Source organism: Streptomyces sp. NBC_01264 (assembly GCF_026340675.1).
GTDB lineage: Bacteria > Actinomycetota > Actinomycetes > Streptomycetales > Streptomycetaceae > Streptomyces.
Genome location: NZ_JAPEOX010000007.1, coordinates 1 through 102,342, shown reverse-complemented (window position 1 = coordinate 102,342; position 102,342 = coordinate 1). Strand labels below are relative to the sequence as shown.

General features: G+C 67.6%; 98 protein-coding genes and 19 pseudogenes. 39 read left to right on the top strand and 78 right to left on the bottom strand.

Translation table 11 applies throughout. The features are described from left to right. Positions 1-184 precede the first annotated feature (184 nt). Positions 185-898, top strand: a complete 714-nt coding sequence (locus tag OG435_RS49175) for an IS6 family transposase (RefSeq protein ID WP_266887886.1) — start codon at positions 185-187, stop codon at positions 896-898. A 74-nt stretch (positions 899-972) separates the two neighbouring features. Here the strand turns inward: OG435_RS49175 and OG435_RS49170 are convergent. Further along, positions 973-1,545, bottom strand: a pseudogene (locus tag OG435_RS49170) (IS6 family transposase); the annotation flags it as partial. Positions 1,546-1,613: 68 nt separating this feature from the next. On the opposite strand from OG435_RS49170, the pseudogene OG435_RS49165 reads away from it, so the two are divergent. Further along, positions 1,614-1,841 (top strand): annotated as a pseudogene (locus tag OG435_RS49165) (IS6 family transposase); the annotation flags it as partial. 302 nt (positions 1,842-2,143) lie between these two features. Here the strand turns inward: OG435_RS49165 and OG435_RS49160 are convergent. Then, a complete protein-coding gene (locus OG435_RS49160; RefSeq protein WP_266888373.1) occupies positions 2,144-3,946 on the bottom strand; it encodes an RNA-guided endonuclease TnpB family protein in 1,803 nt (600 codons plus the stop codon). Positions 3,947-4,110: 164 nt separating this feature from the next. Then, positions 4,111-4,515, bottom strand: coding sequence for a rodlin (locus tag OG435_RS49155; RefSeq protein ID WP_266888371.1), 405 nt, complete (start codon positions 4,513-4,515; stop codon positions 4,111-4,113). A 694-nt stretch (positions 4,516-5,209) separates the two neighbouring features. Between OG435_RS49155 and OG435_RS49150 the strand changes: the two genes are divergently transcribed. Continuing rightward, the gene (locus OG435_RS49150) at positions 5,210-5,515 is read left to right on the top strand and encodes a transposase (RefSeq protein ID WP_266888369.1); all 306 of its coding nucleotides are present in this window, start codon (positions 5,210-5,212) and stop codon (positions 5,513-5,515) included. 250 nt (positions 5,516-5,765) lie between these two features. Here the strand turns inward: OG435_RS49150 and OG435_RS49145 are convergent, their stop codons facing one another. The 6 genes and pseudogenes from OG435_RS49145 to OG435_RS50540 all read right to left on the bottom strand — a co-directional run. Then, positions 5,766-5,987 carry an IS3 family transposase gene (locus OG435_RS49145; protein WP_266888367.1) on the bottom strand — a complete coding sequence of 74 codons (222 nt, stop codon included), beginning with the start codon at positions 5,985-5,987 and terminating at the stop codon, positions 5,766-5,768. A gap of 489 nt (positions 5,988-6,476) precedes the next feature. Beyond that, positions 6,477-6,701, bottom strand: a complete 225-nt coding sequence (locus tag OG435_RS49140) for a hypothetical protein (protein WP_266888364.1) — start codon at positions 6,699-6,701, stop codon at positions 6,477-6,479. A 508-nt stretch (positions 6,702-7,209) separates the two neighbouring features. Beyond that, positions 7,210-7,905, bottom strand: a complete 696-nt coding sequence (locus OG435_RS49135; protein ID WP_266888361.1) for a hypothetical protein — start codon at positions 7,903-7,905, stop codon at positions 7,210-7,212. Between the two features lie 104 nt (positions 7,906-8,009). Then, entirely contained in the window at positions 8,010-8,264 is a 255-nt protein-coding gene (locus OG435_RS49130; RefSeq protein ID WP_266888359.1) for an IS3 family transposase, read from the bottom strand. Between the two features lie 24 nt (positions 8,265-8,288). Continuing rightward, positions 8,289-9,545, bottom strand: coding sequence for an IS256 family transposase (locus OG435_RS49125; RefSeq protein ID WP_266874713.1), 1,257 nt, complete (start codon positions 9,543-9,545; stop codon positions 8,289-8,291). A gap of 145 nt (positions 9,546-9,690) precedes the next feature. Next, positions 9,691-10,203, bottom strand: a pseudogene (locus OG435_RS50540) (IS3 family transposase); the annotation flags it as partial. Here OG435_RS50540 and OG435_RS49120 point away from each other — a divergent pair. Genes OG435_RS49120 through OG435_RS49110 form a run of 3 tightly spaced genes read left to right on the top strand, consistent with a single transcriptional unit; the run spans position 10,111 to position 11,365 of the window. Next, complete coding sequence (locus OG435_RS49120) at positions 10,111-10,341, top strand: hypothetical protein (RefSeq protein ID WP_266888357.1); 231 nt, start codon at positions 10,111-10,113, stop codon at positions 10,339-10,341. The pseudogene OG435_RS50540 and the gene OG435_RS49120 sit on opposite strands and share 93 nt — an antisense overlap. Next, the gene (locus tag OG435_RS49115) at positions 10,314-10,850 is read left to right on the top strand and encodes a winged helix-turn-helix domain-containing protein (RefSeq protein ID WP_266888355.1); all 537 of its coding nucleotides are present in this window, start codon (positions 10,314-10,316) and stop codon (positions 10,848-10,850) included. The genes OG435_RS49120 and OG435_RS49115 overlap by 28 nt, the downstream gene beginning before the upstream one ends. Next, positions 10,754-11,365, top strand: coding sequence for an IS630 family transposase (locus OG435_RS49110; protein ID WP_266887891.1), 612 nt, complete (start codon positions 10,754-10,756; stop codon positions 11,363-11,365). Before OG435_RS49115 ends, OG435_RS49110 begins: the two co-directional genes overlap by 97 nt. A 90-nt stretch (positions 11,366-11,455) precedes the next feature. Here the strand turns inward: OG435_RS49110 and OG435_RS49105 are convergent, their stop codons facing one another. The 16 genes and pseudogenes from OG435_RS49105 to OG435_RS49030 all read right to left on the bottom strand — a co-directional run bounded on the left by OG435_RS49105 (position 11,456) and on the right by OG435_RS49030 (position 28,166). Next, complete coding sequence (locus OG435_RS49105) at positions 11,456-11,764, bottom strand: transposase (RefSeq protein WP_430625883.1); 309 nt, start codon at positions 11,762-11,764, stop codon at positions 11,456-11,458. Positions 11,765-11,849: 85 nt separating this feature from the next. Further along, positions 11,850-12,146, bottom strand: a complete 297-nt coding sequence (locus tag OG435_RS49100; RefSeq protein ID WP_266888336.1) for a hypothetical protein — start codon at positions 12,144-12,146, stop codon at positions 11,850-11,852. Positions 12,147-13,066: 920 nt separating this feature from the next. Then, a pseudogene (locus OG435_RS49095) lies at positions 13,067-13,735 on the bottom strand (transposase); the annotation flags it as partial. A gap of 43 nt (positions 13,736-13,778) precedes the next feature. Beyond that, positions 13,779-14,974, bottom strand: a protein-coding gene (locus OG435_RS49090) for an IS3 family transposase (RefSeq protein WP_266874684.1) whose coding sequence is annotated in 2 segments (ribosomal slippage) — positions 13,779-14,695 and positions 14,695-14,974 — 1,197 coding nt in all. Because the reading frame shifts where the segments join, the coding sequence is not laid out codon by codon here. Positions 14,975-15,026: 52 nt separating this feature from the next. Further along, positions 15,027-16,505 (bottom strand): GGDEF domain-containing protein, encoded by a 1,479-nt coding sequence (locus tag OG435_RS49085; RefSeq protein ID WP_266888383.1) that lies wholly within the window; start codon positions 16,503-16,505, stop codon positions 15,027-15,029. 96 nt (positions 16,506-16,601) lie between these two features. Next, a pseudogene (locus OG435_RS49080) lies at positions 16,602-17,189 on the bottom strand (caspase, EACC1-associated type); the annotation flags it as partial. A 38-nt stretch (positions 17,190-17,227) separates the two neighbouring features. Next, positions 17,228-17,596 carry an effector-associated constant component EACC1 gene (locus OG435_RS49075; protein ID WP_266888332.1) on the bottom strand — a complete coding sequence of 123 codons (369 nt, stop codon included), beginning with the start codon at positions 17,594-17,596 and terminating at the stop codon, positions 17,228-17,230. Between the two features lie 438 nt (positions 17,597-18,034). Further along, complete coding sequence (locus tag OG435_RS49070) at positions 18,035-18,754, bottom strand: IS6 family transposase (protein ID WP_266888330.1); 720 nt, start codon at positions 18,752-18,754, stop codon at positions 18,035-18,037. A gap of 247 nt (positions 18,755-19,001) precedes the next feature. Next, positions 19,002-19,553: a hypothetical protein gene (locus OG435_RS49065; protein WP_266888328.1), complete on the bottom strand. Its 552-nt coding sequence runs from the start codon at positions 19,551-19,553 to the stop codon at positions 19,002-19,004. An 884-nt stretch (positions 19,554-20,437) separates the two neighbouring features. Continuing rightward, complete coding sequence (locus OG435_RS49060; RefSeq protein ID WP_266888326.1) at positions 20,438-21,223, bottom strand: hypothetical protein; 786 nt, start codon at positions 21,221-21,223, stop codon at positions 20,438-20,440. 1,018 nt (positions 21,224-22,241) lie between these two features. After that, positions 22,242-23,855, bottom strand: coding sequence for a DUF2637 domain-containing protein (locus tag OG435_RS49055; protein ID WP_266888324.1), 1,614 nt, complete (start codon positions 23,853-23,855; stop codon positions 22,242-22,244). A 151-nt stretch (positions 23,856-24,006) separates the two neighbouring features. Further along, positions 24,007-24,363 carry a hypothetical protein gene (locus tag OG435_RS49050; RefSeq protein WP_266888322.1) on the bottom strand — a complete coding sequence of 119 codons (357 nt, stop codon included), beginning with the start codon at positions 24,361-24,363 and terminating at the stop codon, positions 24,007-24,009. Between the two features lie 11 nt (positions 24,364-24,374). After that, entirely contained in the window at positions 24,375-25,058 is a 684-nt protein-coding gene (locus tag OG435_RS49045) for an isochorismatase family cysteine hydrolase (RefSeq protein ID WP_266888320.1), read from the bottom strand. A gap of 14 nt (positions 25,059-25,072) precedes the next feature. After that, on the bottom strand, positions 25,073-25,657 hold the full coding sequence (locus tag OG435_RS49040) for a restriction endonuclease (protein ID WP_266888319.1): 585 nt from the start codon (positions 25,655-25,657) through the stop codon (positions 25,073-25,075). 143 nt (positions 25,658-25,800) lie between these two features. Continuing rightward, on the bottom strand, positions 25,801-26,964 hold the full coding sequence (locus tag OG435_RS49035) for a ParB/RepB/Spo0J family partition protein (protein WP_266888317.1): 1,164 nt from the start codon (positions 26,962-26,964) through the stop codon (positions 25,801-25,803). Continuing rightward, on the bottom strand, positions 26,961-28,166 hold the full coding sequence (locus OG435_RS49030) for a ParA family protein (protein ID WP_266888315.1): 1,206 nt from the start codon (positions 28,164-28,166) through the stop codon (positions 26,961-26,963). Before OG435_RS49030 ends, OG435_RS49035 begins: the two co-directional genes overlap by 4 nt. A 289-nt stretch (positions 28,167-28,455) precedes the next feature. On the opposite strand from OG435_RS49030, the gene OG435_RS49025 reads away from it, so the two are divergent. Continuing rightward, a protein-coding gene (locus OG435_RS49025; RefSeq protein WP_266882441.1) for an IS3 family transposase occupies positions 28,456-29,666 on the top strand; the annotation gives its coding sequence in 2 pieces (ribosomal slippage) (positions 28,456-28,747 and positions 28,747-29,666; 1,212 coding nt in all). 658 nt (positions 29,667-30,324) lie between these two features. Here the strand turns inward: OG435_RS49025 and OG435_RS49020 are convergent. The 15 genes from OG435_RS49020 to OG435_RS48950 all read right to left on the bottom strand — a co-directional run bounded on the left by OG435_RS49020 (position 30,325) and on the right by OG435_RS48950 (position 38,487). After that, positions 30,325-30,618 carry a hypothetical protein gene (locus OG435_RS49020; RefSeq protein WP_266888313.1) on the bottom strand — a complete coding sequence of 98 codons (294 nt, stop codon included), beginning with the start codon at positions 30,616-30,618 and terminating at the stop codon, positions 30,325-30,327. Further along, on the bottom strand, positions 30,615-31,211 hold the full coding sequence (locus OG435_RS49015) for a hypothetical protein (RefSeq protein ID WP_266888311.1): 597 nt from the start codon (positions 31,209-31,211) through the stop codon (positions 30,615-30,617). Before OG435_RS49015 ends, OG435_RS49020 begins: the two co-directional genes overlap by 4 nt. A gap of 63 nt (positions 31,212-31,274) precedes the next feature. Then, positions 31,275-31,991 carry a hypothetical protein gene (locus OG435_RS49010; protein WP_266888309.1) on the bottom strand — a complete coding sequence of 239 codons (717 nt, stop codon included), beginning with the start codon at positions 31,989-31,991 and terminating at the stop codon, positions 31,275-31,277. 3 nt (positions 31,992-31,994) lie between these two features. Continuing rightward, positions 31,995-32,483 carry a hypothetical protein gene (locus OG435_RS49005; RefSeq protein ID WP_266888307.1) on the bottom strand — a complete coding sequence of 163 codons (489 nt, stop codon included), beginning with the start codon at positions 32,481-32,483 and terminating at the stop codon, positions 31,995-31,997. Between the two features lie 3 nt (positions 32,484-32,486). Beyond that, a complete protein-coding gene (locus tag OG435_RS49000; protein WP_266888306.1) occupies positions 32,487-33,326 on the bottom strand; it encodes an Lsr2 family DNA-binding protein in 840 nt (279 codons plus the stop codon). Positions 33,327-33,328: 2 nt separating this feature from the next. After that, on the bottom strand, positions 33,329-33,889 hold the full coding sequence (locus tag OG435_RS48995; protein WP_266888305.1) for a WhiB family transcriptional regulator: 561 nt from the start codon (positions 33,887-33,889) through the stop codon (positions 33,329-33,331). Continuing rightward, positions 33,886-34,347, bottom strand: coding sequence for a hypothetical protein (locus OG435_RS48990; protein ID WP_266888303.1), 462 nt, complete (start codon positions 34,345-34,347; stop codon positions 33,886-33,888). The genes OG435_RS48995 and OG435_RS48990 overlap by 4 nt, the downstream gene beginning before the upstream one ends. Continuing rightward, positions 34,344-35,024, bottom strand: coding sequence for a GGDEF domain-containing protein (locus OG435_RS48985; RefSeq protein ID WP_266888301.1), 681 nt, complete (start codon positions 35,022-35,024; stop codon positions 34,344-34,346). The genes OG435_RS48990 and OG435_RS48985 overlap by 4 nt, the downstream gene beginning before the upstream one ends. Before the next feature lie 90 nt (positions 35,025-35,114). After that, on the bottom strand, positions 35,115-35,417 hold the full coding sequence (locus OG435_RS48980; protein WP_266888299.1) for a hypothetical protein: 303 nt from the start codon (positions 35,415-35,417) through the stop codon (positions 35,115-35,117). A 101-nt stretch (positions 35,418-35,518) separates the two neighbouring features. After that, positions 35,519-35,935, bottom strand: a complete 417-nt coding sequence (locus OG435_RS48975) for an NUDIX hydrolase (RefSeq protein WP_266888297.1) — start codon at positions 35,933-35,935, stop codon at positions 35,519-35,521. Positions 35,936-36,130: 195 nt separating this feature from the next. Further along, positions 36,131-36,340, bottom strand: a complete 210-nt coding sequence (locus OG435_RS48970) for a hypothetical protein (protein ID WP_266888295.1) — start codon at positions 36,338-36,340, stop codon at positions 36,131-36,133. Beyond that, entirely contained in the window at positions 36,337-36,723 is a 387-nt protein-coding gene (locus OG435_RS48965) for a hypothetical protein (protein WP_266888293.1), read from the bottom strand. The genes OG435_RS48970 and OG435_RS48965 overlap by 4 nt, the downstream gene beginning before the upstream one ends. Continuing rightward, positions 36,720-37,676 (bottom strand): ATP-binding protein, encoded by a 957-nt coding sequence (locus OG435_RS48960; protein WP_266888291.1) that lies wholly within the window; start codon positions 37,674-37,676, stop codon positions 36,720-36,722. The genes OG435_RS48965 and OG435_RS48960 overlap by 4 nt, the downstream gene beginning before the upstream one ends. Next, the gene (locus tag OG435_RS48955; RefSeq protein ID WP_266888289.1) at positions 37,673-38,023 is read right to left on the bottom strand and encodes a hypothetical protein; all 351 of its coding nucleotides are present in this window, start codon (positions 38,021-38,023) and stop codon (positions 37,673-37,675) included. The genes OG435_RS48960 and OG435_RS48955 overlap by 4 nt, the downstream gene beginning before the upstream one ends. Continuing rightward, positions 38,020-38,487 (bottom strand): hypothetical protein, encoded by a 468-nt coding sequence (locus tag OG435_RS48950; protein ID WP_266888287.1) that lies wholly within the window; start codon positions 38,485-38,487, stop codon positions 38,020-38,022. The genes OG435_RS48955 and OG435_RS48950 overlap by 4 nt, the downstream gene beginning before the upstream one ends. A gap of 461 nt (positions 38,488-38,948) precedes the next feature. On the opposite strand from OG435_RS48950, the gene OG435_RS48945 reads away from it, so the two are divergent. Beyond that, positions 38,949-40,241 (top strand): ClC family H(+)/Cl(-) exchange transporter, encoded by a 1,293-nt coding sequence (locus tag OG435_RS48945; protein WP_266888285.1) that lies wholly within the window; start codon positions 38,949-38,951, stop codon positions 40,239-40,241. 489 nt (positions 40,242-40,730) lie between these two features. On the opposite strand, the gene OG435_RS48940 is transcribed toward OG435_RS48945, so the two are convergent. The 13 genes from OG435_RS48940 to OG435_RS48880 form a co-directional block, all read right to left on the bottom strand. After that, positions 40,731-41,156 (bottom strand): ferrous iron transport protein A, encoded by a 426-nt coding sequence (locus OG435_RS48940; RefSeq protein ID WP_266888283.1) that lies wholly within the window; start codon positions 41,154-41,156, stop codon positions 40,731-40,733. Positions 41,157-41,444: 288 nt separating this feature from the next. Further along, positions 41,445-41,780 (bottom strand): hypothetical protein, encoded by a 336-nt coding sequence (locus OG435_RS48935; RefSeq protein ID WP_266888281.1) that lies wholly within the window; start codon positions 41,778-41,780, stop codon positions 41,445-41,447. Positions 41,781-41,884: 104 nt separating this feature from the next. After that, positions 41,885-42,358, bottom strand: a complete 474-nt coding sequence (locus tag OG435_RS48930; protein WP_266888280.1) for a hypothetical protein — start codon at positions 42,356-42,358, stop codon at positions 41,885-41,887. Positions 42,359-42,412: 54 nt separating this feature from the next. Next, positions 42,413-42,820 carry a DUF6197 family protein gene (locus tag OG435_RS48925; protein WP_266888279.1) on the bottom strand — a complete coding sequence of 136 codons (408 nt, stop codon included), beginning with the start codon at positions 42,818-42,820 and terminating at the stop codon, positions 42,413-42,415. A 16-nt stretch (positions 42,821-42,836) separates the two neighbouring features. Next, positions 42,837-45,044 carry a hypothetical protein gene (locus tag OG435_RS48920; RefSeq protein WP_266888277.1) on the bottom strand — a complete coding sequence of 736 codons (2,208 nt, stop codon included), beginning with the start codon at positions 45,042-45,044 and terminating at the stop codon, positions 42,837-42,839. Positions 45,045-45,051: 7 nt separating this feature from the next. Then, positions 45,052-45,423: a hypothetical protein gene (locus OG435_RS48915; protein WP_266888275.1), complete on the bottom strand. Its 372-nt coding sequence runs from the start codon at positions 45,421-45,423 to the stop codon at positions 45,052-45,054. Between the two features lie 12 nt (positions 45,424-45,435). Further along, positions 45,436-47,190: a hypothetical protein gene (locus OG435_RS48910; protein WP_266888273.1), complete on the bottom strand. Its 1,755-nt coding sequence runs from the start codon at positions 47,188-47,190 to the stop codon at positions 45,436-45,438. 135 nt (positions 47,191-47,325) lie between these two features. Further along, the gene (locus OG435_RS48905) at positions 47,326-47,883 is read right to left on the bottom strand and encodes a hypothetical protein (RefSeq protein ID WP_266888271.1); all 558 of its coding nucleotides are present in this window, start codon (positions 47,881-47,883) and stop codon (positions 47,326-47,328) included. 284 nt (positions 47,884-48,167) lie between these two features. Then, entirely contained in the window at positions 48,168-49,895 is a 1,728-nt protein-coding gene (locus OG435_RS48900; RefSeq protein ID WP_266888269.1) for a DUF2637 domain-containing protein, read from the bottom strand. 254 nt (positions 49,896-50,149) lie between these two features. Then, a complete protein-coding gene (locus OG435_RS48895) occupies positions 50,150-50,434 on the bottom strand; it encodes a WhiB family transcriptional regulator (protein ID WP_266888267.1) in 285 nt (94 codons plus the stop codon). Positions 50,435-50,601: 167 nt separating this feature from the next. Next, the gene (locus OG435_RS48890; protein ID WP_266888266.1) at positions 50,602-50,793 is read right to left on the bottom strand and encodes a hypothetical protein; all 192 of its coding nucleotides are present in this window, start codon (positions 50,791-50,793) and stop codon (positions 50,602-50,604) included. Continuing rightward, positions 50,790-51,002: a hypothetical protein gene (locus OG435_RS48885; protein ID WP_266888265.1), complete on the bottom strand. Its 213-nt coding sequence runs from the start codon at positions 51,000-51,002 to the stop codon at positions 50,790-50,792. Before OG435_RS48885 ends, OG435_RS48890 begins: the two co-directional genes overlap by 4 nt. A 163-nt stretch (positions 51,003-51,165) precedes the next feature. Continuing rightward, the gene (locus tag OG435_RS48880; RefSeq protein WP_266888264.1) at positions 51,166-51,735 is read right to left on the bottom strand and encodes a hypothetical protein; all 570 of its coding nucleotides are present in this window, start codon (positions 51,733-51,735) and stop codon (positions 51,166-51,168) included. Positions 51,736-52,064: 329 nt separating this feature from the next. On the opposite strand from OG435_RS48880, the gene OG435_RS48875 reads away from it, so the two are divergent. From OG435_RS48875 to OG435_RS48840, 8 genes and pseudogenes are all read left to right on the top strand, one after another. After that, the gene (locus tag OG435_RS48875; protein WP_266888262.1) at positions 52,065-52,502 is read left to right on the top strand and encodes a winged helix-turn-helix domain-containing protein; all 438 of its coding nucleotides are present in this window, start codon (positions 52,065-52,067) and stop codon (positions 52,500-52,502) included. A 599-nt stretch (positions 52,503-53,101) separates the two neighbouring features. Further along, complete coding sequence (locus OG435_RS48870; RefSeq protein WP_266888261.1) at positions 53,102-54,082, top strand: DNA-binding protein; 981 nt, start codon at positions 53,102-53,104, stop codon at positions 54,080-54,082. Between the two features lie 29 nt (positions 54,083-54,111). Then, positions 54,112-55,316, top strand: a pseudogene (locus OG435_RS48865) (dihydrofolate reductase family protein). Positions 55,317-55,398: 82 nt separating this feature from the next. Then, complete coding sequence (locus tag OG435_RS48860) at positions 55,399-55,950, top strand: GIY-YIG nuclease family protein (RefSeq protein WP_266888260.1); 552 nt, start codon at positions 55,399-55,401, stop codon at positions 55,948-55,950. Between the two features lie 125 nt (positions 55,951-56,075). After that, the gene (locus OG435_RS48855) at positions 56,076-56,381 is read left to right on the top strand and encodes a helix-turn-helix domain-containing protein (protein WP_266888259.1); all 306 of its coding nucleotides are present in this window, start codon (positions 56,076-56,078) and stop codon (positions 56,379-56,381) included. A gap of 932 nt (positions 56,382-57,313) precedes the next feature. Beyond that, positions 57,314-58,783, top strand: a complete 1,470-nt coding sequence (locus tag OG435_RS48850; RefSeq protein WP_266888258.1) for a helix-turn-helix domain-containing protein — start codon at positions 57,314-57,316, stop codon at positions 58,781-58,783. Between the two features lie 10 nt (positions 58,784-58,793). Beyond that, on the top strand, positions 58,794-59,663 hold the full coding sequence (locus tag OG435_RS48845) for a DUF721 domain-containing protein (protein ID WP_266888257.1): 870 nt from the start codon (positions 58,794-58,796) through the stop codon (positions 59,661-59,663). A gap of 19 nt (positions 59,664-59,682) precedes the next feature. Continuing rightward, complete coding sequence (locus OG435_RS48840; RefSeq protein ID WP_266888256.1) at positions 59,683-60,015, top strand: hypothetical protein; 333 nt, start codon at positions 59,683-59,685, stop codon at positions 60,013-60,015. 37 nt (positions 60,016-60,052) lie between these two features. Here the strand turns inward: OG435_RS48840 and OG435_RS48835 are convergent, their stop codons facing one another. Continuing rightward, positions 60,053-60,661, bottom strand: coding sequence for a hypothetical protein (locus OG435_RS48835; RefSeq protein WP_266888255.1), 609 nt, complete (start codon positions 60,659-60,661; stop codon positions 60,053-60,055). Between the two features lie 35 nt (positions 60,662-60,696). On the opposite strand from OG435_RS48835, the gene OG435_RS48830 reads away from it, so the two are divergent. The 3 genes from OG435_RS48830 (at position 60,697) to OG435_RS48820 (ending at position 63,078) form a co-directional block, all read left to right on the top strand. Next, positions 60,697-61,113, top strand: coding sequence for a hypothetical protein (locus tag OG435_RS48830; protein WP_266888254.1), 417 nt, complete (start codon positions 60,697-60,699; stop codon positions 61,111-61,113). An 11-nt stretch (positions 61,114-61,124) separates the two neighbouring features. After that, positions 61,125-61,973, top strand: a complete 849-nt coding sequence (locus OG435_RS48825) for a DciA family protein (protein WP_266888253.1) — start codon at positions 61,125-61,127, stop codon at positions 61,971-61,973. A 91-nt stretch (positions 61,974-62,064) separates the two neighbouring features. After that, the gene (locus OG435_RS48820; RefSeq protein ID WP_266888252.1) at positions 62,065-63,078 is read left to right on the top strand and encodes a hypothetical protein; all 1,014 of its coding nucleotides are present in this window, start codon (positions 62,065-62,067) and stop codon (positions 63,076-63,078) included. On the opposite strand, the gene OG435_RS48815 is transcribed toward OG435_RS48820, so the two are convergent. Next, positions 63,027-64,237 (bottom strand): IS3 family transposase gene (locus OG435_RS48815; RefSeq protein ID WP_266882441.1). Its coding sequence is split into 2 segments (ribosomal slippage): positions 63,027-63,946 and positions 63,946-64,237, totalling 1,212 coding nucleotides; the frame shifts between segments, so codons are not numbered across the junction. The two genes, OG435_RS48820 and OG435_RS48815, sit on opposite strands and share 52 nt — an antisense overlap. A gap of 343 nt (positions 64,238-64,580) precedes the next feature. Continuing rightward, positions 64,581-64,979, bottom strand: coding sequence for an STAS domain-containing protein (locus OG435_RS48810; RefSeq protein ID WP_266888251.1), 399 nt, complete (start codon positions 64,977-64,979; stop codon positions 64,581-64,583). Positions 64,980-65,579: 600 nt separating this feature from the next. On the opposite strand from OG435_RS48810, the gene OG435_RS48805 reads away from it, so the two are divergent. Further along, positions 65,580-65,735, top strand: a complete 156-nt coding sequence (locus OG435_RS48805) for a hypothetical protein (RefSeq protein ID WP_266888250.1) — start codon at positions 65,580-65,582, stop codon at positions 65,733-65,735. Between the two features lie 472 nt (positions 65,736-66,207). Here OG435_RS48805 and OG435_RS48800 read toward each other — a convergent pair whose 3' ends face one another. After that, a complete protein-coding gene (locus OG435_RS48800) occupies positions 66,208-67,080 on the bottom strand; it encodes a DUF4394 domain-containing protein (protein ID WP_266888249.1) in 873 nt (290 codons plus the stop codon). Between the two features lie 520 nt (positions 67,081-67,600). Between OG435_RS48800 and OG435_RS48795 the strand changes: the two genes are divergently transcribed. From OG435_RS48795 to OG435_RS48785, 3 genes are all read left to right on the top strand, one after another. Beyond that, entirely contained in the window at positions 67,601-68,146 is a 546-nt protein-coding gene (locus tag OG435_RS48795) for a hypothetical protein (RefSeq protein WP_266888248.1), read from the top strand. A 390-nt stretch (positions 68,147-68,536) separates the two neighbouring features. Next, positions 68,537-69,529 (top strand): recombinase family protein, encoded by a 993-nt coding sequence (locus OG435_RS48790; protein ID WP_266888247.1) that lies wholly within the window; start codon positions 68,537-68,539, stop codon positions 69,527-69,529. 274 nt (positions 69,530-69,803) lie between these two features. Next, positions 69,804-70,007, top strand: coding sequence for a hypothetical protein (locus tag OG435_RS48785; protein WP_266888246.1), 204 nt, complete (start codon positions 69,804-69,806; stop codon positions 70,005-70,007). A gap of 233 nt (positions 70,008-70,240) precedes the next feature. Here OG435_RS48785 and OG435_RS48780 read toward each other — a convergent pair. From OG435_RS48780 to OG435_RS48745, 8 genes and pseudogenes are all read right to left on the bottom strand, one after another. Next, positions 70,241-70,492 (bottom strand): annotated as a pseudogene (locus tag OG435_RS48780) (DDE-type integrase/transposase/recombinase); the annotation flags it as partial. Between the two features lie 22 nt (positions 70,493-70,514). Continuing rightward, on the bottom strand, positions 70,515-72,155 hold the full coding sequence (locus tag OG435_RS48775; protein ID WP_266888004.1) for an IS1182 family transposase: 1,641 nt from the start codon (positions 72,153-72,155) through the stop codon (positions 70,515-70,517). 186 nt (positions 72,156-72,341) lie between these two features. Continuing rightward, positions 72,342-72,836: pseudogene (locus tag OG435_RS48770) on the bottom strand (IS6 family transposase); the annotation flags it as partial. Between the two features lie 363 nt (positions 72,837-73,199). Then, complete coding sequence (locus OG435_RS48765; RefSeq protein WP_266888245.1) at positions 73,200-74,072, bottom strand: hypothetical protein; 873 nt, start codon at positions 74,070-74,072, stop codon at positions 73,200-73,202. 411 nt (positions 74,073-74,483) lie between these two features. After that, entirely contained in the window at positions 74,484-75,362 is an 879-nt protein-coding gene (locus OG435_RS48760; RefSeq protein WP_266888244.1) for a hypothetical protein, read from the bottom strand. A 306-nt stretch (positions 75,363-75,668) separates the two neighbouring features. Next, a complete protein-coding gene (locus OG435_RS48755; protein ID WP_266888243.1) occupies positions 75,669-76,607 on the bottom strand; it encodes an IS3 family transposase in 939 nt (312 codons plus the stop codon). Beyond that, positions 76,595-76,894, bottom strand: coding sequence for a transposase (locus OG435_RS48750; protein ID WP_266888242.1), 300 nt, complete (start codon positions 76,892-76,894; stop codon positions 76,595-76,597). The genes OG435_RS48755 and OG435_RS48750 overlap by 13 nt, the downstream gene beginning before the upstream one ends. Positions 76,895-77,335: 441 nt before the next feature. Further along, positions 77,336-80,425, bottom strand: a complete 3,090-nt coding sequence (locus OG435_RS48745; protein ID WP_266888240.1) for a CARDB domain-containing protein — start codon at positions 80,423-80,425, stop codon at positions 77,336-77,338. A gap of 382 nt (positions 80,426-80,807) precedes the next feature. On the opposite strand from OG435_RS48745, the pseudogene OG435_RS48740 reads away from it, so the two are divergent. From OG435_RS48740 to OG435_RS48730, 3 genes and pseudogenes are all read left to right on the top strand, one after another. Continuing rightward, a pseudogene (locus OG435_RS48740) lies at positions 80,808-81,317 on the top strand (IS6 family transposase); the annotation flags it as partial. A gap of 59 nt (positions 81,318-81,376) precedes the next feature. Continuing rightward, a pseudogene (locus OG435_RS48735) lies at positions 81,377-81,871 on the top strand (IS6 family transposase); the annotation flags it as partial. 93 nt (positions 81,872-81,964) lie between these two features. Beyond that, a complete protein-coding gene (locus OG435_RS48730) occupies positions 81,965-82,426 on the top strand; it encodes a transposase (RefSeq protein WP_323188069.1) in 462 nt (153 codons plus the stop codon). 6 nt (positions 82,427-82,432) lie between these two features. Here OG435_RS48730 and OG435_RS48725 read toward each other — a convergent pair. Next, positions 82,433-83,643 (bottom strand): IS3 family transposase gene (locus tag OG435_RS48725; protein WP_266882441.1). Its coding sequence is split into 2 segments (ribosomal slippage): positions 82,433-83,352 and positions 83,352-83,643, totalling 1,212 coding nucleotides; the frame shifts between segments, so codons are not numbered across the junction. A 93-nt stretch (positions 83,644-83,736) separates the two neighbouring features. Further along, positions 83,737-83,874 (bottom strand): annotated as a pseudogene (locus OG435_RS48720) (transposase); the annotation flags it as partial. Between the two features lie 102 nt (positions 83,875-83,976). Between OG435_RS48720 and OG435_RS48715 the strand changes: the two are divergent. Then, positions 83,977-84,426: a hypothetical protein gene (locus OG435_RS48715; RefSeq protein WP_266888239.1), complete on the top strand. Its 450-nt coding sequence runs from the start codon at positions 83,977-83,979 to the stop codon at positions 84,424-84,426. Between the two features lie 69 nt (positions 84,427-84,495). On the opposite strand, the gene OG435_RS50920 is transcribed toward OG435_RS48715, so the two are convergent. Continuing rightward, positions 84,496-84,801 carry a transposase family protein gene (locus OG435_RS50920; protein ID WP_430625884.1) on the bottom strand — a complete coding sequence of 102 codons (306 nt, stop codon included), beginning with the start codon at positions 84,799-84,801 and terminating at the stop codon, positions 84,496-84,498. Between the two features lie 236 nt (positions 84,802-85,037). Here OG435_RS50920 and OG435_RS48705 point away from each other — a divergent pair, with 236 nt between their 5' ends. The 4 genes and pseudogenes from OG435_RS48705 to OG435_RS48695 all read left to right on the top strand — a co-directional run bounded on the left by OG435_RS48705 (position 85,038) and on the right by OG435_RS48695 (position 88,471). Then, positions 85,038-85,337, top strand: a complete 300-nt coding sequence (locus OG435_RS48705) for a hypothetical protein (protein WP_266888237.1) — start codon at positions 85,038-85,040, stop codon at positions 85,335-85,337. A gap of 332 nt (positions 85,338-85,669) precedes the next feature. Beyond that, the gene (locus OG435_RS48700) at positions 85,670-86,530 is read left to right on the top strand and encodes a DUF4394 domain-containing protein (protein WP_266888235.1); all 861 of its coding nucleotides are present in this window, start codon (positions 85,670-85,672) and stop codon (positions 86,528-86,530) included. 381 nt (positions 86,531-86,911) lie between these two features. Then, a pseudogene (locus OG435_RS50915) lies at positions 86,912-87,045 on the top strand (IS6 family transposase); the annotation flags it as partial. A gap of 193 nt (positions 87,046-87,238) precedes the next feature. Further along, the gene (locus tag OG435_RS48695) at positions 87,239-88,471 is read left to right on the top strand and encodes a YncE family protein (RefSeq protein WP_323188068.1); all 1,233 of its coding nucleotides are present in this window, start codon (positions 87,239-87,241) and stop codon (positions 88,469-88,471) included. 80 nt (positions 88,472-88,551) lie between these two features. Here the strand turns inward: OG435_RS48695 and OG435_RS48690 are convergent. Together OG435_RS48690 and OG435_RS48685 are read right to left on the bottom strand one after the other, a co-directional pair. Next, positions 88,552-89,133 (bottom strand): annotated as a pseudogene (locus tag OG435_RS48690) (IS6 family transposase); the annotation flags it as partial. Between the two features lie 77 nt (positions 89,134-89,210). Beyond that, positions 89,211-89,918, bottom strand: a complete 708-nt coding sequence (locus OG435_RS48685; RefSeq protein ID WP_266888379.1) for an IS6 family transposase — start codon at positions 89,916-89,918, stop codon at positions 89,211-89,213. Between the two features lie 82 nt (positions 89,919-90,000). On the opposite strand from OG435_RS48685, the pseudogene OG435_RS48680 reads away from it, so the two are divergent. Continuing rightward, positions 90,001-90,135: pseudogene (locus OG435_RS48680) on the top strand (integrase core domain-containing protein); the annotation flags it as partial. 251 nt (positions 90,136-90,386) lie between these two features. Here OG435_RS48680 and OG435_RS50530 read toward each other — a convergent pair. Together OG435_RS50530 and OG435_RS48675 are read right to left on the bottom strand one after the other, a co-directional pair. Beyond that, entirely contained in the window at positions 90,387-91,406 is a 1,020-nt protein-coding gene (locus OG435_RS50530; RefSeq protein ID WP_353962816.1) for a glycine-rich protein, read from the bottom strand. Between the two features lie 247 nt (positions 91,407-91,653). After that, positions 91,654-92,097 (bottom strand): annotated as a pseudogene (locus tag OG435_RS48675) (IS6 family transposase); the annotation flags it as partial. 81 nt (positions 92,098-92,178) lie between these two features. Here OG435_RS48675 and OG435_RS48670 point away from each other — a divergent pair. Both OG435_RS48670 and OG435_RS48665 read left to right on the top strand, forming a co-directional pair. Next, positions 92,179-92,886, top strand: a complete 708-nt coding sequence (locus OG435_RS48670) for an IS6 family transposase (protein ID WP_266888379.1) — start codon at positions 92,179-92,181, stop codon at positions 92,884-92,886. A 116-nt stretch (positions 92,887-93,002) separates the two neighbouring features. After that, a pseudogene (locus OG435_RS48665) lies at positions 93,003-93,323 on the top strand (DDE-type integrase/transposase/recombinase); the annotation flags it as partial. 214 nt (positions 93,324-93,537) lie between these two features. On the opposite strand, the pseudogene OG435_RS48660 reads toward OG435_RS48665, so the two are convergent. Together OG435_RS48660 and OG435_RS48655 are read right to left on the bottom strand one after the other, a co-directional pair. Next, positions 93,538-93,714, bottom strand: a pseudogene (locus OG435_RS48660) (IS6 family transposase); the annotation flags it as partial. Positions 93,715-93,922: 208 nt separating this feature from the next. Beyond that, a complete protein-coding gene (locus OG435_RS48655) occupies positions 93,923-94,477 on the bottom strand; it encodes a hypothetical protein (RefSeq protein WP_266888231.1) in 555 nt (184 codons plus the stop codon). Positions 94,478-94,780: 303 nt separating this feature from the next. Here OG435_RS48655 and OG435_RS48650 point away from each other — a divergent pair. Next, positions 94,781-95,541, top strand: a pseudogene (locus OG435_RS48650) (transposase family protein). Between the two features lie 81 nt (positions 95,542-95,622). Here OG435_RS48650 and OG435_RS48645 read toward each other — a convergent pair. From OG435_RS48645 to OG435_RS48635, 3 genes and pseudogenes are all read right to left on the bottom strand, one after another. Beyond that, positions 95,623-95,970: a hypothetical protein gene (locus OG435_RS48645; RefSeq protein WP_266888229.1), complete on the bottom strand. Its 348-nt coding sequence runs from the start codon at positions 95,968-95,970 to the stop codon at positions 95,623-95,625. 443 nt (positions 95,971-96,413) lie between these two features. Further along, the gene (locus tag OG435_RS48640) at positions 96,414-96,692 is read right to left on the bottom strand and encodes a hypothetical protein (RefSeq protein ID WP_266888227.1); all 279 of its coding nucleotides are present in this window, start codon (positions 96,690-96,692) and stop codon (positions 96,414-96,416) included. A gap of 602 nt (positions 96,693-97,294) precedes the next feature. Continuing rightward, positions 97,295-98,297, bottom strand: a pseudogene (locus OG435_RS48635) (IS5 family transposase). Positions 98,298-98,769: 472 nt separating this feature from the next. On the opposite strand from OG435_RS48635, the gene OG435_RS48630 reads away from it, so the two are divergent. From OG435_RS48630 to OG435_RS48620, 3 genes are all read left to right on the top strand, one after another. Beyond that, positions 98,770-98,955: a hypothetical protein gene (locus OG435_RS48630; protein WP_266888225.1), complete on the top strand. Its 186-nt coding sequence runs from the start codon at positions 98,770-98,772 to the stop codon at positions 98,953-98,955. Positions 98,956-99,046: 91 nt separating this feature from the next. Further along, entirely contained in the window at positions 99,047-100,507 is a 1,461-nt protein-coding gene (locus OG435_RS48625) for an IS1380 family transposase (RefSeq protein ID WP_266874726.1), read from the top strand. A 164-nt stretch (positions 100,508-100,671) separates the two neighbouring features. Next, on the top strand, positions 100,672-100,989 hold the full coding sequence (locus OG435_RS48620) for a lamin tail domain-containing protein (RefSeq protein ID WP_323188067.1): 318 nt from the start codon (positions 100,672-100,674) through the stop codon (positions 100,987-100,989). Here OG435_RS48620 and OG435_RS48615 read toward each other — a convergent pair. Then, positions 100,986-101,324: a hypothetical protein gene (locus tag OG435_RS48615; protein WP_266888375.1), complete on the bottom strand. Its 339-nt coding sequence runs from the start codon at positions 101,322-101,324 to the stop codon at positions 100,986-100,988. The two genes, OG435_RS48620 and OG435_RS48615, sit on opposite strands and share 4 nt — an antisense overlap. Positions 101,325-101,529: 205 nt before the next feature. On the opposite strand from OG435_RS48615, the gene OG435_RS48610 reads away from it, so the two are divergent. Then, on the top strand, positions 101,530-102,249 hold the full coding sequence (locus tag OG435_RS48610) for an IS6 family transposase (RefSeq protein WP_266888223.1): 720 nt from the start codon (positions 101,530-101,532) through the stop codon (positions 102,247-102,249). Positions 102,250-102,342: the final 93 nt, after the last annotated feature.

Below are 102,342 nucleotides of genomic sequence, written 5' to 3'. Positions count from 1 at the left end.
TGCCGGTGGGGCCGGAAGTGGGGTGAGATCCGGGTGAGATGCCGCTGAACGCGGCCAGGAACCGTTGGGCTGCGCCGACGGAACGGAACCCCTTCATCGCGCGTTCCGGCGTTGTCAGGTTGAGTGGGGGTGTCGCTCGGTGGGATGATCATCTGTCTGGTCGGGGTTGCTGGAGGGGCTGCTCGTGGAGACGGTGTCGTACCGGGGTTTCCGCTTCCCGCCGGAGATCATCAGCCACTGCGTGTGGCTGTACCACCGCTTCGGTCTGAGTCTGCGTGAGGTCGAGGAGCTGATGCTCGAGCGGGGCGTCGAGGTGTCTTACGAGACGGTCCACCAGTGGACCCGCCGGTTCGGCCCCGCCTACGCCGGCGCGCTGCGCCGGCGCCGCCCGCAGCCGGGCGACAAATGGCACCTGGACGAGGTCTTCGTCAAGATCAACAAGGTGCAGAAGTACTTGTGGCGTGCCGTCGACCAGGACGGGAACGTCCTCGACATCCTGCTGCAGAACCGCCGCGACGAGGCCGCGGCCAGGCGTTTCCTCCGGAAACTGATGAAGAAGACCCGCTCGGTGCCCAGAGTGATCATCACCGACAAGCTCCGCTCCTACGGAGCCGCCCACCGCATGGTGATGCCCTCGGTGGACCACCGCTCCCACAAGGGACTCAACAACCGGGCCGAGAACTCACATCAGCCGACGAGGCAGCGGGAACGCGCGATGAAGGGGTTCCGTTCCGTCGGCGCAGCCCAACGGTTCCTGGCCGCGTTCAGCGGCATCTCACCCCACTTCAGACCCCGACGCCACCTCCTCACCGCCACCGGCTACCGCACCGAAATGATCACCCGCTTCGCCATCTGGGACCAGATCACCGCCACCGCAGGCCTGCCCGCGGCCACCTGAAACAGACACCACTACCACGGCCAGACACGTCCCGAACCAGAAGATGCCCCCGAGAATCACTCAACCTGACAACGCCGTTGCGCCCCACCCGGGCTGCGGAACCCTTTCATCGCGCGTTCCCGCTGCCTCGTTGGCTGGTGGGAGTTCTCGGCCCGGTTGTTCAAGCCCTTGTGGGCACGGTGCTCCACGGAGGGCATCACTTCCCGGTGCGCTGCCCCGTACGACCTCAGCTTGTCGGTCACGACCACCCGGGGTACCTGCCCGGTGGAGGTGAGGAGCCGACGGAAGAAACGCCTGGCCGCAGCCTTGTCACGCCGGCTCTGGACCAGGATGTCCAGGACGTTTCCGTCGGCATCGACGGCCCGCCACAAGTACTTCTGCTTCCCGCCGATCTTGATGAACACCTCGTCGAGATGCCACTTGTCGCCGGGCTGCGGGCGCCTGCGGCGCAGCGCGTTGGCGTAGGCCTGGCCGAACTTCAGACACCACCGGCGGATGCTCTCGTACGAGACGATCACGCCCCGCTCGAGCATCATCTCCTCCACCTCACGGAAGCTGAGGGGGAAGCGGAAGTACAGCCACACACAGTGCGAAATGATCTCCACCGGGTAACGGTGATTCGCATACGACGGCGTGCTGGACGACACGAACCCCACCCCTCACCGGACGGACAACCCGAAGATCATCTCACCCTGCCCCGACAACGTGACAAGGCCGGGCAGAGAACTCCCACCAGCCCACCAGGCAACAGGAACGCGCGATGAAAGGGTTCCGCAGCCCGGGCGGAGCGCAGCGGTTCCTGTCCGCGTTCACCGGGATCTCACCCCACTTCCGGCCCCACCGCCACCTAATGAGTGCCGGCCCGTACCGCTTCGAGATGACCGTCCGCTTCACCATCTGGAACCACATCACCGGCGTCGCCGGCCTGCCCGCCACGGCCTGAACCACAACCCCGCCCCGGCCCCACCACACCCTGACCCACCATCAAACGATCAGGCCGCCGACAACGTGACAAGGCCGCCCGGACCGATGCCATCGCGGGGCAACTTGATCTGCAACCGCAGCTTCGCCCCGTAGAAAATCCTCGGACCCTCCGCCACACGGAACCGGGTGCCGTCTCGCCGCACTTCGGCGTAGGCGTAGACCGTGGGGACGACGTGGCCCTGCCGCACTCACCCGCCAGCTGTCACATCGCCCGACAGCGATCTCGATCACGACCCTCTGAATACCTACCATTTTCGTCATCTACAGTGCTGGATTCACGGCGCACTGCTGTGGTTGCCCTGCAGGCCTTGGAAGAAGCACCGGCTGGCGCGTCTCTTGGCCAATGGGTACCCGGTGATCACTCGCCGGGGGTGGCACTCTCGTGTCTTCTCGCTTCATCGCCGTGAGCCTCGATTCCCGTGGGATTCGAGGACTTACCAAAGCTCTGCGAGCGTTTTCCGTCTCCCCGCTACCCGAGGCGACGATGGAGATTTTACGCCGAGCGGCCAGGAAAATGCAAGCCGCTGCGTTCTCATGGCGACACGTGGTGTAACTGCAGGCCGAGCAGGTGAACCTTTCCCGGAACGGCTTGGCATTCAGGTTCCGTTCACCACAGCGGGAGCATGTGGTGGCTACCGGTTCACCGCGGTCGAGCGTGATCAGCTGGGACCCATACTGCGCACATTTATAGGCGAGTTGACGACGAAACTCTCCGAGGGACGCATCCAAGAGGCGGCGGTTGAAATAGGATTTCACCTTCACTTTGACGCCAGGTCGGGAGCGGCTTCCCTTTACCGAGGACACAAGGCTCACCAGATCGAAATCTTCGATGGCGATACAGGAGTACGACTGGGCGAGCGTCTTGGTGATTCCGTGAAGTGTTCCGGCTCGCCGCAGGGCCACCAAGTGCTGCTCTGTGGCCAGCTGGGCAGACAGCAGCCTGGCTCGCCGAGAACCTGACTGTGTGCGGTTCAGACGTCGGTTGATGCGGTTGATGCGCGGAAGGCTTCGCGTAAGGTGCTCGGGATGGGGGATGAAATTGCCCACATCGCTCCTCCTCACGGGGCCATGGGAGAGAACAGCCAAATATCGCGAGCCGAGATCCACGCCCACTGTGCCCCCGACGCGCTGGCGGACGGTCTGCTTCGCAGAAGACGGCTGGATGATCCTGCAGGAGACACTGGCATACCAACGGTGAGCACGCCTAGTAATAGTGACTGACTGGACGCGCGCCTCCCCGCCAGCGATGAGACGGGCAAGGCGTCTGGAAGAGCCATGGATACGGACCCGGCCGCTCGTGGGGATGATCAGGTGCCTGTACCCGTCGAGTCTGATCCTGGGCTTCTGTACATCGTGGTAGAGAGTGAAGCTGTCTAGACAGCGGCCCTTCTTCTTGTAGCGGGGATAGCCTACCCTGCGCCCGCCGCGCTGGCCTCTGGCCGAATTCATCCAGTTGTTCCAGGCCGCCTGAGCACGGTCAAAACCGGATGTGAAGGAGAAAACGTTGACCTCATTCCACCACGGGGTACCCCCCTCCTCCTTGGGAAGGTCCCGCTCGGTACGCCATATGGCTGCCATGTCGTGCTGATTGGGAATCTGGTCCCCCCGCACAAAGAGCTCCGCCTTAAGACGCGCCACCATCCGACGTGCCCTGGACAAGGCGCGGGCGTACTCTTCTCCTGAACCTCCCGGCCGGGCTTCCTCACGTTCACGTGCTAGTTGCGCCACAAGTTCATTCGGCTCCTGCGGCAAAGGCGACACTTTCGGTCCGGCTGCTCGCGCCATGCTGATGAGAGCCCTGCGGTGGTGATCCCAGGCAGCACATGAGGCCTTCAGGTCTGCGGCCTCATCGCGCATCTGAGCCTTCCACTGTTCTTTGGTCAGGCCATTAGCCAGCAGCGCGTCACGCCGGGAGACCCAAGCTTGATGAGATCGTGTTTTCTTCTCGAGAGCGTAGTTGTAGGCCCAACGGCATGCGCCGGCGGACTTCAGGAAACCCTCCCGCTGCAACTCTGTGGGGGCCAGGGCGAACTGGAAACTGCGCGTTACCTCAAGGGCAGGCATGAAACAGGTCTCCTTCAAAGCCGCAGGGGTGACGGCAAAGGGTTGGGTTTACCCAGCCGACAAGGAGGCCGAAACCCATGTTGAAGGGGGGCTTGCGTGTTTTACGCAAGCCCCCCCCGACGGCACCGACTCAATTCGCCGGGCCATGGTTACGCATGGAACGACTAGTTGGCTGCTCCGTTGGCGGACAGGATCGGGATCTCATCCAGGATGTGCGAGAGCGGCTCGTCACCCTTGTTCTGGCTGGAGTTCTCCACACACGTCTGGGTCTGGGGGGCCGACAGAATCGGGATGTCCTGGACCGCAATCGGGACAAGACCGACGAGGGAGCCGAGGTTGGCCTTGGCAGGCAGCGCGAGACAGGGCTTGTTCAGGGACCCTTGAATGAGACCGATCTGAGGGCTCATGTCACCATGGGTCGCCATGTTGCCGTAGGTCTGGGACGCCCCGTTGCCGTTCACCGCACCCGTGGAGTCATTGTTGAGAGCCATGGCCTGCGGAGCCATGGCCGCGCCCATTCCCAGGGCTGAAACGGCCACTGCGGACGACGCAAGGATCTTCTTGAACATACCTGTCCTTAACTTTGTTGGCATCCGCGCCGGTGCGGACTGCACTGTTAACTACCTGACCGAGCCGAAGTTACGTGCTGTCACCCCAACAGCAGGGCGGTTGCTCTCTTGGGGGCATTGTCACGTTGCCGGCGGCATGATCGTTTGATGGTGCGTCAGGGTGTGCCTGGGTCTGGACGAGGCTGGTTCAGGCCGCGGCGGGCAGGCTCGTGTTGCCGGTGATCTGGTTCCAGGCGGTGAAGCGGACGTTCATCTCGAAGCGGTACCGTGTCAATCCCATGGAAACGTAGAGTCCTCTTCTATGCGGCTTCGGCCCTCTGGTGGGCTTGGCAGGGCACTGTCACGTTGTCGGCGGCGTGATCGTTTGATTGCGCGTCAGGGTGTGCCAGGGCCTGGTAGAGGGCGTAATTCAGGCCGCGGCAAGCAGGCTCGTGTTGCCGGTGATCTGGTTCCAGACGGTGAAGCGGATCATCATCTCGAAGCGGTGGCCGCCGGCGGTCATCAGGTGCCGGTGGGGCTGTGCTTCCCCTCGTAGCGTGGAGTCGTGACCCGATAAGGAGTTGAGGGTGGGGAAGCGACGTAGCTATGACGCGGAGTTCCGTGACGGAGCTGTGCGGATGGACCTTGACCCCAGGTTTTGGACACCGGAGACACTTGGATCTTGATGGTCCAGGAGAACGGAGTCCCTGTGGGGATGAAGCACTATCCCGCCGAGTTCAAGGCGGACGCGGTCGCGTTGTACCGGTCGAGGCCGGGAGCGACGATCAAGTCGGTCGCCGCTGATCTCGGGGTGAACACCGAGACGCTGAGGAACTGGATCCGGGCCGCCGACGGCCGCCGACCTGGCGCCCACTCCGCACCGCCGGCCGCCTCGCAGGCCGTCGGCGACGCCGTTCAGGCGGAGCTGGCCGCCGCCCGCAAGAGGATCCGCGAGCTCGAGGAAGAACGGGACATTCTCCGCAAGGCGGCCCGGTATTTCGCGACGGAGACGCGCTGGTGAACCGCTACCAGTTCGTTGACGATCACCAGCGCCGTCACGGCGTGAAGCGGCTCTGCGGGCGTTGTCAGGTTGAGTGATTCTCGGGGGCATCTTCTGGTTCGGGACGTGTCTGGCCGTGGTAGTGGTGTCTGTTTCAGGTGGCCGCGGGCAGGCCTGCGGTGGCGGTGATCTGGTCCCAGATGGCGAAGCGGATGATCATTTCGGTGCGGTAGCCGGTGGTGAGGTTCCCCCGTTGTTCGGGAGTTGCTGATTAGCTGGTCAGGAGGGGTTGACGGGTGTTCAGGTTCGCTGGTTCGGCCGTCGCCTGGTTGGCGTAGTGCTTCTCTTCGTACTCGATCGGGCTGAGGAAGCCGAGCCGTTCCTGGATGCGACGGGAGTTGTAGAAGCCATCGATGTACTCGAAGAGCGCGAGGTTCGCCTCAGCCCGGGTGGTGAAGGTCCGGCCACGGAGGCCCTCGGTTTTGATGAGCATCCAGAGGCTTCCTCGACTTTCGCTGATCTCGTGGGGCTGGTGTGATCAGGCTGTGTGTTGGAGGCCTGCTTGGGCCCAGGCTTGGTGGACGGCCTGGATTTCGGAGCCTGTTGGCTGGCCTGGGGTGATGGGGAGAAAACGGGCGGCGATGATCACTCGGCGGAGCTTGGCGAGCATGTCGGCGAAGGACGGGTTGGTCTTGGTGGTGTACCAGGGGGCCCGTGCCCGGTGGTCGGCGACGTCGCTGGGATGATGGCCGTGCAACGCGTACCAGACGACGGTGATCGAGTAGCAGTACAGGCCGAACGGGACGGTGCGGCGGACCGCGTTCTGTGTGCGGTTGCGGGCCTGTCCGACGCCGAGCAGGGTGCGGGCCTCGGCGAAGGTGGTCTCGATGGACCACCGCCAGGCGTATCGGGTGACCAGCGCCGCGGCCGGGGTGGCGAGGTCGGTGGTGACCAGGGCCAGGTTGTAGCCGGTGGTGGTGTCCTAGTCGCGGATCAGGATGATACGGACGGTCTGGGTGTGGAGGGAGCCGTACCAAAGGCAGCGGACGTCGGCGATGTGGACATGGTCGGTGCGGCCGTACCGGGCGACGGGCGTGGTGGTGAAGGTGGCGGTCTCCGCGAGTTCGGCGGGTGTGCCGAGCCTGGCGCCCTTGAGGCGGGGGCGGCCGCGCTTCCCGGTCGGCGGTGGTGCGAGGTCGAACAGCACGGCGCTGGCTGGCAGCCGGGTGGTGAGGGTGATCGCCTCGGGCAGGTGGCGCAGGGCCCTGCCGTGTCGACCGCGACCGTGATCGCCGCGCCGCCGTCACCGTGCGGCAGTAGCGTTCTGACGATCAGGTGGGCCAGCACGATCCCCAGGATGTCGACGTTCCAGCGGGTCCGGGAGAAGAAGGCATGGGCCCGGTCGTGCGGCCATGCCCGGGCCAGGCCCGCCCCGGTCAGCATCCCGGTCACCGTGCCAACCCCGGTCTGCGCGACCAGGCCCGTCACCATCGCGGTGAACGTCGTGAACCCCGGCGCAGTGAACACGCGCAGCTTCCCCAGCACCGCCAGTAGCGACGCGGGCACCACCGGACTCGCGGGCATCGGCTTCCCCTCCCCGGGCGTGGTCGCCACAAGCCGATGCTGCCGATGCCCCAGCTCGCCGTGGGCGCGAACAGCCGACCCGTCACCCGCCTGGGTGGAGCGCGCATTGTTCGGCTCCAGCGCGCCGATCGCTACCGGCGCGGCCCGAACAGGCGACGTCGCCCTGAAGGCTGCTCGGGGAAGGCGATCTCGAAGTGGAAACCGTCGTCGCCGACCGTGCGCCGTAGCGTCCGCACAACCGCCTCGGGATCGTCGTAGGGGCCGTTGACGAAGAAGGGCTTGCCGTCCCTGCCGAAGCCGATCGGGCTGGGGTCCACAGGCTCGCCGAGCAGCACGGCAGCATCCTTGAACTCCTCGGCGAGCTCCCCCTCGGGTTCGAACCCGAGGTCGCCCGCGTAGGCGGAGGCCCCGAACACCAGAGCGCGGGCGAGGTCGGCCGGAATCTGCACATGCCCCTCGAAGGCACTGAAGTACAGCCCCCGGTGCCCGGCCAGGCGACTCTCACTCATCGGCTCCGGAGCATGCACGTTCTTCACCCCCAGACACCACACGTCCAGCAGGAACCCCGCTACCTGCGCTTTCGTAGAGCGCGCGCTGTCCGCGGCGACGAGTACCGCGACCAGGCCGCGTACCTCCTCCGCGTCGGCAGCCCCAGGATCAAGGCCCGCCCACCGCGGCGCACCCCCAAGATCCACACTGCGGCTCCAGCCGGCGTTCACCCAGCAACGAGGCTCACCCCGACCCGGCCCCAAGACCGCCGCCGCGTCATTCAGCACCCCGACAACATCTCCGGCACTCATCCCCACAGCCCTGGCGATCGTCTTCACCGACCGACCCTGCTGATCAAGCAATCGCACCCGCGCAACAAGCGAATCATCCACAGCCGCAGCCTACGGCCAACACCAACCACCCAGGAGCCGAACCTCGGCAGTCACACTCGCCAGGCGGCCCTGCGAAAACTACGAAAGTCGAGAGGCTTCTCTTCGTACTCGATCGGGCTGAGGAAGCCGAGCCGTTCCTGGATGCGACGGGAGTTGTAGAAGCCATCGATGTACTCGAAGAGCGCGAGGTTCGCCTCAGCCCGGGTGGTGAAGGTCCGGCCACGGAGGCCCTCGGTTTTGATGAGCATCCAGAGGTTCTCCGCGAGAGCGTTATCGTATGAGTCGCCGATCGGAGCAATAGTCAAGAGTTGTGGATCAGCTGAGGTGGTTCATGCCGCGAGGGTCTCGTCCTGATCGACGAGGTGACCGTTCTCGAAGCGGTTGCCGGCTCGGACGAGGGCGACGAGGTGGGGTGCGGTGACCGCGCGCCAGCGGGCCTGGGCGGATTCCACGAGCTTGAAGACCATGGCGAGGGCGGCGGTGGGGCTGCCGGCGCCGCGGGTGACCTTGGTCCGGAGCTTGACTGTGGAGAACGTTGATTCGATGGGGTTCGTGGTCCGCAGGTGGATCCAGTGCTCGGCGGGGAAGTCGTAGAACGCCAGCAGCTCGTCGACCTCGCCGGTGATCTTCTTCACCGCCTTCGGCCACTTCGCCCCGTACGTCTTCTCGAACGCGGTGACCGCCTTCTGGGCGTGGGTGCGGTCCTCGGCGTTGTAGATTTCCTGGAGGGCTTTCCTCGCGCCGGGCTGCGCGGATTTCGGCAGCGCGTTCATGACATTGCGGGTTTTGTGAACCCAGCACCTCTGATGGCGGGCGGCGGGGAACACCTCCGCCAGGGCCCGCCACAGCCCCATTGCCCCGTCGCCGGTGACCAGGACCGGGTCGCGCATGCCGCGCCGGCGGCAGTCCCGCAGCAGATCCGCCCAGGACTCGGTGGACTCCCTCAGCCCCTCGGCGATCGCGATCAGCTCCTTGGTGCCGTCGACGCGGACGCCCATCAAGACCAGCAGGCACGAATGGGTCTGGGACAGACGGATCTTGGGGTGGATGCCGTCGGCCCACACATAGACGTAATCGGTTTCCGCCAGGTCACGGCGCTGGAAGACGGCATGATCTGCTGTCCACTGCTTCGTCAGCCGGGTCACCGTCGCCGGTGACAGGCCGGCCGTGCCGCCGAGGAACTGCTCGAGTGCGGGCACGAAGTCACCCGAGGACAGGCCGTGGAGGTAGAGCAGGGGCAGGACCTCGCTGACCTTCGGGGACTTCCGGCACCACGGCGCGAGGATCTTCGAGGAGAACCGTTCCCGCTCGCCGGTCCCAGCGTCGACTCGTTTGTCGTTCACACGCGGCGCGGCCACCTCGACCGGTCCCGCGGCCGTGGTCACCGACCGGGGCCGGTGACGGCCGTTGCGGACCACCAGCCTCCGGCCCCGCTCGTCGTGCTGGCCAGCGAGCTCGGCTATGTACTGCTCGACCTCGGCCTCCAGGGCTGCCGCGAGCATCCGCCGGGCGCCCTCCCGGACGATCTCGTCGATCAGAGAGATACCAGACTCGGTGGTGCCGTCTTCGTTGACTACGCTGAGCACGGGCGTGCCTTCCCGACCCGCGCTCGAACGCGGGCCCATTCGGTGACCATGAGTCGATCACCCGGGAAGGTACGCCCTCCGCATCCCACGAGGCACCCCGCCCCAGGCCGATCCACAGGTTCCGAGCATTGCTCCGCCGATTCGAGCCCATGGACGCTTCAACTCCAGCTCTCATTAGCCGGGTTGTGAGCTTGATAGACGTGTATTGACAGCCGTGGTCCGCGTGATGAATCAGCTGGCCGGGCTCGACCTCGCGGGACGCGAGGGCGTACTCCAGGGTGGTCAGCACCAGGTCGGCGTCCGCGCGGGCGGAAGTCTCCCAGGCGACCACCCGGCGGGAGAAGGCGTCGCGGATCGCCGAGAGCCACAGAGGCCCCTCACCGGTGGAGATCATGGTGAGGTCGGTGACCCACAACCGGTTCGGAGCCGGTGCGGTGAAGTCCCTGTTGACCAGGTCCGGGGCCAGGGTGGCCTTCGGGTCCCGGCGCGTGAAGCCCTTGCGCCGTGGGCTGACCCCCGCGATGTCGGCCTCGCGCATCAGGCGCTCGACCCGCTTGCGGCCCACGTGGACACCCTCACGCTTGAGGACGGCGTGTACCCGCGGCGAGCCGTAGTTGCCGCCGGAATCCGCGTGGATCTCTTTGATCCGCTCGGTCAGCTCGACGTCACGGCGCCTTCGCTCGCACGGCTCGGCCTCTGCACGGCGCCAGCGGTACTGATCTTTGATGCCGTGTTTGATGATCTGGGCAGGTTCGGTATGCCGGGTGTATGGGGACTCGAACTCGTGCGTCGTTGAGCCCAGTTGATTTGGAGCGGCGACGTTTGCAGGCGGCTGATTTATTCGAACAGGGGATGCGGCAGAGCAAGGTCGCCCAGATGCTCGGGGTGACGCCGCAGGCGGTCAGCCTGTGGCGGCTGGCCTGGGCTGAGGGCGGCCGTCGGGCCCTGCTGTCCAGGGGGCCGGGCGGCAGTTCGTATCTGAGCGCGGAGCAGGAGCGGGAGCTGGAGGGTCTTCTGCGGGCGGGGCCGACGGCGTACGGCTGGGAGGATCAGCGGTGGACCCTGGCCCGGGTCGGGGTCCTGATCGAGGAGCGGTTCAAGGTCCGCTACGAGGTCTCCGGGGTGTGGCGGCTGTTGGACCGTCTGGGCTGGTCGTGGCAGGTGCCGAAGGTGCGGGCCGTGGAGCGTAGCGAGGAGGCGATTGCCGCATGGCGCACGGAGACGTGGCCGGCGGCCTCCCATCCGCGCAGGTCACAGCCACAGGCGGGTGGGTCTGCTTCGAGGACGAGGCCGGAGCCTGGCTGAACGGGCCCATCCGCCGCACCTGGGGCAAGGCCGGGCAGACCCCGGTGCTACGGCTGTCCGGGAAACGCAACGACAAGATCAGCATGGTCGCGTGGATCTGCTTCAAGGAGGGCACGGAGCCCCGGATGATCTATGCGGTCAAGCCGTCGGGCGGCTACACGAAGAAGGACTTCCCACGCTTCCTCGCCCTGCTCCACCGCCGGCTGGACGGCCCGGTCACCCTCGTCTGGGACAACTACTCCAGCCACATCAGCAAACACGTGAAACAGTACGCACAGCGACAGGACTGGCTCACGATCATCCAGATGCCCTCCTACGCACCCGAGCTGAACCCCGTCGAACTCCTCTGGGCGCACGCCAAGGAGAAGATCGCGAACCGGGCCTTCCGTTCGATTAGCGAACTCCACCGAGCCGTGAAGAGGGCCCTGCGCTACATCCAGCGCCACCCCGAACTCCTCATCGGATTCCTGGCCGGGACCGGCCTCGAACTCACCCCACCCGCATCAAGCCCGTAGTCAAAGATCAGTAGTAGGTGGAGGAGGGGATGTGCAGTTCCCGAAGTACGCACTCGACTCCCAGGCACGGGTGCTCGTCAACGAGCGCCGTCACCTGGGCCGGGTCGGGTCGAGTTGCGCCGCGAAAAACGCCGAGGCCGTCCGCAGTACGTCGTTGGCCCGCTTGAGCTGGACATTCTCCTTGCGCAGGGCCGCGAGCTCGGCGCGTTCGTCGGTGGTGAGCCGGTCATCGCGTTCGCCGGCATCCGCCTCCGCCTGGCGGATCCACCCGCGCAGGGCCTCGGGATGCACGCCGAAGTCGACAGCCAGCTTCTTGATCTGGGGCTTCGGCTCCGCGGTGCGATACATCCGTACCGCACGCTCACGCAACTCGAGCGAGTATATCCGGGGTGCAGCCATGGCCACTGGTCCTCTCATGAGTCCCATCTGACCCGATGTCAACACTCTCCGCATCCCGGGGGAACCTCAAGACCCCCGGTAGAGGTTAGGGAATCGCGCAGATCACACGCGCCTGGATCGATCGTGCCACGGTGAGCGGTACCGACGGATAGTTTCCGCTCACCCGATATTCGCGGAGCGCGGGGATGGGATGGTCGGGGTTGGCGTTTTCAGAGTAGTCGTTGGGCAACCCGCCTGCGAAGTTGTTCATTCCGCTGACGATGGTCTCTCCGGGAAGGCACTGGGCGTTTGCGAAGTAGAAACCTCCCGAAGGGTCGATATTCTTCACCTCTCCATCGACGACATGCGTGCGGACGGGTCCGGCGGGCCCGGTGCTGCCCATGGGTCCGGTCGCTCCCGTGGCACCCGTCGCTCCGGTCTCGCCTGCTGGGCCCTGGGCTCCGGCCGGGCCTGGGGCCCCGGTTGCTCCTGCCACTCCGGCGGGGCCGGTGGCTCCGGTAGCGCCTGACTCTCCATTTGCCCCTGGCGGTCCCACGGGACCGACCGCGCCTGCGGGACCGGCTGCCCCTGCCGGACCTGCGGGACCGGCTGCCCCTGCCGGACCTGCGGGACCGGCTGCCCCTGCAGGGCCTGCAGGGCCTGCAGGGCCTGATTGTCCGTTGTGGTGCTCATGGTGGTGAGAGGGTTTCGGTGTTTCTGGGCCGTGGGGGGGGCCGTCTTGACATTCGTCGTTGTTAGCCGCGGCGAGGTAGCGGGTGTGGTCGCAGGGGTTCGGCGGGTGTCCGGCGATTGCGCGTGGCGCCCCCGTCTCCGGACGCGACGGGGCTGCTACTGCGGGCGTGAGGGTCCCTAGTGCCAGGGTTCCGAGTGTTCCGGTGAGGAGGCATGTGCCCAGCCAACGGGCTCGGATCAGTCGAGACGCACGCATGAAATCACTCCCAGGACACGTGATACAGCACGGGGCAAGCAATGCGTGTATTGACGGATATATGAGGGATGGAACCGGGAGTGTGCCGTTTCACCCGCCTGCTGCTGAGGAATAGTCAGACCGGGCCAGTAGGCGGGCCTTCCTGAAGGCACTGTCACCTTGTTCGGCGGTCTGGGATGATCTTCGGGTTGTGGGTGTCCGGGTGGGGTGGGGGTTCGTGTCGTCTGGGGTTCCGTCGTACGCGAATCACCGCTACCCGGCCGAGGGGCGCTGTCACGTTGTCGGTGGTGTGATTGTTTGATGGCGCGTCAGGGTGTGCCGAGGTCTTCCGTGGCCCGCTGCTCAGAGCCTGGTGATCAAGGGCTAGTGCCGTATCAGGCAACGTTTGCCCTGTCGACGACGGCGCGTAGACGTCGGTCGTCGGCGTGGCGGTTTCGCCAGATGATGTAGCGGCGGATCATGCTGCCCTGTTCTTTGTGGTCGGCGTGGTCGGTGCCGTCGAGGGTGAAGTAGCGCAGGGCGGTGAACTGGGCTTCGATGCGGTTGAGCCAGGAGGAGTTGGTCGGGGTGTAGGCGATCTCAACGTTGTTCGCCGCGGCCCAGGTGCCGACGCGCTGACACCTTTTGGTGGTCAGGTGTGGTGAGAAGTTGTCGCAGACGATCGCTATCCGGACGTGGGCCGGGTAGAGGGTGCGGAGGTAGCGGCAGAACTCCAGAAACTGGGTGCGTCGCTTGACGGGTTTGATGTGGCCGTAGAGCTTGTCTTTGGTCAGGTCGAGGGCTGCGAACAGGTGTCGTACTCCGCCGTAGCGGTTGTAGGTCGCCCGCCGTCTGCGGCGTGGTTCGCGGTCGGGGTCCTTGTGCTTGCCGCCGCGCTCGGCCCACTGGCGGCCGGGGTGGGGCATCAGGTTGAGTGGGCCGAACTCGTCCATGCAGAAGACGACTTCGGGCTCGCCGTCCTCGGGTATGACCTCGCCGTCGGCGATCGCGTAGAGGTGCTCGACTCGGGCCTTCTTGGCCGCGTAGTCCGGATCGCGGGAGGTTGAGGGGCCTCGCGTTTTTCGGACAGGGATCTGACCGTTCATTTCACGCGGCTATTCGCAACCTTGCATACTCGGCGTGGACTTCCTGCGGAGGCCGGTAACCGACAGCCGAGTGAAGGCGTTTGCGATTGTACCAGAATTCGATGTAGCGAGTGATGTCCTGCCGGGCGGCCTCGAGGGTCAGGTAAGTCACACGTGAGACACGCTCGTTCTTCAGAGTTCCGAAGAACGATTCGGCCATCGCGTTGTCGAAACAGATCCCGGTGCGCCCAGACGATCTGCGGAGGCCGAGCCGGTTCAGCGCCTTCCCGAACTCGGCTGACATATAGTTACTTCCGCGATCGGAGTGAAAAATTGCCCCCTTGGTGAGCTTCCTGTTGCGGGCTGCGTTGCGTATGGCCCGGGATATCAAAGGCGTCTGGTAGTGGTCGTCCATCGCATACCCGATGACTTCCTTCGTGCAGCAGTCGATGACCGTCGCGAGATAAAGCCAGCCCTCGCCAGTCGGAATGTAGGTTATGTCTCCGACGAGCTTTTCACCCGGGGTGTCGGCGGTGAAGTTCCGGCCGACGAGGTCGGGCACTGCGCCCGCCGCAGCCTGGGTCAGGCTGAACCGCTTCGGGCGGGGCTGGCAGGGCATCAGGCCCAGTTCACGCATGAGCTGGCGCACGAGCTCCAGGCCGGCGGCGTGCCCCCAGCGCGCCAGCTGGGCGCGGATGCGCCGGTATCCGTACGTACTGTCGGACACCTCGAAGGCTTTCTTGACGAGCAGTTTCAATTCCTCGCGCCGCTGAGCCGTCGCAGAATCAGGACGGCGTCGCCAGTCGTAGTAGCCGGACTTGGACACGTCGAGCCGCTCACACATGAACTCGACAGAAAATACGTACTCCGCGGTGTCGAGTCGCATCGTTTCGATGAACTCGTACTTGCGTGCTACCGGGGATCCTTCGCGAAGTACGCCGCGCATTTTTTCAGGAAGGCGTTCTCCATCTCGACTTCGCGAATGCGGCGTTCGAGTTCCTTCAACCGGGCGCGTTCACTCACCGTCAGCTCAGCGTCAGCGGCCGGCTCACGCCGTTTCTGGAACTTTTTCACCCAGCCCCGGAGTGTCTCCGGGTTCAATTCAAGCTCTCGGGCTGTCTCCGAGACGGTCTTGCTGGAGCGGAGCGCGATCTGGACTGCTTCCTCGCGGAACTCCGGGGTGTACTTGCTGGGCGGTGCCACTTCGTGCTTCCTCATTCCCTTGACAGGACAACCCTATTGGGCCCCTGTCCGAGAACTTCGGGGCACCTCACCAGTACACGACGCTGGTCATAGTGGACTTCCAACGCCCACCGGAACGCTCATGGACAAGCGACTGTCGGCAGGTCTTGTGAAGGCGGGCAGTGAGGGCTTGTGCCTGCTTCTTGTCCAGGTCCGCGGCAAGCACAACAAACTCGTCCCCGCGTACGCGGCCGACGGCATGTTCGCGGCCCCAATCGGCCAGCGCGCCTCGAAACCGGGCCGCGATCTCGCGGAGCGCGGCGTCTCCAGCGGCCCGCCCATGGGTCGTGTTGTATGCCTTGAAATCGTCAAGTCCGAAGCGCAAAACCGCGAGCGTGGGCTGTCCTTCCGTCGGAGGCACTCTGTGCCGGTGTACTGCGACCGGGTCGGGACTGGGACCGCCGGTGGAGCTCACCAGGGCGGCAGAGCGCTCGCGTTCCAGGGTCCCGTCGGCGCACAGCTGCTGGTTGAGTCGGGAACGCAGTTCCGACTCCACGAGAAGTCCGGTGAGGTCGTCCATGCTTGCCCGCCAAAGTAGTGCAAGCTCGTGTTGCTTTCGCACCTCTATGTCCTCGACATGGGTGAGAAGAAAGCGAGGGCCATCAGAACTCTCTGCGACGACCGAGTTGCGCATCGATACCCAGACGTACGTTCCGTCGCGACGCCCCAGACGCAACTCGGCGCGCCCACCCTCTGCGGAAACACCGAGAAGGGTAGGTATGTCCTCCGGGTGGACGAGGTCGGAGAAGGCATAGCGACGGAGCGTGGAGGCAGGGCGGCCGAGCAGTTGGCATAGGAAGTCGTTGGTTCGCAGGAAGCGCCCGTGCTGATCGCCTCCCATCTCGGAGATGGCCATGCCCGACGGCGCGTACTCGAAGGCTCCCCGGAAGGACTCCTCACTGGCACGGAGCGCCTGCTGCTCACGCTCCAGCTTGACGAGAGCCCGTTGCATGTTGGCGCGCAGCCTTGCCTGAGTTATGGCGAGTGCAGAATGGTAAGCGTATTTTCGCACGTCGCTCATGCTGTCGGCATCGGGTGCGCCGCCATTCTGTGGCCTATCCAGCGAGATAACCCCGATCAGTTCTGGGCCAACGCCTGAGGCGTACATCGGAGCGTAGACGCGGTCGTCGGGGTGCCAGGTGCCTTCGTAGTCAGCTACCGTCTGATCCTGGCGCCACTCGGGAATGCCATCGTCGGCCAGCGACCCTGCGGAATGCGGTACGTAGCATACTCCATCCCAATCCGCGCCCAGGGAGAGTCGGCTTTCCCAGGCAGCGCGGGGCCCGACGCGGCCGGCGATTCGGCTTTCAATATCAGGGTCACCGGAGAAGGCTGCAACGACAAGGTCACCGTCGGGACGCACAATATTCACTGCAGCCAGACCGAAGCCGAGGCCAGCCAGAGCACCGTCCCCGACGGCCTGAAGGGTGTCCGCAAGACTGCGCGCGACAGACAGTTCCGCGATCACTCGATCGACGTGATCTGCGCGGCCCGACGCCTTGGGCATCGAACGTGGTATGTAGGCGGCGTTACGGATGAATGGCGCCTGCCCCAGCTGGTTGCGGCACAGCCGATGCGGTTCAGGGCGATTGCTCGTAACAAGCCGGGTGCGCAGGCGGGTAAAAATGGTATCCAGGTCTAGAAACTCGCCTTCTCCGGGGACGCCCTGCTCCATCAGAGTGAGCCATTCTCCCGTGAAGGCCGTTAGCGGTTCACCCGGCGGCGACAGAGCAACTGCCGTCTCGGCTGCTGCGGCCAGAAGGTAGGTACCGTCGACTTCCAATGCCGCCGCGGCGGACTGCACACCGAAAGCTCGGGCGCTATAGCAGCAGTCGAGTACAACAATCCGACGCAGGGCACGGCACTCCTCTACGGACCAGCGGATCCAGTCGTAGGGGGTCGCCGTATCGTGCACGGATGCTGGGTCAGTGGACTCAACGGCAAGATGCAGCTTCCCCGTCCGCGGCTCAATCAGGCCGTGGCCGGCGTAGTAGACGAGCAGGGTGTCAGTCGCCGCCTCGCCCGCTTCTTGGACCGCCCGGGAGACATCACGTGGCAGGGGCGGGTCTCCCACCACCGTGCAATGTGCAGCAGGGAGGTTCCACACCTGAGTGAAGTGTTCGCGCAAAAGGGTGAGATTGGCGTCCACGGCTGGCAGGTCGTCCAAGGAGGTGAACGAGCTGGCGCCCACGAGAAGGACCCGGGTTCCCTTCGGATCGGGCAACCTCGTCAAGAGGAAGGTTCCGTCTGCTCGTCCTCCAGGAGCCGGCGCACGACGGCCTCCGTCTCGCTTGTGATCACTCCGCGGATCTCGACCCGTGCACCATTGGCGCGCTGCACTGTGATGGTGGGCGCCTGCGCTCTGGTTGCGCGCCAGGAGGCGATGGAAGCGGAGAGCGCTGCTGTGCTGAAACCGCTGCTGAGGACGATGGAAAGAATGTCGATGCCATCGCCCTGTTGCCCGGGCACTCGTGGCAGACCGCTGGTGAGCTCAGTCCGTACGTGGCGACGCACGGAGCGATCGGCCTCCAACCAGGCGGCGAGGGAGCGGAGCTCAACCTCAGCTATGGACCCCGGGGAATGTACGGTGATCAACATGCTGGAAGCATAGGGTGCGTCGCCTACAGCGCGGACTCTGATCGGATAATCCACCGAGTGCCGGAGCGTGGCCACCGTGAGAGATGAGCCCCTCCCCCGAACCTGACCGGCCACCGCGCACCTACGACTGCGCTGCACGTGGCCCTAGGCACCTTCACGTTCCTGCTCCTGACGGCCGTCATCGGCGCCGGGCTCTTGTACGTAACCGTCAGACACCCATCGCTTGCTGGACCGCTCTAGGTAGCGACGGGTGGCGTCGCCTTGGTATTCACGATCGCCGGCGTACTCGTCGCCGCCATGACCAACTCCAGGAGGTGAGCCCACGTGCCCCACGGCCATCCCACCGCGATGACCCTCCGGAGGGCCTTGTCACGTTGTCGGCTGCATGATCGTTTGATGGTGTGTCAGGGTGTGGTGGGGCCGGGGCGGGGCTGTGGTTCAGGCCGTGGCGGGCATGCCGGCGGCTCCGGTGATGTGGTTCCAGATCGTGAAGCGGATGCTCATTTCGAAGCGGTGGCGGCCGGCGGTCATGAGGTGGCGGTGGGGTCTGAAGTGGGGTGAGATCCCGGTGAACGCGGACAGGAACCGCTGCGCGGATCCTGGGCTGCGGAACCCCTTCATCGCCCGTTCCCGCTGCCTCGTAGGCTGGTGCGAGTTCTCCGCCCGGTTGTTCAACCCCTTGTGCGCACGGTGCTCCACCGACGGCATCACCTCCCGGTGCGCAACCCCGTACGACTTCAGCTTGTCCGTGACGACCACCCTCGGCACTCGCCTGGTCGTGGTGAGGAGCAGGCGGAAGAAACGCCTGGCCGCAGCCTTGTCACGGCGATTCTGGACCAGGATGTCCAGGACGTTCCCGTCCTGGTCGACGGCCCGCCACAAGTACTTCGACGCCCCGTTGATCTTGACGAAGACCTCGTCGAGATGCCATTTATCGCCGGGCTGCGGGCGCCGTCGGCGCAGCGCGTTCGCGTAGGCCTGGCCGAACTTCAGACACCACCGGCGGATGGTCTCGTAGGAGACGATCACGCCCCGCTCGAGCATCATCTCCTCGACCTCGCGGAAGGAGAGCGGGAAGCGGAAGTACAGCCACACACAGTGCGAAATGATCTCCACCGGGTACCGGTGATTCTTGTACGACGGCACCGCAGACGACACGAACCCCACCCCACCCGGACACCCACAACCCCAAGATCATCCCAGACCGCCGAACAAGGTGACAGTGCCCGCAGGGGTATTCTGCGCGCGCAGCGCGCGACCCCTGCGTTTTGCGCCTGCCACCCCAGCCCGCGGCCCGCCGGCGGCGGACCCGCCAGGCCCGCCCCACGCGGGGCTGAAATGCCTTGAGGGGGCCAACAGCCGGACGGCTGCGGCCCCCTCAAGGGAAATTTCGGCAGGCCTGGCGCTACGGGGCCTCAACGAGCTCTTGAGCGGCCTTCACGGCCCCCCTCCGGACTGCTGCCGGATAGCCCAGCCGCTGCGCCGCCGCCTCGGCGGCGAGGTCCGGCTCCGTACGCATCAACGCAACGATGCGCGCGGCACGTTCCTGCACCAGGTGACGCTGCGCCGTAGGTACTGAGATGCCGAGGACCTCCACCAGGCGGGCCGTCGTCACCGCGGGCTCGGCGTCGAGGAGTTCGGCGATACGGCTGGGGAGCAGGTCACGGGGAACCATGTCGCCCGAACCCTTCGGCCGGCCACTAGGGGAGCTCATGACACCGCGGCCGGCCGAGTAGGCGAGCAGGACGGCTCGCGGCCAGTGCTCGGCGCCGCCGACGACCACAACGTGCTCGGCGAGGCCGGCATCGGTCTTGTAGCTGTCCACGCTCCGCGGTTTCACCCCGAGGAGTGCTGCCGCTTCGCGCCGGTCGAGCAGGTCCTGCTCATGGTCGCCCGTCGTGATGGACGGCTGCGGGCGCCCGTCCCGGTAGGCCTCCACCTGCTCCAGGTCCCACAAAAGGATCCGAGCTCCCTCGGAGCTTACGGGCGAGGGAAACCCGCCCTCGGCGTATGGTTTGGCCCGGCGGAACGCAGCCCACTTCATCCCCAGCACACCGGCGAGCTCCTCCCGCCCCACAGCCGTACGTCCAGCGCGGATCACGAACCCAACCTCCTGATGAAAAGCGCGCGCCGGCGAGCTCCGGCACCAGATTGAAAAATGTACCGCACTTCGAGCCCACCCGGGGTGTCCCCGGACCCGCGGGAGGCTATGCTCGGTCCCGAGACGCATGTGGGTTCTCCCGCGGTGTGTTCTTCGGTCGGCCGGCGCCCTTGCCACCCGCTCACGCGGAAGTGGGCGCCGGCCACATGCATATCAACGTGCCGACGCGATGGCCTTCCGCAGCAGGGCCCGGCTACCGCCGGATCTCAACTACCGCCCGAAACATGCCGGCTCCCGCCCCGAAGCCCAACTGGGCGATCCGCAGGACCACACAGGGCCCCGCATCTCGCAGCGCAAATCCCCAGCGGTCCCGCCCAACAAATCCCGATCCGCACCTCGGTCAAAAGGACCGCTTCCCCACCAGCGAAGCCGTGGCCCCGCCCATGAGCCCGCCCGCGGCAGCAGCCCCGACTACCCCGACGAATGACCCCCCACGCGCCGAGAGCCACGTACAGCCAGGTCGCCGCCCAGGCCTGCGCCCCCGCAGACCCAGCCACCCGCGCCCGAACCAACCCCCTACACCCACACAAGAAAGTCCGCGCACTCACCAGCCGGAAAACGGCCCCTCAGCAGGCAAAATACAAACCCGTCGCCTGTGCACCTTCCCCCCATACCTCCCCGGATACTTCCCCCCATCCCTCCCCCGATACTTCCCCCCATCCTTCCCCCCATGTTTCCGGTCAAAGGACGGTGCCGTGCAAGGCGCGGCGATCTCCGGTGAGGGCGTAGCGGCGGGTGGCGAGGCCCGTGTCGAGGTCCTCGCCGATCGCGGCGCACAGCGGCCCCAGGACGTCGGCGGCGGCGCCGTCCGAGAGGTAGGCCGGGGCGACTTCGAGGAACAGCTCGCCCATCGTGAGTGCGCTGGCCGCCAGGTCGTCGACAACCCGGCGCAACTCGGCGACTCCGGTGTCCGCCGGCGGTGCATCCGGCGGTTCGGGTGGAGTGGCGCGCACGTCGCGGACGGCCTGGTGGACCACGGCGCGCACCGTGGCCGCGTCGAGGTCCTGGGCGCCGTCGCGGGTGAGCGCGGCGAGGCGGCCCGTGATCAGTTCCGTGATGTCGCCGCTGCGGGCGGCGACGGCGATAAGGGCCCGCTGGGAGAGCCCGTAGTCCAGCGCGGCTTCAGCGACCGGGGTGCTGTCTCGCGTGCGGGACACCAGGGTGCCGGCGGCGACCCCGGCCTGAATGGCCCCCAGGCCGCGGGCGACATCGAGGAGCCGGTAGGCCTGCGCGCGGCTGATCCCGAACTCACCCACGCAGTACGCCTCCCACGAAGGGTGCGAGAGCGCGAGCCAGACGCGGGCGGCGTGCGCGTCGCGGACCCGGACCGCGAGCACCGCGACCGTACGCCGGACGTCGTCCATCGCCTCCCGCAGCCCCGCCGTCACCGCGCGGGCCCGCGCGCCGGTCAGCGGTGGCCGCTCCAGTTCGGCGACGTCGTCCTCGGCTTGGTCTTGCTCGCCCATGCCCACCATCGTCCCCGCGCCGGCGGTGCCCGACCAGGGCGTACGGAAGCACTGACCGACGGCCCGGTGGCCCCCGCGTCCAGGGCGGCGAACAAGCGGCCGGCGGACCACCTGGGGGCTCGGCAGGAACCGCTGCTCCGGAGCGCCGGGTGCGGCGGGAGAATGTGCGGATGAGTGAGCAGCGCCGCCCCTTGGGCTCCGGACCCCGCTTGGCCCCCGCCCTAGACGGGCCACCACGTCGCGGCCGTCTGGCGGCCGAACTCGCCGCCCCCGACCCGGTGGTACCCCCCGACGGGGAACGGGCGCCCGCGGCTGTCCTGCGGCCCCCGAGGCGGGCGCTCGGCGCGGGCGGCGCGCCCCGCGCCTAAGGAGGGCTGGGACGGTTCCTCTCATCTACCGCGTCCGGCGGCCGAAGCGGCCCGGTCCTGCCAGGTCCCAGCCGCCGGCACGTCAGCCCACCCCAAGCCCATCACGCCCGGCCGTACCCCGGCAGCGAACCTCACCAGAAACCTCCCCACCGCAGGTCACGAGCCCGCACTGGTCCTGACGACCGCCTCGGGCTCCTCTGGGTACACTCGGGGCCCGGAACCTCCCCAAGAACCTCCCCAGCGCAGGTCGGGGCAGTCCCAGCTTCCAGGTCACCGGATCATGTGCGCCTCGACCAACGGTGCTCCCCTCACCATGAACGCGCGGAGGCATCCGCGGCGTCGTCGGCCAGGGCCGGTCGTCGCGTGCCGGACGTCTGGGTCCGCGCACAGCACGGCCCAGTCGGCATCCAGGCGGCCGAAGGAGGCGCAACCGTGGTCGGTGTGCAGGCGGCGGACCGGTGACCGGTGGCCCGTAGTTCGGTCATGACCGGTGACCGATGGGGACCGGATCGGTCACCGGCCACCGGTTCCCGGCACCGGCCACGGCCGGTCACGGGATCGGTCAGGGGATCGGTCACGGCCTGGGGGCTGCTCGAGGTGCCCGACTCCGTGACCGATGACCGGTCACGGCGACCGGTCGGGGCGCTCGGTCATCCGCGCCCGACGGACCGAAGGTGCGCTCGGCCCTGCTGCTTGCGCTGCTCCTCCAGGTGCCGCTGCGCGTCGAGCACGCGGCGCTGACCGGTCTTGGGCGAGACCCCCAGACGCCGGGCAACCTCAGCACCTGACAACCGCTCCCCAGCCTCCTCGGCCTCGGCCAACCAGGAGGCCACCTGCTCGATCGCGCTCTGAATCGGGTCGGTCTCGGCCGGCTCGTCGTCGGTCTGCTGCCGGGGCACGCGCGCGGTCGCTTCGCCGGACGCGGTCACGTCGGCGACCCAGGCCTGATCCGCGCTTGTCGGCATTGTCCGGTGACCGGGCTGGTCGACGGGACCGCCCTCAGGGCTGCCCAGGCCCGCATCGGCTACGGAAGCCGTCGGCGCGGGAATCGCTCCGGCGAGGAGCGGCGCAGTCTCGACCGGCTGCTCCGACAGGCTGCGGAGGTTGAGCTGCTCCCCGAAGAAGGGGTGCGGCTCCCCCATACCGTTCGGCTCCTCGTCGCCGGGAGTCGAAGTGGCCGGCGCCTCGGGCACGGGTGCTTCGGCCATCGGCAGGGCAGCCGTCTTCTCAGCCGCTTTGAGTTCGGCCGCCTGGAGTTCGGCGAGCACCGGCTCGAGGAGAACGTCGGGCACCAGGCCGCCGGTGTACTGGTCGGTCAGGCCGTAGTCCCGCGCGAGGAACGCCGCGAACTTCTTCTCCGCGGACGGGACCGTGCCGTGCTGCGCCACGAAGTCCCGGCCGGCCTGGGCCAGGTCGACGAACGCGGGCTCGGACGTCTCCACTTCCGGCTCCGGTGCGTCCTCGGCGACGGGCCGAGCGGCCGTCGGCAGTTCGGGCACCTGGTCCGCGGCCACGAGCTTCGGCTGGGGCTCGGGCGCCGGAGTGGGCTTGGGCCCGGGACGGGAGAGCAGGTCCGGGCTCAGGCCTGCTGCGGCCAGCCCCGCGGAAGCGGTGTGCCCGAGCGGCACTCCGATCCGTGCCAGGCGCAGCGGCATTAGGGCCTCCACCGGGGCCTTGCGCCGCCATGCACGGCCGTACCGGGCCTGGAGCCGGGCCTGGTAGACCAGCCGGTCCTGCTCCATGCCGACCGCCTGCTCGTAGGACCGCAGCTCCCACAGCTTCATCCGGCGCCACAACTTGAAGGTCGGCACCGGCGAGAGCAGCCAGCGCATGATGCGGACGCCCTCCATGTGCCGGTCCGCGGTGATGTCCGCGATCCGGCCCACCGCGTGCCGGGCCGCCTCCACCGTCACCACGAACAGGATCGGGATCACCGCGTGCATCCCGACACCCAGCGGGTCCGGCCAGGCCGCAGCCCCGTTGAACGCGATCGTCGCGATCGTCAGCAGCCACGCCGTCTGGCGCAGCAGCGGGAAGGGAATCCGGATCCAGGTCAGCAAGAGATCGAGGGCCAAGAGCACGCAGATGCCTGCGTCGATGCCGATCGGGAAGACGAGCGAGAAGCTACCGAAACCCTTCTGCAGGGCGAGGGCACGCACGGCGGCGTACGAACCGGCGAACCCGATCCCCGCGATGACGACGGCTCCGGCGACCACCACACCGATCAAAATCCGGTGCGTACGAGTCAATTGCATCGCGGCCACGAGTTCCTGTCCCGTCCTCTGTCCTGTCCCGATAGTCAGCCTGTCACCAGGGCCGCGCTGGTGACAGCCCTCTTTCAGGCTTTCACCATCAGGTCCCCTCCGCCGCGAACAGCTACCAGCGCTTCCCGGTTTCCTCGACCAACCTCAGTGCCTACTCACTCCACACCTGGCCGAAGCGGTATGCGTCGGCCTGCTGGTGCGCGGTGACGTCGTACGTGGACCGGGCGTTGCCCAGTTGGGCGGTGAGCATGCTGGAGGCTATGACCGCGCGGTCGTAGCGCAGCGGGACGCGTGGGATGTCCCGCTCCCCCTCCTCCAGCGGCAGCCGGGGTGCGTCGGGGTCGCCGGGGCCGGCCCGGGGCTGCTGGTCCGGGTCGGGGTGCGGCCGTGCGCTGGCACAGGACGGACGCGCCACGTGGTCGTTCGGCCTGGAACTGCGCTGCGGGGTCCGGCACATCGTGTAGCTCTGTAGCGGCGGCCACACCATCCTCACCAGACCCTGACTCACGGGCACGCCTGTCAGGCAGTCACGGATTCATCGATCAGGCCGAGGACTTCCGAGGTGGCCCGTACGTCGCCGAAGGACCGGTAGACCGTGTGCAGGGTGGCGTTGTGGTCCTTGTCGCGGCCGGTGGAGTTGGCGTCAGCGATCATGATGACCCGGTAGCCGAGTATCCAGGCGTCGCGGGCTGAGGACTCGCAGCACACATTCGTGACGGTGCCGGTGATCAGAACGGTGTCGATTCCGCGTTCTTGGAGTAGTTCGGGTAGCGGGCAGCGGCCGGGGAAGAAGGCGCTGGGTGCCGACTTCTCCACCAGGAGGTCGTCCGCGCCGACGGTGAGCTCGTGCCAGAGCCGGTCTTGCAGGGGGCCGGTGCCGCCGGCGTTGCGGAACATCTCGGCGGCTTCGGGTCCGTGGAATTCGTCGCCGACCGAGGTGCGGTCTACCCGGGCAGGCAAGACCCAGACGACCGTTCCTCCGGCGGACCGGAGGCAGTGGGCGAGGTGCTGGATATTCGGGACGATGCCGCGGGTGTAGGGGGTGGCGTTGACGAAGAACGGCACCATGTCGATGACCACCAGAGCAGTACGGACGGGATCGATGTTCGTGTACGCGTACCGGCGGCCCCGTCGTTCCTCCTGGCGCCGGTACTCCCGCTCATCGATGTGCCAGGCGTGGAGGATTGGCTTGGTGTCGGGCATGGCAGCTGCTCCTGTCAGTCGTGGTCGGGGTGGAGTTTGCGGTTAGTGCCGGAGCGTCCGATGTCCAGGCCGAGGAGCACCGTCAGAGGCGTACCGCTGTTCCAGAAGCCCAGAAGGTCCACGTCGAGGAGCACCAAGCTGTGGCGGGCGGCGAAGGCGCGGGCCTGCTTGGTGAACTTGCAGGAGGCGACGAAGAGCGGGACGTCCGCTCCGTGCTCGTCGCGGACGGTGCCGTTGAACTTCTGGAGGTCCGGGCTACCGACCGTGCGGTGCTTCGCGTACCGCTTGCACTGCACCACGATCTTGCGGCCGTCCGGGAGCCAGCCGATCACGTCGGCGCCCAGATCGTTCGCACCGCCTACCCGGCGGACCTCGGTGCAGCCGTCCCGCCGGCATAAGTCGGCGACGTACTCTTCGAACTCGCGGTCCCCCATGCCCCAGACCGGCTCCATCGAGCGCAGGGCCTGGACCCGTGCCTGTGCCGCAAGGCGGACCTTCTCGGCCTCGGCTTCACGGCGCCCGGCTCGCAGCAGCGTCCCTGTCACACCCCCTGCGGCCAGGACGGCTAAGACCATCAACAGCACCATTCCCGTTCCCATGCTCTGTCCCCTCCCCTTGCCCAGCTGTCCGTGCGCTCTACAACTCCCCCACGGTGCAAGGATCCATCCGGACGGAGAGAGGCCGGACTCTCCACGGAGTCCGGCCTCTTCGAAGGTGCTGCTCAAGCACACCTGTGTGTCGATCAGATGGTGCGAAGGTCGGCTGCCACCGCAGCGAGAATCGAGGCGAGTTGGAGGCGTCCCTCCTTGGGGAGGCTACGCGCGAGGTCAGCGACCAGCGCTTCCTTGCTCCCGCTGCGCTCGACATAGCGATGCAGGAATCGAGTTCGCTGCTCTTCGTCCAGAGTCGCGATGACGAGGTCCATGACGGCGTTGCCGTCGTGCCAGGGCATAGGGGGAAGCGTTCGAACGTCCGCCAGGCGGGCAGTCGGGTCTTCCTCGCTGATAACGGCGTTATCAGTCGACGGGGACGCAGCGCTCGGGTCCTCGGCCTTGGAGGTGATAACGGCGTTATCAGTCGGCTCCGGATTCGGGGGCAGCTCGACTGTGTCTGCGGCTGACGGCGTGCTGATAACGGCGTTATCAGTGGCAGGGGCTGACTGCTGAGTCGGTACCGAGGTCCGGCGCCGCAATTGTGGGGCGCGGGCGCGTTCGTCGGCTGTCGTCCGCTGTTCTTCTGGCGTGAGTTTGGCCAGGCCGCGCACGTGCTCGACCTTGCGTCGGCCGGCTTCGAGGTCTGCCTGGAGGTCGGGGGCGAGCGCCAGGAGCGAGAGGCGCTGGGAGATGTATGGCTGTGTCACTCCCAACCGCTTGGCCGCCTTGTGCTGCGACCCGTAGAGCTTCACGAGCTGGCTGAGGGCATTGGCCTCCTCCAGGTCGGTCAGGTTCTCCCGCTGGGCGTTGGCGACGAAGGCGGCTTCGAGCAGCTTCTCATCGGTGGCCGCCAGGGCGTCGTTGACGGTGATCCGGATGGACTCGATGCCTGCTTCGTGGGCGGCTGCGAGGCGTCGGTGACCGTCGATGACGACGTATTGGGCTCCGTCTGCGAGTTCGTCTTCGCGTCCGGGTCGCTCGTTCAGGTATGCCTCGACGGTGGCGACCGTAATTGCTTGGACGAGTCCGATCTCGGCGAGGCTGGAGGCCAGTCCCTCGATGTCCCCCAGGGTGTCACGGGGGTTGTCGGGATTCGGGCTGATCCGGTCGAGGCTGAGCTCGGTGACGTTCTCTTCTTGGGCTTCACCTGTCGCGGCCGCGATGAGCTGGCCGCGGGTGCTGCGAGCGAGGGCCGCCCTGCCGAAGGAGCTGGAGCTTCCCACGCGGTCTGCGGCGGACTGACGGGTGTTCACGTGATCTCCCGGACGATCTTGCGCATGGTCATGGCCTGCTCACACTCCGGCGAGTAGGAGAGGAGAGGCGTCTTGTTTCTGACTGCCTCGCGCTGTTCCTTGAGGCGGGCCACCTTGGCGAGGACCCGGGGGTCACCGAGAGACTCCCACTCCCTGAGGGACGACGTGACGACGTAGCCGTCGCGCGCGTCGTACATGTTGACGACGAGGCCGAGGTACTCGACGTCGATCCGCCAGTCGGCCTTGCCGGATTCGATCTGCTCTATCAGGAGCTCGTAGGCATCGGCCGAGGAGTCCTCAGCCTGCACGATGATCATCACGCCGGACTGTTGCTTGGCTTCGCCTTCGCGGCGCCGCCCGTAGTAGATCGCGGCGTCCATGCCCACGCCGAGGCTGGGAGGGGAGTCGACGACGATGACGTCGTAGTCCTTCTCCAGGGGCTCGAGTGCACGCTCCAGCGTTGCCTGCCGGTTCCGGTCCATCGCGATCATGATGTCGAGGAGGAAGGCGTCCGGGCAGGAAGGCAGGACGTGGAGCCGGCCTCCGTATCGTTCGTCTTCGACGACGACTACGAGATCCCTGATCGAGGCGTCCTTGATCTGGCCGGCCATGAACTTGGCCAGGCTGGGACCCTTGGCGGGAAGGCTCTGCAGGCCGAGCTGTTTGGTGAGGTGACCCTGCGGGTCGTAATCGACGAGCAGGACCCGTAGGCCCAGGCCTCGGAACTCCTCCAGGAGCGCCTCGGTGTTCTTGGAAACGGTTACGTAGGTCTCGCCCTCGGCCAGGGCCTCGCCGACGCCGGCGGAGACGGCGGTCTTGCCCACACCGCCCTTCTGGTTGCACACCACGATGCGGCGGGGGATCCCTGTGACAGGCCGGTACTTGGGGGAGGGATGCGTCGCGAGCCACAGGGCGACCGACTGCGCGAGCCCTTGGACGAAGGGGATGCCGCGCTCGCCGCAGGTCTCCTTCAGATCCTCCCACTGGCCTGGGAAAAGCCAGGTCGAGAACGTCACGGACCCTGCTGTATCGATGACTTCGTGCACCACGGAGGAGCTGCGCCAGGCGTCGATGCCTTCGGTGACGGCGTCCTGGATGTCCACTCCGAGTTCGGCTGCTCGTACCTTCAGGTCCTGGCGCAGCTCGGCTGGCAACTTGGAGACAACTTTCTCTCTGTCTCCGGAGGGGCTTTGGATGACCATGGAGGCACCTTACTAACTCCCAGGGTGCGTTGGGGCCGCCGACTCGCACAATCAGCGCCTAGTTGTTCACTGTTTACCCAAAATGATCACACCTTGGGTCGATGGTCACAGCCTCCCTGATGCGGCACGCCCCACGTGTTCGTGCCGGGCCTTCCTGCAGCAGTCGTTAGGGAGACACCGTCGCAGCCTGCGGTCCGGTGGCTGGCACGGCGAGACACTCGGACCTTGACCCCAGGTTTTGGACACCGGAGACACTTGGATCTTGATGGTCCAGGAGAACGGAGTCCCTGTGGGGATGAAGCACTATCCCGCCGAGTTCAAGGCGGACGCGGTCGCGTTGTACCGGTCGAGGCCGGGAGCGACGATCAAGTCGGTCGCCGCTGATCTCGGGGTGAACACCGAGACGCTGAGGAACTGGATCCGGGCCGCCGACGGCCGCCGACCTGGCGCCCACTCCGCACCGCCGGCCGCCTCGCAGGCCGTCGGCGACGCCGTTCAGGCGGAGCTGGCCGCCGCCCGCAAGAGGATCCGCGAGCTCGAGGAAGAACGGGACATTCTCCGCAAGGCGGCCCGGTATTTCGCGACGGAGACGCGCTGGTGAACCGCTACCAGTTCGTTGACGATCACCAGCGCCGTCACGGCGTGAAGCGGCTCTGCGACATCCTCGGCCTGGCCCGGTCGAGCTTTTACTACTGGCGTCGCACCGCGGCCGCGAGAGCGGCCAGGCAGAGCGTCGAGGCCGGGCTCGCGGCCCGGATACGCAAGATCCACCAGGACTCCGACGGCACCTACGGAGCCCCCAGAATCACCGCGGAACTCCGCGACGAGGAGGGTCCGGTGGTCAACCACAAGCGGGTCGCCAGGATCATGCGGACCATCGGGCTCGAGGGAGTCCGGTTGCGCCGCCGGCACCGCACCACCGTCGCGGACCAAGCCGCGTCGAAGGCACCGGACCTGATCGGACGCGACTTCACCGCAGCCGACGTCAACAGAAAATACGTCGGCGACATCACATACCTGCCGGTCAGCGGCGCGAAGCCGCTCTACCTCGCGACCGTCATCGACTTGTGCTCGCGCCGGCTGGCCGGGTGGGCGATCGCCGATCACATGCGAACCGAACTCGTCATCGACGCCCTGGCGGCAGCCGAGCGGACCCGTGGAAACCTGGCCGGAGCGATCATGCACACGGACCACGGATCCCAATATTCGAGCAGGGCCTTCGCTGAAATCTGCAGGTCAGCCGGGGTCCGGCAGAGCATGGGCGCGATCGGATCCAGCGCCGACAACGCAGCCGCAGAAAGCTTCAACGCCGCCTTCAAGAGGGAGACACTCAAAGGCCGCAAAGCCTGGTCGAGCGAGCGCGAGGCCAGGCTGGACGCGTTCCGCTGGCTGACCCGATACAACACCCGCCGCCGACACTCCCGCCTCGGCCACCGGTCCCCGATCGCCTACGAGAACGACCTCCAGCCAGCTGCAACTACCCTGACCCAAGCCGCATAGACGTGTTCAAAATCCGGGGTCAAGGCCCCTCCAAGAATCGCCGAAGCCAACCAGCAGCAAGTGCGGTTCAGGCAGCCCTGATGCCAGCCAGACCGATGCCTCCACTGATAACGGCGTTATCAGTGGAGGCATCGGGCCTCACCCTCCCCGAGTGCGCCGTCGACGGACAGCGGTAAAAGGCGCCGTTATCGATGGCTCCGCTGCCAAGCAGGAAGCCGGGACGATTTTGAGCATGGGATCCAGAGGGTCCGTGGCATGACGGTCGCGGCGATGCCGACCCCATCATGGCGAAGATGGACGCAAACCAACGGGAGATCTTGTTCCTGCGGTCTTAGGAAGCGCTGGCCGGAATCCCTGGGGGACTCCGAGGATGGCGGAAACTGATAACGCCGTTATCAGTCCGAGCGCCCTTGCGAGGCCTGTTCGACCTCCGCTCGCGCCGTACTCCCGCCCGCGTCAGCCGGCCCGCCGACGTTGCAGCATCGACTGGGTGACCGGTGGATTTGAGTCGCGAGGCCAGAAACACAAAACGGCCCCCTCCGTCCGGAGCAATGTCCGGGCGGAGGGGGCCGCTGCGTGTGGGCTCAGGTGCTCAGGTTGATGCCCGATGGAAGATCGCGTCCGGCGAGGGCCTGGGTGAGAAGTTGGTAGGGCTCGGTCAGGCACCGTGGATTCGTGTCCGAGCGCAGTGGAGCGTGCTGGTTAGCGTTGTCTCGGTGTCGGGGTGGATGAGGACGAGGGCGACCGGGTCGGCGTCGGGTTGTTGCTCGGGGAGAGGTCGTCCGCGTTCCAGGCCGCGCTCGCTGATCCGTACGGCGACGTCGCCGCGGCCGGTCCAGGGGGCTGGCCTCTGCCGCGCTGTGAGCATGGCGGTGAACTCCGCGGCGGCCTTCTGGTCGCCCGGGTGCATCGGGCCGCTGCCGTGTCCGCATCTGCGGAAGCGGGCCGTCATGTGCGCGCCGTCGGGCGGCGCAGCAGCGTCCGGATCCGGTAGCGGAGGGAGGCGCGCTCTTCGTTCTCCTCGATGGCGTCGGCGAGCAGTTCCTCAAGTTCGGTCATGTGCTCTTCGGCGACCCATTGGGGCTGGTGGTCGTCGCCGTGGCAGACCGGGCACAGGTGCTCGTGGCCGTCGAACTCGTGCCACGGCGCGCAGCCGACGTCCTGGCAGTCCGGTCGGGTGGGGTCCTCGCCGATGCCGGAGCAATACGGGCAGCGGGTGAAGCGGTAGTCGATGGGGGCGCCGTGGTGGAGGTCGGAGTGGAGCTGGGCGAGGCCGCGGACTCCGAGCTCGCGCAGCAGCGCGTCGGCCGCGAGGACCTGGCGGTCGATGCCGGTGTGGTGGTGGTCAGTGAGCATCTGGACGGCGGTGCACCAGGCGAGGGTGGAGCGGTCGACCGGGACGGCGTAGCTGCCGGCCCACGGGTCGGTGGGGTCGGCGTCGGCGGGCGGCGGGCCCGGCGCGGTGAGCGGGATGCCGAGGGTGGTGAGCTGGGCGGTGACATCGGCGGTGCGGTGGGTGAACTGGTCGAAGACGGTGGTGGGCATCGGCCCTCACATTCGACGGGGACGCCGGGACCGTGGTGGTCCCGGCGGCCGGAGCGGGTGGGGTCAGTGGGAGGCCGGGGTGAGCGCGGCCCTGTGGTGGTCGCGGTGCGCGCTCTGCGCCGGCTCGGCGAGGACCCGCAGGGTGCGCGGATCGCCGACCGGGCCGCAGTCGCTGCACACCACGGAGTAGCTGCGGCGGCCGGTGCAGCCGGAGGCTGCGTCGCGGGGCTTGCCGGTGGAGGTGACGGCGTGGGTGCACTCGGTTCCGTCCGGGTGGAGCGCGGCGATCTTGACGGTGATGCGGGCCATGGGCTTGGGCTCCTGTTCGGGGTCGGGGAAGGGCATCTGGTGGAGCGCTGCCGTGCGGGCGCGGCCCCGGGTGGGGCGCGGTGGGGTGGGCGGCTCGGTGCGGGTGAGCGTGGTCTCGGGGAGGAGTCCGAGCTGTCCGGCGGCGGCCGCGCGGGCGGCGAGGGTGCGGGAGCGGGTAACCCGGTGGTGGCCGTGGTCTATCCGTAGATGGCAGAGCTGGCAGGCGGCGAGGAGATTCATCTCGCTTACGTCTTCGGGGGTGTGGTTGAGGTGGGCGGTGGTGAGGCCGACCACGGAGCCGGTGTCCGGGTGGATCTGCTCGTGGACGGCCGGGCAGCGGCCGTCGGGGTGCGTGAGGCCGCAGTGGCCGGTGCACTCGCAGCGGCCGCCGGCCCGCTCGAACCGGATCCGTGCGCTGATCTGGGGCCAGTCGCGCGGGTAGCGGTGCAGGTTCTCGGGTCGGATGGGCACGGGTCATTCCCTGCCGGGGGCTTGGCCGCGCTCGAAGGCGTCGAGGATGGCGGTCAGTTCGCCGGGGGTGTCCGCCCAGCCGACCCAGGCGCCGGCCTCGTTCCACACTTCCAGGCCGCCGCTGTCGCCGTCGATGTAGTGCAGGTAGGGGCCGCACCGCTCGATCACCGAGGCGAAGAGGGCGGCTGTGGCGGTGAGCTGGGGGGCGGGCTGGAGGATTTCGAGCGTTTCGACGATCAGGAGGAGAGGCTCGTCCGGGGTGCGGGGAGCCCGGAGGTATCCGGTGGCACGCAGTTTGTCTCCGGGGATGAGCTCGTGGAGCGTGGTGTGGGCGAGCTGCGGGTCGGCGACGCTGCACGGCAGGGTCATCTCGTCGATGCGCTCGTCGGTCGGGGAGACGGTGAGGCGGAACCGGGCCGTCGTACTGTCCGGGTCACCGGGCACGGGGGCATCGTCCAGGAACCCGTCCAGGGCTATCGCTTCGTCGGTCATGGGTCAGCCGGCCTTGCGGACCGGCGTCTGGTGGGCGGCGTCGTACGCCTCCAGCAGCGCCTTGCGGACCAGGCCCGCGTCAGCGACCGTGTGGCCGTTCTGCCGCGCCCAGGACCGGATGGCGGCGAGCTCCTCCTTGCTGCGACCGCTGCCCAGGCCCTTGCGGATCGGGGTGGGCGCGGCGGTGGCCGCTGTGGCCGTGCGGGTGCTGGCCTTCACGGTGCGGAGCTCCTCCTGTGCCCTCTCCAGTTCGGCCTTGGCCCTGCTGACCTTCTCTTCGGCCTCGCGCTGCGCCGCCTCGCTCTCGCGGCGCTCGGACAGCTCGCTCAGGTCGGCGGTGATGCGGGCGGCGCGGCTGCGGACCCCGGCGGCCGGGTGCGTGGCTGCCCAGGTGAGCAGCTTCTGGACCTCGTTGGAGACGGCGCGCGGGATGACCGGGACGTCGATGGCTGGCGAGGGGTTGGCGGTGCGGGGCAGTCCAAGTACCTGGTCGGCGATGAGGTCGGTGAGCTCGGTCTCGCTCAGGCCGGTGGCCTCGAGGATGGTCTGCTCGCTGTCGCCGTGGTTGTGCATTGAGATCGCCATGGCCTCGTGCGCGGAGAGGGCCGGGGCGGCGGGGATGGTCGGCATGGTGGCGTCTCCGGTTTCCGGGAGGAGGGGGAGCAGGGCGGTGAGGGTGTCGGTGTCGGTGGGGAGTCCGAGGGCGTCCAGGAGCAGCGCCATGTCGTCCTTGTCGCGGGAGCTGCGGGCGGTGACCCGGGCCGCGGCGGCGAGCTGCTGGGCCGGGCTCGGGCTCAGGAGGAGGGATTCGGCTTCGAGGGCTTCGGTCCAGTCGGTGAACACGGCTACGCCGCCCTCCTGTCGATGGCCAGCTCCAGCACGCGCCGGTTAGCCTCGGCTTGCTGGGGAGTGATCGGCTCTGTCCAGCGGTTGTACGGTGCGGGCCGGGTGGGGATGCCCTCCAGCTCCAGGCGGGCGAGGGCCAGTTCGCGGGCGGTCGGCGGCACAACGCGCGCCGCGCGTGCCCGCTCCCTGCGGAGCCGGTCCTGTTCGGCCACCACTCCGACCCAGTCCTCACCGAGCCGCGCCACGAGCTCCTTGCGCAGCTGCGTGCGGTCGCGGGCGGTGGTCGCCGCCCATACCCCGGCCTTCGTCAGGTCGGGGTTGGCCAGCGCCCACTTCAGGCAGTCCTTGACGATCGGGCAGCCGGAGCAGGCGTGCTTGACCTTGGCGAGCGCCTTCTCCCGGGCGCGGGGGTCTTCGTCGGTGTTGCGGATCTCCTCGATCGAGAACAGGGCCGGGCTCGTACGGCAGCGCAGGACCTGGTCGGTCTCGGGGAAGGGGATGCGGTCGTCGGCCGCGATGAACGTCGGCGGCTGCGGGACGCCGGTGCGGGTTCCGCTCATGAGGTGCCCTCCGGAGCGAGGTGGGGGAGCTGGAGGAGGACCCGGTCCACGAGGTCCTGGGTGGGGCGCCACGGCCCGAGCTGGCCGTGCAGCCACGGGATGGGGAGGGCGAGCTCCTGGACGTCGGCGAGGACCAAGTGGTGAACGTCGGGCTGCGCCCAGCGCGAGCACGGGGCGGTGCCGGCGGCGTCCTGGTGGCAGTCGGTGAGGCGGGCGACGCCGATGACGGCCCGGGTGTGCAGGGCGCGGCCGCGGATCGCGGTGGCGACCAGCGGGTCGCGCATCGGGGCCCGCTCGGTAGCCGCTCCGGCGTGCAGGAGCACCAGGCCGCGCCAGGACCAGGCGGCCGGGCGGTTCTCCACGTCCTTCCCGGCGAGGATGCAGGTCGTCCAGGGCTGGCGGATCGTGATGCCCCGGATCCAGGCGCCCGAGTCGGTGGTGGTGGTGGTCGCGCTCATGCCGCCTGCCTCAGGGAGTTGGTGCCCGGCCGTCCGGCGCGGCGGCCGTTGATGGAGGGCACCGTGGCGTGCTGCGGTCCGGCGAGGACCGCGCGGCCGGTGTGCTTGCCCGCGTACATCGCGGCGTCGGCGGCCCGCTGAAGCGCGCTCAGGTCCGTCGTGCCAAGGACGTCGGGGGAAGCCGCGCCGACCGACGCGGCGACATCGACCAGGACGCCGTCCTCGACCTCCACCGGCTGCGCGAGCAGCTGCGTGAGCTGGGCGAGACGGAGCTCGCGGCGGGCGGGCCCGATCCGGACCGCGACCGCGAACTCGTCGCCCCCGAGCCGGCCGACCGCGCCGCGGCTGCCCGCCCACGCGGTGAGCCGGGTCGCGGTGGCGGCCAGGACGCGGTCGCCGACGGCGTGCCCGCCAGGCCCGTCGTTGATCTGCTTGAAGTGGTCCAGGTCCACCAGGACGACCAGGGCGCTGTCGCCGTACCGGTCGGTGAGTTGCCGGGCCTTGACCGTGTAGCCGTCACGCCCGAGCAGCCCGGTGAGCGGGTCGCGGCGGGCGGCGGCGAGCTTGCGGTGCAGGCTGACCGCGTGCACGGTCCAGCCGGTCAGCGGCACGGCGAGCGTGGTGATGAGCAGGGCACGTTGCCCGATGGGGGCCTGTACGCGCACGGTGGAGGCCATACTGGTGGCTCCCTCTCTCGTCATGTACGGGATGGGTGGCCCGGGGCAGGCGACGGTTTCGACGCCTAGCGCGCCTGCTCCGGGGCGTAGCTACAGCACGTAGGGCTTCTTGCGGGTCCAGTTGTCCGGGTTGGACCAGCGGCCGGCCTTCGCCGCCGCCCAGTCCAGCTCCCAACCGTCGCGAACCCCGCGCGCTCCCCAGCCGCCGTCCTGCTGCCCGGGGACCTCGAGCCCGGCCTGCCGCGCGGCGAACGCCGCGTCGTACACCTGGTGGGCGCGAGTCAGGGCCTCGTCGGCCGAGGACGCCTTGCCGGTGAAGACGTGCACACCGTGCAGAGCCCGGCTGGTGTCGTGTATCGGGACGTCAACCTCGTAGAACTCCAGGTGCGGCATGACGCCTTCTCCTTCCTGTCGCTGGTCGTGGCGGAACACCGCGACCGCACCGGCCGGTGGGGCCGGGGCGGCACGGAGGAACGCCGCTCGCGCGGGAGGGATCAGCGGTTCGTGGCGGCTGCCACGATTTCGGCGTGGTCGAACGCGAGGTCGGGGAGCGCCTCCAGGGGCCACCAGCGGGCGGCGGTGGCGTCGTCCCCGGCCGTCGGCTCGACCGGCGAGGGCAGGGTGGCGGTGTAGGCGACGCTGACGTACCGGCCGCGCGGGTCACGGCCGGGGGTGTCGAAGGCGCCCAACTGCCGGAGGTCGTCGGCCTGGACGGTAATGCTGGTCTCCTCCTCCAGCTCGCGCACGGAGGCGGCCAGGCTGGTCTCCCCCGTGTCCATGTGGCCCCCGGGCAAGGCCCACCGGCTCTTGAACGGGTCCCAGCCCCGCTCGATCAGCAGGACGTGCCCGGCAGCGAACAGGACCACGTCGGCGGTGTAGCGGATCGTCTCGTCGGTGGTGTCGGTGGTCACCAGATGTCTCCTGGTCTCGAAGAGGATGAAGGAGGCCGCCCCGGCCGGTGCCGGGGCGGCGAAGAAGAACAATGGCGGGACGTCAGGCCGGGACGGAGACCAGAGTGTCGAGCCCGGCCCCGAGCAGGAGGCCGCGGATCGACTGCTCGTACTCGCCGGTGCGGATCAGACGGCCACGAGAGCGGGCCGCCTCGGTCAGAACTGGACGTCAACGGTGATCGGGGTGCGGTGGTCGCCGTAGTCACGGCGGGGGGCGTGGACGGTGCGGCGGTGCGCGGCAAGGCCGGCTGCCCCGCCCTGTACCGGCAGCTGGCATTCGTCGCAGCCGTACAGCCACCTGTCGCCGTCGGGCAGTTCGGCCGGGGTGAGCGGGTGCGGGTGCGGGCCGTCGGCGGCGTGGCTCACGGCCGGGACCCGCGGATGTTGTCGATGGCGCTGGCGACGTGGGTGTTGGCCATGAGGCTGCCGCCGGTGTCGATCCGGTCCCGCAGCGTGTCGAGCCGCGCCCATGCCGTCGTGAGCTGCTGCGCGAGCCATGCCTCATCGCCGGTGGCGGCCGTGCCGAGCCGGGCTTCGATCGTGGTGAGGCGGTCGGTGTCCTGGCTGCCCGCTTCCAGGAAGGTGTCGGCCCGGCGGAGCTCGTCGGCCGTGAACGCCTCCTGCAGGCGCCGGGCTTCGTCGGCCGGCGGGTCGTCGTCGTACCCGGCGTAGCCGCGCAGGTGAACCGCGAGGCGGGCCAGCTCCCAGTCGCTCCGGCCCGGCTCCCTGCTGTCCTGAAGGAAGGTCATCGCGTGCTCCCGACGCTCTCGCGGAGCACTTCATCGGCGTGCTCGCCGAGCTCTTGGTCCGCGCCGTCGAAGCCGCCGTGAACGGAGCAGACGATGTCCTCGCTGTCGTCCAGGTCGCCGTTGAGTGCGCGGGCGAGGCAGGTGACGCTGTACGCGGGCGCCCAGGCCCGGCCGGTGCATTCGTCGTCGTGGGGGCAGGGGAGCGCGACGTCGAAGCCGTAGTCGCCTTCGCCGTCGACGTTCTTCCGGAGGGCGAGGGTGAGGTACTGCTGGCCGAGGCGGATCTCCGCGACACGGTCACCGTCGGCGGCCGTTGAGCCGGGCTTCCACCGCCACAGCGGGAGGATCTCCTCGCCGAACACCCGGCGGACGAGCAGCATCTCGCCCAGGCCGTCGCCGCCGTCGAGTCGGAGGTAGGCGTTCCGGGCATCGCCCAGGCGCTGAAGGAACGGGAGCAGCTGGCAGAGGCTGTCGGAGAAGACGACCTCGTTGAAGCCCTCGGCCAGCAGCTTCGGGTGGGAGCGGACCATGGCCGTGTGCTGCGCGCGGACCGTGTCGTCGGGCACGGTGCGGTTGGCCGGCCGCGGGCCCTGCCGCTCCACACACACGGAGACCGGGGAGGAGACCATGACCGCGACGGCGGGCATGTTGTGGCGCTTGGCGGCGGCGACCAGCGGAGCCCTGGTCGCGGAGGTGACGCTCGTGGCGTCGATGACGGTGAACAGGCCCCGGCGCATCCGGGCCTCCAGGAGCAAGTGCAGGGCGGCGACGGCGTCGCCGGTCGAGTCCTGATCGCCCGCGTCGTCGCTGACGACCTCGCGCAGGGAATCCAGGGACAGCACCTGGGAGGCGGGCCAGGTGCCCGCGAGCGTGGACTTCCCGGCGCCGGAGGGGCCGATGAGGACGACCAGGCTGTGCTCGGGCATCTCCGGGTAGAACGTCGGCTTGCTCATGCGGGATCTCCTTGCGGGTCGAGGTTGCGGGCGGCCCAGAGCAGGCGCGCACCGGCGTTGTCGGTGAGCAGGGCGGCGGAGTCGTGCAGGTAGTGGGAGGCGTCGCCGCAGCGGTCGGGCTGGACGTGCTCGGCACGGCGTGCGGCAACGGTGACCAGCTGCGCGAGGGCCGGGATGAGGCCGCCGGGCGGGTCGGTGTCCTCGATGAGCTCGCGCAGGATCGCGGCGAGCTCCTCCTGGTCGACGCCGTCGGCGGCGACGTCGTCCTGGATCTGCTGGAGGGCCAGGCAGGCGATACCGACCGAGGCGCGCACGCGCTCCAGGCGGGTGCGGGAACGGGCGGTCACCGGCTGGTCGCCTTGGCGGTGGCGAGCAGCGCAGCGGCCGTCTCCCACCCGTGGTGCCACGCGGAGTCCAGCGCGTACGCGCCGTTGAGGCCGTGATCGGCCAGGCGGAAGAAGTTGCCCTTGCCGGTCGTCGTCGCGAGCCGCTCAAGGACGCCGCCCGGGACGCGGCGGTCGGCGATGTAGTGGGTGATGCCCGACAGGGCGAGCGCAGCCGCGGCAGCGCCCGGGTGCAGCCGGATGCCCAGGACCCGGGTGCCGGCCCCGACCACAAGAGCCTGCGTGGCGGTATAGGTCAGGCAGTGCCAGGCGCACGCCTTGATCCCATCGCGGGTGCCGTACGCGACGGGCTCGGCGTCCGGGTCGGCGGCGGGCATCAGGACCGGCTTGGCGTCGGTGGCTGCCTTGACCCGGGCGCAGTGGTCGTTCTGGACCCAGTTTGTCGCTGCTTTGTTGGCGTGTTTCACATTCCTCAACTCCCGTTGTAATGGTGTGGGGTTAGCAGTTGATGAGGGTCGTGTGGCGGGCCTACCGTCCGGTCGCGTGTTGGTGCGTTTCTTCTCCAGTGAGGGCTGGCAGGCGTGGGGGCTCGATGGCGAGCCGTTGATCCCAGAGCGGATGCCGGTGCTGTTCGATGACGACTTCCTGTTCGAGGACGAGGGCGGTCAGAGAGTGACGCGGGCGGTGAACGCCTGCTGTGCTGGAGCCGAAGCAGCGCGCCGCTCCAGCACGGCCGCAGGTAGCGCACCGCCCACCGGAACACATGCGAACACATGCCTGACAAACCGAGCCGCTGCCCCGAACGGGCGAATCCGGGAGCCTGCCGACCAGGGTGGGCAGCGCTGCGGACGCAGCGCAGTAGCGTCTGCTTTCATGCTCGGCGGCCCCCCGTCAGGGGCGGATCTGTGGGGTTCGATGGAGGTGGTACATGCCCGGTGGCCGGACAGGAGCCGAGGAGTCGGGGCACGCGTTCGCGGTCGCCGCGCTGGCGGGGTGCCTGGTGGGGCTGGTGGGCGGTGGGTTCCGGTGGTGCCTGGAACACGCGGACCGGTTGCGGGGCTCCCTCCTGGACGTCTCCACCGTTCTGGGACCCGCCGCGTGGCTGCTCCCAGTCCTGCTGACGGCGGTCGGCGCGACCGTGGCGTGCTGGATCGGACTGCGGGTTCCCCACTCCGCCGGCAGCGGCATCCCTCACGTGCAGACCGTGTGGCGCAAGGAAACTGAGCCGCACGTGAGATGGCTGGTGACCGCGAAGTTCACCGGTGGGCTCATCGCCATCGGGTCCGGCCTCGTCCTGGGACGGGAAGGCCCGATCGTGCACATGGGTGCCACGATCGGCTCGTGGGCTGGGCGCTGGAGCCGCGTGTGCGGCGAGGACGCCCGCCTCCTGCACGCCGCGCTCGGCGGCGCGGGGCTGGCGGCGGCGTTCTCCGCCCCGCTGGGCGGCCTGGTGTTCATCTGCGAGGAAGTGACGCACTCTGTGCGGCCCCGGATGGTGCTGCTCACCCTCGTCTCCACGGTTACGGCCGTGGTATGCGCGCAGGCCATCGTGGGTGACGAGCCCGTATTCGGCGTCCCTCCGCTGTCCGCACCACCGCTGTGGAGCCTGCCGGTATTCCTGGTCTTCGGCGTGACGGCGGGTGTCCTCGGCGCTGGCTACGGCGCCCTGGTCGTCGGGACCTTCCGGGTGTGCAACGAACGGCTCGGCCGGGTACCGGTACTGGCCCGGGCGGCCGGGATCGGGGCGGTAGTGGGCGGCCTCATGGCCTTCGAGCCGCTCCTGGCGGGTGGCGGCGATCCGCTGAGCGAGTGGCTGTCGGAGGGGCGGAGCATCACGGTGGCCGGGTTGGTGGTGTTCCTCGCCGTCCGCTTCGCCGCGGGTCCGCTGAGCTACGCCGCCGCGACCCCTGGCGGCCTCTTCGCCCCACTGCTCGCACTCGGCGCCCTGTGGGGCGCCCTGGTCCACGAGCTCCTCTCCCCACTCCTGTCCGACGGTTCGATGGGCCCGTCCGTGTTCGCTGTAGTGGGAATGGCTGCCCTGTTCACCGGAGTCGTACGGGCGCCGCTGACCGGCATCGTGCTGCTCGTGGAGATGACGGGCTCCGCTACCTTGCTGATCCCGCTGATGACCGCCTGCTTCGCCGCTTCCCTGACCGCGGACCGGCTGGGCAGCGAGCCCGTCTACGAAAGCCTGCGCCGCCGCATGGGCGAGCGCTTGTAGGAGCGTGCCGAAGCTTTGCCCCTTCCACGACTCAGCTATCGACTCTCCGCCTGAACGAATTGCGCAGCAGAGTCCCCACGTGCCGGTCAGACCAGCACAGCCCACCGAATCGAGCATCGCCAGGGCGGCGCTCTGACCGATTGAGGTCAATCAACGGGCACCCACAAAAGCGATTCATGAGCCAGATGAAGACAACGCAGGACCGAGACACGAGCACCTTAAAACGCCAAATCGCCTACGCCGCCCGCGAGCCGCAGGACCTAGACACTCGTCATGGTGGACACGACCTATGCCGTGCTAGCCCAGTGGTCACCGATGTTGGCGGCGGCGCGGCCCAGGCCGAGGACAGCTGCGAAGAGCGCAGGGCGATGCGTCATGCTGGGGTTCTCCTGTATCTCGAGAGGGTGAGGGAGCAGGGCGCCGGCCTCTTGCCGATGCTGCGGCGCCCGTGATCTCGCCCCGGCCGGTTTCGGCCGGGGCGAGATGCGTTCACGCGGCCAGCCGGTGCGCGGCCGCCGGGGGAGCGATGTAGCTGGCGGGATCGGCCGGGGTGCCGTCGTGGCACTCCAGGCAGCTCGCCAGGGACGTCGGAAGCACGAAGAAGTACCTGCGGCGGCAGGTACCACAGGTCTGCCGAGCAGCCATCGCCTTGTCGAGCGCGAACTCCTTGGCGAGGGTCATCGGCCGCACCGGCCTCGCCTTCGCGATCTCGTACAGCAGGCCGTTCTTCGGGCCGCGGGTCTCGACCTCGGCAACCGGCTCCTGGCCGCCCGGCCGCAATCCCATCGCCCTGAGCTGCCGTTTGGTCGCGTACCCCGACGGCGCGCACAGGCGCTTGAACACCGGGATCGTCGTCTCGGGTTCGGCGGGGGCGTAGGGGTCGATGTCGACCAGGTCCTCGTCCTGGCCGGCCATCACCGGGTCCAGGTACCGGGGAGGCGGTGCTGGGGGAGCGGGTAGCGGGGGCCGGGGGTGGTGGGGCGCGGGCGGCCGATCCTGCGGCGCGGCCGGGGGGTGATCACGATGAACCCTCCAAGTCGGGACAGTGGCTGGCACGTGCGGGGGCGCCCGCCGGCCCCGGAGTCGGGGTGGCGGGCGCGGGGTTGGGCTGCGGCCGGTCGGCCTGCCCGGGTCACCGGAGCCGGCCGCCCCAGGTGGCGGGGCGGCGGTGCCGGTGGCCAGGCGGGGCGGTCGGAGCTGGGGTCAGAGGGCTGCGGAGAGGACGCCGAGGACGAGGGCGGCCGCGCTGCCGAGGGCGAGGGTGGCTGCGGCGGAGGCCCAGAAGGGGTGGCCCGTTCCCTTGGGGTCGCGGAGGTCGCTGAGCCCGTCAGCGATGCGCGCGTGGAGCGCGATCAGCGGGCCGAGGGAGGCGTACCAGCGACCAAGGCGGTCGACCTGGCCAGCGACTTCGGCGTCGGGTATGTGCCCGCCGTGGATGGCGAGGCGGTGGTCCTCGCCCTGGGCGGCCAGGTCATCGAGCTGATGGACGACGGGGCTGGTGGTGCGGCAGACGGTGCAGCGGTAGCGGTAGCGGCGCACGGGCGGTGTCTCCTGGTGGCTGGGGTTTTGGGCAGGACAGTGCGACGCCCCGCCGGGAACGTTCTCCGGGCGGGGCGCTGGGGCTGATCTAGGGGAGCTGGCGGCTACGCGTTCTTGCGGTAGACGCCGTACGTGACGTGTTCGATCGCGCCGGTGTTGACCAGGTCGGTCAGAACGCCGGCCAGGGTTTCCTCGCTGAGGCCGGTGAGGACACGGATCTCTTCCTCCCCGATCTCCAGGCCCACCGGGTTGTTGAGGCAGGCCAGCACGGCGACCTGCGGGGTGGGCGGCACCGGCGCGGTGAACACCGGGGGAGGAGCGAGGGGGCGCCAGTAGTTCCTGGCGGCGCCGATTTTGAAGACCCACTGCTCGGTATCCGGGTCCTGCCACTCGTGCTCGGGAAACACGTGGTAGCTGGCGCGGAGTACTCCAAGGGCTTCCAGGCAGGCTGAGCGAGGACCCGTCACCTCGATCTGGACCTGTGAGGTATGGGCGCAGTTCGGGTTGCGCGGGTGGTCGCCGAGGGCGCCGCAGTTGCACGGCGCCTGGAAGTCGGTGGTGCCCTCGGTCGAGTCCATGCCTCATGAAAGCGCAGTTGGGCCTCCTGCGCCCAGAGGTTCCGGGGCCCGACTTCAGCGTGCGGCGCGGAGCAGGAGGTCGAGCACCGGGCCGGCCCAAGTCTGGGCGTTGTTGAAGCGGGGAAGGTCGTGGGCATCGAGGGTGCCCAGGGTGGTCATGAGCTGCACCTCGGCGGCCCGTACCTCCCGCGCCCAGACGGCCGGGTCGTAGGCGAGGGCTGCGGCCTGGACCGATCCGAGGAGGCACAGGCCGTGTCGGTCGCAGAGGGTGCCGCGGGTCCAGCCGTAGCGGATGATCAGCTCCCGCGCGGTGCGCAGCGTGTGGCGGACGCTGGGCTCCGGGTAGCCGGACGGGCCCGTGGCGTACGCCTCTTCGACCTGCCCGATCAGGGCCTGCACGGCTCGGGGGTCCGGGCGGGCAAGCTCCGCACGGTGCGCGGGACGGACAAGGTTGTCGATCATGTCTGCTGACTCCCTTCTACGGGTTCTTGCGGTAGACGCCGGGCTTGACGCGTTCGATCTCGCCGTTCTTGACCAGGGCGGTCAGGACGTTGGACAGGGTCTTCTCGTTGATGCCGGTGAGGGTGCGGATGTCTTCCTTGGTGATCTCCAGGCCCGTGTCGTCGAAGCAGTCCAGGACGGCGGCGTCGGCGCTGGGCTCGGCCGCCGGTTTGGTGAATCCGCCGGCGAGCGAAGGCGCGAACCCGCTGTCGCCCCAGCCCGGACCGTTGCTGGGGACGTAGCCCGCCTCCCCGATGACGGGCACTTCGGCTACGTCATGCCGGTCGTCCCATCCGGACCAGTCCGCCGGCCAGGCGATGTGGTCGTGGCGAATGTAGGGGGCCGCGGATTCCAGGATCCAGCTGCGCATCATCTGGACCGGCTCGCCGGGCGATCCGACGTAGCCGAGGCCGTACGTGCGGGCCGGGTCGTTGAGCGGGATGTCGTCCGACCACACCAGGGGCTCGTCATCAGCGGACCAGGCGGCGGGGATCGCGCCGGGGTCGATGCCCTCGAAGCCGTCCACGGTGACGAGGTTCGACTGGGCGGAGTCCGTGCGCAGCATGACCATCGCGCCGCCCTGGATCACGTTGGTGCGCAGTGCGGTGGAGCCGCCAAGTTTGTCGGCGTTGACGGCCTGGTTGACGATCAGCAGCGTCATGCCGAGGTTCCGGCCGAGTGCTGCGATCTTGTCCAGGATGAAGACGGCTTCCTTGCCGTCATCGGTGGCGGAGTCGGTGATCATGTGGGTCTCGTCCACGATCACCATGACCCACGGGCAGTTGGGGGTCGCCTTGAAGTTCTTGCGGCCGAGCCTGGCCGACTCCGCGACTCGGTGCTGCAGCAGGGCGTAGGCCAGGCGCAGCGACTTGATCGCGTCGGTGCCGGTCGCCGCGTACGCGGCCATCGCCTCGACGTCGGGGTTGGAGCTGCCCTTGGGATCGGCGTAGATGATCGCCGTGCCCGCCAAGTGTGCGGCGAGCGCAATGATCTGGACGACGCCGCCCTTGCCGGAGCCTGTGACACCGGCAATGAAAATGTGCTGGGCGCCGAGCACGGGGTCGAACATCTGCAGACGGGCGACGCGGCCGGAGACGCCACGGCCGATGGCGATGTATCCGCCCTTGGACGGCTCCAACGCCTGCGGGCCTGGGAAGGGAACCCCGTCCTCAAGGGGGTTCTTGTCCATGAGCCGGATCTTGCCCCGGCGCGGGTCGGACGGGTGGGGCTGGTAGTCGACCAGGGTCATGGAGGAGCGCAGGGCGCCGACGAGGAGCTTGCGGTCGGGGACGGGGACGGCGGGGACGTCGTCGTCGGCGACGACCCACGCGACCCAGCCGCCGGTGGCGGGGTCGACCTGGGCATCCTTGAGGTGGGTGCCCGGCATGACCTTCGGCCGGACCAGGCGGGCCCACATCCCCTCCATCGTGTTCGGATCCAGCTCCGCCGGCGCCGTCCGGCGCACCGTCACGTACTGCTCGCCGGGGTGGTGGCCGGCAGCGAAGGTGACACAGGCAGCGGGGACCCGGTAGGCGGAGCCGACCGCTTCCGCGGACACGTTCACGACCTTGCCTTGGGGGGCCTCGATGATGCCCTCCCACAGCTCGCCGCGGTCGGTGACGCCGACGAGGTGCTGGCCGGGATGCGCGCCGCCCTCGCCGGAGATGTGCTCGGCCCAGATCTTGTAGAGGCCGCCGGGCCCCGGCGTGCCGGGCGGGCCGGCTACCGGGGTGGGGGAGGAGATGCGGACCCTGCGGGCGGCGAGGGCCGGGCGGAGCCTGATGGTGAGGCCCGCCCACATCGTCCACCAAGCGGCGGAGACGAGCCCGGACAAGCTGGCCGGGTCGAGGAACCCGGCCAGCAGACCGTCGGCATACGCGGGGCCGAGGAACACCCCCGGGGCGACGGCCATGGAGGTGAGGAGGCTGGAGCCCAGCAGGGTGGAGCGCTGGGCGGTCAGGACGTCCCCGATCCCCGTGGCCTCCAGGACGCTGGCGGGGATGCGGCCCACGTAGTGCGTGGCGAACGCCGCGCTCCCGCACACCGTGGCGGCCGCGGTGAGGGCGGCGAGGCCGGGCTCCAGGAGCGGGGTGAGGGCACCGAGGGCGGGCGGGGCGATCACCGAGACGAGCGCGGGGACCTGGTCGGCGATGTGCGGGCGGCGGGTCACGGTGATCTCGGACATGGGCGGGTTACTCCTGTTCGTAGAAGGCGGCTCGGGCCATGGGGACGCCCATGGCGTTGACCTGCTCGTCGATGCCCTCGTGGGTCTTGCGGGCCTGGGCGTCGGCGGCGCGGGCGGCGCCGGCCACGTTGTCGGCGGCGGACGCGGCGGCGATGGACGCCTGGGACAGACCGCGCATGATCTGCGACGTGTCCTTGGCTTCGCCGGTCGTATGGGTGTCGACTTCGAGGTTCGCGAGGCCGTCGGCGACACGGGCCACGGCCTGGGCGTTCTGGTCGGCGCGCTGGCCGATCTGCCGGATCGTCTCGCCGTCCTTGGCAACCAGGCCGGCCAGCTTCTGCACCTCGGCGCGCAGCTGGCGGTAGGTGGTGTCTGCCATGCGGGGCTTCTCCTATCGGACGTAGAAGGGGCGTTCGGCGGGACTGGTCTCGTCGGAGTCGGCCACGGCCTTGTAGACGCCGCCGTGGCGCACCTCCGCGTTCTTGTTGAGGGTCCGCAGCGCCTCGATGCCGCGTACGGCGTTGCCGTGCATCTTCTCGGCCTCCTTCGCCTGGGCCTCGGTCGCTTCGTGGAGCTTCTGGAGGGAGGCGACCAGGTTCTTGCCGCCCTTGATCTTCGGGTCCTTGCACTGGTCGATCAGGTTCTGGATCTCCTTGACGCGGCCTGCGGAGACCTCCTTGGCCTGCTTGCACTGGTCGGTGATCTGGTGGGTGTCGGCTTCCCGGCCGTCCAGGAACTGGGTGAGGCGGCGCAGGGTCCGGACCTCGCCGACGGTCATCACGTTGCCGTTGGAGAGGTGAACGGCCCCCCCAAGCTTGGACATCTGAGCCCCCAGGGGCACCGCCCCCATAGCCGGCGCGGGCGCGGAGGCGGGCTTGGCGGGCGTGGGCGGGGCAGCGGGCTTGGCGGGCACGGGCGGAACTCCTCGGGTGCGGTTTCGGGCGGCATCCATCTGCGCCTTGTCGCGGGCGGCCTTGTCGCGGATGGCCTGCTGTCCGTCCGCGTAGCCGTCGCGCCAGGCCGCCATGTCCGCTTCGGCGGTGGCCTCCTGCGCCCCGGCGTTGAAGCCTGCCTCGCGGGCGGGCTGCGCGGTGTACGGACCTTTCCTCGGCTTGGCCTTGTCCTGCTTGCCCGTCGCGACGGGCCCGGCCGGAGCCGGACCAGTCGGGGCTGACGGTCCAGGCGCAGGCGGAGATCCCGGCTTCGTGGTGGCCGGGTCCGGCTTCACCACCGTCGGCTTGTCCCCAACCTTGGCCGGGACAGGCGCCGTGGCCGAACCGGGGGCGGGGACCTTCGGCGGCGGAGTCGTGGCGGCCGGCTTGTTCTCCCGCGGCTGCCGTCCGGGGGTGTTGTCCGTCTTACGGCTGCTCTTGTCGTCACGGGCCGTACGGTCCTGCGTGTCCGTGGACGTCTTGCCCGCCTGCTGGCGGGTGTTGTGGTCCTTGCGGTCCGACGCCGTCTTCGCATCCCGGCTGCTTTTGTCCGCCGAGCTCCGCGTATCCGCCGTCTTCGCGTCCCGAGTGTTGCTGTTCTTATCGGCCGAGCTGCGGGTGTCCGCGGTCTTGGCGTCCCGGCTGTTCTTGTCCGCCGAGCTGCGGGTGTCGGCCGTCTTGGCGTCCCGGCTGTTCTTGTCCGCCTTCGTGTTGGCCGCCGAGGTCTTGGCGTCGCGGGTGTCGGCGGTCTTGGCGGACTTGTCGCTCTTGCTGGCGTGGGCGGTGGTGGCCGTCCGGTTCGACTTGGTGTCGGAGGTGGCGCCCTTCTTCTCCGTGATCCCGTGGTTGATCTTGCGGTCGGTGGACGATCCGCGGATCTCGCTGATCGTGTGCTGGACCTTGATCTGCTGCTGCGGACGGTTCGCGATGTAGGCCGCGATGCCCTTCCACATGCCGGGGCTCGACGTGTTCTTTTCGGCCTTGCCGGGCTTGCCGTCCGAGCCGCTGCTCTCTCCTTGCGAGGCGTAGGCGGCGGATCCTCCGGAGGTGTCCCGGGTGGGGCGCGCGAGCTCAACCGGAGCGAGGATCCCGCCCCCGGTGGAGGGTGCCGGAGCCGGGGCGGGGGGCGCCGCCGGGGGCGGGGCCTGCTCGGTGGCCGGGGCTGCGACCGTGGGCGGCTCGGGGGGCATCGGGGGCGGGGTGGGCGGGGTCATCACTGCGGAAACCTCACTTTCTGTGACTTCCTTCCTTCCTTCCTTCCTTCCTTCCTTCCTTCCTGAGGAAAAGGCCCGTTCACAGCCTCTAGGAGGTCGGGAACGGGCCTTCTGCCCGGGAAGGAAGGAAGGAACTTACGTGGCGTTAGCGCCCTTGTTGGCCTTGCGGACCATGTATCCGACCCCTCCAATCGCGACCCCGGCGACGATGAGCCCGCCGGTGACGCCGAACCCTCCCCCCTGGCCGGTACCGGAAGCGGAAGATGCGTTGACCGCTCCCCTGGAGCCGCCGAGGTCCACTCCGCCGGGGGCCGGGAACGCCTCGGCGCAGACGTCCTTGTTGTAGCCGGCCTTCTCGATGCACTTCTGGAATCCGGCCATGCGACGCTCTTCCGCTTTCGCGTCCGGCGCGTTCAGCTTGGCCTTCTCCACCTCGAGCTGCTGGGCCTGGAGCGCGAGCTCCTGGGCCCGCACCTCGGCCTGCCCGGAGGACGCGCTGAAGGCGGAGATGCCGACCGCACTGGCCCCGACGATGACCAGTCCGGCCATCGCGATCAGGGCCTTGGCCTGCCCGGTCATCGGGGCCTTGACGGGCGGGCCGTAGGGGGTGGGAGCGGGCTGCTCCCACCCCGCGCCCGTGGTCAGGTGGGTGAATTTCTGGTCGATGTAGTCGCGTTCACGGTCGTGGGTCACGCTGGGTTCCTCCTTGGAAGGGCGGGTGCGTTGTTGTCATTTGCGCGTCTCGGCGAGAGCGCGACAGCTTCGTCGGGACCGGCCGAGACCGGCCTCGCCGTAGCCGAAGACAGAGGAGGTCCCAGTACGGGAGACCGGCCTGCTGAAGGCGGTAAATCTGGTGTACTGGGCGGGCTGTGGCTGCTTCCGGCAGTTGCAGCGAGGTCCAGCCCGATTCACGCGGGCTGGACCTCACTGGTGGTGCCGGACACCGTTGCTGACCAGGTCAGCGGGAGATCTGCGGATCAGGCGGCCGGGGTGTAGCCGCCAGCCAGCAGTTCGGCGGCTTCCTGGCGGTATTCGGAGGCGGTGCCGGGGGAGGCGACGGCCAGCTCGTGCTGGATGTCGGCGAGCGGAAGCTGGTCGACGCCGCCGGCGGCGAGGATCATCCGGGCGACCCTGCGGACCGCGCGCTCGCGCGGCTTGAGCTTCGCGATGTCCTCGGCTTCGACCGCGCGCCGCTCGATTTCGGCGGTGACCCGCCGCGTTTCGGCAGCGGCCCGATCGGCTTCGGCAGCCTCCTTCTTGGAGCGCGCGATCTGCGCGAGAGCCTCCTCTTCGCGGCCCTTCTCCTCCGCCTTCTTGCGGTTGGCTTCGGCAGTGGCGCGCGCCGCTTCGGCAGCGGCCCGCTCGATTTCGGTGGCGACCCGGTGCGTTTCGGCAGTGGCCCGCCGGTTCTCGGCGATGGTCCGGGTCTCGATCGCCCGCGCCTCGGCCGCGGCCACCTTGTCGGCCTCCGCCGCTTCCTTCCGCTTCTCCGCCGCCTGGAGCTCAAGCGCCGCCGTACGGAGGTCCGCTTCGGCCTCCGCCTGCCGCTCCTCGGCCGCCTTGCGGCCGGCCTCGGCCTCACGTGCGGCGGCCTCGGCGACGACCGCGTTGTCCAGGGCCTGCTTCTCCATCGCGGCCGCCCGCTCGGCGGCGCTGACCTGGGCGCGGGCATGCGCTCGGGCCTGCCCGGTCTGACCGTCGACCTCGGCGCGCACCGTCTCGACCTTGCCCTTGGCCCGCAGCCGGGCTGCCTCGGCCTCGGCGTCGGCGATCTCGCTGCGGGTCTCGGCGTCCCTGCGTCGGCGCTCGGCGTCCTCGGCCCGCTTCTGCGCTGCCCGTTCCTGCTCGTCGGGCATGGCCAGGGCCTGGGCGACGGTGTAGCCGTAGGGCGCCATCCGCATCGGCAGCAGCTCGTCCTCGGTCGCCTCGGTGAGGTCGCCGTCGTACTTGCGCTTGAGCCACTGCTCGTAGGCGATGAGCTCCTGGTCGCGGCGGGTCATCTCCGGGTACGAGTTGACCCCCCACAGCCGCATCCGGCGGAAGATCCTGGCCGTCGCCCCCGGGGCGAGCGTCCAGCGGATCCACGGAATCGAGTCCCGCTCGGCACGGTCCGGCCGCACCATGCGGTCGATGGCGTCCCGACCGAGCTCCACCACCGCGATGAACAGGACCGGGACCAGGCCGTGCGCGCCAGCCGCGACGTAGTCCAGCAGCTCCCATCCCCGGCCCTTGGGGGCGCCGGAGGCGGCGTTGAGGACGACGGTGGCCGCGGTGAGCAGCCATACGGGGTAGCGGATCCAGCTGATGGGGCGCTTGAGCCAGGCCATCAGGAGGTCGACCGCGATCATGATCATGATGCCGACGTCGACGCCGATGGCGAAGAGCTGGCCCTTGCCCAGCGAGCCGAAGCGGAGCCTCTCGAACGCGAAGACCGCGACGTGCTCGAAGCTGAGGTAGAGGCCGATGCCGGCGAGGACGAGCGCGGCAATCACGATCGCTCCGGTCGCCCACTTCTGGCTGCTGGTCAACTTCATCCCGGAGGGCTTGCCTTCGGTTCCGCTTTCCGTGTCGGAGGGGGGCTCCGGCGTATCCGAAACGGTGCCGGTCGTCCGCGAAACCGGCTGGGGTGCGCCCGAAACGGCGGCCGGTCCGGCCGGGTCGAGGTTGGAGTCGGCCGCGGTGCGCGGCCAGTCGGTGAGCGTCATGGGGGCCTCCAGGAGGGATCGTTCAGGGTGCGCGCGAAACGGCGGGGGCTGGCCGCGAAACAGGCTGGGCCGGTCTCGAAACGGCGGTCGGTGCGGATCATCGTCGGGACATCGGACACCGGCTCTACCCGACCCAGACACACGAAAAGGCCGGCGGCCCGGAGGACGGGAAGCCGGGCGCGCGAAGTGCCGTGGCGCGGGCGCGAAGCTGGGGACGGCTCCCGCGTGCCGGGCGCGAAGTCAGTTCGAAGCGGTCAGGCGGCGCTGGCGATCTGGCCGCGGACCGCGCGGCGCTTGAGGGAGCGGCGCTCGTCCTCGGTGAGGCCGCCCCACACGCCGTACTCCTCGCCGCGCTCCAGGGCGCCCTCGAGGCAGGACGCGATCAGCGGGCAGGTGGCGCAGAGCGCCTTGGCCCGCGCGATCTGCAGGGTCGAGAGGGCGTGCGCGAAGAACTGCGCGGGGTCGGCGCCGGCGCAGGCAGGACGGGGCTTCGGCGCAGCGACGGGCGTGCTGGACGAGGTGCGTACGATGGTGCGCATGAGGGCCTCCAGAGGGTCCGTGCGTACGAGACAGCCCCGGGGATGCCGCCCCGGGGCCGTTCTGTTTCTGCGGCCGGACGGCCTGAGCGAGAAGAAGGAGCGTGAGCTCCCGGCGCTCTCCGCCGGCCCCGCCCGAGTAGGCGCGGGGACGACGGGCAATGCCGGGTTCAGCTACGGCGCTTCGCGGACTGCCGGGCCTGGTAGGCGTCCTGAGCCTTCGCGAAGACCGAGTGGATCGGTGCTCCAGCCGCGCAGTGCTGGCCGTTCTGGCAGGCCGGGCAGTCGCGGGTGTGCAGGGTGGAGGCGCTGAACGTTTCCATGTAGCGGATGTAGACCGGGTCGGTCTTCGGCGCGGTCATCGGCCGCTTCCTTCGGACGAGCGCCGGTTGATCTCGGCGAGCTTCCGGCTCAGCTCCTCCTGGTCGTCGGCCATCAGGAGGCGGACCAGCTGAAAGAAGCTGTCGGTCTCGTCTCGCTCCGGGCCGATCTCGTTGTCCTTGTCCTCCATGTCGCTGTACACGCTGTTCGCCGGGGTGGCGGGGAGAGGGCGTGCGATCATGTCGAGCATCAGGTCCTCCACGGGGTCCTGGACAGTCCAAGGGCCGTAATCCCAAGGGCTGTCGCGATCACTCCCTTGCCGGGGAGTTGACTGCTGTACGAGCAGCCACGGCCCCAGCCGCCCCTCTGTTGAAGCGGGGTGGCCGGGGCCGTGGTCGTTCGTCCGGGGCGGATCAGCGCGCGGGGCGCTGGGGGTGGAGCGTGTCCTGCGGGACCTCGGGACCATCCATCGGGGCGTCACCGGCGGGCACCACCCGGCGCTTCTTGTCGGCGGCGGCCACGCGGGGCAGTACCGCGTTCCAGTCGGACACGCGCCCGGTCGCCGTGCGCTCGGCACGAGCTCGCAGGGTCCGGTCGGTCTGCGGGCTGAAAGCCTTGGGCAGCACCGTGGTGGCGGTCCGGCTGGCGGTCTCGGCGCCACCGTCCTCAAGCCGTTCCTGCCACTTCTTGACCGTCACGTCGACGGTGACCAGGCGGTTGCTGCCCAGGTGGCAACGGACGGCCGCGTCCTTGCCCGCACGGCCGGTGTCGTGCGGCACGACCTTGGGCTGTTTGGTCGGGAGGCCGGTGATCGGCACCCAGGTCCTGCAGTCGGGGCAGATCAGCGACGCGCAGGTCGGCCGCAGGTCGAACTGGTGAGGCTTGAGGGTGGAGATGACGAGCGCCGGGCGGGCGTTGACCGTGCGGGAGCGGGTCCGGCTCCGGCGGGTGCGGGCGGTGCGCTCAAGGGTGGAAGCAGACATCTGAACTCCTTAAGGACGGAGTGACGGGGAGCGCGTCGCGATGCTCTCTCTGCCCTCCAGGCCGCACGGCACAAGGCCGGCGCCCGTAGGACAGACAGCGCACAGCGCTGCGACGTGCACACAGTGGTCGCGGCCGTCAGGCTCCGGAGGAGTTCGATGGTGCTCTCGACCCCGGCCGCCCCGAGGGGCGGACAACTACTGCGGTGGTGCAGTCGGCATGCGCCATTGGCCATGCCGCGTGTCTTGCTCAGGTCGACGGCTGAAGTTCGCCGCGACCTCTTACACACAAGGTGCACTATGTATATAAGGTTGTCAAGGAGGTGTTACCGATGACGTTCTCGACCCTGCACCCGCCCCTCCGCACCGGCGTGTGCTGCACTATGAGCAGGCCAGACAGACCGTCACGCGAGGGAGAAGCAGTGGGTGAGCCGTCCGGTCAGCCGGAGTATCAGAGGGTTATGGAGGATCTCCGGCGCCAGATCGCTGAAGGTGACCTAGAGGTCGGTGCCCCCATCCCCTCCACAGCCAGACTCGGTTCGCAGTACGGCGTGTCCAGCACGGTGGTTCGGCGAGCCGTGACGGAGCTGACGGCTGAGGGACTGCTGTACGGCAAGGCCGGCAAGGGTGTCTACGTCCAAGCTCAGCCCGACCTCCTCGAGAAGCTGCCAACATCGGCGGAGCTCACAGCCACCGTCAGGAACCTTGAGGCCAAGCTTGAAGCCATGGCAGCACGCCTGGAGGCCCTCGAACGTGGTCGTGAGGACTGACCGTGCACCGCAGCCCAAGAAGAGGTGCGTTGGCCGAGCTGAACTCCCACTGCTCTCTCCGCATGTGCCTCACCCCTTGGTTGCTCTCGGTTTCGCTACGAGATTTGTAGAGCCGACCAGGGATGGCGTTCTAGATCTGACATGTGTCCTACGGTCGGACACAGCGATCGGAGACATGAAGGGGGAGCAGCGTGGGGCAGAAACCGAACGAATTAACTCCGGAGGCATCGCCCCTGGACCGCTTCGGGTACCACGTGCGAGATCTGCGAGAGCGCAACAACCACACCCTGCGTAGCCTGGCCGAGGCGACGTTCTTCTCCTACTCCAAACTCTGGAAATGGGAAAACGCCCTACGGGCCCCGAAACACCGCTCCGAGGTCGTCCATCTCGACAGGGTGCTCCGCGGCCAAGGGCTACTGGTTGACCTCTGGGAACGTATCGGCGCGGAGCCTCCCCAGGGCCATGTGTCCATTCCGGGACCTCATGTGTCCGAATCATCGTCCGGCCTGGTCGCACCTCCCTCTGAGCAGGCAGGCTCGAACACTGACGACACAGACACAGTCGTCGTTCCCTGCCGCGTTCACGGAAGGATCTTGTTCGTGCCCGTGCCCCGCCGCGTTGTCCTCGCGTCCGGCCTCGCCGGCCTCGCCGCAGCCGCGCTCCCGGCTTCGACGGCAACAGCAACCGCCGCCGCCATGACTTCTCCCGTTGAGCATTTCGCACAGCTCCGCCGCGTGATGATCCAGACCGACAACCTGATCGGCCCTCGGCATGTCCTGCCCTCGCTCCAGCATCAGCTAGCCCAACTCGCCTTCCGCCGCCGGGCCTCCCGCGGCGCCGATGCCGCCGACCTCCTCGCCCTCGAGACCCGCTACGAGGAACTGGCTGGCTGGCTGGCTCAGGACATCGGCGATGAGCGCACCGCCCATGGACACACTGCAAAGGCTCTCGACGCTTCGCACATCACGGGCGACAGCAACCTCACCGCGTACATCCTCGGTCGCAAGGCCCAGCTCGCCGTCGACACCGGTCACGCCGCGGATTCTCTGGGCCTCGCGGCGGCTGCCCGACGTACTGCCCAGCCCGGCAGCCGCCTCGAGGTCATCGCAGTTATGCACCAAGCCCACGCACACGCCGTCCTCGGCGAGGGTGCAGAGTCCTTGACCGCGTACGACACTGCGGTCACGCTCCTGGGGCGCGCGGACAGCGACGGAGTTTGGGGCTCCTGGCTCGACGAGGCGTACATCAGTACCGCTCGCGCTCGCTCTCTCGCCGCTCTCGGAGACTACGAGAACGCCGCGGCCGGCTTCGACAGCGCCATCGCTGCCCTCCCACCCACATACCGGCGTGACCGTGGCGTCTACCTCGCGCGTGCGGCCCGCGCCCACGCCGGCACAGGCAACATCGCACTCGCGACGCAGATCGGCCTACAAGCCGTCGGAATCGCCGCTGAGACGGGCTCGGCACGCATCGTGGGCCAGCTCGACCGGCTCGAGCGCACGCTCGCAGCAGCCAGCGGCAAAGAGGGTGTCGCCGAATTCCGTGCCGCGCTTGACGAGATCGTTCTGCACCCCTCCTGACCCAGCCTCACTCAAATTCTGGAGTTTCCTTGCCTCGCCCGTACGTCCTCCTGTCCGCTGCCGTCTCCCTCGACGGGTACCTCGACACCAGGCCGGGTGAGGACCGGCTCCTACTCTCCAACGCCGCCGACTTCGACCGCGTCGACGCCGTACGCGCCTCGGCCGACGCGATCCTCGTCGGCGCCGGCACACTCCGAGCTGATAACCCGCGCCTCCTCGTCAACTCACCCGAGCGGAGGACGGCCCGGGTGGCCGCCGGCCTGCCGGAATACCCGCTGAAAGTCACCATCACCAGCACCGGCGACCTCGACCCCGATTGGAAGTTTTGGCACCACGGTGGCGAGAAGCTCGTCCTCGCCGTTGGCAACGACGCCGCCAAGAAGGCACACGCCAACCTCGGTGACCTTGCCGCTATCCAGGGCATTCCCGCCGAGGCAACCTGGCCGACCGCACTGGATGTCCTCGGCGATGTGTACGGCGTCCAGCGGCTCATGGTCGAGGGCGGCGGCACGATTCACACTCAGCTCCTCGAGGAGGCGCTCGCCGACGAGCTCCAGCTCGTCGTCGCCCCGCTCTTGGTCGGCCAGTCCGACGCCGTACGGATGCTCGGTCCCGCCAACTACCTCGGCGGCCCCTCCGCCCGTCTCCGACTTCTGGAGACCCAGCAGATCGGCGACGTGGTACTTCTGCGGTACGCCCCGAAGGACGTCTCCATGGAGCCCCGATGAGCACCACTCCGAGCCCGGCCAGCATGAACGCCCCGGGCACCGGCAGCTCCCCAAACGCTGCGGACCGGCACTGGCTCGCCCTCGCTTGCGACCTCGCCACTCTCTGCCCACCGTCGACAACCGCGTTCTCCGTCGGTGCGGTCATCGTCGCCTCCGACGGAACCGAGCTCGCCCGCGGCCACTCGCGAGAGAGTGACCCGCTGGACCATGCCGAAGAAGCTGCGCTCGCCAAACTCTCCGTCAGAGATCCCCGGCTAGCCACCGCGACGATCTACAGCTCCCTCGAACCCTGCGCGAAGCGGGCCTCCCGAGATCGCCCCTGCGCCCAGCTCATCCGCGACGCCCGGGTCCCTCGTGTTGTCACCGCCTGGCGTGAGCCCGACACGTTCGTCCCAGGCGCTGACGGTACAGAACTCCTTGAACACGCCGGCGTCACCGTCGTCGAACTCCCTGAGTACGCGGACGCCGCCCAAAAGCCCAACGCACACCTGGTCGGTGGGAGGTGAAACCATCTCTCCAACCCCGAACTCCGATGGTTTTCGAGGGCACCACTTCTACGAGCTGGGCGTTCTCCCCTCAAGGGGCAGGATGGCGCAGAGGGCGAACGTGACGGGGCAGGTGTACGTGATTGGGCCGCCCGGCGGCCAGACCGTGAAGATCGGTGTGACGATCGATCTGGTTCGTCGGCTTCGAGAGATCCAGAACATGTCGCCTGTGGAACTCAAGGTCCTGTGGAGCACCCCGGGGGGCCTCGCACTCGAGCAGGCGCTGCATGTTCACTTCGCTGAAATCCGCTCGCACGGCGAGTGGTTCACATTCACGTCAAATCCGGTGTATGCGGTGAAGACTGCCGTAGAGGGCAGCCCGGTTGTGGCGCAGCAGCTCCCTGCGCCTTCGAAGAGGGCTCCTTACAAGCAACCGCCCCCTCTTGCACTGAATCAGAGAGTCCAACAGCTGGCCTGGGCCGCTTTCGCAGATTCTCGGTTCACCGCCGCTGACGCCGCCGACCGCCTCGGATTCACGCTCCCCACGATGCTTGTGCACCTGGATGAGTTGGTCTCCAAGAGCCGTGCCCGCCAACGGCCGCCAGTCCGAAATGACCGATCCCGTCAGATCTTCACGGTTCGGCGGCCAGCGTGACGGGCTATCAGAGGAGTGCCGAACTGCGCCCGCATGGTGGGCTGGTGACACTGCCGTCGAGACAACCCTTCCAGAGGCCCAATGGTGTATCTTTCAGGGATCGATTGATCATGAGAGGCTGCGCCATGCCCGACCCGGACCGCTTGAAGCAGGTCGACGCCCTGCTGGACGGCCTGGACGACGTCCTGCCACCGCCGCGCGTGCGCGCACAGTTGCGTCTCGCGGCCGGCCTCACGCAGAGGGAAATCGCGGAGGCTGTGGGCGTGAAGCGCGTAGCTGTGGCCCGTTGGGAGCTGGGAGAGTCCCACCCGCGGCGCCCTCACCGAGCCGTCTATGGCCACCTGCTCAAGCGGCTCGCGGAGCGTTTCCCCGAGGCCGCTGAGCTGAATGAGGGCATGCCGACGCCGACCTCCGAAGGGGGATCGGGATGACCTAGAGGCCATCGACCGCGCGCCAGAGGCGGATTAACCACCCGCTGGCCGTCGCGCGGTCCGTCTGCCGACCGGATTAACCACCCGCGTCGGCCGCTCAGGTCCCAGTTAGCGCTGGTCCTGAGCTGCGGCTCACCGAGCCGCTCGTTTCTCTCGGCCCCTAACCAGGGCCACAAACACACCAGGCCACTAACCACGGCCACCACAGCTGTAGCTAGCAGTTGCTTCACCCGCGGGCCCCCACCACAGGGGCTTCGCAGTTCGGCAGATCCAAGAGGGAGGAGAAATCTCCCCCCGCCCGATCGGTGTCTGCCCCGCTTCTCACGAAGGGGGGCTCACCCGTCACATCCGCACAGATGGAGGTCGGTCCAGCCCCGAGGGGCTCGGTCGGTCCAGCTATATGGAAGGTGGGTCGTTCTCATAGTGCACGAGAGTGGTGTCCCTTGTCAGCTTGGCCTTGTCCGTTTCACACCGGTTCAGGCCCGGCGGACGTCCCGCTTGTCCGGATCGCGAGGCGGTTCATGCGCTTTTGTGGAGTTCATCCCGGAAATTAGATCTCCTGCACGGGGCTCCAGGGTCCGCGCTTTCGGGGTGGGCTCGGTGCGCGCGGTCGCGATGCCGGCCGCCCCGGTCATGCACCCGCTTGCGGAGGTCATCGACAAGTCCGTCGACGGCGGTGTCCGCGAGGGCGGCGTCCCGTGTGGCGGGATGGGTTCCAAGATTGTTGCCCGCCGTGCGGGAGCGCCGAGGGGTACCGGGGCTGAGCGGCCTCTGTCCACAGGCTGCCCGGTGCAGGGTCGGCAGATGGATCACGAATCAGCTCCAGACGGAGGTGTCCGCTTTGGCGCGTACACCTGCCGGATGGCTACTCAGACGGCGTTCGGCAGTTCGGCTTCTTCGGCGTTCACCGCTCCGGTCGGGGCGGTGGGCTGGTGAGCGGTGTGGCGGCGACGGCCGCCGTGCTGCTGCCTGCTCCTCGTGCGTCGGTCGACGATGTCGCGGTCACGGTGTTGCCTGGGCTGTTCGTGCCGGAGGCGTCGCAGTGGCTGTGGGCGACGTCGGGCCGGGTCGCGCTGGAGGGCTACAGCTGGATGCAGGCGGTCCACTGGGTCGCCGGGTCCGGCCTGTATGAGCCGCGCCGCTACCGGTCACACGGCCCTCGCTCGTTCGGTGTGACGACGGTGCGTGTCGCCCAGGAGCTCGCGCAGCTGTCGCCGTGCCGTCCGGGCATCAAGTACCTAATGCGCCGGGTCGGCCTGTCGGAGCGGGCGGTGCAGGACCACCTGCGCATGCTGCGGGAGACCGGTCTGCTCGCGTACGTGGTCAAGGGCACCCGGGTCGCAGAGGAGGGTGGCCAGGCGTCGGAGTTCGCGCTGATGGTCCCGCCTGCGTTCGATGTCGCGCTGGGGATCCGTACGGTGCTGCGGGACGAGGCCGCGCCCGCGTACACCCGTGCGATGACCGGGATCGCGGACGCCGGCCGGGGGCTGATGGCGAAGCTGGCGCGCAAGGCGTCCAGGAAGGTCCGCAAGCCCCGGAAAGCAGCTCCTGGGACTCCGAAGCCTGCCCGGGCGAGGGCTGCCGGGGCGTCTGAGACGGCTGTTTCCGGTGAGGCCCGTTGCACCCCAATGCAGGTGGGTAGTTCTAGTTCTTCTTCTGCGGCTACTACCTCGCTTCCCTCTGAGCCGACAGGCATCGCCAGCGGGAAGAGCGAGTTGTCCATCAGGAAGGTGTCCGGCGACAAGGCCCGTCGTGGGGTCAACACGGTGGGACGCCGCTACCAGCTGGCCTCTGAGCTGATCCGGGAGATCCCCTGGCTCGGCAGGGCATCCACGCCGAGGATCGCCTGGGTGGTCCGGCACGTCGCTGATGCTGGCTGGAGCGCTGCTGAGGTCCAGGGATGGCTGCACGCCCGCGGCGAGGTCGACACCGTCCACCGCGCCTCCGGCCTCCTGGCCACCCTGCTTACCGGCGCCCACGAGATCGTCTCCACCCCCCAGGCCCGGGCCGGGCTGGTCTCCGACTGGCGCGACTCCCGTATCGCGGCCGCCCGCCGCCACCAAGAGCTCGAGGCCGTACCCCAGGGGCCGCGCAGCCAGGCCGCGAAGGCCGAGTGGCTGCGCTACGACACCGTCCGCCAGGCGCTGCCCGCCGACTACGACAAGAACTCCGGGACCGTTGCCGACCGGCACACCGGCCACGCGATGAGCGCCCAGGAGGTCGAGCAGATGCGGGCCCTGGCCAAGGAGGAGTACAGCAACGGCAAGAACGACCTGGTCCGCGTCATCATCACCAGCTCCGGCCGGGGCGCAGCCGAGGTCATCTTCGGCGCCGAGCTCGTTCACCGCGCCCTGAACATCCCCCGCCCCACCCGCCCCATGGCCACTGCGAACCGCTGGTAAGGAGCCCTCGATGACCGACACGATCAACACCGCGCAGGCCCCGGCAGGATCCGGTATCGACCTTGCCCGCCAGGCCCTCGCCGTCGCCCGCGCCGCAGCCCAGCAGCGCGGCGACTGCCCCAGCGGCTCCCGCAAGGCCCACCGCAGCCGCGCCTCCCGCCAGCCCGACGGCCGCGAGCCCATCGGCTTCGCCGCTCTTCTGGCCAACCTCGTCACCGACCGGGCCTGGGAACTCCCCTCCGCCGGTGCCTCCCTGGTCGACGAGTGGCCGGCCGTGGTCACCGACCTCACCGGCCACGTCGCACTCGCGGGCTACGACCCCGACACCGGCGAACTCGCCGTACGCCCCGCTTCCTCCCCCTACGCCACCGCCGTCCGGCTGCGCACCCGCCAGCTCATCGACGCCGCCAACCAGGTCATGGGCAACGCCACCGCCGTCCGCACCATCCGCATCCTGCCGCCCGGAACCGCGCCCGCCTCCGCCCCACCACGGACCGTGGACTCCGCGGGCACCCCTCCGCCGCCCGCCCCGGACAGCACCCGGGAGCACTACCAGGCGCCCGCCGGCTACCGCGACGCCATCGCCGCGCACCGCAAGGCCAAGACCTCGAGGCCGGTAGACCCTGTGCACCAGGCCGCCGTCGAGGACCAGATCCGCAACGCCTGGCGGGAGCCCGAGCACCTCTTCGCGGAGGGGCAGGCCGAGCTTGCCGCCTCCGGGAGCGGGCCGACCGCGAGGGTGAGAGGCGTTCATCGCACACGCTCGCGGTCGCCCGGGCCCGGGCCGAGAAGGCCGGGATCACCCACCTCCCGCGCCAGGCCGCGGCGACCGTGCCGGAGATCTTGGACCAGACCGGATGACCTGCCAGCAGTGCCGTAGCCGGAGTAGCGTCAATGGCATGTCGGATGAGGCGAGCATCAACGTCAGCGCGGCCACCCATGATCGGCTGGCGGTGCTGGCGGCCGCGCGGGGAACCACGATCCAGCAGCTCGTCGAAGACCTTGCGAAGCAGGCCGGCGCCCCGCTCGCCTCCGTCCGGGACACCGTGCCCGGTGGGCCGGCCGAGCTCCTCGGTGAACGTCCCGGGACCCGTCTCACCGCGGCCGAGCGGGAGCAGCACGTCCTCCAGGCGGCCGCGGAGCTCGGGCTGGAGTACACGGTCCAGGTCCAGCACGCCGGACAGGCCGTGTGGGACAAGATCCGTGCCCATCAGGACGGATCAGCAGGCTGAACCGCAGGGTTCATCCGACCGGCTGCGCGGCACGTGATCAGTCGGCGGTGCGTTGGGCGAGGCTGATTCCGCGGGTAGCGGCGGCGGGTCCCGGCCGTAGCGTCCACGGCACGGGGGCGGTCTCGGTGAGCCAGCCGTCCGTCAGGAGCCGGCCCACGACGAGGGTGCGCAGGGTGCGGAACATTCCCCAGCGCAGACCGGCACACAGCTGACCGTACGACGGGCCGTGACCATGCTCGGCGCGGAACGCGACGGTGAACTGCGCAGCCCGAACACCATGATCGGGATGCTTGGCCTTCCACGCGTTGCAGGGGCCGAGCAAGTGGCGTGCCGAGGGGACGGCCACCGCGCCGGCCATGAACGCCGAAGCCACATCAGCAGGAGGTAGTGCGCAGAGGGCGCAGCGTTCGACGGCTTCGGCGTGCTGTCGCAGAGCCGGGCTCGCTCCGTCCTTCCACCGCGCCCAGTCGTCCGCGCTGAACTGTGGGGGCACCCAGCGGGGCTGCCTCGGCAGGGTAGGCACGATTTCGCTGGTGTCGGTGGGGTCGGTGAGCCGTCCGGCGACGTGCCGTACCGCAGCGGCAAGGCGGTACTGGTCACCGACCAGTTCGGCGAGGAAGCCTGTCATCATCAGGTCGGCCAGCACGGCGCGGCAGGCTGCTGGCCGGCGCCGAGCAGATCGTGTCTACCCCCGAAGCCCGCGCCGGGATGGTCTCCGACTGGCGGGACTCGACGACCGCGGCTGCACGCCGCCACCAGGAGCTCGAAGCCGTGCCGCAGGGGCCCCGCAGCCAGTCCGCGAAGGCCGAGTGGATGCCCTACCTCTCCCTGGCCCGCCCGGTCGTGCCGGCCGACTACGACAAGACCGTCGGCACCGTCGTCGACCAGCACGTCGACCTGGGGCTCAGTGCCCAGGAAGTCGCGGATATACGCGCGGCGGGCCGGGAGGAGTACAGCCACGGCCAGAGCGCCATGGTCCGCACCACCATCACCACCTTCGGCCGGCCCGCTGCGGAGTACATCCTCGGCGCCGAGCTCGTCCACCGCGCCCTGAACATCCCCCACCCCACCCGCCCAATGACCTTCGCCCGCCGGTAAGGAGAACGCTGATGGCCCACTCCACCAACCACTCCCAGGCCCCGGCATCCGGTGTCGACCTCGCCCGCCAGGCCCTCGCCGCCGCCCGAGCCGCCGCCCAGCAGCGCGGTGACCGCCCCTCCGGATCCCGGAAGGCGCAGCGCAGCCGGCCCGCGCGGCAGCAGGACGGCCGTGAGCCCATCGGGTTCGCCGCCCTCCTGACGAACCTCGTCGCTGACCGGGCCTGGGAGCTCCCGGCAGCCGGCGCGTCGCTGACCGATCAGTGGCAGAGCATCGCCACCGACCTCACCGGATACCTCGCCCTCGCCGGGTACGACGCAGACAGCGGTGAACTCGCCGTACGCCCCATCTCCAGCGCGTACGCCACCGCCGCCCGGCTGCGGACCCCGCAACTGATCGCCGCAGCGAACGAGGCCATGGGCAACGCTACTGCGGTCCGCACCATCCGCATCCTGCCGCCGGGAAGCGCCCCCGTCTTCGCCCCGGCACGGACGGCGGACTCCGTGAACACCCCTCCGCAGCCCGCCCCAGCCCGACTCCAGGAGCACTACCAGGCGCCCGTCGGCTACCGCGACGCCATCGCTGCGCACCGCAGGGCCAGGACCTCGAGGCCAGTGGACCCCCTGCACCAGGCCGCCGTCGAGGGCCAGATCCGCAATGCCTGGCGGGAGCCCGAACACCTCTTCGCGGAGGGACAGGCCGAGCTCGCCCGGCTCCTGGCCCAGGCCAATCGCGAGAGTGAGAGGCGTTTCTCGCACACGCTCGCCGTGGCCAGGGCCCAGGCCGAGAAGGCCGGGCTCACGCAGCTCCCGCACGCGGCCACAGCGGCCGCGCTGGAGATCCTGGACCGCACCGCATGAGCACCGCGGCCGAGGCCCGAGCCGGGCGATGGCGCGAACGGATAGCGAAATGAGGGGGACGAGGCAGCTAGGTGGTCCATACCCTGCGGCCATGACGGATGACGAGATGCCCGAGGGCGAGCCTGTCCGCCCCTTTGCAGTGCCGATCACCAGCAGGTTCGCTGCGGCTGCAGCGAGAGTCCTGAAGCTCTACCGGGAGCGGGCAGAGAACGGCTTCCTAGAAACAGAACCGCTGGCCGGTTCCCCGTTCATGACCGACGTCGCGACCATGACGGCCATGGCAGAACCTGAGGCCACGGCGCGCCTGTCCCTGCACTCGATGCTCATCGACATAGTGGGGCTCTCCTTCGAGACGGCCCTTGATCATGTGCGAGCCCTTGAGCACGACATCGTTCGAGATCCGGCACCTGTCTGGTCTCCACTCGTGTCGGCGCGCGCCGTACTGGAGAGCTGTCTCTTCCTTGAGTACCTGATCGATCCGTCGATCTCGTGCAGCCTCAGGCTGGCCAGGTGTGCGGGGCTGTGGCGGAAGGACTCCGACCACGCCACGAATGCGGCGCGGGTCTTCGGTCCCGAACAGCAGGCGGAAGCCGCCAACTTCGATGCCTACGTCACCCAGGCTCTGGCAGATGCGAAGGCGCTGGAGCGGCGCAACGCGAAAGGAAGGCTCGTCGGCTACAAGGTTGATGGTGAAGCTGCGAACCTGGACTTTGTGATCACCGAGCGGGCGAGGATTGCGCTGCCTGCCTGGATTCCCATGCCGTACGGCCTGCTGTCAGGTGCCGCCCACAGCCGGCCCTGGATGACGGACCGGGCGCGGAGGACGGGGGCAGAGAAGGGATCCGGCCTCGTCGGCGAGGCGGCCACCGTAATGACGGCGCTCATGGTGGCCATGGCCTCGCTGGAGATGTCCCTGAAGGCGTGGCAGGGGTACTTCGGTTTTGATCTCGGCGAGGTCCTTGCCGAGTTGGAGGAGCAGCACCGAATGGGCCGCATGTATCTGTTGGGCGTGGCTCACACCGTAGGGGCCTTGACCCCGGATTTTGAACACGTCTATGCGGCTTGGGTCAGGGTAGTTGCAGCTGGCTGGAGGTCGTTCTCGTAGGCGATCGGGGACCGGTGGCCGAGGCGGGAGTGTCGGCGGCGGGTGTTGTATCGGGTCAGCCAGCGGAACGCGTCCAGCCTGGCCTCGCGCTCGCTCGACCAGGCTTTGCGGCCTTTGAGTGTCTCCCTCTTGAAGGCGGCGTTGAAGCTTTCTGCGGCTGCGTTGTCGGCGCTGGATCCGATCGCGCCCATGCTCTGCCGGACCCCGGCTGACCTGCAGATTTCAGCGAAGGCCCTGCTCGAATATTGGGATCCGTGGTCCGTGTGCATGATCGCTCCGGCCAGGTTTCCACGGGTCCGCTCGGCTGCCGCCAGGGCGTCGATGACGAGTTCGGTTCGCATGTGATCGGCGATCGCCCACCCGGCCAGCCGGCGCGAGCACAAGTCGATGACGGTCGCGAGGTAGAGCGGCTTCGCGCCGCTGACCGGCAGGTATGTGATGTCGCCGACGTATTTTCTGTTGACGTCGGCTGCGGTGAAGTCGCGTCCGATCAGGTCCGGTGCCTTCGACGCGGCTTGGTCCGCGACGGTGGTGCGGTGCCGGCGGCGCAACCGGACTCCCTCGAGCCCGATGGTCCGCATGATCCTGGCGACCCGCTTGTGGTTGACCACCGGACCCTCCTCGTCGCGGAGTTCCGCGGTGATTCTGGGGGCTCCGTAGGTGCCGTCGGAGTCCTGGTGGATCTTGCGTATCCGGGCCGCGAGCCCGGCCTCGACGCTCTGCCTGGCCGCTCTCGCGGCCGCGGTGCGACGCCAGTAGTAAAAGCTCGACCGGGCCAGGCCGAGGATGTCGCAGAGCCGCTTCACGCCGTGACGGCGCTGGTGATCGTCAACGAACTGGTAGCGGTTCACCAGCGCGTCTCCGTCGCGAAATACCGGGCCGCCTTGCGGAGAATGTCCCGTTCTTCCTCGAGCTCGCGGATCCTCTTGCGGGCGGCGGCCAGCTCCGCCTGAACGGCGTCGCCGACGGCCTGCGAGGCGGCCGGCGGTGCGGAGTGGGCGCCAGGTCGGCGGCCGTCGGCGGCCCGGATCCAGTTCCTCAGCGTCTCGGTGTTCACCCCGAGATCAGCGGCGACCGACTTGATCGTCGCTCCCGGCCTCGACCGGTACAACGCGACCGCGTCCGCCTTGAACTCGGCGGGATAGTGCTTCATCCCCACAGGGACTCCGTTCTCCTGGACCATCAAGATCCAAGTGTCTCCGGTGTCCAAAACCTGGGGTCAAGGTCCCTCCTCGGACTCGCCTGACCTGCACCGCAGCATGATCAACACGACTATGAATCAGCCCTGATCCTCAGCCCCTTGCCATTCCTCTCAGGACAAAACCGCGGCACAGGCTCGCGGCCCTTAGAGATCCGACTACTCACCGCCGGGATGCAGGGGCGGTGCGGGGATCACGGGCGCGCGCCAGCCCAGCGCCTACAGTTCGCCACGGCTTCCGCGCCTAGCGACCCAATCGACACACGTCTCTGACGCTGCGTCAGCAACACTATTCGGGCGCACGTTAGACGTGGGGGAGCCAGCCCTTGGTGAAGTCGGAGCGTTCCCGTGTGCGCTGTGCTTTTTCTTCGAGGAGTCGGCGGAAGCCTGCGATGGCGTAGCGTTCGCCGGTGCTTGTTCTGGGTCCGGGGATGCCGGCCACGGTGGCCATGCACTGCTGGGGCTGGGTCTGCCAGCCGGTGACCATAACCCGTAGCTGCATGCGCTCCGCGCGCCGGTGCAGGTCCAGGAGGTGGAGCAGGCCGTCGACGTTCATGGCCGTGATGGCGTGCAGGTCCACCAGGAGATCGCGTTCGTCCATGGTCACGTAGTCCAGAGCGCGCTGGAAGACTTCTCCCGCGCCCTCGTCGAGTTCCCCGGTGGCGCTGATCACCACCGCGCTGCGGCAGTGCTGGACGTCCACGTTAATCAAGATGCTGCTCCCGTCACCCGAAAGGCTCCGTACCCACGGCCCCCCATCCTTGCCCGGTCGGCGCAGGGCCGGCATGCGGCGCGCTGAAGTGCGTAGCAGACCGGGTCCAGGGCCGGGGCACCGAGAGGGGCCAGACGGCGGGGTCAGGCCAAACCCAGAGCTTGGGGTCCTGGCGTCTGTTGCGGCACCGCCGCTCATGGCGCGGCCGGGCCCCGTGTGCGGCGGGGCACCACAGACGCCAGGACAAGAGGGGCCGGCCCCCGAACGCTCGGAGCCCAGGAAGCCGGGTGTATCCCCCGCATCCCCTTCAACGACCAGACACCCCCCTAGGCAGCGCCCCACGCAGACTTTTCCGTCGCTGGAGACTCCCCGGGAGACATCAGGCCCGATCGCGAGAGAAGCCAGTTCCCGCCGTGTCGGCCGTCATGGTCGAGGCGGGAACGCTTGGCCGCCGACGACCGCAGCCGCCTCCGCCACCCCTGCCGTGGCCCTGCCGCTGACAGACTCCGACACCTGCGTCATTTGTCTGATATATACGTTCTATGTGGCGGGCTGCACTCAGGCAGTCCGCCGTCCTGAAAGGTGACACTCATGCAGGAGAAGTCGCAGGGTATGCAGGATGCCGCGGAGCAGGTCAGGAAGATCGAGTCCAACATCAAGTCTGCCCCCGAGGACTGGAGCAAGAAGCGGGAGACCACCGAACTCCTGCGCGAGCTCAAGTCGACGGTCGAGCAGCAGGGCCACTGACACCCCGTCGCAGACCCCGCCGCAGCGCATGATCCCGGCATCCCCACGAAGGCCAGGTCCTGCCGCGGACGAGAGCGGCGAACCCTGCGCTTCGCGCGGTGTGCCGCCAGACGTCCCCGTCTCATCGTGCGTCTGAACGCGGCTGCGATCTCGAACGCGGTCTCCAGAACATGCTCGGCGCGACCAACGTCGAGATCCTCCCCTCTGGGGACCGCAACCGGGCTCGACCAGCCCCGCTATCCCGCTATCCCGGCATCCCCGGATGCCCCTGGCGGGCTGGCCGGGCACCAGCACAGGACCAGCGGCCTTTCAGCTGCCCCCCTTCCAGCCCCTCCGGGTGTGCCCGCGCCCGGCCGGTGAGCGGCGGTCCTCCCAGCGGCAGGTGCTCGCCGCTTCCCCACTTGCTGCCGCTCTGCGGGGTGTTGAGGCATGCATTGCTGTCGCTGGTCATGCTCCCGGTTGGGGCTGGCTGCTACATCTGGTTGACGGGGAGGGCGAGGTCGGTGACCTGGAACTTGCCCGGGAAGCCGCCCTTGTCGGTGACCTGTCCGTTGAGGACGTTGACCGAGTACAGGCGGTAGATGCCGGCGGTGTTGCCGAGGACGGCGAAGCCGAGGTTCCTGCCGCTGGCCGGGTGGTAGTGGATGTCGAACCCGGCGTCCCCGACTGCGTCCGTGCCCAGCTGCCCGGTGGGGGCGAGGGTGCCTGCGTTGGCGGGGGACTGCACGGAGATGCGGTCGGCCGTGGTGTCCAGGGCATACAGCGTCGTGGCCGTCGCCGGGTTCAGGTCGTTGTTCGTGTAGGCGGCGTCGGTGACGCCCATGGCGGTCGACGGCGGCATGGGCGGGTTCGTCAGCATGACGTCAGCAGTGGTACCCAGCGCGGCGGCCGCATCGTCGATGTTGTGACGCAGGTTCTGCCCGCTGTTGGAGACCACCCGCAGACGGTTCGCCGCCGGGTTGAAATCGATACCGAACGAGGTACCCGAGAGCGCAACGGTCAGCTGGGAGACCTTCATCACCTTCGCATCCGTCGTACTCAGGGTGTAGATACCACCCTTGTCACCGACGCCGTACAGCTTCGCGTCCTGCACACGGAAATCGATCCCAACAATCTTCATATCGCCCGACAGGCCAGTCACCTTGCCCAGCGACCACGCCTTGGACGGCTTGCTCACATCGAACTCGACCAGCCGCTGGTCACCAGTCAGACCAATGGCACTCAGCCCCTCGACACCCATGACCGGCATGGTCTGCGGCGGAGTGTCCGCCGCCGCGAGCGCCGGAGCCGCGCACAGAGAAGCCAGCAGGACGGCAGCAGCAGCAATAGTGGTGCGGTTTCGCATGCTCTCTCCCAAGATCGGATGCCCTGGACACAGTGGCCGGGCCGGTACGGAAGATTCGTCAGCACCGCTGACACAGACGGGCACGGCCCGCGGATGCCACCCACCCGGCCCACACAGAACCCTCCGCACAGCTCCGTCACGGGCACTGACCAGCCGACACCCCAACCCACAGCACCCCATGAGGAAAAGTACGGCCTCCTGCCTGTTGCACAGCTGAGAGCAGCTCGCTGACAGAGCAAGCCCCCAGCAGGCCGAGGACGCCTCCAACTACCACCAGGGCCACGCCCCGGCACGCAGTGACCGGCGAGGGCCAGGGTCGCGCCGCTGGTCTCGTGGTGGCGAAACACCGGGTCGAGGGGCCGGTAGCGGAGCCGCGCGCGCCGGTCCGGGCCTGTGTGCGGCTACTTGGGTGAAAGGACCTGGTGGGGCGTGACGCGGGGGGTGGGGGAACGGTTCTTCAGGCCGTCGTTACCCCGTGTGTGCCGGGCCCGGCACACACCCCCGTATGAGGAGTAGAAGCGTGAAGGTTTCCCAGCGTCTGTCGGCTGCTGTCCCGCTTGCCGTGATGGTGGCCGGTGCTGCCGCCGGCACCGCCAATGCCGGTGGCGGTCCGGCCGGGGATGGCATGTTCGTGGTCTGCCAGAGCCCCTCCGCGTTCAGCCTGGTCGACACCTCCGGCGGCGCGGGCGGCCTCATCGGCCAGACCGCCTCCGGCCTGGGCCTGGGACTCCTCGGCGCCGGCCAGGGCGACAGCGGCCACCCCAAGACGTACACCACCTACCCCACCCCCGAGCCGACCCCGGAGGAGAACGGGGGCACCGCCAGCGGGCAGGGCAACGCCTCCAACGACAACTCCGGCAGTGCGGATGGCGGCAACGGCGGCCACACCGACCTCGCCACCAGCCAGAACGTCACCGGCAACCGCTGCCTGACCGGCGATGAGACCAACACCAAGGTCACCAAGGACGACCACAGCCGCCTCGACACCTCCACCACCGTCGACAGCCACAACGACAAGAGCACCGGCAAGGACAACAGCCGCAAGAACCACCACGGCCTCCTTTAACACGGCCAACCCGCTGTGCGGGGACACCAGCCGACCATCGGTCCCCATACAGCGCGGCCTGGCGCAGTGACCTTTCCGCACCCTCCTCGTTCGGCAGACCGACACGTGCACCTTCACCGGCAGCCCCGCCCGGGTGCCGGGCCCGTGTGACATCCCTGACACCCCTCTGGTGTCAGGGATGTCGTCATCGGCCCTGTGCCGGGCCTCGGTGACGCCGGAGCCTGACGATCGTCATGCGCGGCGAATTCTCAGAAACGAACCTTTCCCGGAGCAAGATCAAGAACGGCCGGCGGAAGCGGTCCAGATCGCGGATTTACTGTCAGAACTCGCTCTCACTCAAAAGTGGAACTGGGCATGTTCTGGGAATGGTTTGTGACATGATCCGGGGTCATGGCGGACCATCAAACCGCACTCGCGTCCGAAGCGGACGACGTCGAGCGCCACCCCTGCCCACGCTGTCACGCAGCGCCAGGCTCACCCTGCCGCTCGCGCTCCGGCGCGGTCGCGGGGACTTATCACACCGGCCGCTTCACGAAGGTGCCCCGGCTCGCCAAGCTCCTGCGGGTGCCGACCCCGGCCGACCGGGGTCCGGGGCAGCCGTGGCGGCCGGGCACCCCGGCGCCCGCGCCGGTTGACTCGGACACCCCGAGCGCGGACATCCGCATCGGATACGCCCGCTGCTCGACGCTGACCCAGGAACTCCAGACGCAGTTGGACGCGCTCGCCGCGAAGAGCATCCCCCGGGACAAGATCTTCGCCGAGAAGATCAGCACCCGGGTGCGGGTCCGCCCGAAGTTCGAGGCCGCGCTGGCCGCCGCGAGGGACATCAAGGCGCACGCCCCGCACTGCCGGGTGATCTTCACCGTGTACGAGATGAAGCGGCTCGGGCGGGACGCAGCCGAGCTGACCGCGCTCGCCGACCACCTCGCCGCCCACGGCCTGGTCCTGGAAATGCTCGCCGGTCCGCTGGCCGGGATCTACGACCCGACCGGGCACGGCCGGCTGCTGTTTGCGTTCTTCGCCGCGATGGCGGAGACCGAGCGGGAGAACATCCGGGAGTCGACGCTTGAGGGTCTCGACACCGCGGCCCGCAAGGGCAAGCACGGCGGACGGCCCCCGGTCATCACCGACGACATGCTGCACACCGTGCTCCGCCGCCGCGCGGGCGGTGAGAGCGTCGAGCAGATCCAGCCCGACCTGTTCATCCCCACCGGCAGGCGCAAGGGCAGCAACCCGAGCCTGTCCAGCGTCTACCGTGCCCTGGCCGAGCACGAGAAGCGGGCGACGTATCCGGAAGCTGTCAAAGCGGCGCACTCCGACTTCACCGTCCTCCGGGCCGCTGGACATATCCCCGGCCAGGCAGAGGAGGTCATGACCACATGATTTACGGCTCCCACCGCGCAAAGGGCGCCCCCCATATCGGCGCCCTTCCCGGTCAAGACGGCCCCTTCGGTCGCCAGCCCGATCCGGCCGACGACGACGGGCCGGAAGTACCTGCACCGAGGACACAGAATCTCCCGTGTCCGTACTGCGCAGCGGGACCATCCGACGGCCAGGCCCGCACCATCGCCGCGGCCGGCGACCGCCTCACGGTGACGTGGCACCTGCTGTCCTGCCCGCACCACGTGGCCGACCGCGTCCTGGCGGGAGAAGAGGATTGAGCCCCAAGGCCCGATCAGCCGGCCAGGGCGGACGACCGCCGGGTATCGACCCTCGCGCCAGCGAAGCAATCGAGCACATCGTGCAGGCGGTCCGCGACGGAAATGACGCCCGCATCCGCAGCCTGTTGGCCGACCTGGCCGCCGTCGCGGACACCGCGGCCCTGCTGTACCTGCGCGAGCGGCTGTACGCACAGCGGTGACCAGACGCCGGCGCCCTACGTCCGAAGGAACAGGTCGCCGACGTACACCGGGCCCCGCACGGCCGGGGGCCCCGGAGCGCGGGGAATTGCGCGGCCACGGGCGAGCCACTCGCGCTCGACAGCGGCGTAGATCGGCGTGTCGGTGATCCTCCCCAGCGGCGTTGTCAGGTTGAGTGATTCTCGGGGGCATCTTCTGGTTCGGGACGTGTCTGGCCGTGGTAGTGGTGTCTGTTTCAGGTGGCCGCGGGCAGGCCTGCGGTGGCGGTGATCTGGTCCCAGATGGCGAAGCGGGTGATCATTTCGGTGCGGTAGCCGGTGGCGGTGAGGAGGTGGCGTCGGGGTCTGAAGTGGGGTGAGATGCCGCTGAACGCGGCCAGGAACCGTTGGGCTGCGCCGACGGAACGGAACCCCTTCATCGCGCGTTCCCGCTGCCTCGTCGGCTGATGTGAGTTCTCGGCCCGGTTGTTGAGTCCCTTGTGGATCCTGCTGGCCAAATGTGGGGGGCAGTCAGGCCGTGAGGGTGAGGTCAAGTCTCGCGAGGTGACTGGTGCGGGTGTGGTCGAGGGGTTGGTTGTTCCACCAGGCGTCGAGGCGGATGAGGTTGAGGGCGACGGCGGAGTAGACGTGTTCGAGGTGGGTCTTCGCGAGGCCGCGATAGCGGGCCCTGCGGTTACCGGTGACGGCTGTGGCCTGGCGGATGGTGCCCTCGACGCCGGCGCGCAGGGCGTATGTGGTCTGCCAGTCGGCGTCCTGCTGGGCGGCGTGGTTCGTGTTGATCAGTTCCTGCAGGTCCCGTGGGCGCAGGGTGAGCTGGCGGCCCTGGCGTGTGGCGTCGGTGCATGCCGCTCTGACCGGGCAGGGGCCGCAGTCGGCCTCGTCGAAGCGGACCGCGATCCCTTCGCGGCCGTGTTGCCGGGCCGGGCTCCAGAACCTGCTGGTGGCGCCCTGGGGGCAGGTGGCTTGCTCGGCGTCCCAGTCGATGGTGAAGGCTTCGCGCTGGTAACCGGCGTTCTCCCGGTCCTGGCGGGAGGTGCCCGCCAGGAGCGGTGCGACCAGGGTGATCCCGAAGGCGGCCCGGGCCCCGGCGAGGAGTTCCGCGCTTGCGTAGCCGGAGTCGAGGTAGTGCTCGGCGGGCAGCAGGCCCCGGTCGGCGAGGGCCCGGTGGACGGGCTCGACCAGCTTCACATCGGGCACGGTCGCGTCCGTGGTCGCGACATGTGTGATCACGTTCGGGATGTCCGGACGCGCCCGGCGTCCCGGCCGCGGGGTCCCTCCGCCGGGCCGGGGCCGCTGGCAGACCTCGCTGATGTGCAGTTTGTACCCGGTCCAGTGTAGGGCGTTCTTGGTGCCGTTGCGGGCGTCGAGGTCGTAGGGCGAGGCCAGGCGCAGTCTGCCGGGCGGGAGACCCTCCTTGTCCGCCTCCCGCCGCTTGACCACCTCCCGCCCGTCGCCGCCGGTGGTGACCAGGTAGTTCTGCACAGTGATCCGGCGCAGGACCTGGACCGCGGGCAGCTCGCGCAGCCACAGGGGCGAGTGAGGGTTGTGGACCGCCCGCAGCAGGGCCACCGCGTCACGGCCGTAGTCCAGTACGAGTTCGTCCCGCTTGGCTTTGGAGCTGGCGGGACGCCAGCTCTCGTCGATGCGCCGCCCGTAGCGGCGGTTCCACCCACGGACGTCCACGGCCTGCGCCACCCAGTGCGGGGCCGCGGCGGACAGCGCCTCCAGCGCGGCCCGCACCGACTCCCCGCACAGCTCGAGGCGGTTCAGGTCCCGCACCGCCGCCAGCACGTGGGTGGAGTCGGTCCGCTGCTTACCCCCAGCCTTGACCAGGCCCTTGCCCTTCAATGCCGCCAGCAGCAGATCCAGTACCCGCTCCTCCAGGCCGTGCTCGACCACCCGGGTGCGGAACTCCGAGAGCACCGAGGCATCGAAGCCGACGTCCTCCAACTCCAGGCCAAGGCAGTACTTCCACGACAGGTCGAACCGGACCCGGTGGGCGGCGGCGCGGTCGGTCAGGTTCTCCGCCATCTGCAGCACCGTCACCATCGCCAGCCGCCCCGGCGACCAGCCCCGCCGGCCCCGCAGACCGAACGCCCCGGCGAACTCGGCATCCGCGAACAGCCCGCCCAGCTCATCCCGCACCCGCATAGCCAACGGCGGCGCCCCACGACCAGCCACCGCCCGCGCGACCCGCACCGTCACCTCAGGGACCTCGGGCCACTGCTCCGGCAGCAACGACATGACTCCCACCCCACCAGCCGGGAACGACAGAACCGGCCACCACCATGCCAACCGCCCGCCCTCACCGCAGGACACGACATTTGGCCAGCAGGATCCCTTGTGGGAGCGGTGGTCCACCGAGGGCATCACCATGCGGTGGGCGGCTCCGTAGGAGCGGAGCTTGTCGGTGATGATCACTCTGGGCACCGAGCGGGTCTTCTTCATCAGTTTCCGGAGGAAACGCCTGGCCGCGGCCTCGTCGCGGCGGTTCTGCAGCAGGATGTCGAGGACGTTCCCGTCCTGGTCGACGGCACGCCACAAGTACTTCTGCACCTTGTTGATCTTGACGAAGACCTCGTCCAGGTGCCATTTGTCGCCCGGCTGCGGGCGGCGCCGGCGCAGCGCGCCGGCGTAGGCGGGGCCGAACCGGCGGGTCCACTGGTGGACCGTCTCGTAAGACACCTCGACGCCCCGCTCGAGCATCAGCTCCTCGACCTCACGCAGACTCAGACCGAAGCGGTGGTACAGCCACACGCAGTGGCTGATGATCTCCGGCGGGAAGCGGAAACCCCGGTACGACACCGTCTCCACGAGCAGCCCCTCCAGCAACCCCGACCAGACAGATGATCATCCCACCGAGCGACACCCCCACTCAACCTGACAACGCCGCCCCGTGACCAGCTCCGCCGCCGTCGCCCGTGCCTCACGCCGCACGAAACAGCCCGCGACCACACTCATCGCCCTTCCGAAGGCCTCGCCCCACGCCTTCTCGGCTACCGTGGCCTCCACGGCCACCGCGTCTCGATACGTCGTCACAAACGTTCATGATCACGGTGGCCATACCCATGCCTGCACCCACCCCAGCAAGTCCCTGAACAGCGACAACGACGGAACTACAGCTGCCGTGACAGAGAAGCCGATCAACGACTACGAAAATCTTGTCAGAGCCAAATCGCTGACACGCCCCCCGAATCAGGTGCTAGGCGGGGTGTTGGTGCACCACAAACTCATGGTCACGGTATAGGGGGGGATGGCTTGGGTGGTGAGTTTGATGACTCTTTGGCTGTTCGTTTCGAGTTCAAGTAGATCGAAATTGTCATTGCTAGTTGCGACGATCTTGACACCCGCGGTTGGGGTGGTGGGAGAAAAAAGGGGGGGGGTGGGGGAAGGGAACGTCCTATCAATATACGGGTGATCATCTGGGCAGCTTGCGCCGGGGTTGGTTACGTCTAGCGTCTGACTCTGAGAGGTCTGGCTGAACACTTGGGTCAGTGTGAAGGGTGGGGTGGGGATCGCCGTAGGGCAGATCGGTAGGGTGTTGAGGGCATTGATGACTTCAGTAGTTGGCGGCGCGGCCTGGTTCTCCTCGAAGGAGATTTCGGCGAGGTAGCCGGTCGTCGCGGGACCATTTCCCCCCGGGTATTGAGCGAGGAACATGTGGCGTTGGCTGGGCTTGTAGCCCGCGACGCAATTGAGCTGGACTAGAGCGCCTACGGGAATAACGTTGGTTCCGGGAACTGGAATAAAGGGGGTGGCGGTGTCCCAGTTTCCGACCAGGTATCCAGGTTGCTTAATTGGCAGAGTCACGGAAGGTACGGTATCCGTGGGAGGGAGCACAGTCCCGAGTCCGGTACGGACGCTGTGTCCGTTTCCGGTGGTGGCGTTGTTGCCGAAGGTGATGTCGTTGCAGGCGCTGTTGTTGTGGTTGCCTTTGACTTTGATGAAGCAGTTGTTGTTCTTGCTGCTGTCGTTGTGGTCGTCGGCGTGTGCGGTGGGGCCGAGGGTGGTGAGGGCGAGGCATGCGGTGGTGGCTGCCGTGAGTACGGTGCGTGTGTATCGTCGCATCAGTTGTCTCCTTGTGGGGCTGTGGGTGTGCTTCTGCATGCAGGTTAGGGGCCCCCTGCCGCTGGAAGAGGCAGCAGGGGCCCTGCGTGTCTTGCGGGAGGGGAGGGGCGCTTGGGGCTACGGGCATGCGGGGTGGTGGATGCGGCGGGCAGATCCTGGCCTGCGCGGCCGGTCCAGGGCTCGTACAAGTGGGTGCGCGTCTGCAGTGTGGATGGCGTTCTGCCGAGTGTGAAATGGCGATTTTTTCGGGAGTTTTCTTGGCTCCTGCCCCTCCTGCGGGTTCCGACGGATATCCTCCCAAGCTGACAGATTGTCAAGGCTGGGGATTACGTCCTGCATCGATTCTGGCTGCGGTCAGAATTTTTGGGTTTGATCGCTGGAAGCCACTGCGGGGACGTGACCTGATTGAGGCTACGCGGTGGGGGGAGTGTTGAGGCACAGCAAATTCAGGGCCACGTTTCCGCCCGGACCTGGTGGAATCGTGAAGTCAAATTGCACTACGCCCTGAGTATTTACAGTGAGCTGGTCCACTGTGGTGCCTGATGGGGCTGTGATCTGGACACCACCGACTCCGGAGGGAGTCCCAGGGTATGGGAATGTCGGGTCGAGGTACGGGTGGTCTTGAGGGCAGTTCAAGTTGTTGTTTCCGCTGATTGTATACTGTCCGGCGGTTAGGTCAGGTTGAGAGAGTACGTTGACGGTTTTGAAGGGCGGATCGGGGATGGCCGTGGTGCAGATTGGCAGAGTGTTGAGAGCATTCGAGACATCAGTACTTGGCGGCGCGGCCGAGTTCTCTTCGAAGGAGATCTCGTCGGTATATCCCGTCTGGGCAGGAATTCCCTTTCCCGGTGGGATCTGGGCGAAGAACATGTGACGGAGGCCGGGCCTGTAGCCGGCGATGCAGTTGAGCTGTACTGGAGTGCCTGGAAGGATGAAGGGATTCCCGGAGACCGGAATGATGGGCAAACCTGTCTGCCAGTTTCCGACTAGCTCCCCACTCTGCTTCAGTGTTAGAGTCACTGGTCCGGTGGATGTCACGGGAGGGAGCACAGTCCCGAGTCCGGTACCGACGCTGTGTCCGTTTCCCGTGGTGGCGTTGTTGCCGTAGGTGATGTCGTTGCAAGCGCTGTTGTTGTGGTTGCCTTTGATTTTGATATAGCAGTGGTTGCCCTTGTCGTTCTTGTCTCTGCCGTTGTGGTCGTTGTCGTCGGCGTATGAGCCTGCGGTGGTGACTGTCGTGAGGGTGAGGAGTGTGGTGGCGATGGTGAGCGCTGGTCGTGTGTAGCGCATCTGGTTCTCCTTGGTTGGTGTTGGGTGTGGCTGTCGTATTGTGGGTGGGTTATGGGGTGGGGTGGGGGAGGCTTCGCCGTTCAGTTGGGTGAATTGGTGTAGCGTTTTGTTTCCTGTTTTTAGCTTGGGTTGAGAATGATGCAGGTAAGGTGGCCCGCGGAGCGGGGTGGGAGCGCAGCGGATACCCCCTACGGGCCGCGGGCCCGAGACTCCGTGGAACGGAGTCACTGCTTCGGGGTGGAGCTGTCGCCGGTCAGTGAATGTGCGCAGTCGTCTGTCAATCCCCTGGAAACGTAGAGTCCTCTTCTATGCGGCTTCGGCCCTCTGGTGGGCTTGGCAGCGTTGCTGTCTGATCTTCTGCTCGAACTCCGCGGGCGGGAGTCCGCCGGCACGGGTGTGGCGGCGTCTGGTGTTGTAGAAGTCGGCGATCCAGGTGGCGATCTTGATCCGGGCCTCGGCCCGGGTCGTGAACCGGTGCCGGTGGATGTACTCGACCTTGATCGTCGAGTTGAACGCCTCGGCGGCGGCGTTGTCGAAGCAGGACCCCACCCGGCCCATGGACTGGACCACACCGAGGCGGTCGCACAGGCTGTTGTAGGCGGCGGAGGTGTATTCGCTGCCCCTGTCGCTGTGGAAGATCACTCCGTCCACGGCGCCGCCCCGGGTCGCGGTGGCCATCCGCAGGGACGCGCTCACCAGGGCCGCGTCGTGGTGAGCGTCCATGGCATAGCCGAGGCAGCGGCGGGAGAACAGGTCGATGACGGTGGCCAGATACAGCTTGCCCTCGCCGGTGTCGATCTCGGTCATGTCTCCTACCCAGAGCACGTCGGGAGCGATCGCGTCGAAGTGCCGTCCGACCAGGTCACGGGCGGCACGCCGCTTGCCCTGCCGGGTCAGGTTCCGGCGCTTCTTCGGCTCACGGCCGTACCAGCCCTCCTCCGCCATGACCTCGGCGACGGTGTTCACCGACACCTGCCAGCCCTCCGCCCACAGATCGAGCGTGATCCTGGGCGAGCCGTACGTCTGGCCCGAGGCGTCGAAGAAGTGCTTGATCCGCTCGGTCAGCGCAGCCCGTCTGACCTCACGCTTCGTCGGATTCGCGGGCCTGCCGCGCCACTTGTAGTACCAGGCCGGTGACACGCCCAGCGCGCGGCAGGCCACGGTGTGCGGGATCTTCTCCTCGGTCCTGCAGTCACTGATCACCCCGACGAGCACCGCCGGGTCCGTCTCAGCTACTTCACCCACAGGACCATGCATCGCTTGAGGACATCACGCTCCATCCCCAGCTCCACGGTCTCCTTGCGCAGCCGCTGATTCTCCGACCGCAGACGGGCCAGTTCCTCCCGCTCGGACTCCTCCAGCGGGCCCGTACCCATTTCCGCCGCCCCGCGGGCCCTACTCACCCAGGTCTGCAGCGTCCCCTCGTGCACACCCAGATCCCGAGCAACCTCCGCAGCCGGCTTCCCGGTCTCCAACACGATCCCCACAGCCCCGTCACGGAACTCCGCGTCATAGCTACGTCGCTTCCCCACCCTCAACTCCTTATCGGGTCACGACTCCACGCTACGAGGGGAAGGCCACCGCGTCCGCACCATCAACTCCTTGTCGGGTCACGACTCCACGCTACGAGGGGAAGCACACCGTCCGCTTCACCATCTGGAACCAGATCACCGGCGTCGCCGGCATGCCCTCCGCGGCCTGAACAACCAGCCGCCGACGGCTTCCTCACGCCCCCAGACGATCACACCACCGACAACGTGACAACGCCCGGAAGAGTTCACCCTGGGCCGCTCCCAGATCTCGACTGTCGAAACCCGAACTGGAGCCAGCGGAAGGACGGTTCGGTTACGAGCTGAGCCTCGGCTGGTGCGCGCGAAAGCCCGGCAGAGCCGCCCCGTCTCCGTGGTGGAGGCGGGGCGGCCCTGCGGGGAGGGCCTGAGCCCGGGCCTGTGCGCGTGTGCCGCGCCCGCGGGTCAGCGGCGACGGCGGGCCGCGATCAGCAGCGCCGCGCCGATCCCGGCCGCGCCCAGGGCTCCGCCTCCCCACCACAGGGCGTTGCTGCCCGTGGAGGCCAGGACCTGGTCGACCAGGGACTGCCCGCCGTCGTCTCCCTTTCCGCCGTCGTCGGCGGGAGGCTGCTGCCCGTCACCGGGCGGCGGGGTCTGGTCGTCCGGCTTGCTCGGGTCATCCGGCTTGTCGGCGGTGGCCTTCACCCGGGTGCTGGCACAGATGTCCTGGCACTCCTCGGGGTTGGCCGCATCCGAACGGGCTGCCAGCACGTCGAACGGGAACTCCTTGGCCTCCTCCGGAGTGAAGGAGAGCGTCAGCGACTTCTCCTCCCCCGCCTTCAGGTCTCCGACCTTCCACGTCCCGTAACCCTCACCACCCGGCTCGCCGTTGAAGTTCGCACCACCGTCATGGGTGAGGCCGTTCACCGTCGGCAGGCCGACCTCGACGACCGTGTTGCGGGCCGTCGAAGGACCCTCCTTGTTGGCCACCGTGACCTTCACCTTGGCCTGCTCGCCCACCTTGACGGTGTCCTTGCCGTCCAGCGCCGCGATCGACACATCGAGACCCGCGACCTGCTGCACGTCAACACTCTTCTCCACCGAGTCGCCGACCTTACTGCCCTTGCTCCCGTCCAACTGCGTCGTCGACGCCTTCACGGTCGCCCGATAGTCCAGCTTGTCGTGGTCGGGGAGCACCGTACCCGTCATCTTGAGCACGGCCTGCCCGTTGCCCGGCACATCCGCCGGCTTCCACAGACCGCCCTCATACGTCCCCCCGTTCTCCCCGGGCGCCGCCTCCGCATCGCCGACACCCGCCGGCACCGGAACCTCGAACTCAAGCCCACGCGCCTTGGACACACCCGGGTTCGCCGTCTTCACGGTCCACGACACCTTCTGACCCGGCAGCGGAAGGCTGCCCGTGCCCCCGTCCGGAGACACCGTCAGCAGCGCCGCAGCCCGCTGCACCACATTCAGCTCACTCGTCGCTATGTGACCCGAGATGTCGTTCTTGTCATCGCACGTCGTCTTGTAGTCACCGCGCGGGTCAGGGATGTCGGCCCCTACGACGCACACTCGGTGCACCGTCTTCTCCTCGTCGGCGGGGACGACCCCCTTGACCGTCAGTTCGGCAGTGTCCTCAGACGCGATACCGGGGATGGTCCATACCCCGTCCTCGTACGACGTGCCCGTCGGACCGGTCCATGTGCCCGGCACCATGCCGGTGGGCATGGCGTGGGTGATCTGCACCTTCGAGGCCTTGGACGGACCGTCGTTCTTCACAGCTATCTTGTACGTGACGTGGTCGCCCGGTACGTACTCCTGCGGCGCACCGCCGGCGGGAGGAACGACCGACACCTGAACGTTGAGCTTCGCATTCCGCTCGACCTGGACGCCCCTGGAAGACGTGTTGTTACTGGGGTTGGTTTCGTCGAACTCCTCACCCGACGACCAACCGATCTTGGTGCCGAGGTCCATCCGCGACTCGTCGGCCGGCACAGTGACCGGGATCTTCAGCGTGGCACTTTCGCCGGCCGGCAACTTCCCTACGGACCAGATTCCATCCTTGTACCCCGGCACCTCTTCATCCGGAACGACGTTCTTGGGCAACGACACTTCTACGTCGACCTGCGCGGGACTGGCCGGACCGTGATTCGTAGCCGTCACGCTCAGCGATACCTTCTCGCCGGGCTTCACCGAGTTGCCGACCGGCGAGCCGTCCTTGAGGATGTCCGCCTTCACCTCTAGATCGACTTTTCTCGTTGCCTTGCTCTCGAACAGTCTGGAATTCTCCCCCGGTTTCACATCGATGGTGCGCGACGAGAGGGCGGCCTGCGCCTTGAGAGAGCCGTCAGCACTGACAGCACCAACAGTTCCCGAGAAGGTCACGCTCACATCGCCCTGGGGGTCAATCTTTGCGATCTTGCATTCGAGGCCCGTGCGATTTTGATCCGGCACGCACGCCTGACCGTCCGCCTCCGCCGCGAACGAAGACTCGGAGATTTCGGTTGGCCGAGCGACCTTGATGACGACGTCTTTAGCGGCAAATTTTCCGGCGTTCTTTACGTGCGTAACAAGATCGGCCTTGTCGCCCACCACGTACGAGTTGGCATTGAAACCGCTGTCCTCCAAGAATTGCAGATCAGCCGTTGCGATATCAACATTCACACCCGTCAGCGGAATTTTCTTTCCATCCAGGGTGAGATCGGGCTTCAGTTCAAACTTTCCGTTGAGCCCGGCAGCGTCAGACTTGCTACCGAAGTGGATCGGGTATGAAATCCTGTAGTGATCACCGGCTTTCAGCTCACCGTCGCCAGCACTTCCGATCGGAGCGACCAGAGAATGGTTGATCTCTTTTACGTCCTTGACCGACTGAGGAACCTCCTTTCCGTCCACAATGCGATCGATCTTCACCTTGTCCTTGTCGAAGTCGACCCCCTTCGGCAGGGGAACAGTGAACAGCGCCCCCCGCCCCGGCGCCCCACCGTCCTGAGTGACGTCATACGTCACCGTGCGGCTCTCTCCGTACTCCATGGGCTCAACAGCACTGGGAGTCCCCGTGACCACGGGCACGTACTCGATCTTGAGGTTGTCAATCGCAACCGGGCCAACCGCACCCAGAAGGACAGCCTGGGTACCGCCCGAGGAATGGAACTCACCCGTAATGGGTGTCCACTTGTTGGGTTCCACCCTGGTCGTCTTGACACTGTCACCCACAGTCGACCTCAGTGTCGTACCACCGCTCAGCATGGATTTGACGTAGAAGCTGTACCGCAGGTTTCCCGCCTGCGCCGGAAAATTCTGCTTCAGCTGGTCACTATCGACCACGACAAACTGGTCCCCATCTTTAGCACCTCCTCCCTGACCTTTTCCATAGATCTTTGGAGTGCTGCTGCCGAGCATGTACCAGCCTTCGGGAATACGCGCCTCGATTCCACCCCCGACCGCAGGTTTTTCAAAACTTCCGTTCCGGAAGTCGGGCGGAGCCACCGGCAACTCCGCAACCTGGCTGCGGCCGGTTTCGGCGCTCGCATACTGGAGCGCGAGTATGGACATCAACAGTGAGGCCGTTCCGGCCCCGACCCATGCCATCTTGCGTGAAGCCCTGTGCTTTCTGCTTCCCATGTGCTGTGCGGGACCTTCCGTCTGCCGAACCACTGTTGGTGCAATCCAGGACATACTCAGAGGAATGCGCGGTCGGCGCAGGTGCCGGACGGGCAGTCGTTCGGGAGGGCGTTGTCACGTTGTCGGTGGTGTGATCGTCTGGGGGCGTGAGGAAGCCGTCGGCGGCTGGTTGTTCAGGCTGTGGCGGGCATGCCGGCGGCGCCGGTGATCCAGGGCTGATTCATAGTCCTGCTGGCCGGGAGAAGCTGCTGGGGGCCTTGTCACGTTGTCGGGGCAGGGTGAGGTGATCTTCGGGTTGTCCGTCCGGTGAGGGGTGGGGTTCGTGTCGTCCAGCACGCCGCCGTATGCGAATCACCGTTACCCGGTGGAGATCATTTCGCACTGTGTGTGGCTGTACTTCCGCTTCCCCCTCAGCTTCCGTGAGGTGGAGGAGATGATGCTCGAGCGGGGCGTGATCGTCTCGTACGAGAGCATCCGCCGGTGGTGTCTGAAGTTCGGCCAGGCCTACGCCAACGCGCTGCGCCGCAGGCGCCCGCAGCCCGGCGACAAGTGGCATCTCGACGAGGTGTTCATCAAGATCGGCGGGAAGCAGAAGTACTTGTGGCGGGCCGTCGATGCCGACGGAAACGTCCTGGACATCCTGGTCCAGAGCCGGCGTGACAAGGCTGCGGCCAGGCGTTTCTTCCGTCGGCTCCTCACCTCCACCGGGCAGGTACCCCGGGTGGTCGTGACCGACAAGCTGAGGTCGTACGGGGCAGCGCACCGGGAAGTGATGCCCTCCGTGGAGCACCGTGCCCACAAGGGCTTGAACAACCGGGCCGAGGGCGTTGTCAGGTTGAGTGGGGGTGTCGCTCGGTGGGATGATCATCTGTCTGGTCGGGGTTGCTGGAGGGGCTGCTCGTGGAGACGGTGTCGTACCGGGGTTTCCGCTTCCCGCCGGAGATCATCAGCCACTGCGTGTGGCTGTACCACCGCTTCGGTCTGAGTCTGCGTGAGGTCGAGGAGCTGATGCTCGAGCGGGGCGTCGAGGTGTCTTACGAGACGGTCCACCAGTGGACCCGCCGGTTCGGCCCCGCCTACGCCGGCGCGCTGCGCCGGCGCCGCCCGCAGCCGGGCGACAAATGGCACCTGGACGAGGTCTTCGTCAAGATCAACAAGGTGCAGAAGTACTTGTGGCGTGCCGTCGACCAGGACGGGAACGTCCTCGACATCCTGCTGCAGAACCGCCGCGACGAGGCCGCGGCCAGGCGTTTCCTCCGGAAACTGATGAAGAAGACCCGCTCGGTGCCCAGAGTGATCATCACCGACAAGCTCCGCTCCTACGGAGCCGCCCACCGCATGGTGATGCCCTCGGTGGACCACCGCTCCCACAAGGGATCCTGCTGGCCAAATGTCGTGTCCTGCGGTGAGGGCGGGCGGTTGGCATGGTGGTGGCCGGTTCTGTCGTTCCCGGCTGGTGGGGTGGGAGTCATGTCGTTGCTGCCGGAGCAGTGGCCCGAGGTCCCTGAGGTGACGGTGCGGGTCGCGCGGGCGGTGGCTGGTCGTGGGGCGCCGCCGTTGGCTATGCGGGTGCGGGATGAGCTGGGCGGGCTGTTCGCGGATGCCGAGTTCGCCGGGGCGTTCGGTCTGCGGGGCCGGCGGGGCTGGTCGCCGGGGCGGCTGGCGATGGTGACGGTGCTGCAGATGGCGGAGAACCTGACCGACCGCGCCGCCGCCCACCGGGTCCGGTTCGACCTGTCGTGGAAGTACTGCCTTGGCCTGGAGTTGGAGGACGTCGGCTTCGATGCCTCGGTGCTCTCGGAGTTCCGCACCCGGGTGGTCGAGCACGGCCTGGAGGAGCGGGTACTGGATCTGCTGCTGGCGGCATTGAAGGGCAAGGGCCTGGTCAAGGCTGGGGGTAAGCAGCGGACGGGCCTTGACCCCGGATTTTGAACACGTCTATGCGGCTTGGGTCAGGGTAGTTGCAGCTGGCTGGAGGTCGTTCTCGTAGGCGATCGGGGACCGGTGGCCGAGGCGGGAGTGTCGGCGGCGGGTGTTGTATCGGGTCAGCCAGCGGAACGCGTCCAGCCTGGCCTCGCGCTCGCTCGACCAGGCTTTGCGGCCTTTGAGTGTCTCCCTCTTGAAGGCGGCGTTGAAGCTTTCTGCGGCTGCGTTGTCGGCGCTGGATCCGATCGCGCCCATGCTCTGCCGGACCCCGGCTGACCTGCAGATTTCAGCGAAGGCCCTGCTCGAATATTGGGATCCGTGGTCCGTGTGCATGATCGCTCCGGCCAGGTTTCCACGGGTCCGCTCGGCTGCCGCCAGGGCGTCGATGACGAGTTCGGTTCGCATGTGATCGGCGATCGCCCACCCGGCCAGCCGGCGCGAGCACAAGTCGATGACGGTCGCGAGGTAGAGCGGCTTCGCGCCGCTGACCGGCAGGTATGTGATGTCGCCGACGTATTTTCTGTTGACGTCGGCTGCGGTGAAGTCGCGTCCGATCAGGTCCGGTGCCTTCGACGCGGCTTGGTCCGCGACGGTGGTGCGGTGCCGGCGGCGCAACCGGACTCCCTCGAGCCCGATGGTCCGCATGATCCTGGCGACCCGCTTGTGGTTGACCACCGGACCCTCCTCGTCGCGGAGTTCCGCGGTGATTCTGGGGGCTCCGTAGGTGCCGTCGGAGTCCTGGTGGATCTTGCGTATCCGGGCCGCGAGCCCGGCCTCGACGCTCTGCCTGGCCGCTCTCGCGGCCGCGGTGCGACGCCAGTAGTAAAAGCTCGACCGGGCCAGGCCGAGGATGTCGCAGAGCCGCTTCACGCCGTGACGGCGCTGGTGATCGTCAACGAACTGGTAGCGGTTCACCAGCGCGTCTCCGTCGCGAAATACCGGGCCGCCTTGCGGAGAATGTCCCGTTCTTCCTCGAGCTCGCGGATCCTCTTGCGGGCGGCGGCCAGCTCCGCCTGAACGGCGTCGCCGACGGCCTGCGAGGCGGCCGGCGGTGCGGAGTGGGCGCCAGGTCGGCGGCCGTCGGCGGCCCGGATCCAGTTCCTCAGCGTCTCGGTGTTCACCCCGAGATCAGCGGCGACCGACTTGATCGTCGCTCCCGGCCTCGACCGGTACAACGCGACCGCGTCCGCCTTGAACTCGGCGGGATAGTGCTTCATCCCCACAGGGACTCCGTTCTCCTGGACCATCAAGATCCAAGTGTCTCCGGTGTCCAAAACCTGGGGTCAAGGTCCGGCGCCAGGTCGGCGGCCGTCGGCGGCCCGGATCCAGTTCCTCAGCGTCTCGGTGTTCACCCCGAGATCAGCGGCGACCGACTTGATCGTCGCTCCCGGCCTCGACCGGTACAACGCGACCGCGTCCGCCTTGAACTCGGCGGGATAGTGCTTCATCCCCACAGGGACTCCGTTCTCCTGGACCATCAAGATCCAAGTGTCTCCGGTGTCCAAAACCTGGGGTCAAGGTCCCACGTCGTGTTGGCGTGGCTGTGGAGGTGCGGAATGCCGTCGGTGATCGGGCTGCTGGAGGAGCGGGAACGAGCTGCCGCTCAGCGGGTGGAAGTGCTGCGGGCGGAGGCGGACCGGGTGCTGGTCGCGTTGCGGGAAGCGGAACTCGGCTGGGAGCGGTTCGTCGTCGCCCGGGAGACCGTGGTCGAGGTTCTCGCCCGCCCGGATAGCGTGGAGGAGACTGACACGCTGGCGTTGGGGGATTCTGAACCGTCGCCGTCGCCGTCGCCGTCGCCGTCGCCGTCGCCGTCGCCGTCGCCGTCGCCGTCGCCGTCGCCGTCGAGTGCGGTGCCGGGATCGGTGGTGCCCGCATGGTGTGAAGGGCTCGTGGTGGCGGTGCTGTCGCCGGAGTATCAGCGGATCACGGCGGTCCTGGCTGCTGCGGAAGGGGCACTGTCCTGCAAGGAACTCGCTGCCGGGCGTTGTCACGTTAACGGTGTATGACATGGACGCGTCAGTAGATCCTTCGGTGAGCGCCCCCGGATCGCATCATCAGGCGAGAGATTTTCCGCGTCAAGCACCTCGGATGCATCCGGATTTCCTGACGTGGTCACGCCATTTTAAATAACGTGACAGTGCCCACGACCGCCCTCCCGCCACGCCGCGTGCCACTGGCCGACCGCCTGCCGGGACACCCCCAGCAACCGGGCGACCTCCGCCTGCCTCACACCCCACCCGCGGCAGGTCCGCCTCGAGGTAGACCCGCAGCAGCCCCTCGTCCAGCGAGCGTCGGCGCCTGCGGCGGCCCCGGTCGTACAGCGGCGCCCGCCGGCGGCACACCCCGCAGGCCGGCCGCCGCCACCTGCGGTCCGGCCGCACCGAGACGATCTTCACGGGTTCGACCGGGTGAACACGCACCTCCTCGACCACCGTGCGCTCGACCCCGGCCGCCCTGACCAGTACGTTCACAGACACGCCGCACCCTTCGGCAGGTTCTTGATCATCACAATCAGAAACCTACGCAGGGTGCGGCGTTCGCTATCTCAGGACACGAACCGACCCACACATGTGAGCGATGAGCCCAAAATCAGGTGGTTCATGTCTCATGTACCGGTATGGAACGTATGTATTCGGGTCATTGGGCCGAGGACGAACTGACACAGGCACAGGCGGCCGGAGTGGCGTACGTGGTGCTGGCCGAGCCCGTACCCCAAGGCATCGCCCTCACCGTCATCCAGACCGCCGACCGTCTCGTCACCCTCACCGTCACCTACGCCACCGCCGGATTCGACCTCACCGAAGCAACCACAGAACTCGCCCGCTTCGGATTCACAGTGACCAGCTGGACGGCACGGGGGACGGAGACGGGGCGGCATACGGCCAGGGCCGTCCACGACAGACGACGCGAGTGGTGAACACAGGCCACCCCACCCCCAACACCGGGCCAGCAATGCTTTCCTGCCGACCCTTCACCACAGGGAAAGTGCCCAAGGTCATCGCCACCGACAAGATCGTCTCCTACGGTGCTGCCGTAGCTCGCCCCCACACTCCTGCTTGCGCTTGCGCCGCGGGGCGGCCACCGCACCGAGGCCAGCACACCGCCGGGCATCTGAGAACCTGAAGGGGTCCGGGTGGGTGACCGCGCGGTCCGATCGAGGCGGGGCTGTGCGAGTCTCGTGGCAGCCGGGGGCGGGGTTGGGTCAGGCTGCGACGCGTCGATTCCGCTCGATCTGCAAGAGGACCTGTCGTGAACCTGCGTATCGCCACCGCTGTTGCCGCTGCCGCCCTCGCTGCCGCCTGCGCCATGCCGGCCGCCGCGTCCGCCAACCCCAAGCCGCCCATGGAGCGCGCTCCGATCGCGCTGGGTCTGACCACCGACATGCGCCTGGTCGAGTTCCCCGTCGACCAGCCCTCCAAGACCCAGGCGATCGGCAAGGTAACCGGCCTGCGCGACGGCGACACCAAGATCCTGGCCATCGACTTCCGCATCCAGGACGGAAAGCTCTACGGCCTGGGTGACGGGGGCGGCGTCTACGTCCTGGACACCGAGAACGCACAGGCCCGCAGGGTCTGCGTGCTCACGCTCGCTCTGCAGGGGACCGCGTTCGGCTTCGACTTCGACGCGGCATCCGACAACATGCGCATCGTCTCCGACACCGGCCAGAACCTCACCCACGACCTCAACACCAGGACCACCACCAGCCACACCATGCTGCGGCGTGCCGAGACCCCCAACGAGACCGCGCTGGGTGTCACCGCGCTCGGCTACACCAACAACGACACCGACGAGTCCACCGACTCCACCGCCTTCGTCCTGGACACCGTCACCGACCGCGCCTCCGTGCTGTCCCCCGGCAACGACGGCCTCATCGCATCCCTCGGCGACCTCGGCCGCGACATCGAAGGCGACGCCGGCTTCGACATCCGCTACAACACCGTCACCGGCACCAACACCGGCTACAGCGTGTTCAAGGCCATGGGCCGCGGCGGCTACCGCCTCGCCAGCGTCAACATCCTCAACGGCCAGACCACCGAACTCGGCACCTTCGGCGCGAGCAACCAGGTCCGCGACATCGCCGTCACCCTCGACGACAACACCGCCCAGTAGCCACATCTCTCCACCGCCGGCCTGACACCCGGCCGCAGCACAGCCTTGAAGGCTGCAGCACAAGCGGCGAAGCTCCTGGCAGACGGGCACCCGAACAAGGTCCCCGCACCCGCCAGGAGCTTCGCCGTCGGTGCCGGTCAACTTCTGGCATCCGGCTGATGTGTCCAGCAACTCGCGCAAGCGCTGTCCGTTTTCTTCGGTGGCCTTCCCCTCGTAGCGTGGAGTCGTGACCCGATAAGGAGTTGAGGGTGGGGATTGCCTGATGCACCCTCAGACGATCACGCCCTCGATAACGTGACAGCACCGACAGAAAGGTGCTGTCACGCTGTCGGGACGGGGTGAGATGATCTTCGGGTTGTCCGTCCGGCGAGGGGCCTGATCGTGTCGTGCAGCACGCCGTCGTACGCGAATCACCGCCACCCGGCCGAGATCATCGCGCACTGCGTGTGGCTGCACTTTCGCTTCCGCTCTCCTTCCGTGAGGTCGAGGAGATGGTGATCGAGCGCTGCGTCGTCACCCGTTGCCGAGGCCCAAGTTCGCCTTGCTCCGCATCCGGTCTCCCTCCGAGGTGCCCGCCAATGCCCCGGGAACGCTCCGGTCCTGAGGTTCCGGTCCCGCACATCGCATCGGAGTGGCCTGCATGATGTTGGAAATTTCGCCCGATAAGGTGTGCCCTGAACTCTGACGGCAGTGGCCCTGATCCTTCCAATGCCTCTTCCGGCGGCGAGTGGCACAGGCCCTCAACAGATCGGGAGCAAGATGTCGGCACAGGCACTACCGAAGAGCCATGGCCGAAGGGACCAGAGGGCCCGCCGAGCCCCTCTCGGACGGCTGACGGCGGCCCTCACCGTTGTGGCAGGGTTGCTGGTCTGGTCGTCCGCGCAGTCGTCGGCCCAGGCATCGGGTGAATTCCACCCGGATGGCCATGGCTGTTCCTCTTCAGCGGACGCAGGGAGAGGAGCGCAGCCTCCTGGCCGCCGCGGAGACCTCGCCTACGTTGCCAACTACGGCTCGAACACCGTCTCGGTGGTCGACACCGACACCAACACGGTCGCGACGACCGTCCCTGTCGACAAGGGGCCGGTCTATGTGGCGGTAGCGCCTCACAGGACATGCGCCTTCGTCACCAACTTCGACGCGGGCAGCGTCTCCGTCATCGACACCGAGACGAACACCGTCGTCAAGACCCTCACGGCCGACGACAACATCGGTCAACAGCCCTATGGCATGGCGGTCACCCCGGACGGCGCCCAGGTGTACATCGCCAACCAGGCATCGGACAGTGTCTCCGTCATCGACACCAGGACGAACACCGTCGTCAAGGTCCTCACGCAAAGCGACGGCATCGGAGACGCTCCCTCTCTTGTAGCAGTCACCCCCGACGGCTCCCACGCCTACATCACCAACCAGGAGTCAAATGATGTGACGGTGATCAACACCCGCGACAACACGCTCGCCACTGTCATCACCGACGGCATCGGCGACTTCCCGTACGACGTGGCGTTCACGCCGGACGGCTCCCGCGCCTACGTCACGGACGCAGCAGGCAAGCAGGACGGCAGCGTGGCGGTCATCGACATCGCAACCAACACCGTCGTCTCGAAGATCACTCACAGTGACGGACTCGGCGAACTCCCGCTCGGTCTGGCTGTCACCCCGGACGGCTCCCGCCTCTACGTGGCCAACAGGAACTCGGACAGTGTGTCGGTGATCGACACCCATGACGATAGCGTCATCGGGACCATTGAGGACGGCATCGGTGACGAGCCCATCGCTGTCGCCATTACGCGCAAGGCACATCGCGCGTACGTCACCAGCCAGGTCTCGGGCAGTGTGTCGGTGATCGACACCCATGACGATAGCGTCATCGGGACCATTGAGGACGGCATCGGCAACAGCCCGTTCGGTATCGCGATCCGCAGCCGGAACGGACACTCCTAGGGTGGGCACTGTCACGTTGTCGGCGGCGTGATCGTTTGATTGCGCGTCAGGGTGTGCCAGGGCCTGGTAGAGGGCGTAATTCAGGCCGCGGCAAGCAGGCTCCTCGTGCTGCCGGTGATCTGGTTCCAGACGGTGAAGCGGATCATCATCTCGAAGCGGTGGCCGCCGGCGGTCATCAGGTGCCGGTGGGGCCGGAAGTGGGGTGAGATCCCGGTGAACGCGGCCAGGAACCGTTGCGCCCCACCCGGGCTGCGGAACCCTTTCATCGCGCGTTCCCGCTGCCTCGTTGGCTGGTGGGAGTTCTCGGCCCGGTTGTTCAAGCCCTTGTGGGCACGGTGCTCCACGGAGGGCATCACTTCCCGGTGCGCTGCCCCGTACGACCTCAGCTTGTCGGTCACGACCACCCGGGGTACCTGCCCGGTGGAGGTGAGGAGCCGACGGAAGAAACGCCTGGCCGCAGCCTTGTCACGCCGGCTCTGGACCAGGATGTCCAGGACGTTTCCGTCGGCATCGACGGCCCGCCACAAGTACTTCTGCTTCCCGCCGATCTTGATGAACACCTCGTCGAGATGCCACTTGTCGCCGGGCTGCGGGCGCCTGCGGCGCAGCGCGTTGGCGTAGGCCTGGCCGAACTTCAGACACCACCGGCGGATGCTCTCGTACGGTGCTGTCACCTTGTCGGTGGTGTGATCGTTTGATTGCGCGTCAGGCCGTGCGGGGGTCGTCGGCGGCTGGTTGCTCAGACCGTCGCGGGCATGCCGGCGACGCCGGTGATCTGGTCCCAGATCGCGAAGCGGACGGTCATTTCGAGGCGGTGGCGGCGGGCGGTCATGAGGTGCCGTCCGGGTCTGAAGTGGGGTGAGATCCCGGTGAACGCGGCCAGGAACCGTTGCGCCCCACCCGGGCTGCGGAACCCTTTCATAGCCCGTTCCCGCTGCCTCGTTGGCTGGTGCGAGTTCTCCGCCCGGTTGTTCAAACCCTTGTGGGAACGGTGCTCCACCGAGGGCATCACCTCGCGGTGCGCTGCCCCGTACGACTTCAGCTTGTCGGTGACGACCACCCGGGGCACCTGCCCGGTGGAGGTGAGGAGCCGACGGAAGAAACGCCTGGCCGCAGCCTTGTCACGTCGATTCTGCACCAGGATGTCGAGGACGTTCCCGTCGGCGTCCACAGCCCGCCACAAGTACTTCCGCACCCCGCCGATCTTGACGAAGACCTCGTCCAAGTGCCACTTGTCGCCGGGCTGCGGGCGCCGCCGGCGCAACGCGTTGGCGTAGACCTGGCCGAACTTCAGACACCACCGGCGGATTGTCTCGTAGGAGACGACCACGCCCCGCTCGAGCATCATCTCCTCCACCTCACGGAAGGAGAGCGGGAACCGGAAGTACAGCCACACACAGTGCGAAATGATCTCCACCGGGTAACGGTGATTCGCATACGACGGCATGCTCGACGACACGAATCAGGCCCCTCTCCGGACGGACAACCCGAAGATCATCTCACCCTGCCCGACAACGTGACAGTGCCGACAGGCGAGGCTGGAGATCTTCCAGTGGCTCACCTACTACAACGCCCGCCGACGCCACAGCGCGCTGGGCTACCTTTCCCCGATGGAGTTCGAACAAGAGCACCACAAGACAGCTAAACTCTCACTCGCAGCATGAACCCCTGTGTCCACACTCCGGGGGTCACCTCAGCGGGAGACGCATCCTCCAGCACGGACACAGACATGACAGACTGACGTTTCACCGAAGCTCCGTTGGTGCAGGGCGACTTGCGAGATCACCCGGCTCAACGGAGCTTCGGCCTTCCGCGTTCCAGGCCCCTCACCTGCAGAAACGTCATCCATCCGGACTTTGCGTCAGCCCTGCACGTCCCCGGAATCCACCTGACACGTCCGAAGGTTCGGGGCGCCTCAGATGGAGAAGGTGAGGGTGACGGATGCGGGTTCGGAGGTGACTGTTTCGGTGGTCGGTAGTGAGGATCCACCTCCACCTCCGCCTCCGCCGGAAGAGATGTTGTCGGTAATGGTTCGGGGTGAGCCTCCGGCGCCTCCGCCGTAGAGGCCTCCTCCGCCACCTCCGCCTCCGAATCCGGGGTTTCCGCCTTGGCCCAGGTCCCCGTCGTAGGTGAAGGGGGCGTCCGGGGGGCTGCCGCCGGTGCCTCCCTGTGTAGCGGTGCCGGGGTTGCCGCCAGTTCCCCCTTGGACGCCGTCAGCGCAGAGCGCGCCTTGGGTGCCCTTTTTGCTGGCGTCGCCTCCTGCGCCGTTCAGGGTGGTGGGGTTAGTGCATCCGACCCTGGGCGTTCCCGCGCCTCCTCCGCCCCCTGCAATGGCGATGCGGCTGGCGAGAGTAGTGGGAGTTCCTGCCGGTTGTGTGCGCACGGCGGAGGCTCCGCCCCCGCCTCCGCCGAAGGCTCCTCCTTGTCCGGCTCCGTTGTATCCGGGGTTGGCGCAGCCTGAGAGGTCACAGTTGGTTGCGGTGGCGCCAACTTCGATGTACAGGATTTGTCCGGCGAACACGGGCACGGAGGTGACTACCCTTGCTCCCTTGCCGCCTGGTGCTCCGCTGATGTTTTCGCCGGAGGCGCCGATTGCGGTGACTGCGATGCTACGTACGCCGATCGGCACTGTGAGGATGTGCTCGCCTGGAGTGGTGTACACGCACAATGTCTGGGAGCTCGGAGGTGTGCATCCATCCTGGGGCAGGACGGTCCCCAGCTGAACAGTATGTCCGTTGCCGGTGATGGTGTTGTCGCCGTAGGTGACGGTGCCGCAGGCGTTCGTGTTGTGGTTGCCCTTGACGTTGATGTAGCAGTGGTTGCTCTTGCCGCCGCCGTGGTCTTTGTCGTGGTTGTCGGCGTGCGCGGTGGTGGCGAGTCCGGTGAGGGCGAGGAGTGCCGTGGCGATTGTGAGTGCGGGACGTGTGCAGCTCATCCGGTTTCTTCCTGTGGTCACGGGTGTGGCTTTTGCATCTTGGGAGGGTGTGGGTGTGGGGTGGGGGAGGCGCCGCCGCGTCGTGGTTCGGTTGGGTGAACCGAGTGGGGCGAACGTCAACGACGACACCCAGACCCTCGCCCAGGTCGACGGCATCCCACCCGTGGCGGGCCGACCCGACGGCACTGTCACGTTGTCGGGGGTGTGATTGTTTGAGAGCAGGGAGAGGCCGCGGGCGGTCTGCTGCTCAGACGGTGGCGGGTACGCCGGCGGCGCCGGTGATCTGGTCCCAGATCGTGAAGCGGACCCTCATTTCGAAGCGGTAGCGGCCGGCGCTCATGAGGTGCCGGTGAGGTCGGAAGTGGGGTGAGATCCCAGCGAACGCGAACAAGAAGCGCTGCGCTCCGCCCGGGCTGCGGAACCCTTTCATCGCCCGTTCGCGTTGCCTCGTGGGCTGGTGGGAGTTCTCCGCCCGGTTGTTCAACCCCTTGTGAGCACGGTGCTCCACCGACGGCATCACCTCACGATGCGCCGCCCCGTACGAGGCCAGCTTGTCGGTGACGATCACCCGGGGCACCCGCCCGGTAGAGGTGAGGAGCCGACGGAAGAAACGCCTGGCCGCAGCCTTGTCACGTCGATTCTGGACCAGGATGTCCAGGACGTTGCCGGCGGCGTCCACGGCCCGCCACAAGGGCACTGTCACGTTGTCGGGCAGGGTGAGATGATCTTCGGGTTGTCCGTCCGGAGAGGGGCCTGATTCGTGTCGTCGAGCATGCCGTCGTATGCGAATCACCGTTACCCGGTGGAGATCATTTCGCACTGTGTGTGGCTGTACTTCCGGTTCCCGCTCTCCTTCCGTGAGGTGGAGGAGATGATGCTCGAGCGGGGCGTGGTCGTCTCCTACGAGACAATCCGCCGGTGGTGTCTGAAGTTCGGCCAGGTCTACGCCAACGCGTTGCGCCGGCGGCGCCCGCAGCCCGGCGACAAGTGGCACTTGGACGAGGTCTTCGTCAAGATCGGCGGGGTGCGGAAGTACTTGTGGCGGGCTGTGGACGCCGACGGGAACGTCCTCGACATCCTGGTGCAGAATCGCCGTGACAAGGCTGCGGCCAGGCGTTTCTTCCGTCGGCTCCTCACCTCCACCGGGCAGGTGCCCCGGGTGGTCGTCACCGACAAGCTGAAGTCGTACGGGGCAGCGCACCGCGAGGTGATGCCCTCGGTGGAGCACCGTTCCCACAAGGGTTTGAACAACCGGGCGGAGAACTCGCACCAGCCAACGAGGCAGCGGGAACGGGCGATGAAAGGGTTCCGCAGCCCGGGTGGGGCGCAACGGTTCCTGGCCGCGTTCACCGGGATCTCACCCCACTTCAGACCCGGACGGCACCTCATGACCGCCCGCCGCCACCGCCTCGAAATGACCGTCCGCTTCGCGATCTGGGACCAGATCACCGGCGTCGCCGGCATGCCCGCGACGGTCTGAGCAACCAGCCGCCGACGACCCCCGCACGGCCTGACGCGCAATCAAACGATCACACCACCGACAAGGTGACAGCACCCTTCCGTCGGCTCCTCACCTCCACCGGGCAGGTGCCCCGGGTGGTCGTCACCGACAAGCTGAAGTCGTACGGGGCAGCGCACCGCGAGGTGATGCCCTCGGTGGAGCACCGTTCCCACAAGGGTTTGAACAACCGGGCGGAGAACTCGCACCAGCCAACGAGGCAGCGGGAACGGGCGATGAAAGGGTTCCGCAGCCCGGGTGGGGCGCAACGGTTCCTGGCCGCGTTCACCGGGATCTCACCCCACTTCAGACCCGGACGGCACCTCATGACCGCCCGCCGCCACCGCCTCGAAATGACCGTCCGCTTCGCGATCTGGGACCAGATCACCGGCGTCGCCGGCATGCCCGCGACGGTCTGAGCAACCAGCCGCCGACGACCCCCGCACGGCCTGACGCGCAATCAAACGATCACACCACCGACAAGGTGACAGCACCCCACCGGGTAACGGTGATTCGCATACGACGGCATGCTCGACGACACGAATCAGGCCCCTCTCCGGACGGACAACCCGAAGATCATCTCACCCTGCCCGACAACGTGACAGTGCCCTCCGACAACGTGACAGGGCCCTGGCCGAACTTCAGACACCACCGGCGGATGGTCTCGTAGGAGACGACGACGCCCCGCTCGAGCATCATCTCCTCGACTTCGCGGAAGCTGAGGGGAAAGCGGAAGTACAGCCACACACAGTGCGAAATGATCTCCACCGGGTAACGGTGATTCGCATACGACAGCGTGCTCGACGACACGAATCAGACCCCTCGCCGGACGGACAACCCGAAGATCATCCCACCCCGCCCCGACAACGTGACAAGGCCACCGAAACGGCCCGCCGAAGAAACCGACGGACCGTCACGAAAGATTGAGGCTAACCAGCACCTAACATACCGTCACCGACCGTACCCATTTCTTCTGAATTGATACGAGGAAACTGTACCGGGTAGCCAGTGGTGCCCGTCAGCCCACGAGCACCGCTGAAGAATCGGGGTTGATTGCGATTACGTTGCCGTTATTCACGCAGGTGCCGGGGGTGTACGTGCAACTGCTGAAATACGACGTGAAGCCATCACTCTGAATCCCCACCGAAAACGAAAGACCATTAGAGTAAGTGGCAGTATAAGAGGTGACGGTTCCGGGTGGCGGATAAGCGCAGGCTTGTCCAATCGAATTGGAGGGGATAGTGGGGGAGACGGTCCCGGAGGGATTGACTGATTGAAGTGTGAAATTCTGTGCCGTCTGGTTCACGATTTGAAGCGGCCCGTTGCAGAAGTTGAATCCCACGCCGCCGTTGACACGATGTCCGGTGCCGGCGATGCTCCCGCTTCCGGTCAGCAAGTCGCGACCTGCCATGTTATTGCCGTTGCCTAGTGCCGTGACGTTCCCGCTGCCGTTATTGAACACTACCCCGCCCACAGGCACAGAGCCATGGCCGTCCGCGACCGCCACCCAGGACGACGACACCACACCAGCAAACACAACAGCCGCCGCCATCACCGCACGAAGACCACGCATACGTCACTCCCAGCTCGAAACGGCCCCCGCAGACCGGTCACTCTAAAACAACGAACGAAGCGAATCGCTCATAAATTTTGAAAATTTCCAAAAAACCCACAGATGGAAGTAGTGGCGTTCTTGTCATTTAAACGGTGCTGTCACGTTGTCGGTGGCGGTCTGGGATGATCTTCGGGTTGTCTGTGAGCCCTTTTCAACCTGCGGGTGGGGCTGTGGTGTTGGTCGGTGTGGGCTGTACGGAACGACGAAGCTCCTGGTAGACGGGTTCTCGACCAAGATCACCCGTGCCGCCAGGAGCTTCGCGTGCTCGTCTACCCGTCCTCGATCGATCTGTCCAGCAGAACCCTGCGGCACCTGACCGAGCAGCTCGCGGTCCGGCGACGGGAGATCGGTACGCGGTGGCGACGGCTGCCCGCCGGCCGTCAGGCCCTGCTCGCCCTGTCCCACTTGCGGTGCGGCGGCACCTACGCCCAGCTTGCCGCCGGGTTCGGAATCGGCATCGCGACCGTTTACCGGTACATACGCGAGGCCATCGAAGTCCTGGCCTCTCGCGCACCGACCCTGGCCGAGGTGATGGAGACGGCCCGGACGAAGGCGTTCGTGATCCTGGACGGCACGCTGTTGCCGATCGACCGGATCGCCGCCGGCACCCCCTGCTACTCGGGAAAACGCAAGCGGCACGGCATGAACGTCCAGGTCCTCACCGACCCGTTCGGCCGACTGCTCTGGGCATCCCCAGCCCTGCCCGGAGCCACTCACGACCTGACCGCGGCCCGAAGCCATGGCATCGTCGACGCGCTCGCCGCCCTGGGCCTGAAGTGCTGGGCGGACAAGGCCTGGCCTGCCAAGGCGCCGGCCGGCACATCCGAGTCCCCTTCCGGGGCCGCCGGCTCAAGCAGTGGAAGCGACAGCACAACAGCAATCACGCCAAGATTCGGTGCGTCGGCGAGCAGGCCATGGCCGTGCTGAAGGGTTGGCGCCTCCTGCGCAAGCTCCGCTGCAGCACCAACCGGATCACCGACATCGTGAAGGCCGTACTCGTCCTTCACCACGCCTCAACATGAGGTTGGAAAAGGCTCACTGGTATTGAGCTAGCCTGAATTTGGCGACCTCGGTCGGTCTATTTCGGCAGCCTGTGCTCTACATCAGCAAATCAGGTGGCTGGGGCAGCGCGCGATACTTGCCACGATTACAGCTTCTCCGGGGGCGTCGACCTGCCCGTAGCGGACCTCGATGTGATCGGCGCCGGGAGTGGGTGCGAAGATTGCACCCTTCCAGCGGGTAACGGTGTCGATCCTGACGTCATCTCCGATCGCAAAGTTGCCCGCGCGGGAAGAAGTGTCCGGATTCCACAGGAAATACACGCCCCCAGGCTCGACGTGCGGGTCGTGGTCGATGCGCAGCATCCAGGTGACCGAGCCGCTCATGGTTCGCATGGCAACCCATTTGAGGTTGCTGAGTTCTATCCCGGCCGCGAGGGCGTGGGAGGTCATGTTCTCCTGGGAAGAAATGAACGTTGCGTTCGTTGATTCGGCTGCTGTCGCCGTACTAGAGGATCCCAGCAGGGCGACCCCTATGAAGGGCGCCACAAGTGCCGCACAGACTGCCCGCTTTGTGAAACTCATACCCGCTCCTAGTGTCTCGTGATGCCATTTGTATCGCTTTTGTTACGACTTTTATGGTGTTGGTCTAGATGAGGTGGACCTTCTTCATGGTCTCTTCGCGATTGTGGTTCATGTGAACTTTTTGGCTTCGAGGTTCCAAGAGTTCACGGAGCTAGCAGAGCCCCCAGGCGAGCGGCGCTGATGCTGCGCGGAATGAAAACCGACAACGGCCGGGGGCTCTGTCACGCCGCTATCGACCTGGACCTGCCTCTTTGGCTCACCTGGATGGGATGGAGAGGATCAGGGGCCAAGCAGAGAATACGAGTGGAATGTCATTTCCGCTTCGGGGCAGAAGTTTCACTGAGACCTTGTATGGTGCACTCGTTTTCCCGGGCCTCTTCCAGCCACGCGGGACGGGGATCTGCGAAATAGTAGATGTTTCCCGCAAGCCACTCGTCGACCTCGTGCTGGATCTGAACGCAGGGCGAGGATACCTTCGCGGCTGCGGAGTTCTGATTCTGGGAGGGGGCGGCCTGAGCCGTACCCAGTCCCGCGGTGGCGACGGCGACCGCAGCGACGATGATGCCTGTGACCTTGAAGGCGGTACTCATGTAGTGCTCCATCCGACAGGCGGAGATCTTCCGCCCGTCCTCGAGTTCAGGCTGGACATCTTTCGCGGATCACGCGAACCCATCCCAGCCGTTTAGTCTTCAACAATGTGCCTGACGTGCCCCCGCAAAAACAAACCCGTGCGCTAGATCAGGCCAACACGGCAGCTGTAGATAGTTCTGACGGTGTGTATTGCAGCTGGTCAGCGGCGCGAGAGGGCTCGAGGGGGTGCCGATGGCCGTCTCGATCATGACGGTCGTTGTCGCCTTCCCAACGCCGTGATCGTTTGATGGCGCGTGTGCGAGGTCCGGTGGGGGATGCGGTTCAGACGTGGCGGGCAGGCCGGTGCTGCTGGTGATGTGGTTCCAGATGGTGAAGCGGAGGCTCGTTTCGAAGCGGTTGCGGGCGGTAGTCATGGGGCGGCGGTGGGGTCGGAAGTGGGGTGAGATCCCGGTGAACACGGAAAGGAAGCGCTGCGCTCCGCCTACGGTTCGGAATCCCGGTTCTGGAGTTGTAGGGGTTCAGCGGCGGGCGGCTGAGAGACATCTGCCGCTGAACCCCGTTCAGTCGGGCTCTCTCACCTAGGGCGCGTATTTTGTCGTGATCAAGGGGTGGTCTGGGTGAGGTCCTTGATCCAGATGATGGCGGCGCGGAGGTGGAGGCCTGCGAGGTAGCTCTCGGGTGTTTTGTCGTACCTGGTGGCGATGCCCCGCCATGCTTTCAGCTTGTTGATCATGCGCTCAACGGTGTTCCGCTCCTTGTAGAGGTCGGCGTCGTGGGTACTGGCCGGCCACCCTGGCGGCCCTTGTTCTTCCGGTTGGCGGCCTGGTCCCTCTTCTCCGGGATGACCGCTTTGATGTTGCGTTTGCGCAGGTAGGAGCGGTTGCCGCGGGAGGAGTAGGCCTTGTCCCCGGCGACCGCTCCGGGCCGGGTGCGGGGACGGCCGACAGGCCCGCGGACCCGTACCTTCTTCAGGACAGGGATGAACTGAGGGCTGTCCGCGGCCTGCCCCGCGGTCAGGATCACGGCCAGCGGCCGGCATCCTCGGTCGGCAGCCAGGTGAATCTTGCTGGTCTGCCCGCCTCGCGAGCGCCCGAGGAGAGCGGCTTTCAGACGGAGCTTGCACCGTCGCCGGACACGTCGCCGTTCGGCCCGACCGGGATCAAAGGCTTCGCCGTGTCCGTCTTGTTCCGCCGCGCCGCCCCCTTTTGTCGGGCCGCCTCCGCCTCAACGGCCGCTTTCTCCAGAGCGTCCAGAACATCCTCCTCCAGGCGCATCCCGGCCGCGTCATGGTGGGCGCGGACCGTCGTGGAGTCCACGCTGACCAGCAACACGTCCACCCGGCCCCGCCCGGCGGCCTCAGCGATGACACCCTCCAGCAGCGCCTCGAAGACCCCGGCGTCCCGCCACTGCCTGAACCTGTTGTGCACGGTGGACCAAGCACCGAAACGGCCAGGCATCTCCCGCCACTGCGCTCCCGAGCGGAACTTCCAGATCACACCCTCGAACTGCTGCCGCAGCCTCTCGGGGTAGGGCCCGTACTCACCGATAGGCAGGTACGGCTCGACAAATCCCCACTCTTCATCCGTCAGCTGCGCACGCGTCATGAGCACCGGACTACCGGATCGGCTCTCCCCGCGAGGGCGGAACCAGCAAACCGATCACGACTCAATACAGGGCCTAGTTCAGTTCTGTATGTCTTCGGCGACGGAGGGCTGCAGGGTCGTGCCGGAGATGGTGATCGCAGTGCGCAATGATCTCGGCTGGGTAGCGGTGGTTCCTGTACGACGGCACCACAGACGACACGAACGGCTCCCCTCCCCAGACACGGACAACCCGAAGATCATCCCAGACCGCCGGACAAGGTGACAGTGCCGACAGGAGGGCTCCTGCCCAGGACAGCAGCAGCGGCATCGGTGGCGGTCAGGGCGGAAGGCCACGAACCTCAGAACAGACACCAAGGGATGACGTTCTGTCACAGGCAGGCAACAGGAACCCAACCGGGCGCCCCTTGACCCCTAACGTCCGTGATCAGCACCGCCGCTCCACGGCGGTCCCACCGGACAGGACGTACAGATCATGCTCATGCCCTGCACCCGCCACCTCGCCGTCGGCATCGCCATCACTACCGCAACCGTGTGCGCACTCCCCAGCCAGGCTCACGCTGCCGGCGCCCTGCGCATCTCGAAGATCTGGTACGACTCCCCCGGCAGCGACAACCGCACCAACCTCGTGTATTCAGCTACGAGGGCCGTTCGTCAGTGATGTGACGCCCTGACAGTGGAAGGGTGCCCCTGACCTGCGATGATCTGGATTTCCTAGATCAAGAACGTCGCAGAGTGGGGGCACCCAACAGGTGCAGGCTACCGAATGGGATCACCGGCTCGTCGTGCGGGCCGACGGCAGGAACCTGGTCGGGCACGCGGGCGTGGTGCTGCTGCGCCGGACAGCGGACCGCGTCGGGCTGACCCGGGCCCTGACCGTCGCGCTGCCGCAGGGCGTCGGGCCGGGGTGGCGGGATCGCGGGATGGTGCTGGTCCAGCTGGCCTGCGCGATCGTCCTCGGCGCGAGGAACATCCTGCAGGCCGAGCAACTGCAGCATCACTGGCGGCCGTTGTTCCCCCGTCCGGTCTCGGACAGCACTCTGTGGCGCACGCTGGAAGCCATCGACGGTCCGGTCGTAGCCCGGGTGGAGCGCGTGCGCGCCGTGATACGGCGTGGGGTGTGGACGCTGCTCGCCCTGCGCCCCGGCGGGTTCCCCTGGATCTCGGTATGCGGGCGCAAGCTCACCGGCTGGTACGTCCTCGATCTCGACGCCACCCTGGTGACCTGCACCAGTGGCAAGGAGGGCGCGGCCGGCACGTTCAAGGGCGGCTATGGGCATCATCCGCTGGGCGCGTGGGTGGCCAACACCCGCGAATGCGTGACGATGCTGCTGCGGCCGGGCAACGCGGCGTCCAACGACATCGCCGACCACAAGAGCGTCCTGGCCGCCGCGCTACGTCAGCTCCCGCTGCCGCTGTGGTCGAAGCTGCTGGTGAGGATCGACGGCGCGGCCTTCAGCCACGGCCTCCTTGAGCATCTGCAGGCGCTGAGCACCAGCCGCCGCCGGGTGCGCTGGGTGACGGGCTGGGCCATCAACACCGCCGACGAGGCCGCGATCGCGCTGCTGCCCGACAACGTATGGAGTGAAGCCCTGCGCCAAGACGGCGAGGTCCACGAGATCAAGGGGCCGGACGGACAGAAAGTCACCTACCAGGCAGCCGAGCTGACCGGGGTCCGCGACCTTGGCGGCTGGCCCGAGGGGATACGGCTGATCGTGCGCCGGGTCAAACCCTCGCGCCGCGACCTGAAGAAGCTGACCGCTTTCGAGCAGCACACCGGCTGGCGCTACCAGATCATCGCCACGAACATCCCCGCCCACCAGGGACTTTCCGGGGTTCCGGGCTCCGGACAGGTGTGGTTCGTCGACGCTCTCTACCGTGATCACGCCGAGGTCGAGGACCGCGTGAAAGCGATCAAGAGGGTCGGGCTCGGGCTGCTGCCCTCCAAGTCCTTACAGCTCAACGCCGCCTGGATGCTGGCCGCCACGATCGCCGCCGACCTGGACGCCTGGACCCGGCTCCTCCTCCTGCACGACGAACCCGAACTCGCCGCCGCCGAACCGGAGACGATCCGGACGAAGCTCTACCACTTGCCCGCCCGCCTCACCACCCACGCCCGCCGGCGCACCCTGCACCTCGACCGCGCCTGGCCCTGGGCGCCGGCGTTCGCCACCGCCTGGCAGCGGGCCACCCAGCTCCCATCCCTCACCTGACGGACAGCCACCACCCCAACGACACCGCAGAGGAGAGGACCCGCAGCACCCTCGGGCCCGTGGAACCCGACGCCCCGCAGCGTCACGCGACGGCCCATCCTCGAACGACAGAGGACATTACGGGCAAACCACCGAGCCGACCAGCGTCACACCGCAAGTGAAGAATCGAGGCCAACACCTCGATCAACGGCGAATGGGTACAGATCACCAACGGCACCAGTACCGCGGTCAACCTCAAGGGCTGGACGTTGACCGACTCCTCCAGCCACGTCTACACCTTTGCCACGTTCACTCTGAAGGCCGGAAAGACGGTCACGGTCAAGACGGGGAAGGGCACGAACACAGCCACGACCCTGTTCCAGCAGCGCGCAGCCTACGTCTGGAACAACGACAAGGACACCGCGACCCTGCGCCGTGCCAACAAGACCGTCCACCACACCTGCGCCTACAACTCCACCCGCTACGACTACAAAACCTGCTAGTCACGAATGGGCTGGCCGACGTCGGCAGGCCAGCTGGGACGGAAGCGTTCGATGAAGTCTGTGAAGTCGGTCCGCAGATAGCGAGAGTCGGACGGCTTCAGCCGGATCTGCTGGCGGCTGTCTGCCCACCAGATCTCGAAATCGGCAACCGTGCCCTCCGCTGGCCAGTCTTCGCCCTCGCTCGGCAGCAGCAGAACGTCGACAAAACCTCCCACACACAGGCCAATGTCCACGAAGATCCCGATCACACCGGGCCGGGGAACCTTCACCACGGTGCCCTCGAAGACCTGCCCGAAGCGCAGTTCCCTCCGAATCCGAGCCCACTCGACATCCATCACCACGAACAGATCATCGCACCTTCCTCCCTCTGCCTCAGCGGCACGTCACCGCCGTCATTCCTCCTGGAGGCGAGCCGGATTGCGGACGAGTCGCGGGCGCCACTACGCCATGACCTCGCCGCCAACCCGGCAAGGTGCTGTCACCTTGTTCGGCGGTCTGGGATGATCTTGGGGTTGTGGGTGTCCGGGAGGGGTGGGGTTCGTGTCGTCTGTGGTGCCGTCGTACAAGAATCACCGCTACCCGGTGGAGATCATCTCGCACTGCGTGTGGCTGTACTTCCGCTTCCCTCTCTCCTTCCGTGAGGTCGAGGAGATGATGCTCGAGCGGGGCGTGATCGTCTCCTACGAGACCATCCGCCGGTGGTGCCTGAAGTTCGGCCAGGCCTACGCCAAGGCGCTGCGCCGCAGGCGCCCACAGCCCGGCGATAAATGGCATCTCGACGAGGTCTTCATCAAGATCAACGGCGCGTCGAAGTACCTGTGGCGGGCCGTCGACCGGGACGGCAACGTCCTGGACATCCTGGTCCAGAGCCGGCGTGACAAGGCTGCGGCCAGGCGTTTCTTCCGCCGGCTCCTCACCTCCACCGGGCAGGTACCCCGGGTGGTGGTCACCGACAAGCTGAAGTCGTACGGGGCCGCGCACCGCGAGGTGATGCCCTCGGTGGAGCACCGCTCCCATAAGGGTTTGAACAACCGGGCGGAGAACTCGCACCAGCCAACGAGGCAGCGGGAACGGGCGATGAAAGGATTCCGCAGCATCGGCGGGGCGCAACGCTTCCTGGCCGCGTTCACCGGGATCTCACCCCACTTCCGAACCCACCGACATCTGATGACCGCCCGCCGCCACCGCCTCGAGATGACAGTCCGCTTCACCATCTGGGACCAGATCACCGGCGTCGCCGGCATGCCCGCGACGGTCTGAACCACGGCCCCTCCAGGCCCCGGCACACCCTGACACACCATCAAACGATCACGCCGCCGACAACGTGACAACGCCCCCGGTGGAGATCATTTC

What these genes read in the sequence shown, in the direction of transcription:
- OG435_RS48885 (WP_266888265.1), bottom strand. Translation starts at nt 51,002, where the DNA reads ATGCTCGACATGATCGCACGCCCTCTCCCCGCCACCCCGGCGAACAGC.
- OG435_RS48890 (WP_266888266.1), bottom strand. Translation starts at nt 50,793, where the DNA reads ATGACCGCGCCGAAGACCGACCCGGTCTACATCCGCTACATGGAAACG.
- OG435_RS49085 (WP_266888383.1), bottom strand. Translation starts at nt 16,505, where the DNA reads ATGCCCAAGGCGTCGGGCCGCGCAGATCACGTCGATCGAGTGATCGCG.
- OG435_RS48930 (WP_266888280.1), bottom strand. Translation starts at nt 42,358, where the DNA reads ATGGACTCGACCGAGGGCACCACCGACTTCCAGGCGCCGTGCAACTGC.
- OG435_RS48880 (WP_266888264.1), bottom strand. Translation starts at nt 51,735, where the DNA reads ATGTCTGCTTCCACCCTTGAGCGCACCGCCCGCACCCGCCGGAGCCGG.
- OG435_RS50530 (WP_353962816.1), bottom strand. Translation starts at nt 91,406, where the DNA reads ATGAGCTGCACACGTCCCGCACTCACAATCGCCACGGCACTCCTCGCC.
- OG435_RS48685 (WP_266888379.1), bottom strand. Translation starts at nt 89,918, where the DNA reads ATGCCGTCGTATGCGAATCACCGTTACCCGGTGGAGATCATTTCGCAC.
- OG435_RS49020 (WP_266888313.1), bottom strand. Translation starts at nt 30,618, where the DNA reads ATGACGGCCCGCTTCCGCAGATGCGGACACGGCAGCGGCCCGATGCAC.
- OG435_RS48820 (WP_266888252.1), top strand. Translation starts at nt 62,065, where the DNA reads ATGACGGATGACGAGATGCCCGAGGGCGAGCCTGTCCGCCCCTTTGCA.
- OG435_RS48760 (WP_266888244.1), bottom strand. Translation starts at nt 75,362, where the DNA reads ATGCGCTACACACGACCAGCGCTCACCATCGCCACCACACTCCTCACC.
- OG435_RS48985 (WP_266888301.1), bottom strand. Translation starts at nt 35,024, where the DNA reads ATGGCCTCCACCGTGCGCGTACAGGCCCCCATCGGGCAACGTGCCCTG.
- OG435_RS48615 (WP_266888375.1), bottom strand. Translation starts at nt 101,324, where the DNA reads ATGGATGTCGAGTGGGCTCGGATTCGGAGGGAACTGCGCTTCGGGCAG.
- OG435_RS48715 (WP_266888239.1), top strand. Translation starts at nt 83,977, where the DNA reads ATGCCGTCGGTGATCGGGCTGCTGGAGGAGCGGGAACGAGCTGCCGCT.
- OG435_RS48895 (WP_266888267.1), bottom strand. Translation starts at nt 50,434, where the DNA reads ATGCGCACCATCGTACGCACCTCGTCCAGCACGCCCGTCGCTGCGCCG.
- OG435_RS48910 (WP_266888273.1), bottom strand. Translation starts at nt 47,190, where the DNA reads ATGACCCCGCCCACCCCGCCCCCGATGCCCCCCGAGCCGCCCACGGTC.
- OG435_RS49060 (WP_266888326.1), bottom strand. Translation starts at nt 21,223, where the DNA reads ATGGGCGAGCAAGACCAAGCCGAGGACGACGTCGCCGAACTGGAGCGG.
- OG435_RS48640 (WP_266888227.1), bottom strand. Translation starts at nt 96,692, where the DNA reads ATGAGTACCGCCTTCAAGGTCACAGGCATCATCGTCGCTGCGGTCGCC.
- OG435_RS48990 (WP_266888303.1), bottom strand. Translation starts at nt 34,347, where the DNA reads ATGAGCGCGACCACCACCACCACCGACTCGGGCGCCTGGATCCGGGGC.
- OG435_RS48945 (WP_266888285.1), top strand. Translation starts at nt 38,949, where the DNA reads ATGCCCGGTGGCCGGACAGGAGCCGAGGAGTCGGGGCACGCGTTCGCG.
- OG435_RS49030 (WP_266888315.1), bottom strand. Translation starts at nt 28,166, where the DNA reads ATGGTCATCCAAAGCCCCTCCGGAGACAGAGAGAAAGTTGTCTCCAAG.
- OG435_RS48655 (WP_266888231.1), bottom strand. Translation starts at nt 94,477, where the DNA reads ATGCGTGGTCTTCGTGCGGTGATGGCGGCGGCTGTTGTGTTTGCTGGT.
- OG435_RS49005 (WP_266888307.1), bottom strand. Translation starts at nt 32,483, where the DNA reads ATGACCGACGAAGCGATAGCCCTGGACGGGTTCCTGGACGATGCCCCC.
- OG435_RS48960 (WP_266888291.1), bottom strand. Translation starts at nt 37,676, where the DNA reads ATGAGCAAGCCGACGTTCTACCCGGAGATGCCCGAGCACAGCCTGGTC.
- OG435_RS48765 (WP_266888245.1), bottom strand. Translation starts at nt 74,072, where the DNA reads ATGCGACGATACACACGCACCGTACTCACGGCAGCCACCACCGCATGC.
- OG435_RS49115 (WP_266888355.1), top strand. Translation starts at nt 10,314, where the DNA reads ATGGGGACTCGAACTCGTGCGTCGTTGAGCCCAGTTGATTTGGAGCGG.
- OG435_RS48995 (WP_266888305.1), bottom strand. Translation starts at nt 33,889, where the DNA reads ATGAGCGGAACCCGCACCGGCGTCCCGCAGCCGCCGACGTTCATCGCG.
- OG435_RS48805 (WP_266888250.1), top strand. Translation starts at nt 65,580, where the DNA reads ATGCAGGAGAAGTCGCAGGGTATGCAGGATGCCGCGGAGCAGGTCAGG.
- OG435_RS48745 (WP_266888240.1), bottom strand. Translation starts at nt 80,425, where the DNA reads ATGTCCATACTCGCGCTCCAGTATGCGAGCGCCGAAACCGGCCGCAGC.
- OG435_RS49155 (WP_266888371.1), bottom strand. Translation starts at nt 4,515, where the DNA reads ATGTTCAAGAAGATCCTTGCGTCGTCCGCAGTGGCCGTTTCAGCCCTG.
- OG435_RS48630 (WP_266888225.1), top strand. Translation starts at nt 98,770, where the DNA reads ATGCTCATGCCCTGCACCCGCCACCTCGCCGTCGGCATCGCCATCACT.
- OG435_RS49105 (WP_430625883.1), bottom strand. Translation starts at nt 11,764, where the DNA reads ATGGCTGCACCCCGGATATACTCGCTCGAGTTGCGTGAGCGTGCGGTA.
- OG435_RS48790 (WP_266888247.1), top strand. Translation starts at nt 68,537, where the DNA reads ATGGCGGACCATCAAACCGCACTCGCGTCCGAAGCGGACGACGTCGAG.
- OG435_RS48925 (WP_266888279.1), bottom strand. Translation starts at nt 42,820, where the DNA reads ATGATCGACAACCTTGTCCGTCCCGCGCACCGTGCGGAGCTTGCCCGC.
- OG435_RS49150 (WP_266888369.1), top strand. Translation starts at nt 5,210, where the DNA reads ATGAAGCACTATCCCGCCGAGTTCAAGGCGGACGCGGTCGCGTTGTAC.
- OG435_RS48915 (WP_266888275.1), bottom strand. Translation starts at nt 45,423, where the DNA reads ATGGCAGACACCACCTACCGCCAGCTGCGCGCCGAGGTGCAGAAGCTG.
- OG435_RS48900 (WP_266888269.1), bottom strand. Translation starts at nt 49,895, where the DNA reads ATGACGCTCACCGACTGGCCGCGCACCGCGGCCGACTCCAACCTCGAC.
- OG435_RS49145 (WP_266888367.1), bottom strand. Translation starts at nt 5,987, where the DNA reads ATGCTCATCAAAACCGAGGGCCTCCGTGGCCGGACCTTCACCACCCGG.
- OG435_RS48800 (WP_266888249.1), bottom strand. Translation starts at nt 67,080, where the DNA reads ATGCGAAACCGCACCACTATTGCTGCTGCTGCCGTCCTGCTGGCTTCT.
- OG435_RS48860 (WP_266888260.1), top strand. Translation starts at nt 55,399, where the DNA reads ATGGCGCAGAGGGCGAACGTGACGGGGCAGGTGTACGTGATTGGGCCG.
- OG435_RS48705 (WP_266888237.1), top strand. Translation starts at nt 85,038, where the DNA reads ATGGAACGTATGTATTCGGGTCATTGGGCCGAGGACGAACTGACACAG.
- OG435_RS48775 (WP_266888004.1), bottom strand. Translation starts at nt 72,155, where the DNA reads ATGCGGGTGCGGGATGAGCTGGGCGGGCTGTTCGCGGATGCCGAGTTC.
- OG435_RS49015 (WP_266888311.1), bottom strand. Translation starts at nt 31,211, where the DNA reads ATGCCCACCACCGTCTTCGACCAGTTCACCCACCGCACCGCCGATGTC.
- OG435_RS49045 (WP_266888320.1), bottom strand. Translation starts at nt 25,058, where the DNA reads ATGCCCGACACCAAGCCAATCCTCCACGCCTGGCACATCGATGAGCGG.
- OG435_RS48840 (WP_266888256.1), top strand. Translation starts at nt 59,683, where the DNA reads ATGTCGGATGAGGCGAGCATCAACGTCAGCGCGGCCACCCATGATCGG.
- OG435_RS48730 (WP_323188069.1), top strand. Translation starts at nt 81,965, where the DNA reads ATGTCGTTGCTGCCGGAGCAGTGGCCCGAGGTCCCTGAGGTGACGGTG.
- OG435_RS48920 (WP_266888277.1), bottom strand. Translation starts at nt 45,044, where the DNA reads ATGTCCGAGATCACCGTGACCCGCCGCCCGCACATCGCCGACCAGGTC.
- OG435_RS49040 (WP_266888319.1), bottom strand. Translation starts at nt 25,657, where the DNA reads ATGGGAACGGGAATGGTGCTGTTGATGGTCTTAGCCGTCCTGGCCGCA.
- OG435_RS49160 (WP_266888373.1), bottom strand. Translation starts at nt 3,946, where the DNA reads ATGCCTGCCCTTGAGGTAACGCGCAGTTTCCAGTTCGCCCTGGCCCCC.
- OG435_RS49110 (WP_266887891.1), top strand. Translation starts at nt 10,754, where the DNA reads ATGGCGCACGGAGACGTGGCCGGCGGCCTCCCATCCGCGCAGGTCACA.
- OG435_RS48965 (WP_266888293.1), bottom strand. Translation starts at nt 36,723, where the DNA reads ATGACCTTCCTTCAGGACAGCAGGGAGCCGGGCCGGAGCGACTGGGAG.
- OG435_RS48940 (WP_266888283.1), bottom strand. Translation starts at nt 41,156, where the DNA reads ATGGCCGGCCAGGACGAGGACCTGGTCGACATCGACCCCTACGCCCCC.
- OG435_RS48695 (WP_323188068.1), top strand. Translation starts at nt 87,239, where the DNA reads ATGCCTCTTCCGGCGGCGAGTGGCACAGGCCCTCAACAGATCGGGAGC.
- OG435_RS48980 (WP_266888299.1), bottom strand. Translation starts at nt 35,417, where the DNA reads ATGCCGCACCTGGAGTTCTACGAGGTTGACGTCCCGATACACGACACC.
- OG435_RS48645 (WP_266888229.1), bottom strand. Translation starts at nt 95,970, where the DNA reads ATGACCTCCCACGCCCTCGCGGCCGGGATAGAACTCAGCAACCTCAAA.
- OG435_RS49100 (WP_266888336.1), bottom strand. Translation starts at nt 12,146, where the DNA reads ATGGGCAGCACCGGGCCCGCCGGACCCGTCCGCACGCATGTCGTCGAT.
- OG435_RS48845 (WP_266888257.1), top strand. Translation starts at nt 58,794, where the DNA reads ATGACCGACACGATCAACACCGCGCAGGCCCCGGCAGGATCCGGTATC.
- OG435_RS48670 (WP_266888379.1), top strand. Translation starts at nt 92,179, where the DNA reads ATGCCGTCGTATGCGAATCACCGTTACCCGGTGGAGATCATTTCGCAC.
- OG435_RS49075 (WP_266888332.1), bottom strand. Translation starts at nt 17,596, where the DNA reads ATGTTGATCACCGTACATTCCCCGGGGTCCATAGCTGAGGTTGAGCTC.
- OG435_RS48825 (WP_266888253.1), top strand. Translation starts at nt 61,125, where the DNA reads ATGGCCCACTCCACCAACCACTCCCAGGCCCCGGCATCCGGTGTCGAC.
- OG435_RS48875 (WP_266888262.1), top strand. Translation starts at nt 52,065, where the DNA reads ATGACGTTCTCGACCCTGCACCCGCCCCTCCGCACCGGCGTGTGCTGC.
- OG435_RS48855 (WP_266888259.1), top strand. Translation starts at nt 56,076, where the DNA reads ATGCCCGACCCGGACCGCTTGAAGCAGGTCGACGCCCTGCTGGACGGC.